Genomic DNA, 107,288 nt, shown 5'->3' with positions numbered 1-107,288 from the left:
TGCACCGCGCCGTAGGCGGTGTAGACCGCATTCGACTTGGGCGCGAGGCATAGATACACTACGGCTTCAGCCAGCGCCAGGTCGCCCTCAGGCGAGCCGAGGAAGTCCATTGCCTCCTTCGCGCTCAGGCACAGATTCAGCGCTTCCGGTGCGGCCAGGCCAATGTCCTCCACAGCCATGCGCACCACGCGGCGCGCCAGGTACATGGGGTCTTCGCCGGCGGCAAACATGCGCGCCAGCCAGTAGAGCGCCGCGTCCGCATCGGAGTTGCGCACGCTCTTGTGCAGCGCGGAGATGAGATTGTAGTGCTCCTCGCCGGACTTGTCGTACATCAGCACGCGTTGCTGCACGGCTTCCCCGGCTACAGCCTTGTCGATGCGCTTCGTGCCCTCTTCCGCAAGCTGGGCGGCCACTTCGAGCGTGTTGTAGGCCGACCGGCAATCGCCGCTGGAGTACCCCGCGATGAGCAGAAGCGCGTCATCGTCGGCGGCGAGGTTCATCGCGCCCAGCCCGCGCTCCGTGTCCTCGAGCGCCTTGCGCAGCAGTCCCGCAATGCGCTCTTCGCTCTGCGGCTGCAGCACGTACACCCGGCAGCGCGACAACAGCGCGGAGATGATTTCGAAGGACGGATTTTCCGTCGTGGCGCCAATAAGCCGGATGGTGCCGCGCTCCACATAAGGCAGGAACGCATCCTGCTGGGCCTTGTTGAAGCGATGGATCTCGTCCACAAACAGGATTGTCCGCGAGTGCAGTTCAGCCGCGCGGGCCGCGTCGGCCATTACCTGTTTGATCTCCTTGATGCCTGAGAGGACCGCGGAGAACTCAATGAAATTGGCTCTCGTGGTTTCCGCGATGATCTTGGCCAGGGTGGTTTTGCCCACCCCGGGCGGCCCCCACAAAATCATGGAGCCCAATTCGCCGGTACCCTGGGCGTCGCGTTCGATCTGCACCCTCAGCGGCTTGCCCGGACCCAGCAGATGCTCCTGCCCCACGTAGTCATCGAGCGACCGCGGCCGCATGCGCTCCGCCAGGGGAGCCCCGGCGTGCGGCGATTTTGAAGAACGTCTGGAGAGATCCAGCTCGCCGTCAAACAGGCTCATCGGCCCTGACCTCGAAGCTGGCGCGGCCCGCCCGCGGCGGTCTGCCGCTGACGGCAGGCTTCATAAAGCAGGACGCCGGCAGCCACCGCGGCATTCAGGCTTTCCACCGGGCCGGGGCAGGGAATCGTCACCCGCGAGTCGGCATGCTCGGCAATCCCCTCAGGAACTCCGTTCGCCTCATTGCCTATAACAATCGCGATAGGACCGGTGAAGTTCACCATATCCGCGGGTTCGGCACCCAGCACGGTGGTGGTGAGGATACGCATGCCGGATTCCCGCAGATTCAACAGACACTCCTCCAGCGTGGCCATGATCACGGGCATGCGGAAGATGCTGCCCGCCGACGCGCGCACAGCCTTGGGACTCCATGCATTCACCGTTCCCGGCAGGCTGATGACGCCGCTGGCTCCAAAGGCGTCCGCCGAACGCAGAATGGTGCCAATATTGCCGGGATCCTGGATAGCCGCCAAAACAACAACGAGAGGGTCCCAGGTGCTGCGGCCTCGCAGAATGTGAGACCAGGTCCAGTCGGGCAGTTCCACCAGCGCCGCCAGCGGCTGCGGTGTCTCGGTCTCCACGGTTGCGTTGAACAGAGGGCGGGGAACGATCAGGACGTCCGTTTCTTTTGACACCGGCAGGTGCTCGGCCAACTCTGCCGCGTCCTGTGCAACAAAGACGCAAGCCACGCGGACACCGGCCCGAACCGCCTCCTCCAGAAGGTGCGGCCCCTCGATCCCGACCAGGCCGTGGGTGTCGCGGCCTGGCCGCACCAGGGCGCGTCGCAGTTCTTTCAGCCGCGCGTTGTGCTTACTTTGTACAATGCGAACAGGCATTCACCGGGCCTCCACGATTCACCTGATTCTATTCTTTCAGCGTCAGGGGCGCCGTGGTGCGGCGCGCGCGGGCGGGTTGACTTGCACCACCCGGAGCGCTGTGATAGCTTCCGTGTTTACGGCACTTTACGGGAAATTGAGGTAGACCTCTTGTCCGCAGAAATCTTGCGCGTCCATCCTGACGAGCCTCAACCAGACCGGATTGACTATATCGTCTCCTGCCTGAAGAAGGGCGACCTGGTGGCCATGCCCACCGATACCTTCTACGGGCTTGCAGTCGACCCGGTAAACCTGCGCGCGGTGGAGCAGATTTATCAGCTCAAGAGCCGCCAGAAGCACAAGCCGCTGTCGCTGCTGATTGCCAATGTCTCGCAGGCGTTCCAGATCGCGCGCGACATCGACGTTTCGTTCGATCGCCTGGCCGACAAGTTCTGGCCCGGGCCGCTCACCATCATCGTGCGCGCCGGCACGCGCCTTCCGCTGCGCTCCACGGCCAACACCGGCAACGTGGCCCTGCGCGTTCCGGACGCAGCCATTCCCCGCGCTGTCGTAGAAAAGTTCGGACTGCCCATCACCGCCACCGCGGCCAACCTGCAGGGCGCGTCAGAGTGCACGCATGCAGCCTGCGTCCGCGACCAGATCGGCGACCGCGTTCCCCTCATCGTGGACGGCGGGCCGACCGGGCGCGCACTGCCCACCACGATTGTGGATCTGTCGCTCGGCCCTGGCCGCTGGATGATCCTGCGCGAAGGCGCCATTCCCACCCACGAAATCGTGATGGTGCTGGAGCGTTAGAGCGACGGTGATGAGCACGGCCCGAGACGAACTGGGTATGAATCGCAGGGCAAGATGGAACCGCGGAGTCCTGCGCTGGTTCCTGATCGCGGTGCTGCTGCTGCTGACCGCAGCCGCTCTCTGGTGCTGGTGGGTCGCCGCGCAGATCCGCTACTTCGCAAACACCGACCAGGCAGAACCTGGCGATGCGATCGCCGTCTTTGGTGCAGCCGAGTATGCCGGAAAGCCATCGCCCGTCTACCGCGCCCGGCTCGACCACGCCAGAAGCTTGTATGAGCGCGGCATCGCGCCTCTCATCATTACGCTGGGCGGCCCCGGCGGCGACGCTTTCACAGAAGGTGGCGTCGGCCAGGCCTATCTGATGGGCACCGGCGTCCCCGAAACGGCAACCATCGCCGAAACGCACAGCCGCAGCACGTCGGAGTCAGCCGCGCGGCTGGCCGTGATTGCCCGCGCCAACAACCTGCGCCGCATCGTCATCGTCAGCGACGCCATGCACCTGTTCCGAATTCACGCCATCTGCGCAGCGGATGGGCTCAACGTCCTGACCTCCCCACGCCCCCCGAGCGAAAAAACCGAAACGTACACCCCTCCTGCCGACCCCATCTGGCACGAGATCGTGACCTATACGCTTTGGCGTTTGAGGTTGGATTGAGGCGGAAACGTAACTCAGAAGCCGGTCATTGCCTGGTGCGGCAAGATCACGATCAGCATGAGTGAGAACACGGCGGCGCTCGCCGTCGACACAAAATTCACCGCATCGTTATTCAGCCACCCCGCACGCTCCAGCGTGGCGCCGAGCAGGCTGTCGAAGAACAGCCCGAACACTCCCCCCGCCCAACTCAGCAGAAACATCTCCAAATTGCCATGGAGCGCCCATGCACCCGCCGCCGCAACAACCGTCGCGGCAAAAATCCCGCCAACGGTACCGGCGAGACTGACCGCCCCATCCATGCCCGGATCAACGCGGCGGAACGTCGTGAGCATGAACGGCCTCCCGCCGAGCACCTGCCCGATCTCGGAGGACACTGTGTCCGCGGCCGCTTCAGCAAGCGCCGCCAGAGCCGGCGTCAAAATGGAGAACGGCGCCGACGCCACCAGCGCAAACAGCCGTGAATCGATAAACCATGCCTGCACCGCCGGATTCATCGCGACCGTAGCGAACCCCAAATTCGCAGCCACTTGCGCAGCTCCGCGCCCATGGTTCGATTCGCCCGTGCCCAGGCGCTGCTTGCGCTCGCCCCCAAATCGCGTAGCCAGCGAGGTCAGCACCATGAACGCCAGAATCGGCGCCATGGCCGATCTCCAGGGCTCAAACGGGCCCTGCACCGCGCCGAACATCATCCCCGCCGTGAGCAATGCGCCGGTTGCAGACGCCGCGGGCGTCCCCGCGCGGAGAATCAGTGCCGCCACTCCCAGCAGCGCGCTCAGGCCCAGCGTCCAGATGGCGACCCCAGGCGCGACGGAAAAATACCAGCGACCCTGCAGCACCACGCTCACAGCGGTGCAGGGAATCACGAGAAGCAGGATCAGCTTCGATTGCCAGGCAAGAGATTGCGAGGGCACGCTTCTATCGTAGCGTGATGCGAAACGCAAGCCTTCCATCGCTGCTGCATCCCGCCGCTCAACCGAGGGCTGACGGCTGAAAGCTGCTGCGCTGCTGAATCGTTTTACACGGCGCGAACAGGCCTTCACGGGTTACACTCATCTCGCCAGTAATTCCAGGTTTTCTGCTCATTTTGGGAGCGCTCAATGAAAAGGTTTTCGGCAGTCCTGTTTTGGTCAGTTCTGATTTCCTCGGTTGCGGTTCTTTCTGCGTCTCTGGCTCTTCCGCCCCTCGCGTCCGCGCAGTCTGAGGCTTCGCGCGTGGTGCTGCAAGGCGGCGGCGAGACCATCGTGCTCGAGCCCTATGCGCCCAACGTTCTGCGCGTCTCCATCAGCATGGATGACGCGGCAGCCAGGTCGGCGCCCGGCTACGGCATCATCGCCAAGCCCGACCCGGCAGGCTGGAGCGCGACCGAAGCCAATGGCAGCGACGTCTACAAATCCAGCCGCATGACCGTCACCGTGAATCACCCCCGGGGCGCGGCTTCCACCAAACTCTTCGGCAATACCGGCACCTCGGTTTTCTTTCGCGGCTCGGCGCCCTGGGCGCACATCGGATTCGAGACAAACGACGGTAAAAAGCTGGTCGAAATGAAAGGCTGGGGTCAGGCCGTCTACAACCACAAAGACGGCACCGCGCAGCTCGCCAATGACTTCCGCCCCAGCGATCCAAAATCGTTCGTCATGAGCGCCAGCTTCTCCTCGCGTGACGACGAGCACTACTACGGCCTCGGTCAAAATCAGGAAGGCTATCTCGACCGTCGCGGCCATGCCATCAACTGCGCGCACGACTACCTCGCCGCGGCCGCGCCCACCGTGTGCGTGCCCTTCATGCTCAGCAACAAAGGCTACGCGATACTCTGGGACAATCCCGCCAAGACCAAAATCGAAGCCGGCTTCAATGAGCAGACAAGGTTCGAATCCCAGGCCGGCAACCGCGTGTCGTACTTCATCATCGCCGCCGGCAACGCGGATGAGATCTACGCTGGATACAAGCTGCTGACCGGCCCCACGCACCTGCTGCCCAAGGCGGCCTACGGATACATCCAGTGCAAGCAGCGCTACTCCACGCAGGAGGAACTGCTCGCCGTCGCCAAGGGCTACCGCGACCGCCATCTCCCCGCCGACATGCTCGTGGTCGACTGGTTCTACTACACCAAGATGGGGCAGATGGACATGGATCCAAAGTACTGGCCCGACCCCAAGGCGATGAACAAGCAGCTCCACGACATGGGCTTCGAGACCATGATCAGCGTGTGGCCGCGGTTCACGCCGGAGTCCCGCTACTACGACACCGTCAACAAAAACGGCTGGTTCGAGAAACTGGCCGACGGCACCCCGGAAAACGGCCTCCCTTACGATCGCGCCGGTTCCGACATCGACACCACCAATCCCGATGCCGCGAAGTGGTACTGGAACATCGTCCACACCAACATCATGAGCCTGGGCTTCGACGCCCTGTGGGCCGACGAGACCGAGCCTGACCTGCCTCCCAACGGCGCCTTTCTGCACGTTGGACCCGGCACGCAGTACTTCAATGTCTATCCGTACTTCCACACCAAGGCGCTTTACGACGGCTACCGCAAAGACGAGCCCAACAAGCGCGCCGCGATTCTCTCCCGCGATGCCTGGCTGGGCGCGCAGTCCAACGGCACCATCTTCTGGTCGTCTGACATTTACCCCACCTGGGACACCTACCGCCGCCAGATCCCCACAGGCCTCGACTTCGCTGCGACAGGCCTCACCTATTGGTCGAACGACACGGGCGGCTGGCAGTGGCTGCCGAGCGTGCACAAGCCGGCGCATCCGCCGCTGCTCGACCCCTCTGACGCCCGCAAGGTCGTAGGCGGCTATGACGATTACCCCGAGCTCTACACCCGCTGGTTCCAGTACGCCACCTTCCTGCCCATCATGCGTACCCACGGCAGCCGCGAAGAGAACGAGGTCTGGAGCTACGGCAAAGGCGCCGAACCCATCCTTGAGAAATACCTCCGCCTCCGCTACGAACTGATCCCCTATATCTACTCGCTCGGCTACAAGACGTGGGAAACCGGCGCGCCCTTCCTGCGCGCGCTCCCGCTCGATTTCCCCGACGATCCCAAGGTGGCTGATATGGGCGACGAGTACATGTTTGGCCCCGCGTTCCTTGTCGCCCCGGTCACGGAGCAGGGAGCCACCACCCGCGAGGTCTACCTGCCCGCCGGATCCGACTGGTACAACTACTGGACCAGCGAAAAGGTGAAAGGCGGCCAGACCATTAAGGTGGATGCCCCCATCGACACGATTCCGCTCTTCGTGCGCGCCGGGTCCATCATCCCCTTCGGCTCCATGGTTGAGAGCACGCACGACAAACAGTCCATTGCCAAGGTGCGTGTGTATCCCGGCGCGGATTCCAGCTTCACCCTCTTCAACGACGACGGCGTTACCTACGCCTATGAGAACGGCGCCGGATCCATCACCCACCTCAAGTGGGACGATGGCGCGCAGAAATTGACGCATGAGGGCGCCGCGGCGTGGAGCGACTCCGACAGCTCCATTGTGGAAGTCGTAGGGCAGAAATAGGAAACCGGAAGCAAACCTCCTGCCTCGCGGCGGGATGGCTCTGCACTTTCTTCCCAACGTCCGCCGGTATCCTTCGTCTAAACCCCATCCGATCAGAACCGGCGGTACGCTGATTTACAATCACCTGAGTAAGCAGGAACGAAACTGAATGAAGCTTTGTTTTTCACGTTTTAACCAGGCGCAAATGCGGTTGGTTCAGGCGACCGCTTTCGTTGTGTCCGGCGCCATGGTGGCGGGATGTGGTGCGGGCTATCGGCCGGTCATCACACCGACCAGCCCCAGTGGGCCGGCTTCGCAGCCCGCGTCGCTCGTGGCCGTGGTTTCCGCGCCCTCCAGCACCACTCCGGGCGTGGCCACCATCATCGATTATTCCGGCGATACCATCATGGCCACCGCGCCCATCGGCCCGGGACCAACCTCCTTCACCATCGATCAGACCGGTTCCAACGGTTATACCGTCAACAGCGATGGCACCCTGACCAACTTCCCCGTCACCGCAACGCTCCAGCAGAAGAACGTGGAATACACCACGTTGCCCGCGACCGCGAAGGTCCTGAACCTGTTTTCGCCGTCCGCAGGCCTCTACGCTGCTGACCTCTCCGGCGACGTGGTGGATGTCCTCGGTGGGTTTCCCGCCACATTCAAGCTGGCCATCCCGGTCGCGGCCACTCCGTTGACCGTCATTGGACCCTCTTCAATCGGGCAGCGCAATTACGTTATCTCGCAGGGCTTTTCAGATTCGACCGGCGTGGCCTGCAACGTAGCCCCGCGCACCACCGCGGCCCTCGGCGAGGCCGACGCCATTGAAACCGCCAGCAACACCGTTTCCGCGCGCATCCCGCTCGGCAAGTGCCCGGTTTACGGTGTTCAGTCCCCTGACGGCAGGCGCTTGTTTGTGCTGAATCGCGGCGATGACACCATCACCGTGATCGACAGCGAGAACAACACGCTCAATGACCGCTGCCCCCCGCCCACCGGATGCACCAATCAGGCCGGGCAGCAGTACTTCTCCCATCCCCGCCTGCCCCTCTCCACATCGGCCGGCCTCGGCGGCGCTGGCGTTCCGGCAATCGCCGGGCCCGTCTATGCCGAGTACAACGCCAAAACCAGCCAGATGGTGGTATCGGATTACGACGGCAACGCCATCAACGTCATTGACGTGAGCCTGGACATCTACGGAAACGACAGCCCGACCTTCGGCACAACGTACACGATTCCGGTCGGTACCAATCCCGCCAGCGTCACCGTGCTCAACGACGGCAGCCGCGCCTACACCGCAAACCAGGCGGACGGCACCGTCAGCATCGTGGATCTCACCAGCCACACCCTGACCAAGACTCTGCCCGTCAACGGCCATCCCCGCACGGTCGCTTCAACGCAGAACTCGCTTTACGGCAAGGTCTATGCGGCATCGCCGGACAGCCCTTACCTCACCATCCTCCGCACCGATCAGGACATCATCGACGCCAACGTGCTGGTGCAGGGCAACATTGTCGACGTGCGCGTTACCACCCAGGACGCAAACAAGGGCAATGTCACCGTGGTCAGCCGCAAGCCCGGCTACGGGCAACCCTGCAACTTGCCGCCCAACGTTCTGGCCCCGGCGAGTGCCACCTGCTCCAGGATGCCCATCCCGTAATTACCTCGGGCGCATCGCGAATCAGGGCCGTTCCCGCCGGGACGGCCCTCTTCATTTTCGGGAAGAAGGATAACGTAGAACTGTGGCCGCAAAGGTGCGCATTGACGTGTTGCTGGTCGACCGCGGGCTGGTGCCCAGCCGCGAGCGTGCCCGTGCGCTCATCCTCGCCGGCCGCGTGCTCGTCAACGAGCAGAAGGTCGACAAGCCCGGCGCGGCGGTTGCCTCTGAGGCTGCCATTCGCCTCCTCGGCGAAGACCTGAAGTACGTTAGCCGCGGCGGACTCAAGCTCGAAGGGGCGCTCGATCACTGGCGGATCGCGATCCAGGATCGCGCCTGCATTGACGTAGGCACCTCCACCGGCGGCTTTACCGACTGCCTGCTGCAGCGCGGCGCGGCAACCGTAACCGCCGTCGACACCGGCTTCGGTCAGATCGCCATGAAACTGCGCAACGACCCGCGCGTACGCCTGATGGAACGCACCAACGCGCGCCTGCTGGAGCCGGGATCGCTCGGTCGTGAGGCGTCGCTGCTGGTCATGGACGTGTCCTTCATCTCCGCCACGCTGCTTCTGGAGCCTGTGTTCGAGGCGGCCCCGGCGCTGCACCAGGCCGTCATCCTCATCAAGCCCCAGTTTGAAGCCGGCCGGGAAAACGTCGGCAAGGGTGGCATCGTGCGCGATCCCGCCGCGCACCAACTGGCTATCGACAAGGTGACGGATTGCGTGCGCTCGCTAGGCTGGCGCATCGTGGGCGTTATCCCATCGCCGATCACCGGCGCGGAAGGGAACCAGGAGTTCCTCCTGTTCGCACGCCGGCACGAATAGCCCAACGACCGATAACCTGCGGTTCGGCATAAGCATCGTATTGCGACATGAACGGTCGCCGGACTATACTCATCGCATTCGGCGACGGGCCCTCTGCACGTTGCCTTGCAACTCAATTCAGCTCAGGAGTAAAGCTCATGATGCGAGCCTTCTCGCGCACATGTTTGCTGGCAGCAGCCTGCGTGGCTGCCATGCCGGGTCTCACACATGCCCAGGAAATGATCCACGCGGTCACCGGAACCGTTGCGGCCATCAACAGCGCCGCCAAAACCATCTCCGTCCTGGTGGACAATGGCCCCCGTACTGATTTCCAGCTCTATACCAATGGGAAGGCGCGGATCGCCTTCGACAAACGCATTGAGGCGGACAGCACCGCGGCCGACGCCTTCGACAAGCAGGGCGCCTATGTCATTGTTTTCTACTACTACGGAAAAGGCGACTCCCGCACCGTGGTGGCGCTCAAAAGCCTCGGCGCAGGCCCGTTCAGTTCGACTGAAGGCACCGTCACGAAGTATGACTCCCACGCGCACACTCTCTCCGTGCAGGACAAATCCGGCAAAGTGCAGAACTTCAGCATCGACCCCAAGACAGTAGCCGAGAGCACCACCGGCGCCCTTCCCGGAGACCACTTCCGCGCGGATAAAGGTGACCAGGTGCGCATCGTCAGCAGTACCTCGGGTGGCAATCCCACGGCTTTGTTTGTAAGGGACCTCTGAGCCGCGATCACATTCCCCAGGTCTCGCACCGGTGGTTTGGTTGAACCCCGCTTTCCTGCCTGAATCCCGGATGAGTCGCGTTGCTGTTTTTCCCCGGAAACGGCAGCGCTCGTGGGGGCCATCCGCCCCCCACCCCCCACCCCCCCCGGAGAGCTTCGAGGCGGCATAGGCGTCACGGCACAACTTCACAGGATGCGGAAAACCAGTCGCAGCCACCGCTTTGCCGGAATGCATTGAGAACTGTGACAGCCGATACATCCCCGTTCGAGCCAACTTCCCCATAATCATTTCCGTGCCGTTCATGGCCGATGGTTCAGTGTGTCCAAATCGGCCCCATATCCGGCTCTACACGCAGCAGGCGCACACTTGATCGACCACTTGATCGACCAACAGTTAACTAAAACATTACCTAGTGCGCTTTTTTTTGCCTTTCGACTCACCTTGAAACGTAACATATTGATTATAAAAATGATAGATACGAGTCAAATGTGAGCCACATCACTTATCCACAGGCAATTCCTCTTAATTCTCCTGCGGATTCATCCCGTTTACAGTCCACGGTCCCACTCATTGCGGCAGGCGGAAGTTTGCAGTTCAGTAAACACGTGCCAGAGCCCGGCGGCCTCGGAACCATCCTCACGGTATACTCAAGAGTGCTATGGCGCCCGAGAAAACCTTCTACCTTGAGACCTTCGGCTGCCAGATGAACGCGCACGACTCCGAGAAGGTGATTGGCACTCTGCAGCGTGAGGGCTACCGCCGGGTCGACTCGGAGGAGGAAGCCGGGCTCATCCTCTATAACACCTGCTCCATCCGAGACAAAGCAGAGCAGAAGGTCTTCAACCGCCTCAACGACTATAAGAAGCTCTACAAAGCCGGTAAGCGCTTTGGCGTGCTCGGTTGCGTCGCCCAGCAGGAAGGCGAGAAGATCTTCGAGCGCGCGCCCTACGTCTCCCTCGTCTCAGGATCGGCGTCCTACCGCAAGCTCCCCGAAATGCTCTCCCGACTTGAAGCCGGCGAGCACCGTATCACCGGCCTCGACGACCGACAGACCGACGAGACCTTCGAGACCGAGTACACCTCGCGCCAGAACCCCTACCGCGGCTACATCACCATCATCGAAGGCTGCGACAAGTTCTGCGCCTACTGCGTCGTCCCGTACACCCGCGGTAAAGAGCGCAGCCGCACCTCCAGCTCCGTCCTCGAGGAAGCGCGCCGAATCGCAGACCTTGGCTATACCGAGATTCAGCTCCTCGGCCAGAACGTCAACAGCTTCAAGGACGCGGAAGGGAAGTTGAGCTTCGCTGAACTCCTCGCCGCCGTCAGCCAGGTCCCCGGAATCCGCCGCGTCCGCTTCACCACCAGCCATCCCCGCGATTTCACAAAGGACATCGTCGAAGCCATCGACGCATTCCCGTCCCTCTGCGACCACGTGCACCTGCCGGTTCAGTCAGGCTCATCCCGCGTCCTGAAAGCCATGGCACGGGAGTACACCCGCGACTGGTACCTGGAACGAATCAGCTGGATCAGGGCAGCGAAACGCACCATCTCGCTCTCCACCGACATTATCGTCGGCTTTCCCGGCGAAACTCCAGAGGATTTCATCCAAACCATGGACCTGCTGGCCGAAGTGCAGTACGATGGCGTCTTCGGTTTCAAGTATTCACCGCGGCCGAACACGCCGGCTCTGGTCATGATCGATTCCATTCCTGAAGCCGAGAAGGCACACCGGCTTCAAGTGCTGCTTGATCGCCAGCGGGAGATTCAAAGAGCCAATTACGCGAACCACTTAGGTGAGGTAATGGAAGTGATGGTCGAAGGCCAGAATCCGGCGCGCGGACAGGTCTCGGGCCGCAGCAGCCAGAACAAACCTGTGAATTTCACCTGGCCGAACCCCATCGCTCCGGCTCCGGGCAGTTATCTGAAAGTACGGATCACTGCCACGCATCCAAACAGCCTGGTAGGCGAAGCCGTCTAAACCTCAGGACCGCACGTCAAAAGTCACAAGAGGATTTATGGACATCGAGGTCAGAATTCGCGGACTCATGATGGACCCGGCTACAAACATGCCGATTGTCGTCCTCAAAGATCCCGCCTCCGATTCCGTTATGCCCATCTGGGTGGGACCCTTCGAGGCGAACGCCATCGCTCTCGAACTGGAAAAGCTCGCGGCACCGCGCCCCATGACGCACGATCTAACGCGAAACCTGATCCATCACTTGAATGGGCAGCTGGATCGCGTAGTCATCACTGAGATTCGGGGGGATACCTTCTTCGCGGTCCTGTGGTTGCGCCAGGGAGACGAGCCGGTGATTGTAGACGCCCGTCCGTCCGATGCGATCGCATTGGCCCTCAGATTCGACTGCCCAATCTATGTGGCCGAAAAGGTGCTGCAGTCAGCCCGCATCGGCACCTCGGCCAGCACGGAAGGTCAGAGCAGTGAACAACAGCGCGGCTGGCTCGAAGGACTGAACGACGAAGATCTTGGCCGCTACAAGATGTAGGGCCCGAAAACGGCAGGGAACGCCCCAGTTTTCATCGTCGGCCAGGCAGAAATTCACCCAGTTCTTTGCACTATCCCGAATATCCATTATCGGACGTAGGGGATTTATTGCTGTGGCGTCGTTCCTACTCGCCAACTTCAAATAAACAACTGGTTACGTTTGCGCCGGTGACAAGAGCAGGCATGTTGCGCTCTTCGGACAGTGCGGCCCAGGCGCAGCGGATATAGGCCCACAGGTAGAAAGCGCCCATGGCTCCCAGGGCCAGAGTGGGTGTACGGGTCAGGAGGATTGCCGCCAACTTTCCGGCAAGTTCGTCCTGGGGCAGATGCAGAGCCTTGTTGATCAGGTTGAAGATCGCGAGTGGTACATCGGCGGTAAGTAATATGCCGGCGGTGGTCACCAGAATCGCAGGTTTTCGCAGCCGACTTCCCTCACCCCACAAAACGGCCAGAGCGGGGATACACAAGAACAGAAGCTTGGCGTCGTACTGGCGGTGGTAGACGGGGAGGAGACTCAGCGCTGAGATCGAGGCAATTCCAAGCCACGTGTACTGCCTGGAAGGGCGGGATCGAACGGCGATGACAGCCCAGATCAGGATGGGGATTCCGACCATCAGCCAGGTAAGAGGGTTGTAAATGGCCGGATCGTCTTCAAAGAAGCTGAGCACCGACTGGAGGCTGATGATCATACCCACCTTCGTGTTTCCGATCGAGGTGGGACCTGGGTCGTTGAGATCGCCGTGCACGGTGGTTGAGGCAGCGTTGGCGTGCCACTCCGCGAGCCAGTTGGGGGAAACGTGCGACACCCAGGCGATGCTCACGGCGACGAGGATCAGAGTGACGATGAGGGTTTGCCAGGCGCGTCGGCGAAGCGCACCTCCGGCCAGCACGAGGTAGAGCCAGATGAAGGCGACCTCCTGCGGTTTGATGGCGAGGGCAAGCGTCATGCAGAGGATTCCAGCCGGGATGTAACGCTCCCGGAGGAAGCACCAGACTGCGATGACGCCAAGGACCACCGACATTCCGGAGGCGTTGCCGAGCTGCAAGAGAACCTGACAGTTCCCTACCAGGAGGCAAAGGAGGAACAGTGTGATGGTGGGTGCTCGGCCCTCGGCGAGGTCCCAAATGAGCCAGGCGGCGAGCAGGAATCCGGCGGGCATGAGGACCATCCAGACGAGCTGAGCCGGGAGCCAGCCGAGAAGCGCAATGGGCATCACGACCAGGAGCGTGGAGGGCAGGTTAACGCAGACGGTAATGGCGCGACGAAAGTCGCGGAGGCGAACGGGGTCGGTGGGGATTTCCCCTCCCTCGCGCTGGTAGACCTGGAGGAATTCAGTGGGATTGTAGGGATCTTGGTGAGCGATCGCGGTGCGCGCGGCGAAGTAGACGGCGCGGAAGTCTCCGAAGCCGGCGTTCTTGGTATATCCGATCCAATATCCCCAGCCGACGGAGGCGGCGGTAGAAAGCAGGAGCCAGAACAGGACGGTACGGCGCGACATGGTTGGGCAGATCGTCATCTCAGGTCGTTTCATCAGGGCGACGCGGGCCGACGGGGCGGACGCATTGGAACGCCGCGGCGCGGCTGGAATTTGGGATTCGTGCCGGGTATCGCGCGGTTTGCGGCTGCTTCATGGCGTGCGCGGAGTCGCCGGGTCAGGGTGGAAAGAGGCGAGGGGCGCCGCCAGCTCACTCGACCGTGGAGGTCAAGCTGAAGGGGGGAGAAGCTGCCGGAAGCAGCCTCGCCCGATCCTTCCAAAGTTGCGTGGGGGGAGCGACAGGGCGCCAGACCCTGTCGCGCTGTCGTCCCCCCCACGGACATGGGGACAAGAGCCTCTGTTTTGAGGCTCCGGGACGGACTACACGTCGGCGCTGAGCTGGCTTCCGACGCTGTTGAATGCGGCGCTGATGTCGGTCGCGAGGGCCTTCATACCGGCAGTGGCAGCCAGAGCGATCAAGGCAACAACAAGGGCGTACTCAACCAGGTCCTGGCCTTCTTCCTGCATGAGCGAGCTCTTGAGATTCTGGAACTTGATGTAGAGGTTCAGCATGGTATTGTTCATTTTTTTCTCCCCGTGGGTTTGGTTTGAGATTTCCGGCGAGCCGGGCTTGCCCCTGTAGGAGCAATCCCGGTGCCATTTGGGGATACCGTTCAAATTCAGCAATTTATGGGAATGGGGATGCAGGATTGACGGCTGCGATGTGACCTGCCGTATACACACGGGAGACGGCCGTGACAACGTGTACACAGCACTTTGGTACTCGCACCGTTCCGGAAAGAAGTCACGTGCCGAATTGGGCATTACCATTGGGGCTCGCGAGGGATCCGGGCATCGACCGGGGACTTCCCTGCCCTCGGTTCCCTGCTCCTTTGGTCCGCCTGTAGTTATCGATTGATAAACAACCCGTCATAGGTTACCAATGAAACAATCTTTAGTAACCAAGGCTTAAAAGCGAAGGGGACACGAAAAGTCTCCACCCTGTGGAAAACTGTAAGTTATTGAAACATATAGGAAACTGCCGAAATCTTGTCAAGGGGGTCTGTGGAAATAAAAAGATGTAATTCATTAATTTTATAGGGCAATTATCCCCTCGCGTCAAGTAGTACAATTGGCGCATGGAGTCTCCGTGCTTGAAATCAGTTCGCGCCAAAATTGGGCGTGCGCAAGGCTATCTCGCTCAGGTCAAGTCGGCTCTCAATGCTACTTTGAGCACGGAATCTAAGATTGAGCCGATCCCCTTCAATACGCACCGACAGCGGCACAACCAGATTCTCATCGCCCTCAGCAATTTTGGCCCAATTGGCACTGATTTCCCTCTTATCGTTGGGGATTGCGTTCACAATATGCGTTCGGCTCTCGATCATCTGGTCTACCAACTCGCTATCTTGAATCATGCTCCCCCCGAGGCCGCTGAGAAAACCATGTTCCCCGTTTGCCTTACTAAGGAGGGGAACGGTTTCGATAGCATCGTAAAACGAAAAGTCGCCCCATTTGTCAGTAGCGCCGCCCTTGCAGAGCTTGAGAGGTGTCAGCCTTACAAGGCTTACGATGTCCCGGAAGAGTCCGATATCTGGGTTCTTCATAAGTTGGACATAATCGATAAACACCGCCTGCTCATCATCGCGCGAGAGCATTACGCTGTGACGTGGTTTCGCGTAACGCTCCCCAACGGGAGCGTTAGTGAGAAAGCTATTCCGGACCCCAAGTGGAAGCCCTTTGAAGGTGGCGCAGACATCATCCGATTTGATCTTTCCAGCGCTATCCCTACTCCAAGTCCAGGTGAAGTGAAAGTGGAGATGCAGGCGGCCAAGTCTGTACAGTTCGCCGATACTGGCCTCGCCTGTGACGGGATGTTCGTGCAAGACGCATTGACACACTGCCTTGGATTGGTAAAAGCAATCGTGCGTGATTTCGGAGCCCAGTTTTTCGGGGAGTGACACGTCCGCCTTTCCGGCGGATCGTGATACACTCCGCCTAAGCGGAGGTTTATAGCGGCATGAGCGGGAACTCTAGCGACGCGAAACCGAGCGCGAAACATCAAGATTTCAAGCCATCAAAAGAGGTTCAGGAGAAAATGCGGCCACTAACCGCAGACTCGTTCCATTCCCTCTTGAGGCGATCGGCTACTACTCAGGCCGCCCCGAAACCTCATTCAAAAGCAAAGTGAACATCGGAACCTGTTCGTTTCTGCGATTGTAGCGCCAAGTGTATTCGTTCAGGTAAGAGGGCAGATATTCCTTGCCTACCGAGTGATATACCCCGCCGATTCCCCTCTTTACCAGACTCCAAAATCCCTCAATCGTATTCGTGTGAACGTCGCCCATGACGTACACGCCAGCGCTGTGATTGATGCGGCGATGCTGGTAGCCGTTGACCTGCTCCAGACCATGATAGCCGCTCCAATCGTCTGTGAAGACCGTAGACTCAGGCAAGATGTACTCTTTGGCGATTCCGTGAAGAGTCTTCTTTGAGGCATCCGTAACGGGCATGGCGATCACCCGGCCCTTGCCTGTGCGCTCTACGACGCCCACGACACAGGTTTTGTTGCCATTGGTAGCGCGGCCACGGCTACCATTGCGCCGCTTCCCACCAACGTAGGTTTCATCCATCTCCACCGCTTCGCCCTCCAAACTGACATCTTCCGACATCAGGGTGCGAATCTGCTTGAACATGCGCCAAGCGGTTTTGTAGGTTACGCCAGTCTCGCGCTGAAGCTGCTTTGCGGAGATGCCGCAGCGGGTTGCGCTCATCAGGTACATGGCATAGAACCAAATCCGCAGTGACGTGCTGGACTTCTCGAAGATGGTTCCGGCCATCGGGGAAACCATGCTTCCGCAGTAGTCACAGGCATAGGCGGGGCGACCTGTTACGCGGTGATGTTTGCGGTCCTTGCCGCACTTGGCGCAAGGAATCAGGCCAGCGGGGAATTTGGAGTCTTTCAGCCAATCCAAACACGCATCATCGTTCGGGAATTGATTGTTAAAGTCCTGAATCGTAAAGCGTAAGTGCTTCGGGATGCTCTGCTTGGGTTTCATGGCAAAGACAGTATCCCATTTATTCTACTTGATGTCAAGGGATAATTGCCTTTTATAGTTAACAGGCATCTTGACTCTGTTTGGTTTCGAGTGTTGATGGCCCGAGTGCGCATTGCAGCTCCCTGCTTTGGATGGCCCAAGTATGTTGGCAGCATTGCGGGTGGGAGTCGGTGATGGCTGTCACGACAGTAAACGGCGGGCGCTGCCTGGCGGTCACGATTGTCGTCCGCTGGTTGCGGGACCGGCTATGGCTGCGCGCAGGCGAAGCTGGCGGCGTCGTTGATGTCGCCGGAGCCTTTGTACTTCGGCACTGTGGGGTAGGCGCAGAGGGGGCGGGTGAGTGAAGGCTGATGCGCGGCATTGCCTTGCGGAGCGAATCGGGTGGCGATGACGTTGTCGTCGGGGGCGCCCTTCTCGACCCAGTTCTCGAGCGAATCGAACAGGCCGAATCTGGAGCCTTTCTCGGTAGGTACGCCGAATTGTCCGAACGCGGTGGCTCCGGGGCCGCCGATGCAGTGTTCCATCCCTGGAACCATATAGAGACGCACGAACGAACCGGTCTTGTCGGCGCCCATCTTCTGCCGCACCTGCTTGTAGTAGTCGATGGTGTAGCCGGGGGCAATGGCGGGGTCGTTCCAGCCGTGATAGAGGATGAGTTTGCCGCCGCGGGCGGAGAACTTGCTCAGATCGGGGTCGGTGGAGTCGAGGTCTTCCGCAGATTTATCGTGCGAGAGCGTCATCATGGCGTCGGGGTCCGCGGTGAGGCCATTCCATTTGGGATCGCCGGTGACGATGTAGCGGAAGTCGTTGCGAACGAATTGGGAGAAGGCCGATGCTTCAGGATCTTCTCCGACGATCCAATGGGCCCAGCCGAGCTCGTCGCCCATGGAGAAGCCGAATCCATGAGGCTGGCCGGTTTTGCTCCGGGCGCCGTTGTAGAGAGTCTGCAGGGTTTTGATTTGCGGCTGAGTCAGGCAGTCGAGCGACTCTTCTCCTTTGCAGAGGAGGACCTGCGGGTCGAAGCGGCATTGGCTGGGATCGCCGATGATGCCGTCTTTTGCGCCGTCGAGGGAGTCACAGGCGTCGAGCGAGGCTTTCTGGATGGCGGGCAGCTTGAAGGAGGAGATGTAGGCGGTGGGATCGCCGAGGGCCTGCATGGCAGAGACGCCGGAGGCGAGCAGGGTGGACCATGCGTAGGCGGGCGCTCCGGCGAGGATACCGTCGTAGTCGTCGGGAAAACGCTGGGCCTCCATGAGGGCTTCGCGGCCGCCATCGGAGCAGGCATCGAAGTAGGATTTCTGCTGCGGCTTGCCGTAGTAGGCGCGGAGGATCTCTTTGCTGCGTTGCGCGGTGAGATGAATGGAACGCCAGCCGAAGTCTTTTACTTTTTCGGGATGTTGAAAGGCCCAGGTTGCGTCGGTGCCGTTGGCCTGATGTCCAGTGTCGGTGCCGGAGACGGTGAATCCGCGCAGGAGATATCCACCCATCTGCTGATAACCGATGACTCCGGCGAATCCGCCGTTGCCGACGCCAAGCTCTCGGCCATTCCAATTCTTTGCGGGCAGCCACACTTCGAAGCGGATTTTGGAGTCGCTGCCGGGACGCATGATGCCCTGCACGCGGCAGAACGCGGGGAGATCGTGAAGGCTGACGGCTTCAGGGAGATCGAGGGTGCCGGAGGTAACGGTGTCGGCAGCGGTGATCTCGGTGGAGTCCAGCCGGAGATTTTTGAGGCCAGCACAGTCCTGAGCTGAGGCTGCTCCGGCCGCCAACAGGATGGCACTCGCCACCACGCCCGCTCGTAATTTCCGCATCGTACACCTTCCAAAGCGTTCTGACACCGAGCCCTTTATACCAAATGCAGGGTGTGGCATCCGTTAACCTGAAAGAGATGCCACCGATTCTCAACGCTCAATCCGTCACCAAGCAATTTGGGGCTGTGCCGCTGTTCCGGAGTATTTCGTTCACGGTGGAGGACGGCGACCGGATCGGTCTGATCGGTCCCAATGGCGCGGGCAAGTCAACGCTGCTGGCGGTGCTGGCGGGGCAGGAAGATCCGGATGCGGGAGAGCTGGCGGTGCGGCGGCGGGCGCGCACGGCGTATGTACCGCAGGACTCGCAGTTTGAGCCGGGGCTGACGGTGCGGGAGGTGCTGGAGCGCGCGATGACGGCGGCGCACGTGAGCGAGGCCGAACGCGAGGGGCGATTGCGGGAACTGGCCGGCCGGACGGGCTTCGACCGTCTGGATGCGGAGGCGGCTTCGTTGTCGGGCGGGTGGCGCAAGCGGCTGGCTATTGCGGAGGCGCTGGTGAGTGCGCCCGATGTGTTGCTGCTGGATGAGCCGACGAATCATCTGGATCTGGCGGGCATTGAGTGGCTGGAGGAGTTGCTGGCAGCGGCTTCGTTTGCGGTGGTTACGGTGAGCCACGACCGCTACTTTCTGGAGTCGACGTGCACGCAGATCATCGAGCTGAACCGGGTGTATGCGGAAGGGCTGCTGCGAGTGAAAGGCAGCTTCAGCCGTTTTCTGGAAGACAAGCAGGCGTATCTGGAATCGCAGAACCGGCAGATGGAGTCGCTGCGCAACCGCGTGCGCACGGAAGTGGAATGGCTGCGGCGGGGGCCGAAGGCGCGGACCACGAAATCGAAGGCACGCATCGACACGGCGAACGCAATGATTGGCCAGCTTGCGGATATGCACACGCGCACGGCGCAGGGGTCGGCGGGGATCGACTTTGCGGCCAGCCAGAGGAAGACGAAGCGGCTGGTTGAGTTTGAGGATGTGGCGTGCGAGATGGGCGGCCGGCGGCTGTTCAGCGGGTTGAATTTCAGTCTGATCGCGGGGAGCAAGGTGGGCCTGGTGGGGCCAAACGGCAGCGGGAAGACAACGCTGCTGCGGCTGCTGCGCGGGGAGATAGAACCGGCGGAGGGCCATGTGAAGCGCGCCGATGCGTTGCGGTTGGTGTACTTCAGCCAGATGCGGGAGCTTGATACTTCATTGACGCTGCGGCGGGCGCTGGCGCCCGAAGGCGATTCAGTGATCCACAATGGGCGGCCGGTGCATGTGGCGAGCTGGGCGGCGCGATTTTTGTTTACGGGCGAGCAGTTGAATCAACCGGTGAACAATCTGAGCGGCGGCGAGCGGGCACGGGTGCTGATTGCGCGGCTGATGCTGCAGCCGGCGGACGTGCTGCTGCTGGACGAGCCCACGAACGATCTGGATATTCCGACGCTGGAGATTCTGGAAGACAATCTGCTGGAGTTTCCCGGCGCGCTGGTGCTGGTGACGCACGATCGCTACTTGCTGAATCGAGTGGCGACGACGGTGGTGGGATTGGACGGCGAAGGGCACATCGGGTTGTTTGCTGATTTTGGCCAGTGGGAACAATGGATGGAGGAGGAGCGGGAACCGACCGGCAAAGGCGAGGCGATGCCGAGCGGTGCTGCGACCGATTCCGTTGCGCCAGGGGGGGCCGCCGCGAAGAAGAAGCTCTCGTACATGGAAGCGCGGGAGTTTGCGGCGATCGAGCAGCGGGTGGAGGCTTCCGATGCACGGCTCGAGGCGGCGCGCGGCAGGCTGGAGCAGCCGGAGATTGCCAGTGACGCGACGGCGCTGCAGCAGGCGCTGGCCGAATTGGCGGCGGCCGAGGAGGAGAGTGAAGCGCTCTATGCGCGATGGGCGGAGTTGACGGAAAAGGCCGGCTGACCTTGAGCGAAGTGCGGGCGACGACGCTTTTTGCGGCTCACAGACTGCCCGATTCAGGCGTGGTAGAACATTAGGAATGGCGCGATGGAAGCGCAGCGTGGATATATGCCGAGCGGAGTGAAAGTTCTGATTGTCGAAGACGAGCCCAACGCGTTGATGGGGCTCGCCGAACTCATCTCCGGATGGGGCTATCGCACGGAAACGGCACGCGACGGTCTTGAGGGGTGGGAGAAGATTCTGGCGTGGAGCCCGTCGATTGTGGTGACGGACTTGAAAATGCCGCGCCTGGATGGGATTGGGTTGCTGTCGCGGATTGCCGAAGAGGGGCACAACTTCAGGTCGAATGTTTCCGTTATTTTGCTCACGGCGCAGGGAACGATCCAAACCGCTGTGGATGCGATGAAGCTGGGGGCATACGATTTTCTGCTCAAGCCGGTGGATGCGACGCGGCTACGAAATATTCTGGCGAACGCCACGCGGCAGCGGGAGACGGAGATCGAGCTGGAGGTGGCGAGGCGGCGGCTGCGCGAGTCGGGCGTTCTGGGCTCGATGGTGGGCACGTCGAAGGCGATGCGCGAGATCTTTTCGCTGATCGAACAGATCGCATCTTCCAATGTGTCGGTGCTGATCACGGGAGAGAGCGGCACGGGAAAAGAGCTGGTGGCGCGGACGCTGCACGACCTGAGCCCGCGGAAGCCACATCCATTTGTTGCGGTGAACTGCGCGGCTATTCCTGAGACGCTGATCGAGAGCGAGATTTTCGGTCACGAGAAGGGTTCGTTTACAGGCGCGTTGGAGCGGCGCATCGGGTGTTTCGAACTGGCGACGGAGGGCACGCTGCTGCTGGACGAACTGGCGGAGATGCCTTTTGGCACGCAGGCCAAGCTGCTGCGCGTACTGGAAGAGCGCAAGCTGCGCAGGCTGGGCGCGCGCAACGAAGTGGACGTGGATGTAAGGGTGCTTGCAGCGACGAATCGTAGTCCGGAGGATGCGATCTCCGGCGGGAATCTGCGCGCAGACCTGTTCTACCGGCTTAGCGTGTTCCACATCCACATGCCGCCGCTGCGCACGCACCTGGAGGATCTGCCGGCGATGGCGGAGGCCATGCTGAGGGAGATGAACGCCAAGCACGGCCGCAAGGTAGCGGGGCTGGCGCCGTCGTTTCTGGACCGCATGATTGCGTACAACTGGCCGGGGAATGCGCGGGAGTTGCGAAACACGGTGGAGCGCGCTGTGATTCTGTGCCCGGACGGCAACCCACTGGATGCGGGGCATCTACCGCCAGGCTTTGGGAAGCAGCACACGGCTGCTCCGCTGGCGGACGACACGAGCGTGGTGCCGGTGCGAGTGGGCAACACGGTGGATGAAGCCGAGCGGATGCTGATCCTGAAAACTTTGGAAGCGACGGGCCAGAACAAGACGCGTGCAGCGGAGATTCTGGGCGTGAGCCTGAAGACGCTGCATAACAAGCTGAAGGAGTACAGCCACGCCGGGCAGCCGGCGTGAGGGGCACCTGGCTGGCCGGCAGAAGCCGGGCGGGGGAAGCGATCCTTCACTCCCGGTCTGAAATCGCCAATATCGTTCCTAACTCCTAAATCCAAAAATCCATCCGGCACGTACTGCCTCTGAACGCCCTTCCCTTCTCAACCGGCGTTCAGGAGGAAACACGTGGGTCCAATGAGTGCGGTTATAAGGAGAGGTCTGTCCCGGCGAAATTTTCTGGCGGGGGTGGGTTGTACGGCCGGCGCGGCGGCGGTTGCGGCGACAGGCTGCGGCGGCTCGTCGAAGGTGACGACGCCAACGCCGAACCCGACGATTACGGATGCCGATGTTCTCAATTTTGCATTGAATCTTGAATACCTGGAGGCCGAGTTCTACCTGCGGGCGGCTACGGGCACAGGGCTCGCCAACTCCGATATCGGATCGAGCGCGGGCGCGGTAACGGGGGGCGCGCAGGTTCCGTTCAAGACACAGGCCATTCAGCAATACGCGATGGAGATTGCGGATGACGAGCAGGCGCATGTGCAGTTTTTGCGCAAGGCCCTGGGAACGTCAGCCGTAGCGCGGCCGGCGATCAACTTCACGGATGCATTCAACGCAGCGGCTTCGGCGGCGGGGATCGGTCCGGCCTTCAATCCTTTCGCGGATGAAGAGAGTTTTCTGCTGGGGGCGTTCGTGTTTGAAGACGTGGGGGTGACGGCGTACCACGGAGCGGCGGGGCTGCTGAGCAGCGTGGCCAACCTGCAGGCGGCGGCGGCGATCATGGCGGTGGAAGCGTATCACGCGGGCGAGATACGGACGCTGATTGCGCAGACGGGGGGAAGCGCAGTCACGTATGCGAACAAGATCTCGGCGCTGCGGGGAGCGGCGGGCGGGGGCGGCGAAACATCGGTTTCCACCGGCACGATTGTGGCGGCGGATTCGGACTCGATTGCGTACGACCGCACGACCGACCAGGTACTGCACATCGTGTATTTGAATGCTACGGCCGGCTCGGTGAGCAAGGGCGGCTTCTTTCCCAATGGACTGAACGGAACCATCACGTCGAGCGCGAGCTGAGGAGATCAACCATGCTGAGCAAACTGGAGAACACGACTGCGGAAGGCGGCTGGCTGAATCGGCGGTCTGCCATGCTGATGGGCGGCGCAGCGCTGGCCGGAATGGCACTGAGCCGGAGTGCGGCGGCGCAGACTGTGACGGACGCGGACATTCTGAACTTTGCGCTGAATCTGGAATACCTGGAGGCGCAGTTCTACACGCTGGCGACTACGGGCAAGACCATCGACCAGGTGGGCATCGGCACGGCGAGTGGCGGAGGAACCGCGGGCGGGAAGGTGACGGTGAAGGCGAATGCGGCGGTTTCATTTACCACGCCGGCGCTGAAGGACTTTGCCAACGAGCTGGCGACGGAAGAGCAGAACCACGTGAAGTTTCTGCGCACGGCGCTGGGAACGAGCGCAGTGGCGATGCCGAACATCGACCTGATGAACAGCTTCAATGCGCTGGCCGGAGCCGCAGGGCTGGGGTCGAGCTTCGATCCGTTTGCGAGCGAAGCGAACTTTTTGCTGGGCGCGTTCATCTTTGAGGACGTGGGCGTGACGGCATACCTGGGAGCCGCGGGCCTCATCAGCAACAAAACTTATCTCGACAAAGCCGCCGGGATTCTTGCGGTGGAGGCGTACCACGCGGGCAGCATTCGGCTGCGTGTATTCCAGGCAGGCACGGCGGCGCAGGGGGCGGCCAGCAAGATTGCAGCCGCACGCGCGCTGCTGGACGGCACGGGCAACGACGACATTGGCGTGGGTGTGCAGAGCGGGGCGGCCACCATCGTCGATGCGGATTCGAACGCCATGGCGTTTGCGCGCACTACCACGCAAGTGCTCAAGGTTGTGTACGGAGGCGGATCGGCGAGCGGCGCGTTTTATCCCAACGGCCTGAATGGAACGGTCAAATAGTCCGCTGCGCTTACTGGTTTTGGGGTCCGGTGCGTCTCTGGCGCCGGGCCCTTTTTTGTCTGCGGGACGGACGGAACACGACGCGGTGTTGTTGCGGGAGCCGAATGCAATAGGATGAAGAGGCTTCGCTTCCCTCTCGTGACCGATGGATTCTCCAATCCGGCTGCTCGCCCCGCGCGTTCTTCCAGTGGAGATGCGCAGAGGCGGAATTCCGCAGAGGCTGATCGGATGCTGCTGCAACGGGTGGCTGGGCGCGATCAACGAGCGATGACAGAGGTGTTCGACCGCCACAGCGGAATGGCCTTCTCAGTGGCGCTGCGCGTATTGGGAGATCCGGCGCAGGCCGAGGACGTGATGCAGGAGGTCTTTTTCCAAGTCTGGCAGAATCCCAAGTCGTTTGCTCCGGAGCGCGGGTCTTTGGGTGCGTGGCTGGCGGTAGTGGTACGCAACCGGTGTATTGACGCGTTGCGCAGGAGACGGCCGTCTGACTCGGTGGACGATGTGGTGCTGGAATCCGGGACCGACGTGGCGGACGAAGTGGAACGGTCCACGATGATAGAACGTGTGCGCGGCGTGCTGAAGGGTATGCCGCAGGAGCAGCGTGAAAGTCTGGAGCTGGCTTTTTTCGGCGGCTTGACTCATGCGGAAATTGCCAAAGAGAAGGGCGAGCCGCTGGGGACGGTGAAGACGCGCATTCGGATGGCGCTGATCAGTCTGAGAAAGGCTTTTCAGAGATGACAGACGGCAGGCACATCCCGCAGGAGGACCTCGCGTTTTACGCGATGGGCGCACTTACGCCTGAAGAGGCGGCGGAGATGCGAGCGCATGTGGATGCATGTGCTCTGTGCCGCGGGGAGCTTGCGGCGGCCGCGGGCGATCTGGCGCTGATGGCAATGAGCGTGGAACAGCACGCTGTCCCGGAGGGTGCACGGCAAAGGTTCCAGGCCCGGATCGCGGAGGATGCAGGCGTTGCGGCCGAGAGTGAAAGCTCGACGCGGGTCCCCGCGCAGGTGATCTCGATGGAAGCGCTGCCCCGCGGACGTGCTGCCTGGCCGATGTGGGTAGCGTGGGGCGCGGTGGCTGCGTTGGTGGTGCTGGCTGCGGGATTGGAATTGCGCGTGCGGTCACTGGACCGGCAGTTGCAGCAGCAGACTGCGTTGGTGGAGGTGCAGCAGGCGGCCAACGCGCGGGCGCAGATGGTGATGGAACTGCTGAGCGCTCCCAACGCCCAGCACGTGCTGCTCACGGCAGCAAAGTCGAAGCCGGCCCCGATGGCGAAAGCCATTTACATGCGGTCAAAGGGTGCATTGTTGCTGCAGGCCAGCAACCTGGAGCCTCTGCCTGGCGATAAGACGTACGAGCTCTGGGTGATCCCGATGAAGGGGGCCCCGATGGCCGCCGGCATGTTCAAGCCGGATGCGGCTGGAAACGCCAGCCTGGTGATGCCGGATATGCCGATCGGCGTTGAGGCTAAGGCGTTCGGGGTAACCATCGAAAAGGCGGGGGGGGCGAGCACCCCCACGATGCCGATTGTGCTGGCAGGTGCGGCTCCGGCGGGGGGCCTCTGACCGCAGCCCGGAGACGGGCTCAGAGGAAAAATCCGTGGCCCGGCGGGTTCCGGGCTTTCCCTGGAAGCGACAAATCCATACGATAGGAGCAGAGCCCTCCCGTCGAAGTCTGGCCGATAAGCGATATATTAGGGAAACCTGACTCGACAGATTGGTAGTTGCGCGTTCTCTGCCCCGTATGAGACTGAAAACAAAACTCGTTCTGGCTATCACGGCACTCGTGTTGCTGATCTCGGGGCTGCTTTCGATGGTCTACGTCAGCCAGCTTCTGCACGCGGCTGTGTTGCAGTCGTACAACACCAACCGGATGGTCGCCGACCAGGTTCAGTTCGCGCTGCGCAATGCGCTGGAAGCGGGCTTGAAGGACCGGACGGTGGATCCGAGCCACCCCGAGCAACTGCGCGATCTGAGCCGGGACGTCATTCGTACGAGCCCTGTGCTGAAGGTAGTGCTGGAAGCGGGAAACCGCTATTCAGAGACGCTGTTCGATATCAACATTGCGGATAACGAACTGCGCACGGTGCTCAGCACCAACCCTGAAAGCGTAGATAAGCCGTTGCCGGTGCGGCCCAGCTACAAGGAACTGCTGGACGCCAATCCTGTGGACCTGATGCGTCGTGTATTCGGCGAAGAGGCGCGAGTTTACGAGATCTCAGTGCCGCTGGAGCGCAACGGCGAGCCGTTTGCGACCGTGCGGGTGGGGGTGCGCACCACATTCCTGCGCGAGGTGTATAAGCCGTGGCTGGGAGAAGCGGTCACGCTGATGGGGTTTGCGCTGGGCACGGCTCTGCTGGTGGCCTTGCTGCTATCGAATCTGGCGTTGCAGCCTCTGGAGGCAATCAGCCTGCAGCTCGACTACTGGAGCCCGACGCCGGAAGAGTTGAGTTCGAACGAATTGGCGACGCGCCAGGATACGGCGGTGCGGGTATCGCACCAGATTGAACGAATCGGCCAGCGCATCCGCAGCGTGGAAGAAGTTTTCTCGGCTTTGCGCGAGAACATAGACCAGATCCTTGTGAATCTGCAAGATGGGTTATTACTTTTCACACGGGATGGCCGTGCGGTGCTGGTTTCAGAGGCAGCGCGGCGTTTTCTGCAACTGGACCGCGACCGCGTTCTGGGGATGCAGGCGACGGAGATCTTCAACCGCAATACCACCCTGGGCCGGATTCTGCGCGAGGCGTTTGACGCTCGGATTGCACTGATCAAGGAGGAGGTGCGGATCGAGAACGGCCGCCGGATTGAAGTTTCTGTGGACTTTATCCACGACGACCTGAGCCGGCAGGGGTTGGGCGCGCTGATCACACTGAGGGATCTGGAGTCGGTCGAGGCGATCGAGTCGGAGCTGGAGCTTTCACGGCGTATGTCGGCCATTGGCAGGTTGACGTCCGGTGTGGCGCACGAGGTAAAGAATCCGATCAACGCCATAGTGGTGCATCTGGAACTGCTTAAGACCAAGCTGGAGGGGGCGAGTCCGAATGCTTACCGGCACCTTGAAGTGATCGACGCGGAGATAAGGCGGCTGGATCGCGTGGTGCAAACGCTGGTGGATTTCTCGCGGCCGGTGGAGCTGCAGTTGAGGGAGCAGGACCTTCGAGGGGTGATCGGAGACGTATTGGCACTGGCGACCGAAGAGCTTGGGATGCGCAATGTGACGGTTCACAGCGAGCTTCCGTCCAACCCCGTAGTGGTGAATGTCGATGCGGACTTATTGAAGCAAGCTGTCATCAATGTTGTACAGAACGCTGCGCAGGCGATGCCGGAGGGTGGCAGGCTGGATGTGATGCTTGAAACGGACCGGAAGTTTGCTATATTACGTGTTCTAGATGAAGGAGTTGGCATCCCGGACGAGCTTCGGGAGAAGATCTTCGATTTGTACTTCACGACCAAGAGCGAGGGCAGCGGTATCGGGCTCGCGATGACGTACCGGATCCTCCAATTGCATCATGGTAGTGTCGAAGTACAATCTAGGTTGGGACGAGGCACAGAATTCAGGTTCAGGATACCGCTCTCTGCGGTTGACTGGGGACGCCGACATCTGCAAGCGGCGATGATTGAACAAGATAAGGGGTCGGGCGAATGAGGTTGTTGAGAGCACGCGCCGTTTTGCTGCTGCCGATGCTGCTGAGCGGGTGTGTGCACAAAACAAAGATGACCCAGAATCAGCCGGTACTGGCGCCCCCGATCGAGGACACGCCTCCGGGTAGGCCGGACAAGGCGCCGATCAATCTGCCGCCGGCGGTGGTCACTGTTCCTTCACCCCCGCAACCCACGGTGACGAATACTCCGCCACCACCGCCGCAGAAGCCCAAGGCGAGCCACCGGAAGCCGAAGGCGACACCGCCCGCCGACCAGGATACGGATGTGGCGGCGAACACTCCAGCTCCCGCTGCGCCGGTGAGTGCCGCAGGCAGCTTCTCAACGGTTGAGGCGTCGAACGATCGCAAGCAGACGGACAACACGATTGAGGAGACGGAGAAGGGGCTGAACGGCATCACGCGTAACCTGAACGATCAGGAGAAGAAGACCAGCGCGCAGATTCGCGAGTTTCTGAAGCAGGCCAAAGCAGCCTTGACGACTGGCGACGTGGACGGCGCCCACAGTTTGGCGCTCAGGGCCAAGGTGCTGCTTGGCGAGCTGACGCAATAGTCGCGCCGGCTGCGCTTCCCTACCCTATCTTTCACCCCAGCTAAGCTTTGTGCGCAGCGCCTCAAAGAAGCCGCCTTCTTTGAGGCGTACCAGGTTTACGGTGTGGGGGGATTTATGGCAGCGGATCTCATCGCCGAGGCACAGTTCCACCGCACGCTGTCCATCCACGGTAAGGAGAGCCAGGTTGGGAATCCCTTCCACGCGCACCGTCAGCGTTGCATCGCCGCGGACCACAATGGGTCGCAGAGTGAGCAAGTGCGGGCAGATGGGGGTGGCAATCAGGGCATCCACATCGGGCGTAAGGACCGGTCCGTTGGCGGCGAGATTGTAGGCCGTTGATCCGGTAGGAGTGGAGACGATAACGCCGTCGGCGCGGAACTGGGCTACGGTTTTGCCTTCGAGCTCCACGGTGAACTCGCCCATGCGCGCGATCTCGCCCTTGGTGACGACGATGTCATTGAGGGCGTCGTACTGGGAGTGTTTGCCGGATTGCCGCCATAGCTCAGCGCGCAGCATGGAGCGTTGTTCAATGAGATGGCAGTCCTGGCACCAGCCTTCGAGGGTGGGATAGAGATCGGCAAGGCGCACTTCACTGAGGAAGCCTAGCGTTCCCAGGTTCACGCTCAACAGCGGTGTTCCGGTGGTGGCGAAGATGCGGCCGACGGAGAGCAGGGTTCCGTCGCCGCCCAGAACGATGACCAACTCGGGTTGATGCTGGGGAAGTTCGGCGCGGGGGCAGGCGGGCGCGTCAGAGGTGTAACGCGCACTCTCTTCATCGAGCAGCGGTTCGTATCCACGCCCCCGGAGCCACACAATCAATTCCGGCAGCAGCCGGAAGAGCTCTTCTTTCTGCGGCTTCGAGACAATCGCAATGCGAGGCATGCCGTCTCAGTGTAACGGATGCGGTGGGGGATATTGGCTGCACTATAGACTGGAGCCGCACGATTGTTTGAGACGGGAGGACTTCGCTTCCAATGGCTATTGAGATTCGAGGTGTTGCGCCGCTAGTGCAGGTGTTTGACATGCGGAGGGCGATCCGGTTCTACCGGGATGGGCTTGGATTTGAGGTTACGGGCAGATCGTCTCCGATGTCAGACGATGGCGACGACGTGAACTGGTGCATGCTGGAGTTGGGCGGGGCGTGCGTGATGCTGAATACGGCTTACGATCCGGAGGATGTGCCGGATGCTCCGGAGGCGGCGCGCTGGTCGGGGCACCAGGATACAGGGCTGTATTTCGGCTGTCCGGATGTGGACGGGGCTTATCGACACCTGCTGGAGCGGGGGATCGAGGTGAATCCTCCGAAGGTGGCCTGGTATGGAATGAAGCAGCTTTCGCTGAAGGATCCGGATGGGTTCGGGATCTGCTTTCAGTGGCCAGCGACGGAGGAGGAGCGCGCGGCGGCCGGGGCCGGGGACACGGGGGCGGCGTAGCGACTTGAGGCGAAGGGCTGGGTGTCTCCTTTGGCTGGGCGGGCCGGAGTGACGTGGATCAGCGCAGGCCGGTGTGCAGGTAGGCAAGAAGGGCGGCCATCTGCTCATTGGTGAAGCGGCCGGTGAAGGCGGGCATCATTCCCTTTCCCTGGAGAACGACGCGGGCGACTTCTGCGTCAGTGGCGGGCGCGCCGCTGGGGAGAGTTTTGCGCTGAAACATGCTGTGAAGATCGGGAGGAATTTTTTTGAGGGCGAGATCGTTATCGCGATGGCAGTGGGCGCAGCGGGATTCGTAGAGTGCGAGGCCCTGGAGCTGCTGAGGCGTGAGGGCGGGCTGCGAGTGGCAGGCGGAGAGGGCGAGGGCGGCTGAAGCTGAGAGAAGAACGAGAACGGGGCGCACATAGCGCTGCATGGTTCTATTCTCAAGCATTCCCGGGGGCGGCGGGTGGTCCTGGGAAATTGAAGAGCTTTACGAGCGCCGTTACGCAGGCGGTGTTTAGCAGGAGTGGGCAACGATGGGTCTATCTCGCATCGGCCTCAATGTTGATTGTGTTCGTGGTCATCTATAGCCGCTTGTCAAAACCAATCAACAGGCTTCAAACCGAAGCGGCAAAAACGGGACGGAGACTTGAAGAGGGGGGAGAGCTACAGGCGTCGTGGGATCGATCTGTAATGATCCGGGTTCCGCTGCTGGTTATGTCTCTGCTTGCCCAGTGCCTGGTGTTGCTGATCGCTTCGGCGTGAATGTGGCCGCTGGCCTCCCAACACAAGCCGGCTTGGCGAAGGGGCCACTCCCAAGAGGCAGTTACTCGGTCTGTTCAAACCCAGGCAGGATACGCGATTCCGAACCAAATTTATGGTATCCGCCGAAGGTCACGTCGTTGATCATGGTTTCGAAGTAGCTGTACAGGCTAAAGGACATGCCCCACTCGTGGAGCTCGCGTACGGAGCGGCCGCGGGAGATCTCGACGCTTCGATGGGGGCAGATATAGGTCTTGCCCCCTAGTTCTTCAGGACCGTACTCAACGATGATTTGCGAGCGGATGAGGGGCACGTCAGGGTCCCGCTCTTCGTCGAGGTCCGCATTGATGACGATGCGCATGATGGCGCCGGTATCGGGGTTGACGGCGAATTCGCCATAGCTGTCAGCCTTGTTCTGGTACGGGGTGGTCCCGTTCCCTTGAGGAAGGCAGCAGTATGTGATGTCGGGTCCGACATTGGGGCTGGCGGCGCTGTAAGAGAACACCGCTACATCTCCGTACTTGCTGCGTTCCCAGCGCTGCCACTTGAGGGTTCCCCGACTGCTGGCGGCGGCGGTCCACACATAGGAGAGAATGGGGCCGAATGTGCCCGAAGTTTCGAGGCTGCGTGCTCGCACACCGCGCACAACGGGACGTTTGCCGAGCTTCTTTTTTTGTTCGACCATCTCATTGCCGTTCCTGTAGCGAACGGTTGCGTGCTCCCCGGTGGCGAAGTGGAGAGTCTGGTCATGGTGCGACTGTTTCCAGCTCTCGTTGTCACGTTCCGCAGGCTCCTCAAAGCGCGTCGTGTTTCTTGAGGCATAGAAATCGGGCAGTTTGGGAATGGCATTTTGCAGGTAATCGAAGGTTCGCCGGAGGATCGCCCGCTGCTCTTCCAGCGGAGGTGGCGGGCGCTTCAAAATGTCGTCGGGCGGGGGCGCGAGCGCGATCGACAGATCGGCATCCGCGGTCAACGCCTGACGTTCCCTTTCGCCGTGGACCACGTTTAACAGCGCATCGAGGCGGGGCGTGCTGATGCGTTCGACTAATTCGAGACTGGCCAGTTTTCGCAGAAGGTCAGTTTGGGAATGGACCAACTGTTCAAGCTGCGCGACTGTGACCTTTTCCACACCAGGCCGCGGATTGTCGAAATAGACAGGCTCGTTGTAGTAGCCGGTGAGAGCGCGGACCGTCATGGAGGGACGAGCCGTGCCGGCGCGGAGTTCGACGCGAAGGTCGTGGTACTCGTCTACGGTGTAGGTGTGCGGGGGATTGAAGGTGAGAGTGTAGAAGCTTTGCACCTCTTTGGCACAGCGGGCGATGTCCTCGTCGAGGTCTTCCGACGAGTCCAGCACAAGGCCACCTGTGTGCATCGCGATTACCTGCAGAGCCATATTGGCCGGTTGCATCTCTTTTTGTGACCGGGGCGCGTCGAGGTGGTCGCGATAGTTGAAGGTTGGGACTGGATTGAGCCACGGGTTGATGTTCTGGAGCGTGATGCGGGCTTCGCGCAGGCGGGTTGAGAGCTCCGTGATCTCGTCGAATTCGTTTTCGCCGCCGCCAACCACTGGCCAGCCTGGGCCGATCCACACCAGGAGTTTGCGGCCGGGGACGTCTCTCTGCTGTATGGCGATGGAACCGAGGGCGCGCACGGAGAGCTGGTTCCGGGGCACTCCTGAATCCCACGAGCCGGAGAAACTCTTTCCCCAAGAATCGGCACTCCACAAAGGCAATTGGGATCTTTGATGCTCCAGTTCTTTCACCAGAAGAGTGACGTCGGTCAGGGGCCGCAAGGAGGAAAACAGTCCGTCGCGCGTAAGCCGGTAGAGGAAACAGGGATATTCCAGATGCCCGTTATTCCGCAGGAGGAAATGGAACAACGCGCTTTCGGTTTGCGCGAGTTGCTGCGGCGAGAGGTTGATGGTGTCGACGATGAAGATCAGCTCGGGCGGGGGCTCGGAGGGCGCGCGAGAAAGGTGGACGGTGCGAATCCTTGCCGGTTGGCCGTTGTCGAGGAGAGTGAGGTCAGGCGGCGGGAGGTCCAATATCGGCTTCCCGGCCGCATCGGTCACGACGGCGTCGATGGTGAAAAGGCCTTTGTGGACGACGGGATCGGCGGAGCTGAGGGGCGTTGATGGCTGGGGTGCGGATGGATTTGGTGAGGGCGGGGTTTGTCCGCCTGCGCCGCAGGCGAGCAGAAACATCATGCCTGCGATCCATGCTGCGCGCAGCGGGTTGGGTAGATGCACCACGATTCGACGTGTCCCGGCGACTCGCGGCGAGGATAGCATGGGGTGCGTCGCTGGCGCCATGCAACGGAAGGGAGTTCATCGGTACGCGATTGTTTGGCGGGTTGGGTATGCTGAATCCATGAAGCTGCCCCTGCTCGAAGAGATTGAAGACGCGCAACGGATTGTGTATCGGTATATGCAGGCGACGCCGCAGTACTCGTGGCCGCTGCTGAATGAGCGATTGGCGACCGAGGCGTGGGTGAAGCATGAAAATCACTCGCCGGTGGGGGCGTTCAAACTCCGTGGCGCGCTGGTTTACATGGAGTGGTTGAGGGACGCGGGTCCGCCAGCGACGGAGGTGGTGGCGGCGACGCGCGGCAATCACGGGCAGGGCGTGGCCATGGCGGCGAAACTGATGGGGCTGAAGGCCGTGATCGTGGTTCCACATGGGAACAGCGTGGAGAAGAATCGCGCGATGCGGGCGCAGGGCGCGGAACTGATCGAGCACGGGCAGGATTTTCAGGAGGCGCTGGAGTATGCGCGAACGGTGGCTGCGGATCGCGGGATCACGATGGTGGACTCGTTCCATGAGCGGCTGGTGATGGGCACGGCGGGCTATGCGCTGGAGTTTTTCCGGAGTGCGCCGGCGATGGAACGCGTGTATGTGCCGATTGGGCTGGGGTCGTCGATTTGCGGGGTGTCGGCGGCACGGAATGCGCTGGGGCTGAAGACCGAGATTGTGGGCGTGGTGTCGGCGGCGTCGCCCTCATACGCGCTGAGCTTTGCGGAGAAGAAGGTGGTGGAGGCGCCCTCGAGTACGCGTATAGCCGATGGGCTGGCGTGCCGGGTGCCGAACGCCCGCGCCATGGAGGCGATCTGGGAGAACGTGGCGCGGATTGTGGAAGTGACGGATGAGGACGTTGCGGAGGCCATGCGGATTTATTACGAGGACACGCATAACGTAGCCGAGGGCGCGGGTGCGGCGGCGCTGGCCGGGGCACTCAAGGAGCAGCAACACGGCGGCCGGATCGGCATTGTGCTGACGGGCGGCAACGTGGATCGCAGCGTGTATGAGAGCGTGCTGGCGGGGAGCTTCTGAGGATATGGCCAAACCAGTACACTCCGAGAAACTCACGCGGTTTGTGGAGGCGACGCAGAGGTTCGCGAGCGCGGCGCAGAATCGTTGCTTTGGGTGCGGGGCTGCGAATCCCAATGGGCTGCAGCTGGATTTTTATCTGACGCAGGATCTGCGGGTGGTGTGCCTGGCGGTGGTGGGCGATGCGTTCGAAGGGCCGAAGGGTTATGTGCATGGGGGCATTATCGCCACTCTGCTGGACGAGACCATGAGCAAGGCGGTGCGCGCACATGGGTTGGTGGCGATGACGCGGCACATGGAAGTGGATTATCAGAGGCCGGTGCCGTCGACCGAAGAGATTCGGCTGGAAGGGCGGGTCACGCGCAATGAGGGGCGGAAACACTGGACCGAGGCAAATATCTATAACGCAGATGGAAAGCTGCTGGCACAGGGGAAGGGATTGTTCATTGAGGTGAAACCCGCGCCTGATCCCGATCCGGTAACGGACGGGCCCACGCCGCACGGCTGACCACCACCTGCGGTGGGGCTAAACGCGACCACCTGCGGTGGGGCTAAACGCGGCCACCTGCGGTGGGGCTAAACGCGGCTTCGCCGCCAGAGGCTGAATGGCTTTGTGGCCTCGCATCCTGAACGCAGTGACGCCCCTTGCGAAGAACCTTGGGATGGGCCGCACGCGGCCACCTGCGGTGGGACTAAACGCGGCCACCTGCGGTGGGGCTAAACGCGGCTTCGCCGCCAGAGGCTGGATGGGTTTGTGGCCTCACATCCTGAACGCAGTGACGCCCATTGCGAAGAACCTTGGGATGGGCCAACTGCGGCCACCTGCGGTGGGCTAAACGCGGCCACCTGCGGTGGGCTAAACGCGGCTTCGCCGCCGGAGGCTGGATGGGGTAGGCAGTCTACCCCACCCAAGATGTGCTTAGTGGATCATCTGAATGGTTTCCTGGGTGATGGTGTCAAAGGTGGTTACGGACTTGGAGTTTGCTTCGAAGGCGCGCTGGGCGATGATGAGGTTGGCGAACTCGGTGGAGATGTTGACGTTGGAACCTTCCAGTGCCGCATCCTCCATGCTGCCGAGGCCGGCCGTGCCGGAGGCGCCGATGGTCATGGTGCCGCTCGCAAGGGTAGCCGCGTAATTGCCATCTCCGATTGCCTCGAGGCCCTGCTGGTTGGCGACGTCGCCCAGCGCGACCTGTCCTACGTTGATCTTCTGCTGATTCGAGAAGGTGACGGTAACGGTGCCGTCGGAACCCACTGTGAACTCTTTGTAGGTGCCGCTGGTGTAGCCGTCCTGGGCGGTGGCGCCGACTGCGGACTTGGAGTCCACCTGGCTGATGGTGGGTGTGCTGCCGGTGCCGAGCAGATTCCAGTTCATCGTGAGATTGGCGGCGCCGTTGGAGAGTCCGCTGAACGCGACGGGGATGGAAGAGACATCGCCGCTGGCGGTACCGACCGTGGAGGCACTGGCGGCGCCGGTGGGCTGGATGGTGGTGAGATTGCCATTCTTGTCGAAGGACATGGTACCGGTGACGGTCTGCGCCGCGGTGGTGTCAGAGGCGGGGAGAGCGATGGAGTATTTCCACTGGCCGCTGCCGTTGGCTGTGTAGGTCACGGTGGCGGTATGGGACTGGCCCAGCGAATCGTAGATGTTGACGGTGGCGGGAAATGTAGAGCTGGCCGCAGTGGAGGAGTCGAGGTTAGCGGTCATGCCGAAAGAAGAAGTCGCCTTGGGTGAAAGGATCTGGCTCTCCGGAATGTTGATGGGAACGAGAGAGGTGTTGGTATTGACGACACCGTTAACCGACGGATAACCCATGACGCGGAGGCCGTTCGATGTGACGAGATTGCCGGTGGAATCGAGAGAGAAATCGCCAGCGCGGGTAAGGTACTGGCTGGCGCCATCACTGACGACGAAAAAACCGTTTCCTTGCAGGGCCACATCGGTCGAAAGGCCGGTGTAATTGGAAGAGCCGTCCGAGAAATCGGTAGTGATGGAGGAGATCTGGGTGCCGGCGCCGACCTGAATGGGATCGCCAATTCCCGTGGACCCGATGTGCTGATAGAACAGGTCAGCGAAATGCGCGGCCCGCGCTTTGAATCCGGTGGTGTTCATGTTGGCCAGGTTGTTGGCGATGGTATTGAGGGCCTGCGAATCGGCATTCAGGCCGGTGAGCGGAATAAAGAAACTTGGCATGGAAGGTTTTCCTCTCCAGTTGATTCGGATTTGGTTTCAGGCCAGCAACCTGGCAATTTGGAATGGCTGATTCAGAGGGCTCTCCCAGTGAGCGCCTGAGCAATGCGCGAGGCAGCGGGGTTGCCAGCAGGAACGCCAAGGTTGCCGGGTGCGGACGGAGGCAAGTGGGCAACACCGGGGGCCGCGGTTGTCTGCGGGGTAGAGGCAGAATCGGATGGAACCGCATCGACGGTCGCTTGTGAAGTTGTAGACGCGGTGGACACGGGGTAAATCGCATCCCCCAGCGTCTGGTTGATCTGGATGAGCTGCTGCAGGCTGTTCACGTTGACGAGTTGGTTGATGTACTCATTGGGATCGGTCGTGGAAGTGGGATCCTGATTCTTCATCTCGGTGACGAGCAGGGTGAGGAAGTCGTTGGCTGTGATGGTCGAAGAGGAACTGTCCTGACTCGAGTTGCTGCTGGAACTGCCGCTGGAAGCGGCCGCCGGCCGGAGCGTGATGGCGGATGCGGGCTGCGACGTGGCGGGGTTCCAGGGGGTTGAGATGGATGTCATTGCTTCTCCTTGTTCGGTTCGAGCATTGGTTACGGCATCGGTTTCTCCACCCGGTTCGGGCTTTCTCATGCGACGACGGAAATGTGAGATCCGGAGCGGGTGTAGGGCGTTTGTACCTCGGAGGATGCTTGGGTTGGCGTGATGCCCGGCGGGAGTGGAGCGGCGGCCGGTGCGTGATTCTGCCGGTCGTCTCCCTGCTGCTGCGCACTTCCCTGCCCTGAATGAGACGGGCCTGAGAACTGCTGCAGCTCGGGGGCGGCGAGGCTGATGGTGGAGGACTGGCCGTGTTGCTCCGCGACGAAGGAGTTCAGGCCGGCCAGCTGCGTGTCAAGGGTACGCGCGGCCTCTGCCGACGCGGTGACGACGTAGGCGTGGACGGCGGCGCCGGCGGTTTCAGCACGCACGCCCACCCAGCCCAGCGATGGATCGAAGTAGCCGGCTTCAGCATGGCGGGGGCCGCCATGGAGCCACGTTGTGGGCGGCATGGTGCCGGGAGAATCCAGCGCGGCGAAGGTATCAGGCGCGGGTGTTTGGGCCGGCATCTCCGCGCGGCCGCGAGAATCCGCGGCGCTATTGAACTGGATCTGAGGACTTTCGAAAACCGGGAGCTGAGAATTGGTGGGCGCCACGGCATGCGTGGCGAGCGCGGGATGCGAAGCGGGCACCGAAGATTGTGGCGCTGCTCCGGTTTTGGAGGTGTGTGGGGATGCGGAGGCGCTGCTGCTGTTGAAGCTCGAGCGCGAAGAGTCTTTGAGGTTATCTTGCTCTTGAGTTGCGGGCATTCTGGATGAAACAGCCTGACCGGCAGGATCGGCGGCAACGTGGGCAACTTGCGGGGAGAGTTCGGCGGCTGCAGACTGTTCCTTCTTGCCCTCGGCGAGTGATGAGCCCAGGCTCGCCGCGTTGAGCGGGCGCGGAGACGTGAGAGGCTGATCGATCGATGCAGCGGAGCGAGAACGCGCCGAAAGAACATCGGCGCTGCTGGGAGCATTCGTCGGCACAGGTTCGAGGGCAGGGGTGGATCGGTCCGGGTGGGACGAATGGCTCGAAGTCCGTGTTGCGGTGGTGCCGGCTTCTTCGTTCCTATGCACGTGGCCCCGCGATGGCGAACTGGCCATCTCGTCAGGATTCGCGGAAGCGGCCTGGGTCAGTCCAGACGGCGCCTGGTCCAGACCGCAGCCTGCGGCATCGCGTGCTTGTTGTGTGAAGGTGGACGGTTGAATGGACAGGTCAGATTGCTTGTTTTGCGGGTCGAGGGGGGCGGGCGTTATAGCCGTTGCGACCAGTGGCGAACTCTGGGAGTCGGACGCCGGTGCTTTCGGTGTTTGTACGCTCGAAGCGGCGGTCCAGTGCGGGCGATGAGTGTCAGCGGAGCTTTTGCCCACGCAAGCGATCTTGAGTGTGCCCGTGGGTGTGTTCATTGCGTTGGCGTGAGCAGACGAGCCTGCCAACCGGCGCATGAGTTGAACACCCTGCGACGATTCGTCGGGATCAGTTCTGTCCGCCTTGCTGCGTTGCTCGACAGGCGCTTCTGCGGAGGTCGGGGGGCGGAGCGCACGCTGCGACTCCGGCTCTAGCTGTGCCATAGTCTGCTGCCAGTTTGTGCGGAAGTCGGTGGTGGTGCCCTCTTGTGCGATCCCGCGGGCATCGGGCCCGGCGGAGCCTGTCGCGTTGAAGCTGACGCAGCTTGCTGCCGCGCCTGCGCCGAAGTCCGTGAGTGCCGTTGCGTTCACAGCGAGGATAGGAGCAGATGCTGTGCCAAACTCGCGGGGATCGTGGTTAGAGAGTTGTTACAGTTTGGACCTGAGTTCCTCTTCAGGAACCGCGCCCGATTCTTTGTGGCTTTTCATCTCAGGCTTTTCGGCAACCGGTCGATGGGTTTTGGCGGCATGGCGGCGCGTACTGAACCAATCGTCCATGCGTTGTTGATCGCGCCGCACGCCCTCGACGGCTCCGACGGTCTCGGCCTCCCGGATGATGGTTTCCACCTGCCGCCGTTCCGTGCGCTTGTAGAGGTAACGCAGGCGCAGCTCGGCCGCCTCACGATCTTTCTCCGTGAGCCGAATCTCAAGGATGTGCGCATTCCGGTGTGCGGATTCACACTCAATCAGGCCGGCGATACGATCGGTAAAATCGTGGGACTGTGCCGCGGCGGCGAGATGTTCTTTGCCTGAGCGCTCGCGCATGCGCGTGACATGCAGCGCATTCTCGATGCGGCGCAGTTCTCCCAGTGCAGATTCGAGGGCGAGCTTGTGCTGCTCCTCTTCAAGAGCGCGCAGGTTCAGAAGGCGCTGAATGGCTTCCGAGACGGGCACCCTTAAATCTCGGAGGCCAGACGGGCCAGGCGTGTGGCGGTGTCGGAGAAGGAGACTTGATCTTTGGCGTGCTGAGTGAGGAATGCGCGCAGAGGCCCGCGCGCGCGCAAGGCACGATCGAGGTCGGGGTCGGCTCCCGGCTTGTACGCGCCGATGCGGACCAGATCTTCAGAGCGCGCGTAAACGGCCATGAGGCGGCGTAGCAGAGCGGCCTGGTCGCGATGTTGCGGCGCGGCCACGGCAGACATCAAGCGGCTGATGGAATCGAGGATGTGAATAGGCGGATACCAGCCTTCGGCAGCCAGGGCCCTCGACAGCATCACATGCCCGTCCAGCAGAGAGCGTACTGCATCGACGAGCGGGTCCTGCTGATCGTCGCCTTCCATCAGCACGGAATAGAAGGCAGTGATGGAGCCCGTGCGGAATTCGCCGGCTCTTTCGACCAGGCGCGCCAGGCGCGTGAAGACCGAGGGAGTGTAGCCCTTGGCGGTGGGCGGCTCGCCCGCGGCCAGACCGATTTCGCGGGCCGCCATGGCGAAGCGGGTCAGCGAATCGAGAACCAGGAGCACGTGTTTGCCCTGGGCGGCGAAGTACTCCGCCACGGTGGTGGCGGTGAGTGCGGCCCTCATGCGAAGGAGAGGCGACTGGTCAGAGGTGGAGACGATGACGACCGAACGCGCGAGGCCTTCTTCGCCGAGGGAGTCTTCCAGAAATTCGCCCACTTCGCGGCCACGTTCGCCGACCAGGCCCACAACGGTGATGTCGGCCTCGGTGTTGCGCGTCATCATGCCGACCAGCGTGCTTTTGCCTACGCCGGAGCCGCCGAAGATACCCACGCGCTGACCACGGCCGACGGTGAGCAGTCCATCGATGGCACGGATGCCGGTGCCGAGCGGAGTGCGGATGGGCACGCGATCGAGCGGCGCACGTACGGTCCCTTCCAGCGGCATGTAGGAGCTGACACGCAGAGGGTCGTATGCATCGAGGGGTTCGCCGAGGGCGTTCAAGACGCGGCCTGCGATCTCGGGCCCAATTCCGATCTGCGAGTGGAGACCTGTGGCAGCGACGCGATCACCGTAGCGAATGCCTTCGCAGGACTCGAGCGGCATGGAGAGGAGGTTGGAGCCGCGGAAGCCGATGACCTCGCCGCGATGAGTATGGCCGGCCTGGTCGATGATTTCGCAACACTCGCCGACCGAGGCGAGCGGGCCGGCGGATTCGATGGTCTGGCCGACGGCCTCAAGCACGTGCCCGGTCCAGCGCCACGGCTGCTGCTGTTGAAGCCTGGAGAAGTAGTGGCCCAGGAGGGGTGTCATGAATGCTCCGCGGTGACTGGTTGAGAGGGTGAATGCGTGGCACCATCGAAGAAGCTGCGTTCAATCTCGGCAATCTGCGCGCGTACGCCGAGGTCAGCTGACCCAAGCTCGCTTTCGAGAAGACAATCGCCGAGGAGAAGGTGCTGGTCAGCGATAACTTCAGGTTTAAGGTCGCGATGAGGAATAAGCGCGACGGCGCCGTTCCACAGTTCTGCATCGGCTGATGGGACGCGCAGCCGAATCGCGGTGGAGGCAGATAACTGCCCGAGCGCCACTCGCACTGCGCCCAGCAGCAGAAGGGGGTCAACCTGGGCTTCGCGGCGCAAGATGCGCGCGGCAAGAGCAAGCGCAAGGCGGGCGACCTCCTGCTCCACGCGTTCGAAATACTGTTTGCGCTCCGCGGCGAAGTCGCCGAGCAGGTCCGCGAGTCCTGAGGCAAGGCGCTGAAGCGCCGCGGCGTGCGCGCGCTGTTGCGCCTCGCGTTCGGCGGCCCGGCCTTCTTCGATGCCGCGGTTGCGACCCGCCTCGCAGCTTTGGCGGGTCTGCTCTTCGAGCATGCTCTGCCAGTCGACTTCCAGAACCGCGGGGGTGCCTGCGGGGTTGGCCGCAGGCTGGATGGGAGCGCCGGCGGCATCGAGTTCGGCAAGACGCCACTCGTCACAGGAGGCAGGCAATGGCGCTTCCAGCGCGTAGCCATAAGCCTCGACGGCCATCGTGTCTGCCGCTCGCCCGTTAAGTCTCTCTGTTTGCACCGTTTCCCTTTCGGCCAGAGGATCAGGCCAGCATCTCGTCGCCGGTTTCGAGTTTGAGAATGACTTTGCCTTCAGCCTCAAGGCGGCGTGCCAGGTTGAGGATTTCCTGTTGTGATTGCGTGACCTCGCGGGCGCGCACCGGTCCCAGCACTTCCATGTCTTCCTTCAGCATTTCCACGGCGCGGGAACTCATCGACTTGAAGATGGTGGCGCGCAATTCTTCTTTCGCGCCGCGCAGCGCCAGGGCGAGCTGACGCTTATCGACACCGCTCACGATTTCGCGGATGGTTGCCGGGGGAACGGTCATCAGGTCGTCGAAGGTGAACATCAGGTTGCGAATGTTGAGGGCAAGCGCGGGATCGCGGTTCTCGACGACTTCGAGAATGTGCTTGGCTTCGTCCGCGTTGAGCCGGTTGAGGAGGTCGGCGACGGCTTTGAAGCCGGAGTAGTTCTGGCGCTGCGTGTCGCCCATGCTTTCAAGCCGGCGGTGCAGGCTGTGCGCCACCTTCTGAGCCATCTCCGGGGAGAACTGACGCATCTCAGCCAGGCGTTGCAGGCTGACCACCTTGTGCTCTTCGCTGAGATTGTCGACCACCTGGGAGGCACGCCGCGGATCAAGATGGGCGAGCACCAGCGCGATGGTCTGCGGGTGCTCGGCGTCCAAAAGCTTTCCGAGCTGCTGCGGATCCGTGCGCTGGAGCTTGGCAAGATTGCCCTGCGCCGCCTCTTGCGAGCGGCGAACCATTGTCATAAGGTCCTGAGCGCGTTCCTTGCCGAAGGTCTCAGTGAGCAGACGGTTGGCATAGTCAAGGCCGCCCTGGACCATGAAGCTCTGCGTCTCCATCACTTCCCAGAACTCCTCGATTACGGCCGAGGAAAGCTCTGGCGGCACGTTGCGCAGTTCGGCCAGTTCTTCGGTGAGCAATTGCACGTCGGGCTCGGCGAGAGAACGCAGAATTTCTTTAGCGGTTTCCTCTCCAAGGGCCACAAGAAGGATGGCGGCCTTGCGCAAGCCGCTCATCATCGTCGTGGACCGCCGCCCGCTTCCGCCAAAGGTTTCGAGTTGATCAGCCAAGGGTCGCTCCAAATCAATCTGCAACTAAAAACATCGCGTACGCGCGGTCAGCCGGAATGGATCAATCGGAATGAATCCAGCTCTGCAGGAGACGAGAACTCTGCGCCGGCTGCTTCTTGACTGCCCCCGACACCTGTTCGAGGATCTCCTGCGCGCGAAGCCGCTCCGCATCCAAGGGGGGCGCCGCAGGCGGTGCGAGTGCTGGTTTGGCCTGTGCGGCGGCGGAGAGTTGTGCCGGTTTGGCGCGGTTGGCGGGTTTTGCTTCCGTTGCAATAACTCGCTTCATGGCTGGGCGCACGCCGAAGGTCATCAACAAAATCAGTCCGAGAAGCATCGCGCCGTAACGAAGCAGAACAGGGGAATCCTCGGCTTGCTTCAATGCGCGATTGACGGGCGAAATGGGCTCGGGGCCGCGGTTGTCGTCAAAGGCAAGATCCTGCACAGTGAGCATGTCTCCGCGCTGCGTATCGAAGCCGATGGCAGCCTGGGCCAGGGCGGTGAGATTGCGAAGTTCGTCAGAGGAACGCGGCTGCCAGACGGGGGCCTTCTTCGCGGTGGCGGCCTGCACCTGGCGATCGTTGACAACGATAGCCGCTGTAAGGCGGCGGACGCGGCCGGGAGCCTCCGTGGTGTGGCGAACGGATTTGGACACGCCGTAGGTGCTGGCTTCAGATTTGGCGGATTGCGGCGGTGTGGTCTCGTGGGGATAGACAGGAAGGGACTGCGAATTCGGCGCATTGGAAGCCGTGCCGGGTACGCCCGTGGCCACTGGCTGAGGGCCGGTGGTTTGCTCGGTGCGTTGCATGGAAAGCGTCACGGTCTGATCCGGATCGTAGGTTTCTTCGGTCTGCTCGGCGGCAGTGGGATCGTAGTCCAGGGTGACGGAGGCGCGGACATTTCCGGCGCCGGTGACTGGCTCGAGGGTGGCGACGAGCTTCTCTTCGAGCGCCTGCTCGGCGGTGAGGCGCAGTGCATCGGCGGTTTTGGGCCCCAGCGGCAGATGACCGGCAGCATCGACGAGGACCACGCGATCCGGCGTGAGGCCGTCGACCGCGGCGGCGACGAGATTGCGGATGGCTTCCGGTTCGCCGTCGGTGAGGCTGCGATGGCGAAGCTTCAAAACCACGGACGCCTTGGCGGGGCGCTCCTGCTCGCGAAAGAGCGAGTCATGTGCCATGACCAGATGCACACGCGCAGACTCGACATCGGCAAGCGACCCGACGGTGTGCTCGAGCTCGCCTTCAAGGGCGCGCTGATAGTTGACCTGCTCGTCGAACTCGGAGCCAACCCAGTTGGGCTTGTCGAAGAGCTCAAAGCCCATGCGGCCGCTCTTGATGCCGCCTTTGGCGGATGTGGCGAGGCGCGCTTTATCGAGTTGCGGAGCGGGAACTCGAATGACGCCGCCGATGTCGGCGACGTCGAAGGGGATCTGCGCGGCGGTCAGGTCCTGGGTGACCTGGCGTGCGTCGGCGGGATCAAGGTCGGCGTAGAGGACGCGCCAGTCCGTGCGCAGAGCGTACCAAAGCAGAAAGGATGCGGCGGCGGCAAGCAGCAGGAAGGTTACTCCGGCCCAGGTGCGCTGACGCGGCTGGAGCCCCGCCCAGAAGATGCGCGCGCGGGTCCACACGGCGCCGAGCCCCGCGCCGAGCGGGACACTGCCGGGAATTGCCGGCGCGCTCTTCTGCAACTGTGTCTCCGTCGCCATGATTCCCGTATCCTGTGTTACCTCTGGTGGATGGTGGTGTGGTCAGCCTGCCTGCGGCATGCGTCAGAACTGCATGCCCATGACCTGCTGGTATGCCTGCACTGCCTTATTGCGTACGGCGAGGGAGAGCTCAAACGCCATGCTCGCCTTCTGGGTTGCAATCATTGCGGTATGCACATCGACGCCGTTTCCGGTCATCAAACCGGTCACCGCGGATTGTGCCTGCGCCTGCAGAGAATCGACCTCGCCTACGGCATCCTTGATGAGATCGGAAAAGGGTGCGGCGGGTTTGGCGGTTGCCGGGGAGGTTGTGGCAAGCCCTGCGGCGCCGGAACTGGCGAGGCTGGAGATTGCGGAGATGCTGGCTGCCATGGATTTCCTTCCCTTCCGATCCGTTCTTTCGCGGGGCTGCGTTCAGCCCTTGGCGATGTCCAGGGCGGCGGAGATCATGCCCTTCTCGGCCTGCACGGCTGAACCGTTTAATCCATAGGCACGGGTTGCGCCCATGAGATCGACCATTTCTGTGAGCGGGTTAATGTCTGGATACGAGACATACCCGTCGGGACCGGCATCGGGATGACCGGGATCGTAGCGCTTGAGCGGCTGCCCAGGATCGGCCACGACCGCGGTAACGCGCACACCACCGGGCGCCTGGCCGGCTGCGGTTGGAAGGGGCAGAAAGCTAAGCGACGATGTGTTGCTGGCAGCATCGCCAAGCACATTCGCGAAGGAAGCGGGACTGGCATTGGCCGCGAAGATCACGTGCTGGCGGTGGTAGGGACCGCCATCTTCAGTGCGCGTAGTTTCTGCGTTCGCCATATTGGCTGCGACGACTTCGGCGCGCATGCGCTCGGCCTGCATGGCGCTGCCGGATGTTTCCATCAATCCAAAGAGATTCATATGCCCTCCCGCGGGTGCTCCCCGGCCGATGGCTCACTTGCCGCTGTCGGCGCGAATTGCGTCCATGGTCATCTGGTATTGCTGCTTGAGCAGGGCGATGCCGGTGCGGTACTTCAACTGCTGTTCAGCGAGGTTGAGGCTTTCGCGGTCCATCGAGACATTGTTTCCGTCAGGGCGCGCAACCAGTCCGTCCTCGAACCTGACATGCACTGGCTGCGCGTCTTGGCCTGCGGCCGCATGGTGGAGCGCGCTCTGCATCTCGGTTTCAAACTCGATGCCGAGGGCGTGATATCCGGGTGTGTCGACATTCGCCATGTTCTGGGCTGTCAGCTTGGCCTGGCCGGTGACCAGGTCGAGGTACCGGACCAGCTGATCGCTCATGGTGCTTTCAATGCGCATAAGATTCTCAGTTCACCGGCATGCCAAAGTCGATCTCGTCCGCTGTAATCTCGACGCTGTCTCCGGCGAGAATGGCGGCGCGCTCGAGCACGTGCTCCAGTTCACGCACGTTGCCGGGCCAGGTATGTTCCTTGAGCCGCGCCATGGCATTGACATCGATACGCTTGACCGGCTGGGTGCGGCCCATCTGCTCAATGAAGTGGCCGACGAGCAGAGGTAGATCTTCAGGATGGTCGCCGAGTGCCGGGGTGCGGATCAGGAACACGGCGAGGCGGTAATAAAGGTCGGAGCGGAAGGTCCCCTCGGTGGTGTGCTTGGCGAGCGGACGATGCGTAGCGGCAATGATGCGGACGTCGACTTTGACGGTCTCGTTGTCGCCGACGCGCTGCAGTTCGCCACACTCCACAAAGCGCAGCAGCTTGGATTGAAGCGCGAGCGGCATTTCGCCAATTTCATCCAGGAACAAAGTGCCACCGTCCGCAGCTTCGATGCGACCCATTCTGCCGTGCACCGCGCCGGTAAAAGCGCCACGAGTGTGGCCGAAGAGCTCAGCTTCAAGCAACGCTTCAGGAATAGCGGCGCAGTTGATGGCTACAAAGGGCTTGCGACTGCGTGTGGAGAGTCGATGCAGAGCTTCAGCTACCAACTCCTTGCCTGAACCGGTGGGGCCCTCGATCAGAACGGGAGTGGAGCGCGGCGCGACAAGGCGGATGCGGCGGCTGATCTCAAGCATGCAGGGTGCGTTGCCGATGAGCTCCGGCAGGCGCTCAATGAGCGCCGGTTCCTTGCGCACGGTCGGGGCAGATGGAACTAATACGGGCCCGGCGCTGAGGGCCGGTTCGACGGTGTCAAGGGCAATCGGGGCCATCAAATCGGGAAGCACAGTGGCAGGCGGCTTCTTGATGTTGGCTGACACGACGGGCTGCGTGTCATCGAGGTCGCAGGCAGTGTTCCACGCCGCCGTGTCGGTGTCCTGCGAGATGCGCATGGCGTACAGCAGCTCCTGGCGATAGGGACTGCGTGGACCGTCGCTCGCAGTGGCGCCGTCGGAGGAGATCACATCGACGCGCGGGAAGGAGCCGCGGAAGTCGCGCAGAAATTCCGTCACGTCGAGGTCAGGCAGCCAGGAGTCGATGATGACGGCTTCAGGAGTTGATAACTCGGCCTCACCCCACGCCTGGGCGCCGCTTTCTGCCTCGCGCACCTGCCAGCGCAGGCCGGTAAGGCGCTGCTGCAGGCGCTGACGGAAACTTGCGTCGGCGCTGGCCAGGATGGCAGTGCGTGGCCGGATGCGTGGAGCAACCGGAGAAACGAATTTAGCGATAGGCAAAGGTAAAGGCACGAGATTCTCCTGGCGTTGAGATCGAAATAAACGGATCTGATCAGTGAACTTGCATCACGGGCCGGACGGGCTCGATGGCCGGCTTCAGCGCGGGTTGCACGAGGGCTGTGAGTTCGGCGTCGAGGGGCACGAGGTATCCCTGGCCTCGCACGGTGCGAATGAGGTGGCCGGGGGCGGGATCCTTCAGCTTGCGCCGCAGGTAGTTGACGTACACATCCACGATATTGGTGGTCTGTGCGGGTTCCATGCGCCAGACGGAGTCGAGCAGTTCGACGCGGGAGACACACTGGCCGCGGTTGAGCATCAGGTGCTCAAGGAGCGCGAATTCCTTGTTGGTCAGGGTAATGATTTCGCCATTGCGCCGGGCTGAATGCTCCAGGCGATCGAGTTCAAGATCGCCGACCCGCAGCAGGAGACGGGCTTCTCTCTTGCGGCGCAACAGGGCGCGGCAGCGGGCGCGGAGCTCATGGAGGCTGAATGGCTTTGTCATCAGATCGTCGGCTCCGAGATCGAGACAACGCACGCGGGTTTCCACTTCCTGGCGGCCGGTGAGGATGAGCACGGGCAAATCGGGTTCGACGGCGCGCATCTCTTCGAGAACCTGTTCGCCGTCTTTGACGGGAAGACTGAGATCGAGGATGGTGAGGTCAGGCAGGTCCTGACGGAATGCGTCTGCGGCCGCGCCTCCATCGGTTACGACGCGCACGCGATGTCCGTCTGCTTCAAGTCCACGGGTCAGGAACAATCCCAGCGCTCGATCATCTTCGGCAATTAACAGTCTCATTAGAATCCCTTCCCATCGCCGGGCCGCCTTCGAGAAAGTGTCTGCGGTCAAGTGCACCGGCAATGCGGAACCATGCAGTAGGTTGTCCAGTTTCCGATCACAACGATTAGCGAAAGCTAATGTGGCAATCAGGGGACCCTTCCACTCTGGCGCAAACGTGAGTGCAGCTCAAGGTATTCAATTGGAAAAGGTGAATCCCAATTCCGGAATGAACCCAGGAGAGGCGAGTTCCAATTTGGGATCAAGCGGGAGCGAACTATGCGCGCGGGAAAGTGGCGCGCCCCTCTGCTGATGCCGGGGCGCGCTGACGGCCAGGAGGGCGAGCGAATGAGGATATCAGCTCGCCATGACGGTGAATTTGGGGGAGCGTTTGTTCGAGTACATGGCGTTATCGGCGCGATCGAGCAACTCGGCGATGGATTCCGGGGGCCTGAATTCGGCGAGCCCGACGGAGGCGCCGACATCGAGTTTCACGGGCCCGGCGACTCCCTCAACCACATAATTGCCGCACACCCATTTGGCAACGCGCTCCAGTTGCGGATCCGCGTGGTCGATGCCGCAGTCCAGCAGGACGATGAATTCATCACCGCCCCAGCGGCCGACGACATCGGACGATCGGCAGGCGGAGCGCAGTTCTGTCGCGAAGTGTTTGAGCAGTTCGTCACCGAGGACGTGGCCGTAAGTGTCATTGACCTGCTTGAAGCCGTTGATATCGAGGATGGCGACGCAGAATTTTTGGCCCGCGGCTACGCGCTGTTCCAATTGGCCTTCAATGCAGAGGCGGCTGCGCAGGCGAGTGAGTGTGTCGCAGGAGGCAGCCTGCTCGGCCTCTTCAAGTTTTGCCTGGAAGGTTGCTACGCGGGTCTGCATCTCGCCCAGGGTGGCGCGGCCTTCCTCGTTCATGCGCTCGATGGAGCTTTTGAGCTCCGCGGCGCTCCTCTCGATGGCGCCGCGCATGGCAGTGATGTCTTCTAGGGTAGCTATGCGGCGCAATTGGGTGGTGACGGCATTCAACTGCTGCGAGCATCTCCGGTCACGGTTGCCGACCGATTCAGCGGTGCGGGCCATGGCCAGGAGCATGCCTTTGACCTCGCCGGCTTTCTGCTGATAATGCCTTGCGGTGCAGCGGCCCCAATCGAGCAGTTGTTTGCGTATGTTCTCGCTGGTGGCTGCGAGGGTGTCGGGAGTGGGAGTCACGCCCAGACTATCGACAGCTTGCAACAGGCTGGTCTCGAGCGCAGGGCCCGTTGCCGCGCAGGCGTCTACGCCGCATCGTCCCATGTCGGAGAGGACGGAGCGATACGCGTCAAGACAGAGGGAAAGCACGTCGGAAGGCGTGCGGCGGTTGCGGGGTTTAGGCGGGTCAGGTTGTGGCGCCGAGGCTGTTGGCGATGCGGGCTCAGGGACCGGTTCAGGGTCGAGAGAACGATCGAGATACTTGCGAATAGAGATCATGGCACACTTCCGGGAATACTCTGTGTGTGCTTATCGGCTCGATTCGAGATGGCGTGAGCAGGTTGGATCGACTTGCGAACGGCGGAGTTCCCGAGCGGGAAGGGCGGAAATGAAGACAGAGACGAAGCCGAATGGAAGTACAGCGTCATCCATTTGCGCTAGTAGCGGCTTATGGCTGGATCAATCTCGGAGGACCAGGCGTCAATGCCACCGTGGAGAGACTGCGCATTTTCGAATCCCTGGTTGCGCAACCACACGGTCACGTTGAGAGAGCGCTGGCCGTGATGGCAGAGCACGACGAGGCGCTCATCAGGATCGAGTTCCTGGTGAGCACGCGCGGGCACGTCTCCCATGGGCATGAGGACGCTGCCCTCGATGCGGGCGGTCTGGAACTCCAACGGCTCGCGAACGTCGATGAGTCGGGCTTCGCGGTTGCGAAGGAGTTGAGCGGCATCAGAGGGAGAGATCTCGTACTCCAGCATCTGTTCCAGTTTACAGCGATAAGGAACAGGCGACGATCATGGGATGATGACGAATTCCGGTTTGCTGCCGCCGCTCATCCCGTAGACGGCTCCTGAGTAGAACGCGCCCGCATCGTATTTGTAGCAACCGGGGTTTTGCGCGGTCACGGTGATGGGCTTATTTCCGCCACCCACGATGGGATCGTCGGGATTGAAGGGGGAGTCGGTACCGAACGAAATCATGAATCCGGTGTTTTTGCTGGAGGTCATCCAGACGACCTTTGTGCCCGCCTTGATGCAGAAGAACTGGTTGCCTTTGCTGTCGGGAACACTGGGTTTGACTGAAGCGCCATCACCGGACTTCCTGACGTTAATGGTGCAGACCTGAGAGGCGGAGCCGCAGGTGTTTGCGGCTGTGCACCTATCCTCTGGTTTCGGTTCATCGCAGACGTACTTGCTCTTGGCCAGGGATACAACGCCGCCCATTGCAAGGATGGAGGCCGAGACAAGGAGGGTGCGGAAGCAAAGTTTGGTTGTCATGCGGAATGCTCCTCAGGGTTTCGTTTTGCCCGCTCGTGCAGCGTAAGGCGAGGGACTACTTCTCTTTGGTGGAGTCACCGGGCCACACAATGACGTTGCTGAGGGTCCACTTGTTCTGCCTGAGGTCCCACTGGAGTTCGCCGTCCTTGTTGACGTTGAGCTGGGTAGCGGGAAAGAGGACGCCGCCGCTCTTTTTCTTGTCCTGGTCATCGATGTTGATTTCGCCAGCAGTCAAATTGAAGGACTTGGACTGGGAGTCCCAGTAGTGTTCTCCGAAGGCGATCTTGCGATTGGTGATGAAGCGGATGGAGCGGCCCGTAGGGGTCTTGACTACGCGGATGTAGGAGACATCGAAGCCCAGGGTACCGGGAATGGTGATGCGGCCCACCGCTTTCATCTTTTCCAGAGCGTTGGCGAGACCGTCATTCTGCCCATGCTGGAAGGCTTCGACCAGGATCTGCCGATCGTCGGCTTGTGAGTATTCGTAAATGATGAGGCGGATGGTGCCCATGCGGCCGAGTTGGGTGCTGGTTCCGCCGGCAGTGGCGTCGATGGTCTCGTATTTCGCGGCGAACGCCGGAATGGCGGCTGTGCCGAGAAGGGCGGCTAACGCAAAGGCAGCTGAGAGTGCTGTCGATCTGATCTTCATCGCTTCTCCGGGTTGGATCACCGCTCCCCTGGAGCGTGGTGGGCAGAACCTCTGATGGTCATGACGGTTCATGCCGTTGAGACAACAAGGCGGATGCGCTTCGTTCTGGACGTTCCCGCGCCACTGAACGGACAACTGGTGATTGAAGCAGGCACGCCGAGCGGATAAGTAGTCGACTACCTGTTTACCCTTCCGCGGCTCGATTGGGAGCTAGCAGAAAATACAGCCGTGCGGGATCGATGGAGGCAGAGAGAGGGATGGATGACGCGGAAAGCTACTGAAGAGGACACGCAGCGTGGCCCGGAGCGCGATTGGATTAGAGGGTGTCGAGCTGAAGCTGGTCGCCGGGTTGCGTCTGGGTGGTGGCGATGGCGCCGGGGGGGAGTTCGATGACGGAGTGAGCGCGAAGGGCGGCGGAGATGCGGGATGGGGGTACGGACTGGCGGATCTTCACGACGCGATGGCGGCGGTCGATGTAGATCAGGTCGAGGGAGAACTTCATCGCGAAAGTGTGGACGGCTTCGCAGGGAACGATCCACAGACCTTCGCCGGGTTCGAGGCCAGTGCGGCCGAGGAGTCCTTTATTGCGGCGGGCAGGGTTGTCGGCAATCTCGATGTGATTGCCGATTTCGGTCTGGCGGGTGAGGTTGAGGATGCGCAGAAACCTGGGCGCGGGTGCGGAGGATTTGCTGGAGGGAAAGAGGCGGCGCAGGATGGAGGGCTTATGGCGGTGCGTCGCAGCGTGGATCGGCTGCGACGCAGGTTGGCCCGGCTGCTGCGGGGCGGCGGATGTAGATTCAGGCACGCCGTTTCCTACTGCTGTGGCGCCTGGGCCTGAGAGGCGTTGGGGGTGGCGGCTCCGGCGGTGGAGGCTCCGGTGGTGCCGTACCCAGAACCGCTGTAGGCTCCAGTGCTGTCGGTGACCAGTGGCTGGTCCTTGAGGTTCTGGATGAGCTGCTCGACCGGTATGGTGACGGGAGGGGGCACGGCGGCGTGGGCTGCTGTGTCTCCTGAGCCGTCAGGATGGTGCATGGGCGTGGTGGAGTGGGGTGGCAGGAACGGCTCAGTGAAATTGGGCAGGGGAACGGTGCCCTCGGGCGCGGGCTGCACGAGCTCCGGTGTGACGATAACGATGAGCTCGGAGTTGTTCTTTGTCTTGCTGATCGACTGGAAGAACTTGCCGAGGATGGGGATGTTGGAGATGTATGGAATTTTTTGCAGAGTCTCGGTGGTGCGATTGTCGAGCAGGCCGCCGATGGCGAAGCTCTGTCCTTTAGCGAGCTCGACGCTGGTCTGGACGCGGCGCTCGGCGAGGCCGGGGACGGTGAAGCCGGAGATGGTGACGGCGTTGGAGAAGTCGAGCGAGCTGACTTCAGAGATGATCTGGAGGTCGATGGTGCCGCGGGCCGTCACGTGAGGCAGGAAGATGAGGCGAATGCCGTATTCCTTGAACTGAATGGTGACGGTGTTGCCGCCGCTTGCGGATCCCTGGACGACGGGATACGGATAGGAGCCGCCGGCGAGGATGGAGCCCTGCTTGCCGTCTTCCGCGAGGACGTTGGGCTCAGAGAGCACCTGAACGAGGCCTTTGTCTTCGAGTGCGCGGATGGTGGCGCCGAGGTCGAGGCCGGGGAAGAAGGCGAAGAGGTTCAGCTCATTGGAGAGCGCGGCCGTGGTGGTGAGGCCGCTGCCGCTGGCGTTAGGCTGCCAGGTAACGCTGGGCGGGGAGAACTGGCCCGTGCTGGCGCCGCCGATGACGTTGCCGAAGCCGGTGGAGAAGAAGTTGATGCCGAGCTCCTTGCTCTTGGAGCGATCAAGGCTGGCGAAGTTGCACTTGAGGAGGATCTGCGCCTTGGAGGCCGGGACGTTCACGTTGAGGAGGTTGACGACCTTGGCTCCTTTTTCGGCCAAGCCCGCGGAAGCGATGGCGACGGCGCGGTCAGAGCTGGTGAGACTGTCAACGTTGCCGCGCAGGAAGACGGAGCCGTTCTCCTGGGTGATTTTGACGGTCTGTCCAGGGAGCTCTGTGCGGATTTCGCGGCGAATGCCTTCGAGGCGATCGCTGGCGGCGGCGGAGCTGGGCCGCACAACGACGTTGAAGAACTCGCGGTTGCCGCCGGACTCCCAGAGGATGAGGGTGGTTTCACCGGCAGCCTTACCGTTGACCATGATCTCGTTGGGGGAAATGACGGAGGCTTCGGCGAAGTCGCCCAAGCCGACGGCCACGCGCTGTACGGACTGCGCGGTATCAAGGAGCACGGAGCGGCCGACGACGAGAGCGAGCTCGTTGGTGGCGTCCTGGCGCGCGGCGGTGCCACCCTGCAAGGTGGACTTGGCCTTGGCGGCGTGGGCCGGCGCGGCGGGAATCGCCAGGGTAACAGAGAGAGCAACGAAAAGGGCGCGCGACAGGTTTGGTGTCAGGCTGCCCGAAAAGAAAGTATGGGATTTCATTCGCTTGCCTCGGACGCCGCGAATTTCTTTTCGCTTCGCTGGGCGCCGTTGATGACTTCAACGGAAACGGTGCGGGCTACTGCGGGGCGGATATATGCGCCGCCAGAGTGAGCCGGATGCTTGATGGGCGCCGCGACTGCATCCTCAGTGAAGATGGACCCCATGGCTGTGGTCTGCACTGTGGTGGTCGCGGTGTCGAGGGGATTGCGTAGCACGAGCTGGATCTGAGCGTGGGTGCTGGCGAGGCTGAGCAACTGGGCCTGGTCAGGATCGACAAGCAAGTTAACGACATGGACCTGCTGTGGCTTGCCTTCAGCGTCTTTCTGGATGTCAGTGCCTGCGGAGAGAACGGCGATGTTCTGAAGAAGGGTTTTGACCTTGGTGCCCTCCTTGGGATCGGGGTTACCAGGCGCATCGCCTGAGGCGAGCACATCGACGCGCATGCCGGGGGTGACGAAGCCGGCGACGCCGACGACCTCGTCGACTTTGACGGCGCAGGCGCGCATGCCGGGCTTGATGTTGGCGGCGAGTCCTCCACCGGAGCCCTTGGGGGCGAGACGACTGTCGAGGATGGGCTCACCCTGGTAAAGATCGCTCATCACGCCGCGGCCGATAACATCTTCGGGATTAAGGAGGGCGCCCTTTGGCACCGCGCCCGCGATCTCGACGGTAGTGATGTTCTGGGCGGTGAGGATGCTTCCCAGCCGGACATCAGCCGACGCGGCGATCACCTTTGTGGTGTGGGCGGCGTGGTTTGAGGCGACCTTATGCCCGACCATGCGGTAGACCACAAATGAGCAGCCTGCCGCGAGGGCAAAGGCCAAGAGGAGTACCGTGAGTAGCTTGCGATTCATAGGATGTACTGCTCCGACAGTGGTGCGAAACGCTGTTGAGTGCCGCGTGCCCAGACGGATGGAAGAAATGACAGGGTGCGCGGAACTGAGAATAGAACGAGAATCCCGAGGACGGAATGCGACGTAAGTGGCAGACAGCACAGCACGGAAGTTGAGTGAAGTGGCGCTATACTGGCCTCACATCCGCTCAACCAGGAAACAGAGCATCCGCCTGACGTAAGGGAATGGCACATCCGCGGACGGCATTCGGTCTGGCTGCAAAGACCTGTGGTACTGCGGAATTCAAGTCTTCGAGGGACCTGGAGTTGACGTACACCGGAGATGAACTGACGGGGCTGTTCCAGGCGCAGGCGACGGGGCGCCGGGGATACCCTGCTTTCGCTCTTTCGAGCGTGCTGCATGGGCTGGGCGTCCTGATGGTCTCGTGGGCTCTGCTCCACAACCCCACGATCGTCCGGGATCCTCTCAGCCGGAATTACAAGGTGCGGCACCTGCAGCTGGATGCTCCGGAGACGGCTGGCTCGCGCGATGCCGAAGCGCTGTATCCGAATCAGAGACCCGGTGCGCGGGCTGCCCGGAATGAGGATCGAAAGGCCGGCAGATCCGGCCGCGGCGAGCAGGCTGCGGAGATCCAGCAGAGCCACGCGGACGTGCCGCCCTTGAAACTGCCCGAAGGCGGGCAAGGCAAGCAGATGATTGTGCAGCCCGAGATCAAAGCAAACACCACGGTCGCGCAGCAGGTTCCGCTGCCCACGGTGCTGATCTGGACGCCCCCGGAGTTGAAGAAGGCTACCGAAGTTGCGCCGCCTGTCCCCGACAAGCCGAACACCGTGAATGTGCAGACTTCTCTCGAGCTGCCGAACGAGGAACTGGAGATGGCGGACCTGCCGCAGAGCTCCACGGAACGCCCGACGGTGTTCAAAACGGCTGCGGCGGGTAACAGCTCGCCGGTTGCGGTGAAGGGGCCGGAGGAGGCGAAGACTCCGCCCTCTACGGTCTCCAAGGCGGCGGTTGAGCCCACCTCTGCTCCGATCCTGACGGTGAGCGACCTGCGGATGGATAAAGGCACCGTGGCTCTGCCGCCGGTGAACGAGACGAAGGGCAACACGGATAAGGCTGGGGCTCAGCAGTCTTTGCAGGAGGGTACAGCTCTGGGGCAGAGCGGGACGGGCGAGCCGGCGCGTGTGACGGGCAGCAGTGTGCGTGTGGACGATACACAGGATTCGGCGCAGAACGGGTCTGCGGCCGGCGAGTCTGCCGAGCATATCCAGTTGCCGCAGGACGGCAGGTTCGGCGTGGTGGTGCTGGGGGCTCCGCTCTCCGACCAGTATCCGGAGACGCTGCAGGTGTGGAGCGACCGGGTGGCGTACACCGCTTACCTTCACGTGGGCACGCCCAAGGCGTGGATTCTGCAATATGCCCAACTGCGATCCGCCGACGCGGCAGGCGCTGGAGCGGTGGCGCATCTGGACGCGCCGTGGCCCTATGACATTTTGCGGCCGAATCTGCTTTCCAAAGATCTGAACGCCGATGCGCTGATGGTGCATGGGGTGCTGAACGAAGCCGGGCGTTTGGTAAACCTGGCCATCGCCTATCCCGAGGAATACGCGCACGGCAGCTTTGTCCTGCATGAGTTGGGACAGTGGAAGTTCCGCCCCGCGGAGCAAAAGGGTAAGGCTACGGCTGTCGAGGTTCTGCTGATCATTCCGGAGAACGACTGACGAGGCTCGGGAAAGAGGCCTATCATTGTGGCCGAACGCCCGACCCCATCCCGCAGCGGCTAAAACCGAATTCATCCCGCGCAGGTTATTGGCACGAATGAATTCGTGCCCTTTCAAAGCAGTGGCTGAAGCAAGTTTTTTCGCATCCTGCGAGTCGGGCCACGCAACGTGGTCTTCCACCCGTGTGACAGAAAGAGATCGCAAGGGTGGGACGCGGAGTATTTTTGGCCGCCGAAAGAAACCTGCGCAGCAGGTGTGTGCGGGCTTCGTGGTCTCGGATTGGAGGCGGCATGAGGGCATATCAGCAGACGTAGGGAGACTTCAGTTCCGTGAGTTCAGCCGCAGTTCCGGCGAACTCCAGCCCGACGCCGTCGGAGCCCCATCGTGTGACGCGCATGCGGACCATTACGGGAGGAGCGGAGTCATCACGGATGCCGCCGCCTGGCTGCAGGCTCATGTTGATTTCGGCACCGATGGGCCAGCGTTCGCGGGTGACGAGATAGAGTCCGGTCCCGGTGAGGTTGCGGACGGCAGGAAGCGAGAGAATTCCGGCATCCAGAGAAATTGGCGGCGGGAGGGTGCGATCGGTGTTGGCGCGCTCCGCGAGGCTGCGATCGGTGTTGCGGTCTGAATGAGCGCGGTCAGGATTGCCGCGTTCTGAAGCGGTTCGGTCAGGACCGAGTAGATCGATGGGGCGACGGTCAGAGGCGGTCGCGAATTGCGCGAAATCGATGGTGGCGTGAACGCGGGGCTGTTCGCGGGGCTCAACGGCTACACGAACCGGCTGGGACGACTGCTGCTTCTGGCTCTGGAAGCTGGGCTCGAAGAGCTTGCGCAGTTTGCGTTCCATCTCAGCAGGCGCGCAGATCAGCAGTTGATTGCCGAGCCCGGTTTGCGAGGACGAGATGGCGTGCACGGGAAGCGCGAGCAGGGTGGCGGCGTCTGGCCGCTGGGGAACGCTGCGCAGGGCGGGAAAAGATTCTACAAGGTGCACGACTCTCTGCCGTGTGTCGAGGTAGACGAGATCGCGGGTCATGAAGAGGGTTAAGGCGCGATGCCGCTCGTAGGGGCGAAACCAGGTGCCTTCATCGGCGCGGCGGCGGCCAAGGCCTATCCATTGCTTGAGACGCGTAAAGGGACGATCGCCCAGCGTCGCTCCGAGGCTGAGAAAGCATTCGTTTGTCTGGTTGTACACACAGTAGTCTTGCCGCTGCATTTCTCGTCCTCCTTTCTGAGCCGTTCACGGGCGAACCCGGGTGGAGTTGCAACCGCGCCGAGCGCGGGAGTATTGCGATGGGCGCGCGGGATAACGCGATGGTTCAGCGCGTTATCCCGTCACGCGGTTATGGTCTGCCGCGGAGCGGGACTTGCGCCCGCCACGCCACGAGAACTAGCGGACGCGAGAGCGGCGACGCTGCACGAGCAGCCCGAGCACGATGACGAACAGAGCGCCAGCGACGATGCGAATGATGGTTGCGTTATCCATGTGTCGTTCTCCTTTCTCCTTATTGATTGAAGAGGTTTTTGAACTGTTCCTGAATGATGATGATGGCCGGACCGATGGTCACCACGAACATGCAGGGGAAGATGAACAGGACGAGGGGGAAGATGAGCTTGATGGTGGTCTTCGCGGCGCGTTCTTCCACTTCCTGAATCCGTAGCGTACGCATGGTGTCAGAGTGCGTGCGCAGGGTTTTGGCGATGCTGGTGCCGAACTGCTCAGCCTGCACCAAGGTCGAGACGAGATTGCGAACGACATCGACGTCTGTACGTTCGGCCATGTTGCGCCAGCAGTCGGAACGCGGGCGGCCGGCGCGCTGCTCGAGCACCACGATGTCGAGCTCGTCGGCGAGGATGGGATGTGTGCCGGCGAGTTCCTGCGCGCTGCGGGTCGTAGCCTGATCCATACCGAGGCCGGCTTCAAGGCAGATGACGAGCAGGTCGAGGACATCGGGCAGCGAGCGCTTGATCTCCGCCTGACGATTTTTGATTTTGCGGCCCAGCCAGAAGTCAGGAGCGAGATAGCCGAGTCCGAGACCGCCGGCGTAGAAGATGAAAGGGCTCTCTTTGGCAAAGCTGGTGAAGGAGAGGGCTATGCAGATGGCGAGTGGAACCAGAGCCTTGCTGGCATAGAAGTACTTGATGCCGGAGTCGCCGCGGAGCCCGGCGCGGATGAGGCGCTGGCGGACGATGGAGACTTCAGACTGCGATTTGGGAACAACCTTTTCGACCTTTTCCAGGACGACGCCCAGCGACTCGCCGGCTTTCTCAATGGAGCCCGCGAGGCCGCGCTTGCGCGGGCGATCGAAGACCACAGTCGCGATGCGCTGCATCATGGCTTCGCGATAAAACAGCAAGAAGCCAAGGCTGCCGATGAGCAGGAAGACGGAGAGAAATACGATGATGAGCAATGTCATGGCAGCCCCTTACACCTTTAACCGGACGATCTTCTGAATGAGCGCGGATCCGACAATCAATGAGCAGACAGCGTAGATCAGCATCTTGACGCCGAAGTCGCGATGCCAGAGCATGCTTTCGTTATCGGGATTCACCATATAGAGGGCCACGCCGAGGCCGATGGGCAGGATGGTGAGAACGATGCCGGTCATACGGCCCTGGGCGGTGTGCACCTTCACCTGTTTCTTGAGGCGAAAGCGCTCGCGCACCATGTGAGCTGTCTTTTCGAGGACCTCAGCGAGGTTGCCGCCGCTCTCGCGCTGGATGATGATGGCGGTGATGGCCATCTTGAGATCCTGCAGCGGAACGCGTTTGACGAGGTTATCGAGGGCGTTGCGCATATCGAGGCCGAAATTCTGCTCGTCGAAGGCGATGCGGAATTCTCCGGCGAGGGGATCCTGACACTCGCGGGTGACCAGGCCCAGCGCGGAGCTGAGACTGTGGCCGGCGCGCAAGCCGCTGACGATGAGGTCGAGAGCTTCAGGAAGTTGCTGCTCGAACTTGCCGAAACGCTGCATGCGCTTGAAAGCCACGTAACCAAAGGGAAGAGCCCCGGCCGCGGCGCCCGACCCGAGACCAATCCACAGCGAGTCGGTTTTCAGCTCGACGATGTAGGCGACGATGGCGAAGGCCACGGGGCACATCAGGATGAGGGCGCCGGGGGTCCAGTTGACGTTGGCCTGGCGCAGCATCAGGGTGATGCGCGGCATCAGATCGAGCTTTTCAAGCCAGCGATTAAAGAGCGGGATGTTGCTGACGGTTTCAGACCTGCGGAAGCTGAGCGGATCGTTCTTGACGATATCCGTCGGCTTGCCGAGCGCGCTTTCGAGTACGGCGGCGACCTTTTCTTTTTTGGCCGCGTTGTGCGCGCCGCTGAACCACACCAGGATGGGAGCGGCGATGGCGAAGGCAGCAAGGAAGATAAGTACAAACAGCATCGTTCGCTCTCCTTTCTCGTTAGTTGATTTCGAGCGTTTTGTCGAAGGTGTCAGGCGGCAAAACGATGCCGGCAGACTTGAGCCGTTCCATGAAGCGGGGACGGATACGCGAGGGTTTGAAGGCGCCGAGCACACGAGCGTCCATGCTGATTCCGCGTTTTTCAAAGCTGAAGATTTCCTGCATGGTGATGACGTTCTCTTCCATGCCGGTGACTTCAGAGATGCTGGTGATCTTGCGGCTGCCGTCGCTCATGCGCGTGACCTGCACGATGAGATCGAGCGCGGAGGCGATCATGGAGCGCACAGTCTTTTCAGTGAGGGAGAGGCCGCCCATGGCGACCATTGACTCCAGACGCATCAGGGCGTCGCGCGGGGTATTGGCGTGAATGGTGGCCATGGAGCCTTCGTGGCCGGTGTTCATGGCCTGAAGCATGTCAAAGGCTTCTTCGCCGCGGACTTCGCCGAGGATGATGCGGTCGGGGCGCATACGCAGGCAGTTGATGAGCAGTTGCCGCTGGCGAATGGCTCCCTGGCCTTCCACGTTCGGCGGACGAGTTTCGAGGCGCACCAGGTTGGGCAGTGCGATCTGCAGTTCGGCGGCGTCTTCAATGGTGATGACGCGCTCGCTGTGGGGGATGTTGCGGGAAAGGATATTGAGCAGGGTGGTTTTGCCGGCGCCGGTGCCGCCGGAGATAAGGATGGTGAGGCGCGCGCGGGCCGCGGCTTCAAGCACCGTCATCATTTCAGCGGTGAGGCTCTTGAGCTCCACAAGGCGATTGGCGTTGACGGGGCCGCCGCCCTGACGGCGGATGGACATCGAAGGGCCATCGAGAGCGAGTGGCGGAATGATGGCATTGACACGGGAGCCGTCCGGCAGGCGGGCATCGACCATGGGCGAGGACTCGTCGACGCGGCGGCCCACACGGGACACGATGCGATCGATGATCTGCAACAGGTGGCCGTCATCGCGAAAGCGCGTGTTGGTCTTGGTCATGCGGCCCTTGCGCTCGACGAAGATGACGTCGCGGCTGTTGACCAGGATGTCAGACACGTCAGGGTCGCGAAGCAGGTTCTCGAGAGGGCCGAGGCCGAAGATTTCGTCGAGCAGGTCGGACTGAATGCGGGACTGCTCATCGAAACTGAGGGGCACGCCCTGGCTGCGGATAATCTCGTCGATGAGGCCCGCGACCACTTTGCGCGCCTGCTGGGTGTCGACGCGGGAGAGCTTCTCCAGATCGAGCTTGGAGATGAGCAGCCGATGTATATCGATTTTGTATTTCTCGAGATCCAGGACTTCTGCCGGGGAACTCATAGGGCTTCGACCTCTCTTTAAAACAGGAACATTTTCTTTTTCCGGGCCGGCTTCTCAGGCACGTTGAAGGCGGCGCGAGCCATCTGGCGGATGACCTGGGCGATGGCGGACTCATTCAAGGCCAGGGGCTCTGCGCTGTTCTGCATGTTGCTCACGGCGTTGTAGTCGTTGGGGACTTTCCAATTGGGCCTGCGGGTAACGACCTTGGCGATGTGATCGTCATCGAGGTTGAGGGAGGAGGAGTCATAGCGGTTGAGGACGATCTCGAAGTTGGGCATCCGCGGGCCGAAGAAATCTACGGCCAGGCGGTTGGAGTTGCGCAGTTCAGGAACGCTGAGCTGAGTAACGAGGTACATGGTGGCAACTGGATCGAGGAGCACAGTGCCGGTCAGGTCAAAGCGCGAGCCAGTGTCGACGACTACGCCATCAAATTCCTGGCGTGCCACCTGAATGAGCTTGTTGACAGCTTCTGCGGGGAACTGCACGGGAACGAGCTTTCCGGGCGCGGGGAGCACACGGATGCCGGAGTCATGGTGCAGGAGGAGCTTCTCGAGGAAGTTTCCATCCAGGCGGCCGTGGTTCTGCAGGGCGTCAACGGTGGAGTACTGGGGCGTAAGGCCGAGGTTGAGCACGGCATCGCCGAGGGGAATATCAAGGTCGATGAGCAGCACCTTCAACCCCGACTCCTGGGCGGCGGCGATGGCAAAGTTGGTGGCGAGGGTAGTAACACCGGATCCGCCTTTGGCGCCCCAGAAGACGCTCAGCAGGCCATCGGCTTTTTTGGGAGTACGGGTGGAGGCGCGGCGGGCGGCGGCGCGCATCAGGGCCTCAGCCATGGTCGACGCCTGGAGAGGCAGGTTGAGGAACTCGCGGGCGCCGGCACGCATGCAGCGGATCATCAGGTCCTGGTGGGTGCCGCCGGAGTAGACCATGATGGTGGCGGAGCTGGCCGCGCAGATGTTTTCGATGACGTCGAGGGCAGTGTCAGGATCGCTGTCGAGGTCGAGAATGACCACATCGGGAACGATGTTCACGATGCGCGTGATCTGTGACATCCTGGGGTACTGCGAGAACTGCTGAGGTTCAGAACACAGCGGGCCCTGCAGGGCGAAAACCACGTCGGTGCGGCGGCGGTCTTCGGGTCCGATCACGATGACCGATAGAAGCTCTGTCCCGGCCCTTTCCGCGCTTTCCAATGTGCTGTCCAATTCCCTGCTCCCTAAGTTGAACGACATTTCACCTGTGCGGGCTGTGAAGCCCGGCTCGTCTGCTGCGCGGTGGCGCAGGTCGAGAGGTTTCGTTTTGCGATCTCGGCCTAGTGGGCGAAGAACGAAATCAAAGTTCCAATGGCTATTGCGGGTGCGTACGGCATTTTGCGCGCCCGCGGGTTGGTCAGCTTGAGTTCGGGGTGTGCGAGCGTACCGCGTTGCTTCCACCCAAGCAACAAATCCCCGGAGCCTTTGAACAGCTCACCAGCAAAGCCGCCGATGAGCGCCCATCCCACCGCCATCACGCCGCCTGCCAGGCCGGTGATGACCAGCGCCAGCATCAATTGCGCGGGGCCGATCCAGGCTCCGATGGCGGCGCACAGTTTTACATCTCCCATCCCCATGCCGCCCATGGCGGCGAGGACGCCAAACAACAACGCTCCGAGTGCGAGCCCTTCGACGCTTTGCGCCACTCCATGCCAGCCGTGCAGCCAGGCCTGGATCCCGAGGCCGCCGGCCATGAAGGGCAGGACAAGCCAGTTGGGGATGCGCCGGCTGCGCAGGTCAGTAAAAGTAGCGATGCCCACCACAGCTACGGTGGGCCACCACGCGACGGAGTGGATGCTCATCCCGAACCTACCGAATCCCCGCCAGCCAGAAGGCCGACACGACGCCGAGCGCGAGGGGCGAGAGCACAACCCAGTAGAGAAGGTGACGCGTGGTCGGATTCTGTACAACCGGAATAGTGGCCGACGCTCCAGCCAGGACGACGAGTGTTGGCCAGAAAATGGCTTGCTGCATGACCGGGCTCCTTCAGAAGATTGACTGCCCTTCCACGAAGCAATTGACCTTCCAAAGCATCTGGAGCAGCTAAATCCCGCGACTGCAACAGCTTGACACTCGAATCGCGCCACCGATGTCAACAGCTGTATACAGGTGGGGACACCTGTGCAACGGTGGGTCGACACCGCTCAACAGGCGGGGAATGGGAGCGCATGCCCCGGTGTTACCTTCCTGCACAAAAGGTTGTATTCTCGGTTCCCGATTTGGTCGATAAGGTAGGTGCAGTTTCCATTACAGGGGTGCACTCAGGTGATCCGAGTTGGACTGTTCTCGCAGGACGCGGCTCTGGAGCTGTTGCTCTCATCAGCCATGGGCAAAGAATTCCAGTTCTTCCATCAACAGGAAGAGGATGGGATCTGGGAGCTGATTGAGGATCGCAACTGCGACATTATTGTTCTCGACCTGAACTCCCATCATGAGGGAGTGCACGAACGCGTGGAGTGCGCGACGCGGCTGATCGCCGAGGGCACAACCGTGGTGGTACTGGTGGACGACAAGATGCGCGCCACCGCCAGCGACCTGGTGCGCCAGGGAGCTTATGGTTATCTGCGGCGGCCGCCCTCGATCCGTGAGCTGCGGCTGATGCTGTGCCGCGCCTACGAGAGCTCGCTGATCAAGCAGGTGCCGGAGCCTGAACCGGCGGTGCCGAGCGACCGCGAAGCCATGGTGGGCACGAGCGCAGCCATGCAGCGGGTGCATCAATTGATTGATTGTGTTGCGAGCATTGAGGCCTCCGTGCTGGTGGTGGGCGAAAGCGGAACCGGCAAGGAGCTTGTGGCCCGCGCGATTCACACCCGCGGATCGCGTGCACGGAAGCCATTTGTGGCGGTCTCGTGCGGAGCAATCCCGGAGACGCTGATCGAAGCTGAACTGTTCGGGCACGAAAAGGGCGCGTTTACGGGAACGGTAGGCGCCCGCGAAGGATTATTTGAGCAGGCCGGCGACGGCACGCTGTTCCTGGACGAAATTGGCGAGCTCTCTCCCTATACGCAGGTGAAGCTGCTGCGGGTGCTACAGCAGCGCGAGTTCAGCCGACTGGGCAGCAACAAGCTGACTCCGCTGCGCGCGCGACTGGTGTTCGCCACGCATCGGGATCTGGGCGAACTGGTGGCGGAGGGCAAGTTCCGGCAGGACCTCTACTATCGCATCAACGTAATGAAGATTGAGACTCCGTCGCTGGAGGAGCACGCCGAGGACGTTCCGCAGATTGCCATGCATTTCCTGCGCCGGTATGCGCAGAGCTTTGGCAAGCAGGTCACGAGCATTGACGCCGGGGCGATGACGGTACTCCAGAACTACAGCTGGCCGGGGAACGTTCGGGAGCTCGAAAACGCGATGCAGCAGGCCGTGATTATGGCGGACGGGCGGCAGATCATGACTGCCCATCTTCCAGCTCATTTGCGCGAAGACTCACCGGAAGTGGAGATCGCGGAATCACTTCCGTCTGGCTCATTCGAGCGGCAGTTGCGTGACTACAAGATTCGCCTGGCGGAAACGGCGATCCGGGAACACAATGGGAACAAGACGATGGCGGCACGCTCGTTGAGCATCTCGCGGGCTTACCTGCACCGGCTGATCCGCTCGGCTGAGCCAGTTGGGTTTCTGGCGGTGGAGAGCAGAGAGCCAGTTTCGATGGCGCGGTATAGCTAGACTTCGACCCGGTTGTACCAGAACTTCGTTCCAGGTGTAATCCGCAGCGGGCGATTCATAGTCCAAACCATGCAGCCGCCGTATTGTTGAAACGACGGCAACCGGTTTGCGTGGTTCTGATTCATCCAGGAGCGTCCACTATCCATGAGTTCGCTTCGCGTGATGCAGTGGCTACGACTGTGTCACCTCTATCTTGGTATCTTCACGGCGCCGGCGATTTTGTTTTTTGCCTTCAGCGGCGCACTGCAGACGCTCTCCCTGAACGACCGCTCGCCGGACGGCAGCTACACGCCGCCGCACTGGATCTCAGTGATGGCGCAGTTGCACAAGAAGCAGAGCACACAGCTTCCGCAGCGGCGTCCAGGAAGCCCGGAAAGCGCGCCGAGGCCCCGGAAGACTGCGCTTGATGAGGCGAAGCCGGACGGAAAGGCTGCAGGCGCCGCCCAGCCCAATCCGCCGGTCGCGCCCAAGCCGCAGCAACCGGCGTTCCAGCCCCCACGCAAGCCGCTGGGCATGCAGGTATTTTTTCTGCTGGTGTGTGCGAGCCTGTTCGCTTCAACGATCTCCGGGGCGTGGATGGCGTGGAAGTTCCGGCGCGGTCGCATGGCGATGGCGGTGGTTCTGGCAGCAGGTGTCGCGATTCCGTTTGTGCTGCTGATGCTCTGAAAGATGGCGCTTACGGCAGCTGAGATCATGGAAACGCCTGACCTTCGCAGAATGCGGATTTGGAAATCCGCACGGCGGCAGGCCTGGTCCACGGCGCTCCGGTTATGGCTTCGCCAGGTCTGGTTTAGTTGCGGATGTGGGTGAGGAAATGCTCGACTTCTGCTTTCTGGTCCGCAGTGAGCGGAAGCAGAGGCGAGCGGGCGCGGCCGCCGTAGTAGCCGTTGAAGTCACAGCCGTACTTGATGCCGGGGATTCCGAGCGCGCCGGCAATGCGCTGGCTGGCGGCGGCGAGGTGTAGCTGTTTCTCGGCGGCCAAAGGGCGGTCATGATCTTTCCATGCGAGGTAGATCTCCTGGCAGGCCTGCGGGGCGCATGCGGCGAAGCCGAGGACGGCGCCGCCGGCTCCAGCCTCCAGCGACTCGAGCAGCGTGCCCGGCGAGCCGGTGAGGACCTGGAAGCCGACTTCTCTGGTGCGCGTTTTGATCGGTGGCGCGGGTGGAGCAACGGCCAGGGCCATACCACCGCCCAGTTCGGCTGCGGAAACAAAGCTGCCGGTCGCTTGGAAGCTCGGCTTGAGCATGCGGCCGGTGACCGCTTCAAAGACTGGGGTGACGGTCACAGTGCGTTTGGGAGCGGTCTTCGTGGCTTCAACCAGGGCCTTGATGCGATCGACGCTTCCGGTGGAGTCCTTTGTGGCGATGATGTTGGGGTGGTGCGCCAGCTCCGCGATCACCTCAACCGGGAATGCGTACGGGACGAACTTGGGGATGTGGTAAAGGATGACTGGAAGCGACGAGCGGTCAGCCACGCTGCGATAGTAGTGCAGCACGGCCGCATTGGTCATGAGCGGCGCATAGTAGGTGGGGGTGCGCACGAGCACGGCATCGTAGCCGAACTCCGCGGCCGCGTCGGCCATTTCCAGCGTTGCACGCACGCTTTCGCGGCCCACGCCGGCGATGAGGACCTTCTCCGGGGCGGTGGCCTCGGCAGCTACGCGCAGCACTTCGCGCGATTCAGCGTCATTCAGTTCCACGGCTTCGCCGGTAGAGCCCAGCAGTACCATGCCTGAGAGCAAAGTGCGCGAATAACGCGCCATGTTGTGCTCGATCTTGCGGTAGTAGACCTTCTCGTCAGAGTAAAAGGGCGTGGGGGCTGCGGCGAAGATTCCTTCCAGTAGCATAGAGATATTCTAAACGGCGCCGCACTTGACGGAGCGGAGTGGCAGAGGCGGCATCCTCAAGAAAACGCTGACACGATGGAAGCATTGTGGTTTGCGTTTGCGGCGTGTAGGTTAGTAAGCGATCCCCCAAGTTCGTGGCCGCGTTCTCCAGGCAGCGAAAGACGTTGAGGAGCAGTTGGATGACGACGAAGTTGGTGATGAGCGACGAGGATGATGCAAGCGACAAGCTGTCGCAGCAGGCATTTGCGTTCTTTCTGCACATGACCGTGGGGCTGGCCGCATGGGTTGGGCTCATGCTGCTGGGCTACGCGATTCAACCGTCGATCCCGCAAAACGTCATTCTGCTGCTCTCGGTTGCGGTGCCAGGTTTTGTCGGATTGCTTTTTGCCCGCCGGAAGCCCGACTCGATGGCCGGGCATGTATGGCTGGCAGGGCTGATCTGGGTGCTGGTTGTGAGCCTGTGGATTCTGGATATGCCGACCGGGCCTAACGCGTGCAACGAGTGCGGCGCCGGCGAAAAGATATCGCGTACGCTGCTCAGCCTGCCGCGTCCCAGCGGGCTAATTGACGACAACGGGCCGTTCCTGTGCACCTGGCCTGCGGCGGCGCTGATTGGCTACTCCATTGGCGCGCGACTTTCGCTGCGCCGCAGAAAATCGGAATAGATAATTCGCAGTTCGAAATGAGAAAGCCGCGTTCACGGCGGCTCCTCTACGGGACGGGCAGTGAATGCGGCTCTGTTGGGTGCGACTATGCGCGCGCCTGGTGCAGGGTTTGCAGCGCGAAGGCTGTGAGCTGGTGGCGTTGCGTGGAAGCGATGCCTTCTGCCGCCGCCTGGGCCGCGGCGATGGTCGTAATGGTTGGGACGCGCGCCAGCACGGCGGCGCGGCGGATGGCCTTCTCGTCGAAGAAGGTGTCCTGGCCCCTCGGCGTGTTGATGATGAGCTGAATGCGATCGCCTTTGATCAGGTCGACGACGTTGGGGCGGCCTTCCTTGACCTTAAATACTGTGTCGATGGCAAAGCCCAGGCCGGCCTGCAGTACGCGCGCGGTGCCTTCCGTGGCGATGATCTTGAACCCGAGTTCGACGTAGCGCTTGGCGAGATCGACGACAGCGGATTTGTCATGGTCGTTAACGCTGAAGAACACGGTGCCTTCGACGGGGAGGATCTGGCCGGCGGAGAGCTGCGCTTTGGCGAACGCTTCGCCGAAGGTTTCGGCCACGCCCATGACCTCGCCGGTGGACTTCATCTCCGGGCCGAGGACAGTGTCGACGCCCGCGAATTTGTTCCACGGAAAGACGGGTGACTTGACGTAGAAGTGATCCCCTACGTCGAGATCTTTGCCCGTGGCGAGTTGCGCCGGGAGCAGTTCGGCGAGGGTTCGGCCGGTCATCAATCGCGCGGCCACTTTGGCCAGAGGAATCCCTGTTGCCTTGGAGACGTAGGGCACAGTGCGCGATGCGCGCGGATTCACTTCGATCACGTAGACATGGTCGGTGCCGGTGGCATCCTTCTGAATGGCGAACTGGATGTTTACGAGGCCAATGACCTTAAGCGAAAGCGCGAGCTTGCGTGTGTATTCGCGGATGAGGTCGAGGGTTTCTTCGCGGATGCTGACGGCGGGGAGCACGCAGCTGGAGTCGCCGGAATGGATGCCGGCTTCTTCAATGTGCTGCATGATTCCGGCGATGATCACGTCTTTGGAATCGCAGAGGGCGTCGACGTCGACTTCGACGGCGTTTTCGAGGAAGTGATCGACGAGGACGGGGCGCTCCTGCGAGTACTCGACGGCTTCACGCATGTACTTGGCGACTGCGGCGGCATCGTAGGCGATGACCATGGCACGGCCGCCGAGGACGTAGCTGGGACGCACGAGGACGGGGTAACCGATGCGGTCGCCGACGGCGAGAGCCTCTTCGACGCTGGTCGCGGTGCCGCCCGCGGGCTGCGGAATGTGGAGGTCTTCAAGGAGCTTGCCGAAGCGCTTGCGATCTTCCGCGAGGTCAATGGACTCAGGTGAGGTGCCGATGATAGGCACGCCCCCGGCGCGGAGGCGCTGCGCGAGGTTGAGCGGCGTCTGGCCGCCGTACTGCACGATGACGCCGATCTTGGCGCCGCTGCTGGCTTCGTGGTTGTAGATGGCGAGCACGTCTTCAAGCACGAGCGGCTCGAAGTAGAGGCGGTCGCTGGTGTCGTAGTCAGTGGAGACGGTCTCTGGGTTGCAGTTGACCATGATGGTCTCGTAGCCGTCTTCCTTCAAGGCGAAGGCCGCATGGCAACAGCAGTAGTCGAACTCGATTCCCTGCCCTATGCGGTTGGGGCCGGAGCCGAGGATGATGATCTTGGGCTTGTCGGTCGGGGGCGCTTCGTCCTCTTCGTCGTAGGTGGAGTAGAGGTACGGAGTCATGGATTCGAATTCGGCCGCGCAGGTGTCGACCAACTTGAACACGGGGCGGATGCCTTTCGATTCGCGCAGTTCGCGCACGCGCTTTACGCCGTCGTTGCCTTCAAGGGACCACTCCGTGGCGATGCGCTCGTCGCTGAGGCCCATGCGCTTGAGGCGGCGGAGTTGCGTCTCGTCGATTTCGTCGGGTGTGGTCTTCGCGATCTTCTGCTGCTCAAGGGTGATGTCGCGGATCTGGTGGAGGAACCAGGGATCCATGCCGGTGAGGCGAGCCACTTCGCGGACGCTCATGCCGCGCTCGAAGGCGAAGCGGATATAGGAGAGGCGCTCTGGCTTGGGGGTTACCAACATCTGGGTGAGGCGGCGTGGTTCGAGAATGACTTCCTGACCGGTTTTCTTGCCGGTTTCAAGAGCGCGCCAGGCCTTCATCAGCGATTCTTTGAACGTGCGACCGATGGCCATGACTTCGCCGACGGATTTCATCTGCGGGCCGAGGGTGTCGTCGGCGCCGGGGAATTTTTCGAACTGCCACTTGGGGATCTTGGTGACGACGTAATCGATGGTGGGTTCGAAGCAGGCCGGCGTCTTGCGCGTGATGTCGTTGGGGATCTCGTCGAGGGTGTAACCGACGGCGAGCTTGGCGGCGATTTTCGCAATGGGGAAGCCGGTGGCTTTCGACGCGAGCGCGGAGGAGCGCGAGACGCGCGGGTTCATTTCGATGACGGTCATGCGACCGTTGGCGGGGTTGACGGCGAACTGCACGTTGGAGCCGCCGGTTTCCACGCCGATCTCGCGCATGACGGCGATGGCCGCGTCGCGCATTTTTTGGTATTCGCGATCAGTGAGGGTCTGCGCCGGGGCAACTGTGATTGAGTCGCCGGTATGCACGCCCATTGGATCGAAATTCTCGATGGAGCAGATGATGATGACGTTGTCGGCGAGGTCGCGCATGACCTCGAGTTCGTATTCCTTCCAGCCGAGTACGCTTTCTTCGATGAGGCACTCGTGAACGGGCGAGAGGTCGAGGCCGCGGGCGAGGATTTCCATCAGCTCTTCGCGGTTGTACGCGATGCCGCCGCCGGAGCCGCCGAGCGTGAAGCTGGGCCGGATGAGCACGGGGAAGCCGAGCTTGCCGGCGAAGTCGAGGCCGTCGCGGAGATTGTTCACGAGTGCAGACTTCGACACGTCAAGGCCGATGCGCAGCATGGCGTCTTTGAACAGCAGGCGGTCCTCCGCCTTCTTGATGGCTTCGAGCTTGGCGCCGATGAGTTCCACGTTGTACTTGTCGAGGATGCCCGCGTCGGCCAGGTCGACGGCGAGGTTCAGCGCGGTTTGGCCTCCGACGGTGGGGAGCAGGGCGAACTTGCCGTGATCAGGGCCCAGCATTTCCGCTTCGCGGCGGATGATTTCTTCGACATAGGTGGCGGTGAGGGGCTCAATGTAGGTACGGTCGGCGAGTTCGGGGTCAGTCATGATGGTGGCGGGATTGGAATTCACCAGCACCACCTCATAGCCTTCCTGCCGGAGAGCCTTGCAGGCCTGGGTGCCCGAGTAGTCGAACTCGGCCGACTGGCCGATCACAATCGGGCCGGAACCGATCACGAGGATTTTCTGGATGTCATTTCTGCGTGGCATTGTTCTTGTGATTTCCTGCTTGGCAAAGTGTCTGGTGAGTAAGCGGGGTTCAGTTCGTGTTTTGGTGTTTTTTGAGGGCTTTTTGGAAATCGTGCTTGCTGGTGAACACTGACGAACACGTGTCGGCGCAGGCGCCGGGGCCTACGATGACGTACAGCTTCTTGCGCGCGAGCGAACTGGCGATCTGGAAATCGAGGATTACGTCTTCTTCCGCGGGGGCGTATTCCGTGCGGGCAACGCGGAAGGTGTAGTGGCCTGAGGCGTGGTCGAAGTGGAATGCGCCGCGGTCGTCGGTGCGGGTGGTGTATATGGGCTTTCCGTTTTGATCGAGTGTGACCTCGGCATGCTGCAAAGGCTTGCCCTGAATGTTAACAACGTAGCCTTCAGCCTTGGCGAGATGAACGGCCCTGTCGATTTCGACCTGGGCATGCAAAGCGATGCCAGCGGTCACCCACAAGAATGAGAGGCCCAAAAAACAGCGGAGCCGAAAGCCCCGCTGTCTGGAATTGCCGATGCTGTCGCTTGCGGCGAAGGTCATCCCTTCCACTCCTCCATCATCTGGCGGAAATCGCGGAACAGGTAGTGCGAATCGTGCGGTCCGGGAGCAGCTTCAGGGTGATATTGCACGCTGAACAACGGAAGGCTCTTGTGGCGCAGGCCTTCGAGCGTGTTGTCGTTGAGGTCGACGTGCGTGAGCTCGACTTCGTTTGCGTTGACGCTGTCGGGGTCGACGGCGAAATTGTGATTGTGAGCGGTGATCTCCACCTTGCCGGTGATGTTGTTGCGCACGGGGTGATTGCCTCCGTGGTGGCCAAACTTCAACTTGTAGGTCTTGCCGCCGAGGGCCAGGCCGCAGAGCTGATGGCCGAGGCAGATGCCGAAGACCGGCACGCGGCCCATCATGTTGCGAATGGCCTTCACCGCATAATCAACCGGCTCGGGGTCACCCGGCCCATTCGAAAGGAAGACGCCGTCTGGCTTGAGCGTCAGCACATCGTCCGCGCTGGTCTCTGCGGGGACCACGGTGACCTTGCAGTTTTCGCGGCCGAGCATACGAAGGATGTTCTGCTTGATGCCGAAGTCGTAAGCGACGACGTGAAGGCGCGGTTTGGCCGGATCGTTCAACAGCGAAGTCGGCAGCAGCGGATCACCGGCCTGATAGTGGGGGTCGTTCTCGTCGAAGTGGTACACCTGCTTCGTCGAGACGACTTTGGCAAGGTCGGTGCCGTCCATTTTTCGAATGGTGCGGGCCTTCGCGACGAGTGCGTCAACGTCTGTGCTCTGCGTGGAGATGACGCCACGCATCACGCCGTTGTTGCGCAGATGGCGAACGAGGGCGCGGGTGTCAATCTCGGCAAGCACGGGTATCTGAAAGCGCTCCATGTACTCATCGGTGACCTGCTCAGAGCGCCAGTTGGAGCTGACGGCGGAGAACTCGCGCACGATGAGGCCCTCGATGAAGGGCTTGGAGGCCTCGTTGTCTGCCTGGTTTGTGCCGTAGTTCCCGATTTGAGGATTGGTGAGAACGACGATCTGTCCAGCGTAGGAAGGATCGGTTGCGATTTCCTGATAGCCGGTTAGGGAAGTATTGAAAACTACCTCTCCCTGGCATTCGCCGGGGTGGCCGTAGCCTTCGCCGCGGAAGATGCGCCCGTCCTCGAGCGCAAGGAGTGCCTGCATTGCTTCTCCCAGCAGTGGATTCAATGAATTATACAGGTTTGCGCGCGGAAGTTCTCGGCCCGGGTGTGCACGGTTTGCCACAGTCGAGCACCGCCGTGCAGCTCGAACGTGCAAGCTGTTGGGTAGAATCAGTCATCTCGGTCCTCCGGGGCATCAACTCAGGAAAGGCGCGTCATCCATGCGCATCGCCGCGGCCGCAATTCTGGCCATCTTCGCAGCAATGCCTCAATCTCAACCCGGTGCGCGCAACCAACTGGAGAATCTGCGGGCGCGCGTGCAGACAGCGATCAAAGCAGGCGACCAGCAGGCACGCATTGCGGCCGATCTGGAACTGCTTCGCGTGCTCAACGGGTCGCCTTCAGCTGTTGAGGCGCTGGCACGGGCCTACGCCGCCGCGGGCGATATTCCGAAGGCGCTGGCAGCGCTCAACCAATTTGCCGACCTGGGGCAGGCCGACGACAACCTGCTCAAAGGCGAGGACAAGAGTTTCTTGGCACTGGAGCCACGGACAGAGTACAAGCAAGTGCTGGAACGATTCCAGAGGAACCAGAATCCGGTATCCCTCGGCGCCGCAGCGATCACGCTGCCGGATCCGGGGTTGCTCACCGAGGACATCGATTTCGATTTGTCCACGCATACGTTTCTCATCACCAGCGTGCTGGAGCACAAGATTGTGCGCGCGGGTCTCGATGGCAAGATCGACGATTTTGCCTCGTCTCCCGACGGATGGCCGATGCTTGCTGTCAAGGTGGACGGGCAGCGGGGGTTTGTGTGGGCCACGGAGGTGGCGCTCGACGGCCTCAGCGCGGTGCCGAAGGACGCGTGGGGCCGCTCAGCCGTTCTCTGTTACGACTTGAAAACTGGCAAGCTTCTACACCGGATCGAGGGGCCGCATGGCAGCGCTCTGGGCGATATGGTGCTTACTTCGAATGGGGAACCGGTCGTCAGTGATGGCCAGGAAGGCCGGCTGTATCGGGTATCGAAGGGTGAGCTCCGCGCGATGGATACCAACGAGTTCATCTCTCCGCAGACGCCGGTGCCGGTGTCCGGAGCGGACACTCTTCTTGTTCCGGATTATGTGCGGGGCATCGCAGCGATGGATCTGGGCTCGGGCCAAGTCACTTGGCTCGATGGTGCGAAGGTCGCGCTCAATGGGGTGGATGGCCTCTATCTTCATGGACGGTCGCTCATCCTGACGCAGAACGGAACATCGCCGCAACGTGTCATTCTTCTCGAACTGGATGCATCACTGAGCCGCGTCAACGGCACGACAGTGATCGAGCAAGGGGCTAGCGATTCTCCTGACCCGACGCACGGGGTGGTGGTGGGAGACGATTTCTACTACATCGCCAATTCAGGATGGAGCCGGGTGGATGACCATGGGGATGTCAAAGCGGGCTCGCGGATGACGGCCGCGAGGATTATGCGCTACAGGCTCAGGTGATTTGACTCGGGTCTGCGAGTTTTAACGTGCGGGTCTGAATGACACTCACGACAGCTCGGGTGGAGACCGCACCTATACTTTGCGCGATCTAATCCACAACGCCGGCATCTTTGGTAGGCCAGTAAACGAAGACGGCTTTCCCGTAGATCAGGTCGCGGTCCACGGGGCCGAACTCGCGGCTGTCGGATGAGATGGAGCGGTGGTCGCCCATCATGAAGTACTCCTCGTCGGGAATGACTGTCTCGGGCATGGACTTCATGTCGCGGAACTCGTCGGGCACATAGGGCTCTGGCATGTGCTTGCCGTTCAGGTAGACCTCGCCGCGGTCGATGCGCAGGCGGTCGCCGGGTACAGCGATCACGCGCTTGATATAGCTCTTCTCGGGGTCACGCGGATAGTGAAAGACCACTACATCGCCGCGGTGGATGGACTCGAAGTGGTAGACGAACTTGTTGATGAAGAGGCGGTCGCGGTCTTCAAGCCGCGGCAGCATGCTGGTGCCTTCCACCTTCACGGGCTGGTAGAGAAACAGGACGATCAGAACGGATGCGCCGATGGCGACGGCGATATCGCGCAGCCAGAGGTTCAGGGGGTTGGGCTTTGCCGGTTCCGGAGCCGGACCGGGCGCCGGAGCAGGCATGGTTGCCGGCATGTAAGGGGGCTCACCCTGGTGAGTAAGGCTGGCTGGAGGAGTGGTTTCGTCTTCGGGCAACATGGTTGTGTCTATTTCCAGCTTACTCGCGTCCCGGTTTTCGCGTGCCGGGATGCGGGCAAAATTCGTGATCGCGCTCGGTTACTGGCAGCCCAGTCCGCCCGGCGGGCATAGGACGTGCGCGCGGTTGGGCTTTTCCATGGGTTTAGGCTGGTCGGCCGAGGGTACCAGGGCCGGAGTTCCCTGCCCCGCAGCCAGGTTTTCTTCTTCAAGGATGAGCGGCCGCTGCAGGACCATCTCCACCTGCGAGCCGGATTCGATGTTCACGTCGGCTCCCCGCGTGAAGAGGGCGACGATGCCGGCTGCGGCGAGACCTGCTCCCATGCCGCCGAGAGTGCCCGCCACTGGATGACCGCTAATGCCGCCGCCGATAGCGCCGCCGGTTGTGGCAGCCGGCACGGTGATCTCGGCTACCTTGCCCATGTTGCGGGCTTTATCGCCTTCCTGTTCGATGGTGCCTTCGCCATCATTCTTTATGTGTTGCTTGGTCGCGCCGGGCAAACTGTTGACGAGGCCCGGGATCTCAACGACTGTGCCGTTGGGAAAGATCATGGAGGTGAAGTGCATGTCGAGCTGTGCGTGGCCTTTCATATGACCGGCCCGCTCCACGTGATCCACCACTCCCTGGACGTAGACACCGGCGGGAATCAGCACGTGGCTGCCAACGACCACGGGAAAAGTCGAGGCCAGATAAACGCCATCACCGGCTTTGGCGCTCTTAGTGTTGACGGAACTGCGCAGTTGCAGCAGAACCTTGGTACCTGCGGGAACGGTGTAGGTCTTCTTTCCTGAAGCGGAGACCGAGGCGGTGGTCAGCTGAATGGCAGGTTGCTGCGCGGCAGGCTGCAGCACGGCAGGCTGCAGCACGGCAGGCTGGCCGCTGGACGAGGGGACGGATTGGGAGTCCTGCGCGTTTGCAAACAACGGTCCTGCTGCTACAAGGCTTGCCAGCACAAGGCTCATCCACGGCCGAAACGCCATACCTGCTCTCCTCAAGGCGATGGGGGATTTTGCGAACTTACCCATTTCGATAGACGGGCTATCCGACCCCAAGGATAGCCTGATTTCCTGCTTTGCACCCAAATTCCGGCGTGTTCGTCACTGCCGTCCGGACGGATTCGCGGTAGGATGTCGTCATTATGACCTCCGAAACCGTTGTGCCCGTCGCCGAGAGCGTTGCCGATTCCACCGGGACCTCCAACCGGTTTGCCGCGGCGCATCGCGTGCTGGAGGAGGCCATCGCGGCGCGCGCCTTTCCCGGCTGCGCCTTTGGAGTGCTGTCCGGCGGCCGAATCGTCGACCACGGATCCCTGGGCCGCTTCATCTATCAGGAGAACAGTCCGGCGGTGTTGCCCGATACGGTTTTCGACGTGGCCAGCATCACCAAAGTGGCGGCCACAACGGCTGCGGCCATGCTGCTGCACCAACGCGGGCTGCTCGATCCCGATACGCTGGTGGGCGATCTGCTGCCGGGCTTCATCGTAGGCCGGCCGCACACGGCGGAGGTGCGCGATGTGACGCTGCGGCACCTGCTGGCGCACAGTTCCGGCCTGCCCGGGTATGTGGAGTTCTTCCGCACCCACAGCACGCCGGCCGCGCTGTTCCGGGCTTGCCTGGACCTCCCCCTGGAGGCCACGCCGGGAAAGCGCGCCGAGTACTCTGACCCGGGGTTCATCCTGCTTGGCAAAGCGCTGGAAGTGATCATGGGCGAGCCGCTGCCGCAGTTCGTCAATCGCGAGATCTTCGATTCGCTCGGCATGCACGCTACGTCGTTCTGCCCACGTCTGTCGGCACGGCACGCCATTCCGCCCACTGAAGAGGATAGTCACCTTCGGTTTCGCATCATCCAGGGTGAGGTGCAGGACGAGAACGCCTATGTTCTGCATGGCGTTGCGGGGCACGCGGGCCTGTTCTCGAATGTGACGGACCTGCTGCGTTTTGCTGCGGAAATTCTGGCTGCATCAGGTCACCCATCGATGCCCGAGCCGAGCAGACTATTTGTCCGGGGCACGATTGAGCGCTTCTCAGAGCGCCAGGGACCTGCGGGCAGCAGCCGGGCACTGGGCTGGGATACACCCAGCGAGAATTCGTCCTCGGGACGGTTCTTCGCGCCGCGGTCGATCGGGCATCTGGGGTTCAGCGGCTGCTCCTTGTGGATCGATCTTGCGGCCGGAGTTGCTGTGGTGCTGCTTACCAACCGCACCTGGCCGGACCGGACCAACCAGACCATCCGGCAGGTGAGGCCATCCTTCCACGATGCTGTCCGGCAGGCACTCTAGATCGACCTGGAGGATGGGGGGCTCAGACGGCCGTCTCGTTCGGCGGGGCAGGCTGCGGGCAGATCAGGGTGGGTGAGCGCTGGTTTATTTATGTCGCATGCGCGCGGCCGAAAGATTCGTATTCAATCGTTTAACCGGGCAGGTCCTGCTCCGGGAGGTTCGGCGTGTTGCCGGCCACGGAGACAAAAATGTTTTCCTTGCTCGAAGTTCCGGCTACAATCTAAATAAGGACAAGCCTGATGTTAACTACTTCTCCGATGCAAGATAACGCCGGACCCCATGTGAAAGATACGGGTAAAAGAGACACGGCGACCTTGCTTCAACACCTGACCACCGAGAGCCAAAACGAGGCGTCTCAAGGGTTTGACACTAAATCCGCGCTTGAAATTGCGCGCATCATCAACCACGAAGACTCGAAAATTGCAGCAGCGGTGAAGAAGGCGCTGCCTGAGATTGCCCAGGTCATGGACCACGTGGCGCGCTCGCTTCGCGACGGCGGACGGTTGATTTATATCGGTGCCGGATCGAGCGGCCGAATTGCCGCGCTTGACGCTTCCGAGTGTCCCCCGACCTACTCCACAGCTCCCGGCCAGGTGCAGTACATCATGGCAGGCGGACCGAAAGCGCTCGCCTCCGCGGTGGAAGTGAACGAGGATTCCGAGGAACTGGGTCAGCGCGACATCGCCCGGCGGCGCCCCACGCGAAAGGACGTTGTGATCGGGCTCAGCGCTTCCGGCCGCACTCCTTACGTGGTGGCCGCTACCGCTTACGCCCGTGCTCGCGGAGCCTACACCGCCGCCGTGACCTGTAACCTGGGGTCGCCTCTCGCCGAAGTGGCGGATATCGCGATCGTGGCCGATGTGGGCGCTGAAGTGGTCTCCGGCTCCACCCGCATGAAGGCTGCCACCTCGCAGAAGATGATCCTCAACATGATCACCACCGGCGCCATGACGCGCATGGGCTATGTGTACGAGAACCTCATGGTCAACGTGCACATGCAGAATTCCAAGCTGGTGGAGCGCGGTATCCGGATTTTGACGAAGGCCTGCAATATCGACCGCACGACGGCTGTGGAGACGATCAAGTCCGCAGGCCGGAGCGTGCCGGTTGCGCTGGTGATGTTGAAGGCCGGCGTGGACAAGCCGGAAGCCGTGAGGCGGCTGGCGAAGTCCGATGGCAATGTGCGGTTAGCGATTGAGGATAACGCGGCCGACATTTAGACGCAGTTTCTCTTGCAGATCCTTGGTCTCGGTAAGAGGGTGCGGCCGCTACAACTCCGCCGCCCCTTGTGCCGCCAGCAGTCCCAGAGCCCCTATCGTGAATCCGTCGCGGATCGTGCCCGCTCTGATCTTCGCCCAGATCTCGCCCAAAGCCAGCAACTGGTATGAGGAGATCGCTTCCCCCGCCTCATCGAGTTCAATCGAGGCTATTTGCTCCTCCGGAATTTCCATCAGGAATACCCGTACTTCAGTCTCCACAATCGCTGTATCCGGCCTCAAATACCCCAAAAGGCGGGAGGAACTCGCAACCAGACGCGTCTCTTCCTCAAGCTCCCGGCGCGCACCCTGCTCCGCCGACTCGTCCGTGCTCGCTGAACCGCGCGGGAACTCCAGGGATTCTTCGCCCGCGGCATACCGGTTTACAGCCAGAAGCACATACCGACCGTCTGCGAAACGCGGCAGGATCACGACCCCTGGCGGATTCCCCCGGTATCGCAGCCGAACGTAAGTCCCCGGAGTACCATCGGGCCGGATCACCTCATCGTCAAAAAGTTCAATAAAGCTGTTCGCATAGACAAGCTTCTCTTTCGTTCTCGTATATTGGTTCATCTTGCCTGACCCTCCAAATCGAGAAAACCGCGCGTTAGGAGCCCATGGATATTGCGTATCTCGCCGCCCGCCACGTGCGACAGGAGAGTCTCCTCAAGTCTTTTCTCCACCTTCTCGGCGCCAAATGACGATGCTACTGTCGAAACGATCTTCATGACAGGTCTGGCGATCAATGCCCCGCCAGGCAGTGTAATGGACAACAAGTACTCACCAATTGCCTCGCCCGCCTGGTGAACACCCGCGCCGGCAGACGCCGGGACAAGGCGAAAGATCAGATTTTTCTTCGAATCGTCCGCTGCGATCTGCATGCCGATATCCTCGGCTGCTTCCACGATCCTTTCGGCGCGAGATTCCGGCGCTGCCCGCCGAATGACTCGCAACCACTTGAGAACGGAGCTCCACGAAACAGGGTGCAATCGAGTCAGCCGGGCGTCCGATGCTTCGATGGCGCTGACGGAAGCGGACTGCATTCCTGCCGAGCGAATCACCTCTTCGGCGTCGTGATGAAGAGTGGTGAGCGCAGCATCGGCCTGAAGAGATCCGGCAATCACCTCGTTGTATGCCAGATTGACCACGCTGTGCAGGGATAACTTCACCGCACTGTCTATATCACTTAGATTGATGTTCCCGTGATAGGAGCTTCGATCGTTGCCATTAACGACGGAAAGGAGCCATGCGAGAGACTCCTGCAGATAAGGAAGATGATGCGCGTTTCGACAGCAGGCTTCAAGACGTGACCTGAGCGTGAATGCGGCAGGTCCGGCTATGGGACATGCACCTCCAGCGCTGCGGACCCGGGCCGTCCTGTCGTTATAAGCTGCGTCGAGCCGATCAAGATTCGTCCACATCCTTTCCTGTTCGGAATCGTGGAACCTGCCTTTTTTTGCGTCTTCCAGAATCTCGAGGCGTCTTTTATATTCCTGTGACTGCGAGGTTTCCTTTGTCTTGGGCGGGGTTGGTATTCCCTGCCAGCTGGAAAAGTGGAAAGAAGGATTCGCAAGCCTGTCAATAAACGCCCCCAGTGGGCTCCGCGGCGTGTCCTCGGCTCGCAGCACAAAGGGCAGAATCTCGATGAACCCTTCACGGATCAACTCGCGGAAACTTGGGTCCTCGGCAAAATCCAGAATCTGCAGGGAATCGATTGCCTGTGTCTGCGAAATGCGAACTGTCTCGCCGAGCAGAAGCGCGAGAATCATTTCCGACTTCGCAAGATGCGGAAAAGCCGATCCCCAGCGGCTGCGCACCGTATCGACTGAGTCCAGATAACGAAATCCCATGTTCTGCTCCAGCCCATTGCAAGCGTATTTCGGCAATTGGATGGATCGTCGCACATCGGGATTCACGAATCAATAACGGAGGGGATGTCCCCCCGATCCATTACACTTCCCCTCAGCGGTAAGTCATGGCTATGCAGCACGATCAGGATATTTATTGGATGCAGCGCGCGCTGGAGTTGGCGCGGCGCGGGGTTGGTGTCGCATCGCCTAATCCGGCCGTGGGCTGCGTCATCCTCGACTGCGCCGGCCAGGTGATCGGCGAAGGCTGGCATGAGTATGACCTGCTGGATCATGCGGAAGTGGCCGCGCTCAAAATAGCTCGGCAGCACGCCGCGGCTTCGCTCCGCAAAGATCGGCTGCGCGGGGGAACGGCGTACCTGACGCTCGAGCCGTGCAATCACACAGGGCGCACCGGTCCGTGCACCCAGGCGCTGATCGAAGCCGGCATCAAGCGCGTGGTGGCTGCCACCGGCGATCCCAATCCCAACGTGACCGGGCATGGCATGGAGTCATTGCGTGCAGCGGGTATTGAGACGGTGATGGGCGTGTGTCAGGCAGAGGCCCGACGGATCAACGAAGGCTTTGCGCGATGGATCCGGCACAAGCGGCCTCTGGTGCTGATGAAGGTTGCAATGACGCTGGACGGGCGCATCGGCCCCCCGCCGGGCCATCATGCCGCCGGCGAGCCCTACTGGATCACCAATGGAGCTTCGCGGCAAAACGTGCAACTGCTGCGCTGGCAGGCGGACGCCGCGCTTACGGGCGTGGACACGGTGCTGGCCGACGACCCCCAACTCACGGACCGCAGCGGCCTGCGGCGGCGGCGGCCTCTGCTGCGGGTTGTGCTCGACTCCGCTTTGCGGATGCCGCTCGACTCCAAGATCGCCCGCACCGCCGATTTTGACGTGGTGATCTTCACCGTTTCCCGGGACGAGAAGAAGATTTTCGAACTCACGCGCCGCGGTGTGCGTGTGGAAGTGCTGCCCGCCGAGCACGGCCGGGTTCCACTGGGCGCGGTGCTGGAGATGCTTGGAGCGGAAGGGGTGCTCACCGTGCTGACCGAGACCGGAACGCGCCTGAACACTGCGTTGCTGGCGGGTGGCCTGGTGGATCGCGCGCACATCTTTGTGAGTCCACAGATCATGGGCTCGGATGCTGTTCCGGCGTTCAAGGGACTCGCCAGCCCCATCCACATGGCGGCGGTAGAGGTGGAGCGGTACGGGAACGATGTGGGACTGTGTTCCCTGCTTCGCGATCCGTGGAAGGCCGACGGCGACTCTTAATCGGTTGGAAGGATGGGGTCTACTATGATCGCCATAAGCCGAGTCTTTGCGGTAGTGCTGTCGCTTTGGTTGGTGACAAGCACCGTGCGGGCGCAGGAATTCCCAGAGATCACGCCCGACACGCCGGTGGACACGGCCACTCTGCACACCTGGCTGCTCAGCCTGGATCCACACCTGATTGCGTGGGCTGCGGATTTTGCGCGCCGCCGCCACGACGCGCAGATTGTCTCCGAGATCCCTCCGGTGCTGGAGCAATGGTCGCTGCCGGTGCTTGTCGATTCATACCAGGAGAGTTCTTCGCATCGTCGCGTAGTGCTCGCACTTTTAGATACGCTCATCCAGGAGAATGCGACGGTGCCGCTGAACGTGATTGAGTCCGTCTCCCGTCAATTCCCTGCCCAGGCCCTGATCTTGATCAAGCGCTTACCCGCGGGCTCCACAAGGCCCACTCTAATGACGTGGACCTTTGGAACCGATGACCAAATTGCCGGCCGGCAAGCACGAGCGGCTGCCATGCTTCTGTCGGAAGCCCCGGACCCGGAGTTTGTGGCTCGCGTGGTTCGAAGGGCAGAACAGGATCTTACTGTAGAACTGGTAAGCACAGCCGGTATGGGATTCGGCAGCGGCGGTATTTCGGTTGGTTGCGGAGACGGCGGCGGCATGCCGCCAGAGCCGCGATGGCCTGCTGTCTTCGTCTACCGCTTGCGCGAAGCCGATGCACCCCGCGCGTCCGCCAACGAGTTAGCTGTCGCGCAGGTCGGTTCGCACAGCATCACGACGGAGCGACGGGATGTGAACGAACCGACCGGCGAGTGCTCGTCGGATTTGCCGGACGCGACGTTCCGGCACGAGTTGATGGCTTACTGGCTCGGCGTCAGCCCCGCTGATATGAAGTGGCAGCCCGCCGAATCGCACACGATTGTATGGACGACACAGGCAGCGTACGAAAGCGAACTTGGCACCGTCACCGAGCAACAGAGGATCAAGATGCTGGATTCGTTTGAGCGCCTGCACGAGCGCGATCTGCTTGAACCGCTCCCTGAGCCGAGGGTTATGGTCAGGGTGGATTGCCGTATCGACCCGTGCCCGCTTCAACAAACCCAGTGAAGGGGGCTGCATGGGTACGGAATATCTTGCGGCCTGCTGCGCACGGGCGCAGTGTATGCTGAATGCACACATTCGGCCCCATGCGTAAATCTCGCGAAATCCATCTCACCCTGCTTGCCTCCCTGGCCGTAACACTCACCGCCTGCACTCCCGAACCCAAAGACTGTGTCGACGCGCAGAGCCGCAAACTGCCTGACTCCGCGTGCCAGGCGTCTTCACGCTATGGAGGGGCTCATTACATCTATGGCGGATCCAGTGGCGGCCACTCGGGGGATTATGTGATCGGGGGCAGCAGTAGTTCGCACAGCATTTTGCGCGGCGGCTTTGGCGCGCATGGCGAAGCGGGAGGCGAGTAGATGCGTCGTCTGACGGTAAGTCCGCGCCCTGACTGGCAATCCCGCGTCGAGAAGATCGGCCTGACCTACCACACCCTTGCGAACGGCCAGCCTTATTGGGATGAGTCTGTTTACTGGCAGTTTACTTCCGCCGAGATTGACCGGCTTGAAGCTGCTACCGCCGAGATCCAGAACCTGTGCCTCAGCGCCGGTGATGTGATTCTTAATCAGGACCGCCTCGCCCAGATGGGAATTCCCGCGGCCGCGCACGCAGCCATCCGGGCTGCGTGGAACGGCGAACCGCCCGCCCTCTACGGGCGTCTGGATCTTGCCTATGACGGGTCCACCATCAAACTGCTGGAGTACAACGCCGATACACCGACGGGATTGATTGAGGCCGCGGTGGCGCAATGGTATTGGCTTCAGGACTGCTTCCCTGAAGCCGACCAGTGGAACTCGATTCACGAGAAGCTGATCGCCAAGTGGAAAGACCTGAAGGACTACATCCCCGGCGGGGTCCACTTTGCCGACGCCGGCAGCGACGAAGATCGCATGACGACGGCCTACCTTCAGGACACCGCCGAGCAGGCCGGCTTGCGCACGCGTCGGCTCGCCGTCAAGGAAATCGGCTGGGACCAGCGCCGCCTTGGATTCGCCGATCTTAAGAACGACCGCATCCATACCCTCTTCAAGCTCTACCCCTGGGAGTGGATGCTCGAGGAGTCCTTTGCACAGCAGGCACTATCCACGCTGCCGCCCGCCTCTCCACTGGTCGAGTATGGTCCCCGCAAAGACCGCCGCTCGTGGGGCTCGCTGCTCTGGATCGAGCCCATCTGGAAGATGATGTGGTCGAACAAGGCGCTGCTGGCTATTCTGTGGGAACTGAACCCAGGCCACGAACTCCTGCTCCCGGCCTACCTCGATGGGCCGCGCGATCTCAACAGCTACGTCCGGAAGCCTTTCTTCGGCCGCGAAGGCGCCGGTATTTCCCTGATCCGCAATGGCGTCGCCGAGTTCGGCAGCCTCCAAGGCCTGGCGCCGCACGGCTACGTCTACCAGGCGCTGGCCCCTATGGCCCAGGCTGGCGGAAGAACCGCTGTGTTCGGATCATGGCTGATTGACGGCGAACCCGCCGGCATGGGAATCCGCGAGTCGCTTGGTCCGGTAACCACCAACACAAGCTGCTTTTTGCCGCACCTGTTTCGCTGAAGATCCCGGTACATTCCCAGGCGACCCGCGACTGGCGCCGGCCAGTTTGGTCGTTCTTCAGGAGCATAGATGAATGACCGCTTAAGGCACGCTGTTGAGATAGTCTGCTTTTCCCGAGCCTACTCACAACCGAATCCCAGCATCCAAAACAGTGGGGGCTCGGGGAGCAATGCCTACATTCAAATCTATCTACAGCGCCTGCTGTGTCGCAGTCGTATGCATCCTGTGCGGATGTGCATCGGTGCACACCATGTCGACACCTAATTATCAATTAACCGTCAAACCTTCCGGAAACGGCACCATAACGAGTTCGCCGGGCGGCATCAGTTGCGGGCAAACGTGCTCGGCGGCATTCGCAGCGGGAACGAATGTAACGCTCACCGCAACGGCTGCATCGGGAATGACATTCAATGGGTGGGGTGGCGCATGCAGCGGAACGGGCTCGTGCGCTGTCACGATTGCAGGCGACACGTCTGTCTCGGCAACCTTCAGTACTAGCACGACGCCTCAGGTGCAGTTGAGCGTCACCACAGCGGGTACGGGAACGGGGACGGTCACCAGCAATCCTGCGGGCATCAACTGCGGACAAACGTGCTCTGCAAATTTCCTAAGCGGCACAGCGGTCACGCTGACTGCCGCGGCTGGTTCAGGTTCCACGTTTGCAGGCTGGACAGGCGCCTGCAGCGGCACCGGGACCTGCACCGTTGCGCTGTCAGCAGCGGCCGCGGTAACTGCAACCTTCAACACGACAACAGCCGCTCAGGTACAGCTCAGCGTGCAGGATGGCGGCTCCGGGACCGGAACCGTGACAAGTAATCCTGCGGGTATCGATTGCGGGCAGACTTGCTCTGCTGGCTTTCCCAGCGGCACAGCTGTCACGTTGACCGCCACGCCGGCATCCGGGTCGACGTTCGCAGGATGGACAGGCGCATGCAGCGGAACCGCGGCTTGCACCGTTACGCTGTCCGCTGCGACCGCGGTAACCGCAACCTTCAACACGACAACAGCCGCCCAGGTTCAACTCAGCGTGCAGGACGCCGGGTCAGGGACGGGAACCGTAACCAGCAATCCCGCCGGCATCAATTGCGGCGGAACCTGCTCGGCGAGCTTCGCGAGTGGAACGGCGGTCACGCTGACGGCTGCGCCTGCTTCGGGGTCTACATTCACGGGTTGGTCTGGGGCGTGCAGCGGAACTTCGAACTGCGTGATGACCCTAAACGCCAACACCAACGTGACGGCGAACTTCAGCACAGCGTCTCCGTCGTCGTACCAGTTGACGGTGCAATCGTTGGGGAGCGGTTCCGGCACCGTAACAAGTAATCCCGCCGGAATCAATTGCGGAACTGCTTGTACCGCCAGCTATAACAGCGGGAAGGTGGTTACCCTGACGGCCGCCGCTGGCACGGGCTCGTCCTTCGCCGGCTGGACCGGCGCATGCACTGGAACCGCGGGCTGCAGCGTGACCATGGACGCCGGTGCGACTGTGGGCGCCATCTTCAACGCCAGCAGCAACAGCAACGGCATTGGGGTGATCAACCATGTTGTCCTGGTTACACAGGAAAACCGCTCGCTGGACAACTACCTGGGGGCACTGCGGCAGTATTGGAGGAACAACGGCTACGCCGATATCTCTTTCGATGGATTGGCCCAGTTCAATCCTTCCACCGGTGAAGCGCCTCTGCAGGGACCTCCGCCGTCCGTCCCTGGCTGCAATCCCAACGATCCCCCGCCGAGCGACTGCATCTACGACAAGACAAATCCGATCACGTCCTTTCATCTGAAGACCATGTGCACCGAAAACACCAGTCCCAGCTGGAATGAAGCACACGTGGATTGGAGCTACGAAGATCAGGTGGGCCGGTACCCGGCGACTAACGATGGCTTTGGGTGGGTCACCGGGCACGACTCGCGGGCGGAGAACTTCTACGACACCAACGGCATTCGCGTGATGGGCTATTACGATGACGGCGATTTGAATTTCCTGTACTTCATGGCATCGAACTTCGCCACGTCGGACCGGTGGTTCCATCCTGTCTTGTCGCGCACCAACATCAACCGCGAGTACATGATTGCGTCGACGTCTCAGGGCTACGCTTATCCCAATGGCACGAACAGCCACGACATGGCGCTGCTGACGGCGAAGACCATTTACCAGGAACTAACGGACGCGGGCGTTAGCTGGAAGATTTATGTGAATCCGCAGGGGAGCAGTTGCACGCAGCCTTATCAGTCGTCGTGTCTGATGACCCTGAGCTATCTGCAGAACTTCACTTATGCGCAGACGGTAGTCAAGAGCTATCCGCAGAACATCGCGCCGATCTCGCAGTACTATACGGATCTTCAGAACAACACACTGCCGCAGGTGGCGGTGCTCGAGCCGGCGTCAGAGGCTGGAGATGACGAGCACGGCTCAGACACAGATAAGGTGGCCACCGACATTCAGCGCGGCGAAGCTTATGCCGAGTCGCTCATCAACGGGTTGATGACGAGTTCGTCATGGAGCAGTTCTGCGGTCTTCATGACCTATGACGAGAATGGCGGGCTGTACGATCATGTGCCGCCGCAACCCGCGGTCAGCCCCGACGGAATTAAGCCCGTTGACCTGCAGCCGGGCGACGTTTGCACCAAGGTAGACGGCCCCACGTGCGATTTCACCTATACCGGATATCGCGTGCCGCTGGTGGTGATCTCGCCCTATGCAAAGAAACATTACGTGTCACACACCGTCGCGGACTATACGGCCATGCTGAAGTTCATTGAGACACGGTTCAAGCTGTCGCCGCTCACAAATCGCGACGCGGCACAGATGGATATGACAGAGTTCTTCGACTTCAATAATCCGGCATGGAGCACTCCGCCCACGCCGCCCGCACAAAACACGAACGGAGCATGCTACCTGGATCATCTGCCGTAGACGTCACGAACGAACATTCTTCCTGACGATTTGAAAAGATCGGGCCGCTCACGTCGATGAGGCTAGCGGCCTTTTAGTGGCCATGCCCCATCGTCACATCGCGAGCATTTCTACATCAGGCGCTGGGCATCGACGTCGACGGTAATGCTGCGGCGAGGGATTTTGATGGTTTCAGCGTGGGCCAGCATGGCGCGCAGCACACTGTTGAGTGTCTTGCGCGACGCGGCTTTGAGAATGAGGTGAAAGCGATAGATGCCCTTTATCCGTGCGATGGGCGCGGCGCACGGGCCAAGGACGCGCACCGCTCCGGTGTTCTGATTTTCCAGCAGATACTTGCCAAGGATGGAAGACCAATCAGCGGCCTCTTCAAGCCGGGGCGATTGAATGAGCACGTTGGCGAGCACGCCGAACGGGGGATAGTGCATCCAGCGGCGATACTTCAGCTCTTTCTCGATGAAGCTGGCGTAATCGTGTTTGCTTGCGGCGAGGATGGCGTAGTGATCGGGGTGATAGGTCTGCACCACCACGCGGCCGCGGAGCTCTCCGCGGCCAGCGCGGCCTGAGACCTGCGTCATGAGCTGGAAAACGCGCTCGGCGGCGCGGAAATCAGGCATGGAGAGAGAGTGGTCGCAGCCGACGACGCCGACCAGCGTGACGCCGTGAATGTCGTGGCCCTTGGCGATCATCTGTGTGCCGACCAGAAGATTTATTTCGCCGGAGTGCAGGCGCGCCAGAAGGCGCTCCAGATCGTGACGGCCGCGCACCGTGTCGCGGTCCATGCGGCCTATGCGCGCGGTGGGAAAAATTTCCGTGAGCCGCTCTTCACCCTGTTGCGACCCGGCCCCCAGGTAGTAGAGGTGCTCGGAGTCGCAATTGGGGCAGCGCGCGGGAACGATGCGGCGATATCCGCAGTAGTGGCACTCCAGACGCTGGCCTTCGCGCACGAGTTCTCCCTCAGCGGGCGGCTTGTGGTGCGTGAGCGCAATGGCGCAGTTCTGGCATTCGAGCTTGGCTCCGCAGGCGCGGCACATGACGGCGAATGAGTAGCCGCGGCGGTTGAGGAGGATGATGACCTGCTCGCCTCGATCGAGGGCAGCCTGGGTCTGCTGGGTGAGGGATCGCGAGAAAAGGTTCTCCTGGGCGGTCTCCTGGAACTCGCGGCGCATATCAATGAGCTCGACCTCGGGCATGGGGCGCTGGTTGACGCGCTCCTTCATCTCGATGCGCTTATATTTGCCTTGGGCCCCGTTCTCGGCAGTGGTGTTGTGCCAGCTTTCAAGTGAGGGTGTAGCGGAGCCGAGGACCACGACGGCGTTGGCAAACTTGGCACGCATCACGGCGACATCGCGGGCGTTGTAGCGCGGGGTCTCTTCCTGCTTGTAGCTCTGGTCGTGTTCTTCGTCGACCAGGATAAGGCCCAGGTTAGGAACGGGCGCGAAGATGGCGGAGCGGGTGCCGACCACAATGGGTGCGTCGCCTGAGCGGATACGGCGCCACTGCTCGCTGCGTTCTTCCGGAGTGAGAGCGGAGTGGAGCAACGCTACCTTTCGTCCGAACGCTGCATCCAGAAGCCCTGCGGTTTGCGGAGTGAGGCCGATTTCAGGCACGAGCAGGATGGAGGCAAGGCCGCGGTCAAGGGCGCGCTGCATGGCGGCGAGATAGACCGCGGTCTTTCCGGAGCCGGTTACGCCGTGGAGTAGAAAGGTCTGGAAGGCTCCCAGGGCGGAAGCGATGGAGGCGAGGGCTTCAGTCTGCGTCTCATTGAGGCGGAGGGGCCCGGCGGCGCCTTCGATTCCGCCCAATCGGAAGGCGACGGGGCGTTCTTCAATCCGCACCAGCCCCCGGCGAACGAGGGTCTGCAAAGTAGAGTTGGGCAGTTCGCGCTTGCGTAACTCAGCCAGGGGCATTTCGCCTCTGCAGGCTGCGAGTTCGGCAAGGATAGCCTGCTGGTTTGTCGTGAGCGTGGGCAAACGCGTTTCGGGAACGAGGACAGCGAAACGCTCGGTGCGCCGGGCGTCGCGTTCCACCGCCGCGGTCTCGCGGACAATCCATTTTCTACGAATGAGTGAGCCGAGGAGCGATGTCGTCACGCTGGTTGTTGTGCGCAACGTGGAGAGCTTGACGGGCTCGCCGGACGACAACTTTTCGAGAACGAGACGCTCCATGTCCTGTGGTTCGCGCGGGAGCGTGCGGCCGGCGTGCGGTCGTTCTCCCGGGAGCGGGGCGAAGGCCATGCCGGATTGAGCTTCGAGGCTGTTGGCGAGCACGTCGCGCCCAAGATCGGTAATGCGGTAGTGCACGGTGCGGCGGACTTCTGCCATCAGGGGCAACATGCCGCGAAGGACTTCGCCGATGGGAGCGAGGTAGTATTGCGCGATCCACTCGGCGAGAGAAAGCAGAGGTTCGCTGAGAAGTGGGGGTGTGTCCCCGCTGGGGCCGTCGTCGGCGCTGTGATCAAGCACCGCCTCGATTTCGCGTGCTTCGAAGTTCTCAGGGCGCTCGGAGCCGACGCTCATGACGACGCCGATGAGCTTCTCATTGCGAAAGGGAGCGATGACGCGCGAGCCGCGCCGGGGACGCTGGCCGGCTGGCACCGCGTAGGTAAAGGTGCGGTCCAGGGGCACCGGCAGGGCGACTTCGCAGTAAAAACCCATGGGACTCCTGACAGCAAGCTCTATTGTAAGTCCCGGATGCTGTCAATATAATTTTATTGATATCCGGATAGTCAACACTTCTTTATTGATTTACCGTGAATCAACACTATAGTATTGACTACCGAGGAGCCTCTGGAATGACCAAACGCGGCTTGCATTCCAAGAAAAGCGCAGCAACCCACATCGTGATTATCGGGGATATTGTGGCGTCGCGAAGGCTGAAGACGTCAACCCGCCGCAGCGTGCAGCAACATCTGCTGGCCGCCCTGAAGAACCTGAATCGCTCGATGAGTGAAGGCCTCCTGGCGGAGTTCACGATTACGCTGGGAGACGAGTTTGAAGGCGTGCTGCGCCCGGAAGTGGCGGGGACGATAATCCCGGACCTGCTGTGGACGATGGAGAAGGAACTCGCAGGGGTTCCGATTCGGTTCGGGATCGGCATGGGCGGCATCGATACTGAGATCGTGCGCAGTCCTCTTGAAATGGACGGACCCGCCTTTCATGCGGCGCGAACCGCAATCGACGCGGCAGCCGCCGAGGAGAAGATGGGCGGTGTGTTCATGGGGTTTGGGTGCGAGAACGATCTGATCCTGAACGGGATGGCGCGGCTGCTCTATTATCACCGCAATGAATGGAGTCCCCAGCAACGGCGGGTTGCGAACTTGCTGCGCGAAGGAAAACGGAAGCATGAGGCAGCGGACATCCTTAACCTGACCAGGCAAGCGGTGTCAGCATACGCACGGGCCGCAGATTGGGCCGGGTATGCAGAAGGGGAAGCAGCTTGGCACATGGCGCTTGCTGTAGCTGCGAACAGAATGGTTGCGGCGGCGTGAGGGCCGAGGAAATGTATTCTTCTCCGTTGATGCCGGGATGGTGCTATGCATAATTCCCTTCTCTACTGCGAATCGCTGCTGAGCTGGGTGCTGGCGAATTACGCGTACGGCAACGATCCGGCGCAAGACGATGCGGACGCCGGAGACCCGGCCCAGCTAAGCAGGGGCGTGGTGGCGTGGAGCGCGGCCGTCGCAGTGATGCTGGTTGTCGTGAGCGGATTCGGATTGCGGCAGACGGCAGCCGCAGGAGTGGTGCTTGGAGGGTCGGTGTTGGCGCGCTGGTTGCGGAGGAGATTCGTGAAGGTTCGGCATCTAATGGGATTTGAGCTGGCATTGTGTGGAGGCGCAGTGCTTTCGTTTTACCTGATCACCGCGGATAGCGTGAGCCGGTCACTGCCGGACGCGGGCATGTCACTGAGCAGAGATCGATGGAGCGCATTGTGCGCGGGTGCGGCGCTGCTTGTCTACATGATCCGAGGGGGGAACTACATAGTGCGCGGAATCCTGAAGCGGGCCGGAGGCATGCCGGATGCCGGCGAGCCTCGCTTTGAAGGCAGCGAGGGATACGCACATGGCACAATGATCGGTCAGATCGAACGCGTCATCGTCGTCCTGGTGGTGATGGGCGGCAACCTGCAGGCCCTGGCGTTTTTCTTCGCGGCCAAGGGGCTGATCCGCTCAAAGGAGCTGGAGGAGAGGGCGCGCGCGGACTACTTCCTGCTGGGCTCGCTGGCTAGCTTCCTGGTTGCGCTCATTGCGGGGCTGGTTCTGCAGCAGGTGATCGGACATTTGTGGCACTGAGACGTGTGGTGACGTGTGGGGTGTCGCGGAAGGGCGCGGGGGCATTACAATTCCTGCTGATGAAACCTAAAGCCTTGGCCAAACCCACTCCCGCGTCGGAAGCCATTTCGACGGCTGTTTCTGCGAAAACCCTCGGACCCATTACCCTGGCAGTCGACATTGGCGGCTCGGGCTTGAAAGCCATGCTTCTGGATGCGGTGGGAAAGCCGGTGAGCGAACGGCAGAGGATTCCCACGCCGGCGATCCCCACAGCCAACGCGGTGCTGAAGGGCCTGGATGCCTTGCATCAGATGCTGCCCAAGTTCGACCGCGTGTCGGTCGGCTTTCCAGGCGTGGTGAAGCGCGGGATTACCTGGAGCGCCTTCAACCTGCATCCCTCGTGGCGCGGTTTTCCGCTGCAGAACGAGTTGGAGAAGCGCTGGAAGAAGCCGGTGCGCGTGGCAAATGACGCGGCGATTCAAGGTTACGGAGCCATCTCGGGCGACGGCATCGAAATGATCGTCACGCTGGGCACGGGCATGGGGAATTCAATCTATAGCTCTGGGCGGCTGGTGGCCATGGAACTGGGGCACCATCCCTGGAAAAAATACACCTACGAGGATTACATTGGCCGGCGCGGGCTGGATAAGTATGGCAAGAAGCGCTGGAACAAGTACGTGCTGGAGATGATTGAGCAGACGCGTAACACGTTCAACTGGGACCGTCTTTACCTGGGCGGCGGCAACACGAAGAAGATTGATTTCAAGTTGCCCGAAGGCGTGACCATCGTTTCGAATGAGACGGGGCTGCTGGGCGGCGTGGCGCTGTGGCGCGATGAGACGCTGAGCCAGCATAAATAGCCCGCCCGATGCCGCACGACACGAACAATCAGCGGACACGCGTCCCTTCGCCTCTTCGCAGCATGGTGCGCGCGGGCTTGGGGATCGGCGCGGCCGGATCACTTGCCTTCACGATCTATACGGGCACACATAACAACTCAGTGCTGCTGATGGCGATGTTCGTGCTCTGGGTTCTTTCGCCGTTTGTGGGTTTGTGGTTTGCGGAGCGGAGTGCCGAGCGTGCGCCGCACGGAATGGCATCGGCGATACGCGCATCGGCGCTCGTGATTATTGTCTGCTCTCTGGGAATCTATGGGGTTGTGGCGATGCAGGGACCAAGTCATCACGCGGCATTTGCCTTTGTGGCTGTGCCGGCGGCCTCGTGGCTCGCGATTGCTCCCTTGCTCATTGCGCCGCGTTCGGTAAGGCGTTGAACTGAGTCGAAAGATACCGAAGCGCAAGCCACAAACCCAGGCCGGTTCGGATTGCTTGCAGCAGTCTACAATTGTCGGCTCTTCCCATTCGCCGCGAGCCGTGAAACAATGGCCCCCAAACTACAACGGGGCTTGTAAATGCGCGTCCAATTTGATTCTGCTCCCTCGCCGGGGCTTGCCTGCCTTCTTCTGCTGGTCGGGATGGTGTCTGCTCAGACAACAACCGGACCGAATTCTGCCGGGACGACTGCCGCGCCCAGCTCTGCTGCCGCGCCCCCACTACCGGACGCTCATCTGCCGCCGGTCACTGCAAAGCTCAACGGCCTTGCGCACCGGCTCGTGCAGGCGGGAGTAAAGAGCAACGCGCTGGCCGACGAGCGCCTCGCCCCCTGGCACATCAAGATTGATTACCAGATGCACTATGGCGCCAATCCGAAACCTGTGAGCGGAAGCGTGGAGGAGTGGCACGGCGGTCCGCAGCAATGGCGCCGCACCTACACCAGTGCTCTGCCGGAACTCACCGGAGCCGAGTGGAGCACGTCGCAGGGCGAGCAGTTTATCGCAAAGCGCGGTATGAACCACTCTACATATCATTTCCTGCTGCTGCGGGTAACTCGACCCGTGCTTGATCCGCTTTATCAAGCGGCCAACATCAAGCCCGATTACGAGATGAAGGCCATCCGGACAACGACGGAAGGCGTCACCCTAAACTGCGCGTCTGTGGTGGATGGGGCGCGCTACACAGAAGATCCCGACTATATTTTCGCCACGTCGTGCTTCGATCAGGACATGCATCTGCGATTGACAGTGGCGGGCAATACGTCGGTTCAATTCGACGATGTGCAGATGTTCCTGGGGCGTGCGGTGGCGCGCGATGTGAAGGTGATCCAGCAAGGAAACCTTCTGGCAGAAATGAAGGTGTCGCTTCTGGAGCCGCTGGCGCCCGGGACTGAAGCGACGATGAAGCCGCCCGCGGATGCTGTTGCTGAGCCGTACACAATTGAAGCTGGGTTCCCGCGGCCGGAATCTGTCTACGAGGTGGCAGCGGCGCTGCCACTGGCTCCCAATGGGAAACCGTTCAGCGGCGTGGGGGTCGTGCCGATCCTGATCCACAAAGATGGAACTGTGAAGGTGTACCGCAGCGATATCGCGACGTATCCGGCGCTGGCCGATGCCCTTGAAGCTGCCATCAATAAATGGAAGTATAAGCCGTATGTTGTCGACGGTCAGCCGGTGGAGGTTTCTTACGGGGTCGCTTATCGCATCGATGGCAAGCCGTTTGTGCCGTCGTATGAGAGGCCAAAGCCCAAGCCTGTGGAGTCGGCACCCGAGGACTTCTCCAGCACGTACGATCCGAAGCGCGATCCGGTGAAGGATCTGGCAACAGCGGAAGCTCAAGCGGCGAGCGCGCACAAGCGCATCCTTGTGGAGGTAGGCGGCACCTGGTGCTCGTGGTGCAAGATTCTGGACAAATTCTTCGACGGGCACACAGACTTGCGCGACCTGCGCGATTCCAGTTTCGTTTTGCTCAAGATAAATATGAGCGCGAATAATGAGAACGCTGCATTTCTTGCTCAGTATCCGGCCATTCCGGGTTATCCATGGCTGTTTGTGCTGGATGAGAAAGGCAAACTCCTCGTATCGCAAAACACTGACCCCCTGGAGAATGGAGCCGGCTACAGCCCGAAAGCCGTCAAGGATTTTCTTGCTGCCTGGAGACCCCAGGGCGGGCTCCAATGATTCAGGCAGCGCGAAGGAAATCCGGTCACATGGCTGAGACCATTGTGCCGATGGCGTTCGCGCTGCTTGGTTTCTTCTGCTTCATGAGGGTTGAGGGACAAGCACCGGGATCCATCCGCAATGCGGCGGGCGTTCGGCTCATGGTGGCGGCTGACGATGCCGATCCCACGCTGCGGATTACGGTGCCAGGATATAGCGGAGATGAAGCCGCGTTTCTGATCTTGTTACCGGAACATGTAACGGTACGGGCACGCGGGAAGTCAGACGCGACGCACATTTATCTTTGGCAGCCGGGGAACTCCGGAGCAGCGCTGGCGTGGTCCGCTACCAGCGATTCGCTCCAGTATGAGAAGGATCTCGAGGACGGAATTCTCATAATTGCGAGAGCAACCCTCGAAGCCGACGGCGTGCTGTTTCACTACGAGTTTCGAAACCGGTCGGCAGTGGATTACGACATGGTGTATGCGCCGACCGATCCGCGGCTGACCGGGGTGTTTCATGACGCACGGCTGGAGCGGACGTATGTGCACCATGCGGGCGGGTTCGAGCTGCTGGCCTCGGAAACGCCGCAAAGGATGACGATGCCGCTGAATGAGTGGCTCCCGGCGCGATATATGGCGTCGTACACGTGGGCAGTTCCGGCTAAGCTGGTGGACAAACGTGCGGATGGGATCACGTATTACAACAAGTCGCGTGTGGTGGATGAGCCGATGATTGCCACCCTGTCGAGTGATGGCAAATGGGTCGTGGCGAGCTTCACGCGTACCGTCGGGAATGTGTGGAGTAATCCGGAGCTGACGTGCCAGCACGTGGATCCCACCGCTGCCCTGCCGGCGCATGGGATGGCTGTCATCGAGCTAAAGATGCTCATCTTGCGCCGCGGCCTGAAGGATGCGCTGCGCAAGGTGATCCAACAGCGCGAATCGTTGCACTGAGGTGGCGATCAGGCCTTGGCAGGAGCCTGCAGGCCAAGTTCGCGCATGGCGATCTGGAGGTCGGCCCAGGCTTCCTTCTTCTGACGCGGATCGCGCAGAAGAAACGCCGGATGATACGTCACGATGAGCTTGCTGCCGCGCCAGGTATGTACGCGCCCCCGAAGGCCGGCGAGGGGCTGGCGCTGACCGAGAAGATAGGTTGCCGCGGTGGCGCCTAGGGCGACGATGACTTCGGGGCGAATCACGTCGATTTGCTGGAAGAGAAAAGGCGCACAGGTGTTGGCTTCATCGGGCTCGGGCGTGCGGTTCTGCGGGGGCCGGCACTTGACCACGTTGGCGATGTAAACCTCCTCGCGCTTCAGGCCCATGGCCGCAATCATGTTGTTCAAGAGCTGGCCGGCTTTGCCCACAAAGGGCAGGCCCTGCGCGTCTTCATCCGCCCCGGGACCTTCGCCCACGAACAGGAGACGCGCGTCCGGGGATCCGTCGCCGAAGACAAGCTCGTTGCGCCCGGTGTGAAGCGCGCATCGGGTGCACTCGCCGATCTGCTCCCGGATGATGCGGAGGGCGGCAGCGCTGTCGGTGACCGCGGGGGCCACGGCGGGAGGGGCAGCAATGGGCTTGCGAGGCGGAATTTCGGTCTCCTGAGGATAGATGGGCTGGGAAGACGGGTCCTGGGTCTCAGAAGCGAGACCTGGGACATCCATTTGTTGGATCGCCTGCGCGGGGCGGCGATAAAAGTCGGTCAGGCCGAGTTCGCGGTAAAAGCGGAGGCGCTCTGCGAGGGCCTGCTGGGTGGACGGATCGAGGACACGCGAGGGGGCGGGCACCGGCTACTCCACGATGATGGGCCGGCGCGCGGGCGTGGCGGATTGCTGCAGGATTTCGTCCTGCGCTGATACGCTGTCAACTTCAACGATTAAGTGCTTCGGGCGGCGCAGGATGAGGGTCTCGTCGAGAATCCGGTCCGCGAGCTTGCGCTTCGACATTTCGGGCATTTCAATCGCGGTGGACGTGGTGAGGAATGTCGCGGCATTGAGGTCAGAATCGATGCCGGTGCGATCGCCCGACACGTCGTTGATAACGATGGCATCGGCGCCTTTGCGGAGAAGCTTGGCGCGGCCGTTTTCCACGCGGTTTTCCGTTTCGGCAGCGAAGCCGATGATGAGCTGGCCGGCGTGTCGGCGGCGGGCGACCTCAGCGAGGATGTCTTCTGTGGGCGCGAGTTCGATGGTCATCGGCCCGGTGCGCTTGAGCTTCTGGTCGGAGACGACCACGGGACGGTAGTCTGCCACTGCGGCGGACTTGATGACGATGGTGGCCTCCGACATTCGGTCGAGGACGGCATTGCGCATCTGCTCCGCAGTGGTGACCTTCACAACTTCCACGTTTGAAGGAGGATATAAAGCCGAGGGTCCGCTAATGAGAATGACTTTGGCGCCTCGGGACTGGGCGGCTTCGGCGATGGCGTAGCCCATTTTGCCGCTCGAGCGGTTGCCGATGAAGCGCACCGGATCCAGGGCTTCACGCGTACCGCCGGCGGTGACGAGAACCGTTTCACCTGCCAGGTCGTGGCGGGGACCAAGAACGGTGAGAACGGCTTCCGCGATGGCAGCAGGTTCAGCCATGCGGCCGGCGCCCACCATGCCGCAGGCGAGGTCTCCGACGCCGGGCTCAATGACCCTGACTCCGCGCTCACGCAGGATTTGCAGGTTGGCCTGGGTGGCGGGGTGCTCCCACATGTTTACGTTCATGGCGGGAGCTACAAGGACCGGCGCCTTTGTGGCTAAATACATGGTGGTGAGAAAGTTGTCGGCGATGCCGTGAGCGAACCTGGCAAGAATGTCCGCCGTGGCAGGAGCGACAACGAGAGCCTGGGCCGCCTGAGCCTCGGCAATGTGCTCGATGGAGGAGTCGTAGGACCCTGGTCCGGAGTTGCTGTCGTCCCACAGCCCGGTGATGACCTTATAGCCACTGAGGGCGGCGAAAGTTAAAGGTTGCACGAACTTGCAGGCGGCTTCCGTCATGACGACGTGGACTTCGAGGGCCTGGCGCTGAAGTTCGCGGACCAGCTCGGCAGCTTTGTAGGCAGCGATGCCGCCGGAGACACCCACCGTGACGCGCATGGGTTGATTCTAGCAGCGAGGTTGATTCCAGCAGCGAGCAAGAGTTGGCGGGATGGTGCAAATCAAGGACCAAATTGCGATTGATTGCGCCGGGGAAGCGGTCAGAACTCACCAAACGTCCTGGGACGATGGGACACTTTGATGCGGTTGTCCTATCCATAAGGCCGGCAGCGTGGAACTAGTCAGCTCGAAGCGCTTCCATCGGATCGGTTCCAGCGGCACGGCGGGCTGGTATCCAGGCTGCCATGAGGGCTGTTAATCCAAGAGTCGCGGTGACAGCGGTGAAGGTAACGAGATCCCAAGACCGCACGCCAAACAGGAGGCTGCCGAGGAAGCGACCTGTGACGGTGGCGCCGGCGAGACCCAGCACAAGCCCCCACAGAACCAACTCGGCTGCTTCCACCAGAATCAGCCTGCGAATCGAGCGCCGTTCTGCGCCAAGAGCCATGCGGATTCCGATTTCCAGGGTGCGTTGACTGACCGAGTAAGCGACAACCCCATAAAGCCCAATGACCCCAAGCATAAGAGCGCAGGTGGCAAAGCCTCCCACGAGCGCGGCCGCCGATCGGTGCAGGTAGGAGGCGTGGTCATCGCGGATGTGCTCGGCCATCGTGAATTCGTTGCGAACACCGATTTGCGGATCGAGCCCGTGTATGGCCGAAACGATCTCGGACAAAGCACGAGCGGGATCTTGATTGGTTCGAACTACAAGGAACGAGTAGTTGCCAGGTTTCTGGTTCAGGGGGTAGTACACGGCGGGCTCAAGGGGCTCGTTGAGGGCTCCCTCTCGCATGTCTTCAATGACTCCAATCACGCGATGCAGCGAGTTCTCCGTGAGTGCCTGGTCTCCTATTACTTGTCCAATCGGGTCTTCATCCTGAAAGAGCAGGTGTGCCGTTCTCCGGTTGATAATGACGACTGCAGGATGCGAGGCATCGTCCGCTTCAGTGAAGAACCGTCCTCTGACAAGCCGCGTCTGGACAGTGGCGAAATAGCCGGCGCTCACCGTCCTTGAGACAGCCTGCTGCTGCTCTCCGTTCCATGAGCGGCCCAACACACGATAAGAGGCTGCGTCGCAGTTGCAGGTGACCGGGAGGTGAGAGCTGACGGTTCCGGAGGTCAGGACGCCAGGAACGGAATTGATCGTATCGATTAGGTGGTGAGCCATGGCCAGCTGCCGTGATGCGGTCTCGTATCCAGTATTGGCGTCGATTTCAAGTGTGGCGAGATTGGCAGTATTGAAATTTACGTCTACGTGAAGAATGCGATAAAAGCTCTTGCCCAGAAGCCCCCCGCTGGTGAGGAGCACGATCGCAAGCGCCAGTTCGGCGACTACCAGGGTGGAGCCGAAACGTTTCCACGCGCCGGAGGAAGTGCGGGTTCCATGAGCCAGCCCACTGCGCACATCGGCGAGATAAAGGCGCGTCATCGGCGCCGCAGTGCAAATGGCCAGTGAGACCAGAGATGCGACGCCGACGAACATGAGGACGCGGTGATCGAAACCGATCGTCTGGAAAAATGGCATCCCCCGAAGTACACGTTCGGGGATCAGCGCAGCCAGCACTCTGACAGAGCCCAGGGCGGCACCCGCACCTGCCGGGACCGAAAGCACAACCAGAAGCACCGCTTCTATGAATAGAGCTTGCGCCAGTCTCGTAAAAGACGCACCCAGGGCACCGCGGACCGCGATCTCGTGGCGACGCTTTTCACCACGAACGATCAGCAGACTCGCGACGTTGACCCAGGCGATCAGCAGGAGAAGCAAAGAACCCGACAGCAGGATGAGGAGAATGGGACGGATATCGCCGGTGATCGAATCCCTGAACGGCTCGACCAACGCACCGAGGTCCCGATTGGATTGAGGGTATTGCTTTTGAAGCTGGGATGCGATTGCGTTCGCGTTGGCGAGCGCCGCGGCGACAGTTGTGCCGCTTTTGAGCCTGGCAATGCCGCTAAACGGCCGGCAGGAGCGGTCCATTTCGCAGGAGCCGAGGTCGCCTATAGTTACCCAGAGTTCGGCGGCACGTGAAGCGAACTGGAAGTCGCGTGGCAGGACACCGATGACCGTGTAGACGTTGTTGTCGAGGGTGATCGATGCGCCGACTATATCGGGCCGCCCGCCAAAGATGCGCTGCCAGGTTCCGTAGGGCAGCACCACGCTGCGCGCGGCGGTCGCGTTGTCATCAGCTGCCGTAAACAATCTGCCGAGAGATGGACTGACCCCGAGAGTCTGAAAGAATCCGCCTGAGACTCGCCCCACGCGGAGAGATTCGACAGCGGCGGAGCGCCGCAGCAGGTATGCGTCGGGTGTCCAGACGTCGAACGAACTGAAGGACGAGCTATTGCGCTTCCAGTCCTGATAATCGGGATAGGAGAGACCGCACTCCCCGCACGAGGGGGTCGTCTCGAAGACTGCGACCAGGCGGCCTGCGTCCCAATAGGGCAGCGGTTTGAGCAGTGCGGCGTTCACGAAGGTGAAGATGCTGGCGCTTGCCCCAATTCCCATCGCCAGCACGAGAACAGCGCTCAGGGCGAACCCCGGGGCTTTCCGGAATTGCCGCAGAGCAAAACGAGCATCCGCTCGAATCGACTCCCACCTCGGACCCCGCCATACCGCCAGGCTGCGCTCCTTCCTGTCGAAACTGCGGAACTCGAGTTGGGCAGTCCTATCCGCTTGCTCACGAGACATGCCGCCGTCTATCCGATCGGCAATCTTCTCTTCGAGGTGCTCGGGGATCGATTCGGAAAGATCCTGATAGCGACCGTGGCGAGTCAACATCCGTACAAGCCACCGCATAGCTTCTCTCCTGCGACCCAGCAACTGCTGCCCATTCGCTGCAAGTTATCGTAGAGTCTCATGCGCAGCCGACCGTGGATCGTCGGGGCGCGTACATATTTTTCTGAGCCGTACGCATCTCACCAGTAACCGTCTCGAAGGAGCGGAACCCATGGACCAGAACCTGCCGAGGCGCATTGAGACGGGAGTAAGCGGCCTCGATGACATTCTTTCGGGAGGCTTTCCCGCCGGACAGATGTACCTGGTCGAAGGAGATCCAGGCACTGGCAAAACCACCCTCGCCATGCAGTTCATCCTCGCAGGCGTGAAGCCTGGCAGCAGCTCTCTCTACATCACTCTCTCGGAATCGCGGGATGAGTTGGAAAGCTCCGCAAGTTCCCATGGCTGGAATCCGAAGGATCTCCCCATCGCCGAGTTCGTGCCCGCGGAGGCGAGCCTTCATCCGGAAGAGCAGTACACCATCTTCCGGCCAAGCGAGGTTGAGCTCTCCGACACAATTCAGAAGCTCACCAAGCTGATCGATGAATCCAAGCCGGATCGCGTCGTTATCGATTCGCTTTCAGAACTCCGTTTGCTGGCCGCCGATCCCATGCGCTACCGTCGGCAGTTGCTGGCTCTGAAACACTTCTTCGCCGGGCGCGATTGCACCGTGCTCCTCCTGGATGACCGGACCGCCGAAGGTAGCGATACCCAGTTGCAGAGCATCGCGCACGGTGTTCTCCGCCTTGAAAAAATGCACCGCTCCTACGGAGTGACGCGGCGCCAGATCGAGGTAGTCAAGTTGCGCGGAAGCGCGTTTCGCGAGGGCTTCCACGACTACACCATCCTCCGCGGCGGACTTTGCGTGTACCCCCGCCTGGTCGCGCAGGAACATCTGGATCCCTTCGTCGGAGACAGGATCACGAGTAATCTCCCCAGCCTGGACCAGATGTTCGGAGGAGGCATCAATCGAGGCTCATCCTCCCTGCTGATCGGCCCATCCGGTTGCGGCAAATCGACCCTTTCCATGGTCTATGCCTTTGCTGCCGCGCAACGGGGCGACCGGGCCGTCGTCTACGTGTTCGATGAAGTGCTGCGCACCGCTCAGGATCGCCTGGAGAGCATTGGAATCCCGGTGAGGGAGGAAATCGCCAAAGGAACGCTTCGCATGGTCCAGGTGGACCCGGCAACCCTTTCTCCCGGCGAATTCGCCTCCCAGATCACCAGCGACGTGCAGATCAACGACACCCGCGTCGTGGTCATCGACAGTCTGAACGGCTATCTCACTTCCATGCCCGGAGAAAAGGACCTCAACGTTCACCTTCATGAGCTCATCTCGTATTTGAACCAGAAGGGCGTGGCCACGTTTCTTGTCTATACCCAGCACGGACTGATCGGATCGATGCAGACAGAAGTCGATGTCAGTTATTTGTCCGATACAGTGGTTTTGCTCCGGTATTTTGAAGCAGCCGGATCTCTCCGAAAGCTGGTCTCGGTCGTCAAACAGCGCGTAGGCCAACATGAGGACACCCTCCGCGAACTGAAAATCACACCAAAAGGCGTTGAGATTGGTGAGCCGCTCACCAGTTTCCGCGGTGTCATGACCGGGGTTCCGGAACTGGAACTGCCGCTGAGCGCCAGGTAAATTGGGTCAAAGTAGATTGGGGTCAAACCGATGAGCCTCGCGGTATGCGTCGTGGCGCCCACTGGCCGTGATGCCGAACTCATCCTCAGAGTTCTGCGCCAGAACGGTGTCGCTGCCGAGCGTTGGATTGACCTCGGCCCTCTTTCGAAAGAAAGCGACGAAACATACGTTGGCGCTCTCCTCATCGCGGAAGAGGCACTCGATGCACCAGCCAAAACAGCCCTGATCAACTATGGTAACCGTCAGTCCGCATGGTCAGACCTGCCGGTGCTCATCCTCACCGGGACCAGCCGCTCGATGCCCCGCAATCGTGAAAACCGATTTGAGGCCCTGGGCTCGCCCGTCCTGCTTGAACGACCCCTCCGGCCGGATATTTTGATCAGCAGCGTTCGCGCTGCCCTCCGCGCTCGTAAGCGCCAGTATGAGATTCGAGACACGCTCCAGGAACGCGACAACGCATTGGCTGCTCTCCGCAATGAACAGGAGACTCTCCACGTCATCCTGGACAATCTGCCTGTCGGCATCATCGTCGTGGGCCGCGAAGGCAACGTCCTTCTGTCCAATCGGACCGCGGAACAGATTCTGCGCCAGCCAGTCCCGGTGGGCGCGTCCATCGGAACAGACGCGGTGTGGCAATCCTTTCTCACCGGCGGCCGCGAGGAGAGCCCACTCGATTCGGGCGATTCCCCCCTCCAGCGCGCATTGGAAAGCTCTGAGGTCGTGCCGCCCGAAGACTTCCTCCACCGCCACAAGGACGGCTCTCTGGGCTGGATACGCGTTGCCGCAGCCCCTATCATCGACCCGGAAGGCAAGGTCTCCGGCGGCGTCGCCGCCATCTCCGACATCGACCGCAGCAAACGGGCTGAGGAAGCCCTGATGAAAAACGAGAAGCTCGCCGCCGTGGGCAGGCTGGCAGCATCCATCTCCCACGAGATCAACAATCCGCTGGAAGCGGTTACCAACCTTCTCTACCTTGTGGAACAGACCACACGATCCACCCCCGCATCGCAATTCGCCCTCAGGGCTCAGGAAGAACTGGCGCGGGTCAGTCATATCGTCACGCAGACACTTCGCTTCCATCGTCAGTCATCCAGCCCCAGCTTGACTGCGGTGGACGATCTGCTGGAGCCTGCCATTGCCCTGTTCAGAGGCCGTATGGCGAATTCCAACATTCAGCTCGTCCAGCAGAACCGGACCTCCTGCCAGATCTGCTGCCGCGACGGTGACGTTCGCCAGGTGTTGAGTAACCTGATCGGCAATGCCGTCGATTCCATGCGCGCCGGCGGCCGCCTGATCGTGCGCACCACGAGCGTGCATCATCCCAAGACGAACATCCCCGGCGTTCGCATCACGATTGCGGACACCGGCCACGGCATTCCAAAACATGCCATGCAGCGAATCTTCGAGCCGTTTTACACCACGAAAGGTGATAACGGCACTGGCCTTGGGCTTTGGATATCGCAGGAAATCGTCAAGCGTAATCAGGGTACGCTTCGGATCCGTTCGAAAACAGGCCGCCCCCACTCCGGGACAGTCGCCACCATCTTTTTGCCGATCGAAGCAAAAACAATCTGAACAGCATTGCGGCCTTGTGCCGCGTGGCAAGGCGTGGCTATGCGGCGAGGTGAGAAGACACCACGCCGCGGCCGGGGCCGTCGATCAGGAGCTAGCTGGCGATGATGGGAAGTCCGTTTTCGTCGACCAGGGGCTTCACTACGGGCACATCCTTGCGGACGTAAGAGATCTTGCCGGCCTCGATTTCGTCCTGGGCGATTCTGCAGGCCTTGGTGGATTGCGTGTGGACCAGCGCTGACGAGCCGTTCTGAAGCTGGCGGGCCCGGCGGGCCGCTACTAGAACTTTCCGGTAGTTGGAATCGAACTGGGTCTCAATCTTCATCTGGGTCCTCATCTGGGTCGTCATTGAAATTAAACTGCTGCTGACTTGAATCAAGACCAATCCCAAAAGCCTCAAGTACGGGCTTGAGCCGTTCCTGGGAGTTGGACTGGCGACAAGCCGCGGCGACTTCCAGCACACGGCGCGAACGGACGGCAATGGGTTCGCTGTTGCGATAGTATCTCTCAGCTCGCACGATTGCTTCAAGCTGGGCGACGGCGCGATCGAGTATGTCGTTGACAAGAATGTACGTATAGTCCCGGTAGTTCTCGATTTCCTTGCTGGCTTCCGAGAGGCGGCGGTACAGTTCGGACTCGTTGACCTGACCCTCCGCGCGGCTGCGGTTGCGCAAACGGGTGCGCAGAACCTTGGGGTTCGGCGGCATGACAAACACGCTAACCGCCTCTGGCAAAGCCTTACGGACCTGCGCGGCGCCCTGCACGTCAATGTCGAGCAGGAGGTCGTGACCCTGCTTGCGTGCGTCGTCCAGCGAGTGCCGCGCCGTGCCGTAAAGATTGCCGAAGACTTCAGCGTATTCAAGGAAAGCGCCGGCCGCAATCATGCTCTCGAATTCAACACGGTTGGTGAAGTAATACTCACGGCCGTTTTCTTCCGAGCCGCGGGGAGCGCGCGTGGTCCACGAGATGGAGAAGTCTATGCCGGTAACCTGCTTGCGCAGCTCATTGACGATGGTGCTCTTTCCAGAGCCGGACGGGGCGGAGATGATGAAGAGGATGCCTGCCATTGTTCCTTAGTAGTCAGTGATCAGTGGTCAGCGGTGATGAGTGTTGAGTGACTAGTGATGAGCGGTGAGTGGAATCACTCATCACTGACCACTATTCACTATTTACCGTTATTCCACGTTCTGGATCTGTTCGCGGGCCTTTTCAATTTCGGCTTTCATGGCCAGGCCGAGTTCCGTAATTTTGGTGCCTTTGCCGCCCACACCGCCGGTCTTCGAAAGGAGCGTGTTGGCTTCGCGGTTCATTTCCTGAAGCAAAAAGTCGAGCTTCTTGCCCACCTCGCCGCCTCCAGAGAGCAGTTCGCGGAAGTGGCCGATGTGGGTGTTCATGCGGGCCAGTTCCTCAGCCACATCGCTCCGGTCCACGAGGACGGCGACTTCTTCAAGCAGGCGCTGGCGGTTGAACTCGTTTCCTACGGCGGTGGTGAGACGCTGCGTCAGGCGCTCCTGGTAGCGCTGCTCGACCTCGGGGCGGAGCTGAGCTACGCCTGCCACAGCTTCTTCCAGCCGGTCGAGTGAGGCGTTGAGAATGGCCTCCAGGGAATCGCCTTCGCGGGCGCGCATGATCTTGAGCTGATTCAGAAGCGGGCCAATCTCGCGCTTCACGCTTTCCGTGATGGCGCCCAGATCCTCATCGGCGTTGCTGCGGCCATCGGGCTGCAGCGCGCCGGGAAGTCGGAGGATCGTGTTCAGATCGGGCTGGCCGGTGAGGGCGTGGTCCGCGCGCGCGGTGCTGAAAGCGGCAATGTAATTGGCGACGAGTTCACGGTTGTAGCCGCCGGTGATCTGGGTACTGCGGTCAACGGCGAGCATGAGCTCGACATGGCCGCGAACGAGGTTTTCTTTGAGGGCGCGGCGCAGTTCCATTTCCAACTCGTCCAGGCCGGAGGGCAGACGGAGCTGAATGTCGAGGAAGCGGTGATTCACGCTCTTCACAGTAAGGGTGTAGCCGAGCTGAGACTGTTCGACGGCTTCGTCGCGGCCCGGAACGCGGACCTGCACGCGGGCAAAGCCGGTCATGGAGTAGAGAGGCATGGTTCGTTATTCCTCCGCCTCGCCGGACAGGGCGGGCTCAAGAAGCTGGTCGGGGGGACGGGGTTCGGGTTCGAGCTGGCCCAGGCCCGGATCGGGGCCACTGCTGCCTTCAGGGCCATCCATGAACTGGAGCTGGTAGAGGCGGCGGTAGGTGGGCGACGTGAGCAGGAGCTCATCGTGGCTGCCGATGGCGGTGATGCGGCCTTCCTCCACCACTGCGATGCGATTGGCCCGCCGCACCGTGCTTAGGCGATGCGCGATGACCACAACGGTGCGGTTCTGGATCAGGTTGGCGAGCGCGATCTGCACCAGAGACTCGCTCTCGGCGTCGAGGGCAGAGGTGGCTTCGTCCAGGATGAGGATGGGGGCGTCTTTGAGAATGGCGCGGGCGATGGCCATGCGCTGCCGCTCGCCGCCGGAAAGACGAAAACCCTTCTCGCCAATGACCGTGTCATAGCCCTGCGGCATGCGGAGGATGAAGTCGTGGGCGAGAGCGTTGCGGGCCGCGGCTTCCACGAGTTCGATCTTCACCTCAGGCTGGCCGTAGGCGATGTTGTGACGCACCGTGTCATTGAAGAGGATAGTTTCCTGGGTGACCTGGGCAATCTGCCGGCGCAGTGAACCGAGGGTAAGGTCGCGAACGTCGGATCCGTCAATCAGAATGCGGCCGGAGGTGACATCGAAGAAGCGCGGGATCAGATTGACGAGAGTCGACTTCCCTGCCCCGCTGGGTCCGACCAGCGCCAGAACTTCGCCGGCGCGGACTTCGAGATCGATATTGTGCAGGATCTGGTGTTCGCCTTCTTCATTGGAGTAAGAGAAGCCGACGTTCTCAAACCGGATGGAGCTTTTGAATCCAGGGAGAGATTTGGGGTGGGCCTTTTCCTTCACATCGTCGCGGTGCTCGAGGAAGGTGAAGATGGAGGCGGAAGCGCCCATGGCCTGCTGAAAGCTGTTATAGAAGTAGGCGAACTTGCGGACCGGATCGTAAAGCTTGAAAAGCAGGATGATGAAGGCGCCGAACATGCCCATGGTCATGCGGCCGTGATTGATTTCATTGCGGCCAACCCAGAGAAGGAGGGCGATCGCGATGGCGCCAATCGTATCCATGAGCGGAGAACTGATGGACTGGATGCGTACGCTGCGCAGGTTCGCCTTGAAGAGGCGGCGGGCAGCGTGTTTGAAGCGGGAGATCTCCCAGAGTTCGCTGCTGAAGGCTTTCACGATGCGATGGCCCGTGACAGTTTCGTGCAGGATGTTCTGAATCTCCGCGAGCTTGTCCTGTCCGGTGCGGGTGCGGGTGCGGACTTCACGTCCGATTTTGCGCGAAGACGTAATGACAACCGGAACAAAGAGAAGCAGCGACCAGCTCAGCGCGCCTCCCAGGCGAATCACGAAGACGATGCCGACCAGGAAGGTGAAGAACTGCTGCAGAAATTCTCCAATGACGGAGCTGACGGCCACCTGCACCCGATCAACGTCGTTGATGAGGGTAGAGAGGATGGTGCCGGTCGCGTGCTTCTGGAAGAAGCTGGCCGAACGGCGCAGCGTGGCCTCGTAGAGATGGTTGCGCAGGTCGGTAATCATGCCGAAGCCTGCGTAGTTCACAAGGTAAGTCCCGGCGTAGTCGCAGAGACCCTTGGCAATGGTGGAGAGGATAAGCGCAATGGCTACCACATTCCACGCATTATGTACGTGGAGAAAGTGCGGGATGAGAGCCCGGAGGTCGAATTGCCAGTGGGAGTTTTTAAGCCCCAGGAGAATGGGGCCTTCAGGAGCATCGGGCTTCAGAACCTGGTCGAAGATGGGCTGAAACAGCAGGGTGCGAAACGTGTCGAGCGCGCCGACGGCGGCGAGAAGCAGGACACCGGGTAGCCAGTTGAACCAGTAGGGCAGGCCGAAGCGGAATAGGCCGAAGACGCGTCTCATGCGCGAGTAACCGCCTCGTTCCCGCTGAATTCCCGTAGGAACTGCGGGGATAGGTTGCCTGGCTCCATCCCCGTATTGTACTTGGTGGATAGAGGTGGCGGCGGGGGCGAAACGAGAGGTCTGATCCGACAGTGTTGATCGCTGCCGGCTTAGCGAGGGAAAAGACGCGAAGCTTCTAATTGCGCATCCGGCCCGCGACGTTGAAGTCGTGCCGTCACACAACGCTGCCACAGAGGCGTTTTCCGGGGAAGTTCAAGGCCGTGGCCGGTCGAAGCAAGTCGCTGAATCCGAGCTGAGATTTTCGGACCGGTAATCATGCGCCAAAATCCCAGGTGTAGAACTAGTAAGCATTGATCTCTGCCGGATAGCTCCCCCACTCTTAAAATTGTTCCTGGGTCAGTTGCGCATACTCAGACGTGGATACGCGCCTGATGTTCCAGGCAAAGCTGATGTGTCGGGAGGCGTGGCACAGCCCCAACTGAAGATCAACTTCGGTCAATGTTCCACCAGCCGCTTTCTGCTCCAGCTTCTGCAGTTCCTCCATTGCCTCCGCGATGTTGCTGCGAACGATCGTGCGGTTGAACTGTCTCTTTCTAGCCATAATTCAAATCATGAGACCGCTGCATAGGTCCGGAAATTGAAAGCTCGCCTCCACATCACAGAGCCGGCGATTTGAAGATACTACTCACCCCGGGCGAGGGGGCCGCCTTTGGCGTGCGGGATGCCGTGCTCGTGGCAGTCGGCGCACTTGACCCAGTGGACGTTGTGCTTGCTCTTCGCGTCGGCGAAGGTGGTGTCCATCTTTTCAACGTCGCGGCCGCAGTTGGAAAGTGCGGGGTGGCAGTTGGCGCACGAGGCGCGGGCGCTCTCATTGTGCCCGTTGTGGCAGGCGACGCAGCTTAGTCCCTCATGGACGCCCATGGGCGTGCGGTCGTCACCGGAGCCCGCCTGAGCTTTCCAGTTGGCGGCTGCGGCGATGCTGTTGACGTCCGGCGGCCGCGGGGCATGGCATTGATAGCAGACGCCCTCGCGCGGGTCGCCGCTGATCTTGAGCTTGCGCGAGCCATCGTAGAGCTCGGGAATGGGCAGCGAGGCGGCGCGATCGTG

96 protein-coding genes are annotated in these 107,288 nt (G+C 61.3%); 41 read left to right on the top strand and 55 right to left on the bottom strand.

Features of this window, described 5'->3' with window-relative positions; all coding sequences use genetic code 11:
- Both VGL22_RS04705 and VGL22_RS04700 read right to left on the bottom strand, forming a co-directional pair.
- Positions 1-1,100, bottom strand: a 1,100-nt coding sequence (locus tag VGL22_RS04705) for a replication-associated recombination protein A (protein WP_465265734.1), incomplete at its 3' end; no start/stop codon positions are given.
- Complete coding sequence (locus tag VGL22_RS04700; protein WP_465265733.1) at positions 1,097-1,933, bottom strand: TrmH family RNA methyltransferase; 837 nt, start codon at positions 1,931-1,933, stop codon at positions 1,097-1,099. The genes VGL22_RS04700 and VGL22_RS04705, both read right to left, overlap by 4 nt.
- Positions 1,934-2,083: 150 nt before the next feature.
- Between VGL22_RS04700 and VGL22_RS04695 the strand changes: the two genes are divergently transcribed.
- The gene (locus VGL22_RS04695) at positions 2,084-2,728 is read left to right on the top strand and encodes an L-threonylcarbamoyladenylate synthase (RefSeq protein WP_465265732.1); all 645 of its coding nucleotides are present in this window, start codon (positions 2,084-2,086) and stop codon (positions 2,726-2,728) included.
- Between the two features lie 10 nt (positions 2,729-2,738).
- Positions 2,739-3,383 carry a YdcF family protein gene (locus VGL22_RS04690; RefSeq protein ID WP_465265731.1) on the top strand — a complete coding sequence of 215 codons (645 nt, stop codon included), beginning with the start codon at positions 2,739-2,741 and terminating at the stop codon, positions 3,381-3,383.
- Positions 3,384-3,397: 14 nt separating this feature from the next.
- Here the strand turns inward: VGL22_RS04690 and VGL22_RS04685 are convergent, their stop codons facing one another.
- Positions 3,398-4,333: a DUF92 domain-containing protein gene (locus tag VGL22_RS04685; RefSeq protein ID WP_465265730.1), complete on the bottom strand. Its 936-nt coding sequence runs from the start codon at positions 4,331-4,333 to the stop codon at positions 3,398-3,400.
- 147 nt (positions 4,334-4,480) lie between these two features.
- Here VGL22_RS04685 and VGL22_RS04680 point away from each other — a divergent pair, with 147 nt between their 5' ends.
- The 6 genes from VGL22_RS04680 to VGL22_RS04655 all read left to right on the top strand — a co-directional run bounded on the left by VGL22_RS04680 (position 4,481) and on the right by VGL22_RS04655 (position 12,577).
- Complete coding sequence (locus tag VGL22_RS04680) at positions 4,481-6,895, top strand: glycoside hydrolase family 31 protein (RefSeq protein ID WP_465265729.1); 2,415 nt, start codon at positions 4,481-4,483, stop codon at positions 6,893-6,895.
- Between the two features lie 184 nt (positions 6,896-7,079).
- Positions 7,080-8,534, top strand: a complete 1,455-nt coding sequence (locus VGL22_RS04675; RefSeq protein ID WP_465265728.1) for a YncE family protein — start codon at positions 7,080-7,082, stop codon at positions 8,532-8,534.
- An 82-nt stretch (positions 8,535-8,616) separates the two neighbouring features.
- Positions 8,617-9,357, top strand: a complete 741-nt coding sequence (locus VGL22_RS04670; RefSeq protein WP_465265727.1) for a TlyA family RNA methyltransferase — start codon at positions 8,617-8,619, stop codon at positions 9,355-9,357.
- A gap of 137 nt (positions 9,358-9,494) precedes the next feature.
- Complete coding sequence (locus VGL22_RS04665) at positions 9,495-10,073, top strand: hypothetical protein (protein ID WP_465265726.1); 579 nt, start codon at positions 9,495-9,497, stop codon at positions 10,071-10,073.
- 658 nt (positions 10,074-10,731) lie between these two features.
- Positions 10,732-12,051 carry a tRNA (N6-isopentenyl adenosine(37)-C2)-methylthiotransferase MiaB gene (miaB, locus tag VGL22_RS04660; protein WP_465265725.1) on the top strand — a complete coding sequence of 440 codons (1,320 nt, stop codon included), beginning with the start codon at positions 10,732-10,734 and terminating at the stop codon, positions 12,049-12,051.
- Between the two features lie 37 nt (positions 12,052-12,088).
- Positions 12,089-12,577, top strand: coding sequence for a bifunctional nuclease family protein (locus VGL22_RS04655; RefSeq protein ID WP_465265724.1), 489 nt, complete (start codon positions 12,089-12,091; stop codon positions 12,575-12,577).
- A 124-nt stretch (positions 12,578-12,701) separates the two neighbouring features.
- On the opposite strand, the gene VGL22_RS04650 is transcribed toward VGL22_RS04655, so the two are convergent.
- The gene (locus VGL22_RS04650; protein WP_465265723.1) at positions 12,702-14,093 is read right to left on the bottom strand and encodes a glycosyltransferase family 87 protein; all 1,392 of its coding nucleotides are present in this window, start codon (positions 14,091-14,093) and stop codon (positions 12,702-12,704) included.
- A gap of 339 nt (positions 14,094-14,432) precedes the next feature.
- Positions 14,433-14,636 (bottom strand): Flp family type IVb pilin, encoded by a 204-nt coding sequence (locus VGL22_RS04645; RefSeq protein ID WP_465265722.1) that lies wholly within the window; start codon positions 14,634-14,636, stop codon positions 14,433-14,435.
- A gap of 569 nt (positions 14,637-15,205) precedes the next feature.
- Between VGL22_RS04645 and VGL22_RS04640 the strand changes: the two genes are divergently transcribed.
- Positions 15,206-16,012 carry a hypothetical protein gene (locus VGL22_RS04640; RefSeq protein WP_465265721.1) on the top strand — a complete coding sequence of 269 codons (807 nt, stop codon included), beginning with the start codon at positions 15,206-15,208 and terminating at the stop codon, positions 16,010-16,012.
- A 189-nt stretch (positions 16,013-16,201) separates the two neighbouring features.
- On the opposite strand, the gene VGL22_RS04635 is transcribed toward VGL22_RS04640, so the two are convergent.
- The gene (locus VGL22_RS04635) at positions 16,202-17,110 is read right to left on the bottom strand and encodes an IS1595 family transposase (protein ID WP_465265720.1); all 909 of its coding nucleotides are present in this window, start codon (positions 17,108-17,110) and stop codon (positions 16,202-16,204) included.
- 245 nt (positions 17,111-17,355) lie between these two features.
- Complete coding sequence (locus tag VGL22_RS04630; protein WP_465265719.1) at positions 17,356-18,924, bottom strand: tannase/feruloyl esterase family alpha/beta hydrolase; 1,569 nt, start codon at positions 18,922-18,924, stop codon at positions 17,356-17,358.
- A 77-nt stretch (positions 18,925-19,001) separates the two neighbouring features.
- Here VGL22_RS04630 and VGL22_RS04625 point away from each other — a divergent pair, with 77 nt between their 5' ends.
- From VGL22_RS04625 to VGL22_RS04590, 8 genes are all read left to right on the top strand, one after another.
- A complete protein-coding gene (locus VGL22_RS04625; protein WP_465265718.1) occupies positions 19,002-20,816 on the top strand; it encodes an ABC-F family ATP-binding cassette domain-containing protein in 1,815 nt (604 codons plus the stop codon).
- 84 nt (positions 20,817-20,900) lie between these two features.
- Positions 20,901-22,322: a sigma-54-dependent transcriptional regulator gene (locus VGL22_RS04620; protein ID WP_465265717.1), complete on the top strand. Its 1,422-nt coding sequence runs from the start codon at positions 20,901-20,903 to the stop codon at positions 22,320-22,322.
- A gap of 171 nt (positions 22,323-22,493) precedes the next feature.
- Complete coding sequence (locus VGL22_RS04615; protein ID WP_465265716.1) at positions 22,494-23,375, top strand: ferritin-like domain-containing protein; 882 nt, start codon at positions 22,494-22,496, stop codon at positions 23,373-23,375.
- 11 nt (positions 23,376-23,386) lie between these two features.
- The gene (locus VGL22_RS04610) at positions 23,387-24,271 is read left to right on the top strand and encodes a ferritin-like domain-containing protein (protein WP_465265715.1); all 885 of its coding nucleotides are present in this window, start codon (positions 23,387-23,389) and stop codon (positions 24,269-24,271) included.
- A 228-nt stretch (positions 24,272-24,499) separates the two neighbouring features.
- Entirely contained in the window at positions 24,500-25,009 is a 510-nt protein-coding gene (locus tag VGL22_RS04605) for an RNA polymerase sigma factor (protein WP_465265714.1), read from the top strand.
- Positions 25,006-25,839, top strand: a complete 834-nt coding sequence (locus tag VGL22_RS04600) for an anti-sigma factor (protein WP_465265713.1) — start codon at positions 25,006-25,008, stop codon at positions 25,837-25,839. Before VGL22_RS04605 ends, VGL22_RS04600 begins: the two co-directional genes overlap by 4 nt.
- A 151-nt stretch (positions 25,840-25,990) precedes the next feature.
- Positions 25,991-27,922: a two-component system sensor histidine kinase NtrB gene (locus tag VGL22_RS04595; protein ID WP_465265712.1), complete on the top strand. Its 1,932-nt coding sequence runs from the start codon at positions 25,991-25,993 to the stop codon at positions 27,920-27,922.
- Complete coding sequence (locus tag VGL22_RS04590) at positions 27,919-28,488, top strand: hypothetical protein (protein ID WP_465265711.1); 570 nt, start codon at positions 27,919-27,921, stop codon at positions 28,486-28,488. The genes VGL22_RS04595 and VGL22_RS04590 overlap by 4 nt, the downstream gene beginning before the upstream one ends.
- 24 nt (positions 28,489-28,512) lie before the next feature.
- Here the strand turns inward: VGL22_RS04590 and VGL22_RS04585 are convergent, their stop codons facing one another.
- The gene (locus tag VGL22_RS04585) at positions 28,513-29,370 is read right to left on the bottom strand and encodes an NAD(+)/NADH kinase (protein WP_465265710.1); all 858 of its coding nucleotides are present in this window, start codon (positions 29,368-29,370) and stop codon (positions 28,513-28,515) included.
- Between the two features lie 92 nt (positions 29,371-29,462).
- On the opposite strand from VGL22_RS04585, the gene VGL22_RS04580 reads away from it, so the two are divergent.
- Positions 29,463-29,921, top strand: a complete 459-nt coding sequence (locus VGL22_RS04580) for a VOC family protein (RefSeq protein WP_465265709.1) — start codon at positions 29,463-29,465, stop codon at positions 29,919-29,921.
- A gap of 58 nt (positions 29,922-29,979) precedes the next feature.
- On the opposite strand, the gene VGL22_RS04575 is transcribed toward VGL22_RS04580, so the two are convergent.
- Both VGL22_RS04575 and VGL22_RS04570 read right to left on the bottom strand, forming a co-directional pair.
- Positions 29,980-30,333, bottom strand: coding sequence for a c-type cytochrome (locus VGL22_RS04575; protein WP_465265708.1), 354 nt, complete (start codon positions 30,331-30,333; stop codon positions 29,980-29,982).
- 393 nt (positions 30,334-30,726) lie between these two features.
- The gene (locus VGL22_RS04570) at positions 30,727-32,868 is read right to left on the bottom strand and encodes a VWA domain-containing protein (RefSeq protein WP_465265707.1); all 2,142 of its coding nucleotides are present in this window, start codon (positions 32,866-32,868) and stop codon (positions 30,727-30,729) included.
- 163 nt (positions 32,869-33,031) lie between these two features.
- On the opposite strand from VGL22_RS04570, the gene VGL22_RS04565 reads away from it, so the two are divergent.
- From VGL22_RS04565 to VGL22_RS04555, 3 genes are all read left to right on the top strand, one after another.
- Positions 33,032-33,991 (top strand): threonine dehydratase, encoded by a 960-nt coding sequence (locus VGL22_RS04565; protein ID WP_465265706.1) that lies wholly within the window; start codon positions 33,032-33,034, stop codon positions 33,989-33,991.
- Positions 33,992-33,995: 4 nt separating this feature from the next.
- Entirely contained in the window at positions 33,996-34,496 is a 501-nt protein-coding gene (locus tag VGL22_RS04560) for a PaaI family thioesterase (RefSeq protein ID WP_465265705.1), read from the top strand.
- Between the two features lie 97 nt (positions 34,497-34,593).
- Entirely contained in the window at positions 34,594-34,824 is a 231-nt protein-coding gene (locus tag VGL22_RS04555) for a hypothetical protein (protein ID WP_465265704.1), read from the top strand.
- Between the two features lie 83 nt (positions 34,825-34,907).
- Here VGL22_RS04555 and VGL22_RS04550 read toward each other — a convergent pair whose 3' ends face one another.
- The 20 genes from VGL22_RS04550 to cpaB all read right to left on the bottom strand — a co-directional run bounded on the left by VGL22_RS04550 (position 34,908) and on the right by cpaB (position 53,734).
- Positions 34,908-36,182, bottom strand: a complete 1,275-nt coding sequence (locus VGL22_RS04550) for a flagellar hook protein FlgE (protein WP_465265703.1) — start codon at positions 36,180-36,182, stop codon at positions 34,908-34,910.
- Between the two features lie 71 nt (positions 36,183-36,253).
- On the bottom strand, positions 36,254-36,736 hold the full coding sequence (locus VGL22_RS04545) for a flagellar hook capping FlgD N-terminal domain-containing protein (RefSeq protein WP_465265702.1): 483 nt from the start codon (positions 36,734-36,736) through the stop codon (positions 36,254-36,256).
- A gap of 65 nt (positions 36,737-36,801) precedes the next feature.
- Complete coding sequence (locus tag VGL22_RS04540) at positions 36,802-38,469, bottom strand: hypothetical protein (protein ID WP_465265701.1); 1,668 nt, start codon at positions 38,467-38,469, stop codon at positions 36,802-36,804.
- A 57-nt stretch (positions 38,470-38,526) separates the two neighbouring features.
- Positions 38,527-39,051 (bottom strand): hypothetical protein, encoded by a 525-nt coding sequence (locus VGL22_RS04535; protein WP_465265700.1) that lies wholly within the window; start codon positions 39,049-39,051, stop codon positions 38,527-38,529.
- A 2-nt stretch (positions 39,052-39,053) separates the two neighbouring features.
- Positions 39,054-40,367: a FliI/YscN family ATPase gene (locus tag VGL22_RS04530; protein ID WP_465265699.1), complete on the bottom strand. Its 1,314-nt coding sequence runs from the start codon at positions 40,365-40,367 to the stop codon at positions 39,054-39,056.
- Entirely contained in the window at positions 40,364-41,080 is a 717-nt protein-coding gene (locus VGL22_RS04525) for a FliH/SctL family protein (RefSeq protein ID WP_465265698.1), read from the bottom strand. The genes VGL22_RS04530 and VGL22_RS04525 overlap by 4 nt, the downstream gene beginning before the upstream one ends.
- A gap of 61 nt (positions 41,081-41,141) precedes the next feature.
- Positions 41,142-42,194: a flagellar motor switch protein FliG gene (gene fliG, locus VGL22_RS04520; RefSeq protein WP_465265697.1), complete on the bottom strand. Its 1,053-nt coding sequence runs from the start codon at positions 42,192-42,194 to the stop codon at positions 41,142-41,144.
- Between the two features lie 61 nt (positions 42,195-42,255).
- A complete protein-coding gene (gene fliF, locus VGL22_RS04515; protein WP_465265696.1) occupies positions 42,256-43,899 on the bottom strand; it encodes a flagellar basal-body MS-ring/collar protein FliF in 1,644 nt (547 codons plus the stop codon).
- 63 nt (positions 43,900-43,962) lie between these two features.
- Positions 43,963-44,271 carry a flagellar hook-basal body complex protein FliE gene (fliE, locus tag VGL22_RS04510; protein WP_465265695.1) on the bottom strand — a complete coding sequence of 103 codons (309 nt, stop codon included), beginning with the start codon at positions 44,269-44,271 and terminating at the stop codon, positions 43,963-43,965.
- A 42-nt stretch (positions 44,272-44,313) separates the two neighbouring features.
- The gene (flgC, locus tag VGL22_RS04505) at positions 44,314-44,799 is read right to left on the bottom strand and encodes a flagellar basal body rod protein FlgC (RefSeq protein WP_465265694.1); all 486 of its coding nucleotides are present in this window, start codon (positions 44,797-44,799) and stop codon (positions 44,314-44,316) included.
- A 33-nt stretch (positions 44,800-44,832) separates the two neighbouring features.
- Complete coding sequence (gene flgB / locus VGL22_RS04500; RefSeq protein ID WP_465265693.1) at positions 44,833-45,198, bottom strand: flagellar basal body rod protein FlgB; 366 nt, start codon at positions 45,196-45,198, stop codon at positions 44,833-44,835.
- A gap of 7 nt (positions 45,199-45,205) precedes the next feature.
- A complete protein-coding gene (locus VGL22_RS04495) occupies positions 45,206-46,540 on the bottom strand; it encodes a sigma 54-interacting transcriptional regulator (protein ID WP_465265692.1) in 1,335 nt (444 codons plus the stop codon).
- A gap of 40 nt (positions 46,541-46,580) precedes the next feature.
- Positions 46,581-47,324, bottom strand: a complete 744-nt coding sequence (locus VGL22_RS04490) for a response regulator transcription factor (protein ID WP_465265691.1) — start codon at positions 47,322-47,324, stop codon at positions 46,581-46,583.
- A gap of 336 nt (positions 47,325-47,660) precedes the next feature.
- Entirely contained in the window at positions 47,661-48,779 is a 1,119-nt protein-coding gene (locus VGL22_RS04485; protein WP_465265690.1) for a GGDEF domain-containing protein, read from the bottom strand.
- 158 nt (positions 48,780-48,937) lie between these two features.
- On the bottom strand, positions 48,938-49,261 hold the full coding sequence (locus VGL22_RS04480) for a rhodanese-like domain-containing protein (protein WP_465265689.1): 324 nt from the start codon (positions 49,259-49,261) through the stop codon (positions 48,938-48,940).
- Positions 49,262-49,297: 36 nt separating this feature from the next.
- Positions 49,298-49,780, bottom strand: coding sequence for a hypothetical protein (locus VGL22_RS04475; protein WP_465265688.1), 483 nt, complete (start codon positions 49,778-49,780; stop codon positions 49,298-49,300).
- Positions 49,781-49,835: 55 nt separating this feature from the next.
- On the bottom strand, positions 49,836-50,429 hold the full coding sequence (locus VGL22_RS04470) for a hypothetical protein (protein WP_465265687.1): 594 nt from the start codon (positions 50,427-50,429) through the stop codon (positions 49,836-49,838).
- A gap of 316 nt (positions 50,430-50,745) precedes the next feature.
- Positions 50,746-51,234 (bottom strand): DUF192 domain-containing protein, encoded by a 489-nt coding sequence (locus VGL22_RS04465; protein WP_465265686.1) that lies wholly within the window; start codon positions 51,232-51,234, stop codon positions 50,746-50,748.
- Between the two features lie 8 nt (positions 51,235-51,242).
- Positions 51,243-52,880 (bottom strand): type II and III secretion system protein family protein, encoded by a 1,638-nt coding sequence (locus VGL22_RS04460; RefSeq protein ID WP_465265685.1) that lies wholly within the window; start codon positions 52,878-52,880, stop codon positions 51,243-51,245.
- Entirely contained in the window at positions 52,877-53,734 is an 858-nt protein-coding gene (gene cpaB, locus VGL22_RS04455) for a Flp pilus assembly protein CpaB (protein ID WP_465265684.1), read from the bottom strand. Before cpaB ends, VGL22_RS04460 begins: the two co-directional genes overlap by 4 nt.
- Before the next feature lie 224 nt (positions 53,735-53,958).
- Between cpaB and VGL22_RS04450 the strand changes: the two genes are divergently transcribed.
- Positions 53,959-55,455, top strand: coding sequence for a hypothetical protein (locus tag VGL22_RS04450; RefSeq protein ID WP_465265683.1), 1,497 nt, complete (start codon positions 53,959-53,961; stop codon positions 55,453-55,455).
- A 301-nt stretch (positions 55,456-55,756) separates the two neighbouring features.
- Here VGL22_RS04450 and VGL22_RS04445 read toward each other — a convergent pair whose 3' ends face one another.
- The 7 genes from VGL22_RS04445 to VGL22_RS04415 form a co-directional block, all read right to left on the bottom strand.
- The gene (locus tag VGL22_RS04445) at positions 55,757-56,671 is read right to left on the bottom strand and encodes a hypothetical protein (RefSeq protein WP_465265682.1); all 915 of its coding nucleotides are present in this window, start codon (positions 56,669-56,671) and stop codon (positions 55,757-55,759) included.
- 289 nt (positions 56,672-56,960) lie between these two features.
- A complete protein-coding gene (locus tag VGL22_RS04440; protein WP_465265681.1) occupies positions 56,961-57,872 on the bottom strand; it encodes a type II secretion system F family protein in 912 nt (303 codons plus the stop codon).
- A 9-nt stretch (positions 57,873-57,881) separates the two neighbouring features.
- Positions 57,882-58,850 (bottom strand): type II secretion system F family protein, encoded by a 969-nt coding sequence (locus VGL22_RS04435; protein WP_465265680.1) that lies wholly within the window; start codon positions 58,848-58,850, stop codon positions 57,882-57,884.
- Positions 58,851-58,869: 19 nt separating this feature from the next.
- Complete coding sequence (locus VGL22_RS04430) at positions 58,870-60,162, bottom strand: CpaF family protein (RefSeq protein ID WP_465265679.1); 1,293 nt, start codon at positions 60,160-60,162, stop codon at positions 58,870-58,872.
- 17 nt (positions 60,163-60,179) lie between these two features.
- Positions 60,180-61,370 carry a nucleotide-binding protein gene (locus VGL22_RS04425; protein WP_465265678.1) on the bottom strand — a complete coding sequence of 397 codons (1,191 nt, stop codon included), beginning with the start codon at positions 61,368-61,370 and terminating at the stop codon, positions 60,180-60,182.
- A gap of 107 nt (positions 61,371-61,477) precedes the next feature.
- Positions 61,478-61,999 (bottom strand): A24 family peptidase, encoded by a 522-nt coding sequence (locus VGL22_RS04420; protein ID WP_465265677.1) that lies wholly within the window; start codon positions 61,997-61,999, stop codon positions 61,478-61,480.
- 7 nt (positions 62,000-62,006) lie between these two features.
- Entirely contained in the window at positions 62,007-62,171 is a 165-nt protein-coding gene (locus VGL22_RS04415) for a hypothetical protein (protein WP_465265676.1), read from the bottom strand.
- Between the two features lie 291 nt (positions 62,172-62,462).
- Between VGL22_RS04415 and VGL22_RS04410 the strand changes: the two genes are divergently transcribed.
- Positions 62,463-63,863 carry a sigma-54 interaction domain-containing protein gene (locus VGL22_RS04410; protein ID WP_465265675.1) on the top strand — a complete coding sequence of 467 codons (1,401 nt, stop codon included), beginning with the start codon at positions 62,463-62,465 and terminating at the stop codon, positions 63,861-63,863.
- Positions 63,864-64,007: 144 nt separating this feature from the next.
- Positions 64,008-64,529, top strand: coding sequence for a PepSY domain-containing protein (locus VGL22_RS04405; RefSeq protein ID WP_465265674.1), 522 nt, complete (start codon positions 64,008-64,010; stop codon positions 64,527-64,529).
- A gap of 124 nt (positions 64,530-64,653) precedes the next feature.
- On the opposite strand, the gene VGL22_RS04400 is transcribed toward VGL22_RS04405, so the two are convergent.
- Positions 64,654-65,709: a dihydrodipicolinate synthase family protein gene (locus tag VGL22_RS04400; RefSeq protein WP_465265673.1), complete on the bottom strand. Its 1,056-nt coding sequence runs from the start codon at positions 65,707-65,709 to the stop codon at positions 64,654-64,656.
- A 179-nt stretch (positions 65,710-65,888) separates the two neighbouring features.
- On the opposite strand from VGL22_RS04400, the gene VGL22_RS04395 reads away from it, so the two are divergent.
- A complete protein-coding gene (locus VGL22_RS04395; protein ID WP_465265672.1) occupies positions 65,889-66,374 on the top strand; it encodes a hypothetical protein in 486 nt (161 codons plus the stop codon).
- 85 nt (positions 66,375-66,459) lie between these two features.
- Here VGL22_RS04395 and carB read toward each other — a convergent pair whose 3' ends face one another.
- From carB to carA, 3 genes are read right to left on the bottom strand one after another with little or no spacing between them, the layout of a single operon-like run.
- Positions 66,460-69,750: a carbamoyl-phosphate synthase large subunit gene (gene carB, locus VGL22_RS04390; RefSeq protein ID WP_465265671.1), complete on the bottom strand. Its 3,291-nt coding sequence runs from the start codon at positions 69,748-69,750 to the stop codon at positions 66,460-66,462.
- Positions 69,751-69,799: 49 nt separating this feature from the next.
- Positions 69,800-70,288 carry a carboxypeptidase-like regulatory domain-containing protein gene (locus tag VGL22_RS04385; RefSeq protein ID WP_465265670.1) on the bottom strand — a complete coding sequence of 163 codons (489 nt, stop codon included), beginning with the start codon at positions 70,286-70,288 and terminating at the stop codon, positions 69,800-69,802.
- Positions 70,285-71,430 carry a glutamine-hydrolyzing carbamoyl-phosphate synthase small subunit gene (gene carA, locus VGL22_RS04380; RefSeq protein ID WP_465265669.1) on the bottom strand — a complete coding sequence of 382 codons (1,146 nt, stop codon included), beginning with the start codon at positions 71,428-71,430 and terminating at the stop codon, positions 70,285-70,287. The genes VGL22_RS04385 and carA overlap by 4 nt, the downstream gene beginning before the upstream one ends.
- A gap of 178 nt (positions 71,431-71,608) precedes the next feature.
- Here carA and VGL22_RS04375 point away from each other — a divergent pair, with 178 nt between their 5' ends.
- The gene (locus VGL22_RS04375) at positions 71,609-72,874 is read left to right on the top strand and encodes a hypothetical protein (RefSeq protein WP_465265668.1); all 1,266 of its coding nucleotides are present in this window, start codon (positions 71,609-71,611) and stop codon (positions 72,872-72,874) included.
- An 88-nt stretch (positions 72,875-72,962) separates the two neighbouring features.
- Here the strand turns inward: VGL22_RS04375 and lepB are convergent, their stop codons facing one another.
- Together lepB and VGL22_RS04365 are read right to left on the bottom strand one after the other, a co-directional pair.
- Positions 72,963-73,589, bottom strand: a complete 627-nt coding sequence (gene lepB, locus VGL22_RS04370; RefSeq protein WP_465265667.1) for a signal peptidase I — start codon at positions 73,587-73,589, stop codon at positions 72,963-72,965.
- A gap of 78 nt (positions 73,590-73,667) precedes the next feature.
- Positions 73,668-74,567 carry a TraB/TrbI/VirB10 family type IV secretion system protein gene (locus tag VGL22_RS04365; protein WP_465265666.1) on the bottom strand — a complete coding sequence of 300 codons (900 nt, stop codon included), beginning with the start codon at positions 74,565-74,567 and terminating at the stop codon, positions 73,668-73,670.
- A 158-nt stretch (positions 74,568-74,725) separates the two neighbouring features.
- Between VGL22_RS04365 and VGL22_RS04360 the strand changes: the two genes are divergently transcribed.
- A complete protein-coding gene (locus VGL22_RS04360; RefSeq protein WP_465265665.1) occupies positions 74,726-75,865 on the top strand; it encodes a serine hydrolase domain-containing protein in 1,140 nt (379 codons plus the stop codon).
- Between the two features lie 257 nt (positions 75,866-76,122).
- A complete protein-coding gene (murQ, locus tag VGL22_RS04355) occupies positions 76,123-77,085 on the top strand; it encodes an N-acetylmuramic acid 6-phosphate etherase (protein ID WP_465265735.1) in 963 nt (320 codons plus the stop codon).
- 48 nt (positions 77,086-77,133) lie between these two features.
- Here the strand turns inward: murQ and VGL22_RS04350 are convergent, their stop codons facing one another.
- Both VGL22_RS04350 and VGL22_RS04345 read right to left on the bottom strand, forming a co-directional pair.
- On the bottom strand, positions 77,134-77,694 hold the full coding sequence (locus tag VGL22_RS04350) for an NUDIX hydrolase (protein ID WP_465265664.1): 561 nt from the start codon (positions 77,692-77,694) through the stop codon (positions 77,134-77,136).
- Entirely contained in the window at positions 77,691-78,971 is a 1,281-nt protein-coding gene (locus tag VGL22_RS04345; protein WP_465265663.1) for a hypothetical protein, read from the bottom strand. The genes VGL22_RS04350 and VGL22_RS04345 overlap by 4 nt, the downstream gene beginning before the upstream one ends.
- Positions 78,972-79,096: 125 nt before the next feature.
- On the opposite strand from VGL22_RS04345, the gene ribD reads away from it, so the two are divergent.
- The 5 genes from ribD to VGL22_RS04320 all read left to right on the top strand — a co-directional run bounded on the left by ribD (position 79,097) and on the right by VGL22_RS04320 (position 85,819).
- Positions 79,097-80,254, top strand: a complete 1,158-nt coding sequence (ribD, locus tag VGL22_RS04340) for a bifunctional diaminohydroxyphosphoribosylaminopyrimidine deaminase/5-amino-6-(5-phosphoribosylamino)uracil reductase RibD (protein ID WP_465265662.1) — start codon at positions 79,097-79,099, stop codon at positions 80,252-80,254.
- Positions 80,255-80,278: 24 nt separating this feature from the next.
- Positions 80,279-81,361: a hypothetical protein gene (locus VGL22_RS04335; protein ID WP_465265661.1), complete on the top strand. Its 1,083-nt coding sequence runs from the start codon at positions 80,279-80,281 to the stop codon at positions 81,359-81,361.
- An 80-nt stretch (positions 81,362-81,441) separates the two neighbouring features.
- Entirely contained in the window at positions 81,442-81,717 is a 276-nt protein-coding gene (locus tag VGL22_RS04330) for a hypothetical protein (protein ID WP_465265660.1), read from the top strand.
- Complete coding sequence (locus tag VGL22_RS04325; protein ID WP_465265659.1) at positions 81,718-82,905, top strand: glutathionylspermidine synthase family protein; 1,188 nt, start codon at positions 81,718-81,720, stop codon at positions 82,903-82,905.
- Positions 82,906-83,155: 250 nt separating this feature from the next.
- A complete protein-coding gene (locus tag VGL22_RS04320; protein ID WP_465265658.1) occupies positions 83,156-85,819 on the top strand; it encodes an alkaline phosphatase family protein in 2,664 nt (887 codons plus the stop codon).
- A 110-nt stretch (positions 85,820-85,929) separates the two neighbouring features.
- On the opposite strand, the gene priA is transcribed toward VGL22_RS04320, so the two are convergent.
- On the bottom strand, positions 85,930-88,473 hold the full coding sequence (priA, locus tag VGL22_RS04315; RefSeq protein WP_465265657.1) for a replication restart helicase PriA: 2,544 nt from the start codon (positions 88,471-88,473) through the stop codon (positions 85,930-85,932).
- Positions 88,474-88,610: 137 nt separating this feature from the next.
- Between priA and VGL22_RS04310 the strand changes: the two genes are divergently transcribed.
- The 6 genes from VGL22_RS04310 to VGL22_RS04285 all read left to right on the top strand — a co-directional run bounded on the left by VGL22_RS04310 (position 88,611) and on the right by VGL22_RS04285 (position 94,034).
- Entirely contained in the window at positions 88,611-89,306 is a 696-nt protein-coding gene (locus VGL22_RS04310; RefSeq protein WP_465265656.1) for a SatD family protein, read from the top strand.
- Between the two features lie 45 nt (positions 89,307-89,351).
- Positions 89,352-90,107: a hypothetical protein gene (locus VGL22_RS04305; RefSeq protein ID WP_465265655.1), complete on the top strand. Its 756-nt coding sequence runs from the start codon at positions 89,352-89,354 to the stop codon at positions 90,105-90,107.
- 74 nt (positions 90,108-90,181) lie between these two features.
- Positions 90,182-90,946: an ROK family protein gene (locus VGL22_RS04300; protein ID WP_465265654.1), complete on the top strand. Its 765-nt coding sequence runs from the start codon at positions 90,182-90,184 to the stop codon at positions 90,944-90,946.
- 8 nt (positions 90,947-90,954) lie between these two features.
- On the top strand, positions 90,955-91,359 hold the full coding sequence (locus VGL22_RS04295) for a hypothetical protein (RefSeq protein ID WP_465265653.1): 405 nt from the start codon (positions 90,955-90,957) through the stop codon (positions 91,357-91,359).
- 138 nt (positions 91,360-91,497) lie between these two features.
- The gene (locus VGL22_RS04290; RefSeq protein ID WP_465265652.1) at positions 91,498-93,099 is read left to right on the top strand and encodes a thioredoxin family protein; all 1,602 of its coding nucleotides are present in this window, start codon (positions 91,498-91,500) and stop codon (positions 93,097-93,099) included.
- Between the two features lie 29 nt (positions 93,100-93,128).
- Positions 93,129-94,034, top strand: coding sequence for a hypothetical protein (locus VGL22_RS04285; RefSeq protein WP_465265651.1), 906 nt, complete (start codon positions 93,129-93,131; stop codon positions 94,032-94,034).
- Positions 94,035-94,042: 8 nt separating this feature from the next.
- Here the strand turns inward: VGL22_RS04285 and VGL22_RS04280 are convergent, their stop codons facing one another.
- The 3 genes from VGL22_RS04280 to VGL22_RS04270 form a co-directional block, all read right to left on the bottom strand.
- Positions 94,043-94,864 (bottom strand): uracil-DNA glycosylase, encoded by an 822-nt coding sequence (locus tag VGL22_RS04280; RefSeq protein WP_465265650.1) that lies wholly within the window; start codon positions 94,862-94,864, stop codon positions 94,043-94,045.
- 3 nt (positions 94,865-94,867) lie between these two features.
- Entirely contained in the window at positions 94,868-96,160 is a 1,293-nt protein-coding gene (gene coaBC, locus VGL22_RS04275) for a bifunctional phosphopantothenoylcysteine decarboxylase/phosphopantothenate--cysteine ligase CoaBC (RefSeq protein ID WP_465265649.1), read from the bottom strand.
- Positions 96,161-96,338: 178 nt separating this feature from the next.
- Positions 96,339-98,957 carry an ADOP family duplicated permease gene (locus VGL22_RS04270; protein ID WP_465265648.1) on the bottom strand — a complete coding sequence of 873 codons (2,619 nt, stop codon included), beginning with the start codon at positions 98,955-98,957 and terminating at the stop codon, positions 96,339-96,341.
- A gap of 151 nt (positions 98,958-99,108) precedes the next feature.
- On the opposite strand from VGL22_RS04270, the gene VGL22_RS04265 reads away from it, so the two are divergent.
- Positions 99,109-100,581, top strand: a complete 1,473-nt coding sequence (locus VGL22_RS04265) for a DUF7125 family protein (RefSeq protein ID WP_465265647.1) — start codon at positions 99,109-99,111, stop codon at positions 100,579-100,581.
- A gap of 30 nt (positions 100,582-100,611) precedes the next feature.
- Complete coding sequence (locus VGL22_RS04260; protein ID WP_465265646.1) at positions 100,612-102,156, top strand: two-component system sensor histidine kinase NtrB; 1,545 nt, start codon at positions 100,612-100,614, stop codon at positions 102,154-102,156.
- A gap of 91 nt (positions 102,157-102,247) precedes the next feature.
- Here the strand turns inward: VGL22_RS04260 and rpoZ are convergent, their stop codons facing one another.
- The 6 genes from rpoZ to VGL22_RS04230 form a co-directional block, all read right to left on the bottom strand.
- Entirely contained in the window at positions 102,248-102,478 is a 231-nt protein-coding gene (gene rpoZ, locus VGL22_RS04255) for a DNA-directed RNA polymerase subunit omega (protein WP_465265645.1), read from the bottom strand.
- Positions 102,468-103,220: a guanylate kinase gene (gene gmk, locus VGL22_RS04250; RefSeq protein WP_465265644.1), complete on the bottom strand. Its 753-nt coding sequence runs from the start codon at positions 103,218-103,220 to the stop codon at positions 102,468-102,470. Before gmk ends, rpoZ begins: the two co-directional genes overlap by 11 nt.
- 108 nt (positions 103,221-103,328) lie before the next feature.
- On the bottom strand, positions 103,329-104,252 hold the full coding sequence (locus VGL22_RS04245; RefSeq protein WP_465265643.1) for a YicC/YloC family endoribonuclease: 924 nt from the start codon (positions 104,250-104,252) through the stop codon (positions 103,329-103,331).
- A 6-nt stretch (positions 104,253-104,258) separates the two neighbouring features.
- On the bottom strand, positions 104,259-106,181 hold the full coding sequence (locus VGL22_RS04240; RefSeq protein WP_465265642.1) for an ABC transporter ATP-binding protein: 1,923 nt from the start codon (positions 106,179-106,181) through the stop codon (positions 104,259-104,261).
- Between the two features lie 379 nt (positions 106,182-106,560).
- Entirely contained in the window at positions 106,561-106,782 is a 222-nt protein-coding gene (locus VGL22_RS04235; RefSeq protein ID WP_465265641.1) for a hypothetical protein, read from the bottom strand.
- Positions 106,783-106,862: 80 nt separating this feature from the next.
- The coding region (locus VGL22_RS04230) for a hypothetical protein (protein ID WP_465265640.1) at positions 106,863-107,288 on the bottom strand (426 nt) is incomplete at its 5' end.

Origin of the sequence: Occallatibacter sp., assembly GCF_036502485.1 — a bacterium.
Taxonomy (GTDB): Bacteria; Acidobacteriota; Terriglobia; order Terriglobales; family Acidobacteriaceae; genus Telmatobacter.
The sequence above is the reverse complement of the archived record's forward strand: the minus strand, read 5'-3'. Positions and strand labels throughout refer to the sequence as shown.

Coding starts and splice junctions, on each gene's coding strand:
- VGL22_RS04360 (WP_465265665.1), top strand. CDS start 74,726: ATGACCTCCGAAACCGTTGTGCCCGTCGCCGAGAGCGTTGCCGATTCC.
- fliF (WP_465265696.1), bottom strand. CDS start 43,899: ATGGCGACGGAGACACAGTTGCAGAAGAGCGCGCCGGCAATTCCCGGC.
- VGL22_RS04530 (WP_465265699.1), bottom strand. CDS start 40,367: ATGACACCCCTCCTGGGCCACTACTTCTCCAGGCTTCAACAGCAGCAG.
- VGL22_RS04260 (WP_465265646.1), top strand. CDS start 100,612: ATGAGCCTCGCGGTATGCGTCGTGGCGCCCACTGGCCGTGATGCCGAA.
- VGL22_RS04415 (WP_465265676.1), bottom strand. CDS start 62,171: ATGCAGCAAGCCATTTTCTGGCCAACACTCGTCGTCCTGGCTGGAGCG.
- VGL22_RS04375 (WP_465265668.1), top strand. CDS start 71,609: ATGCGCATCGCCGCGGCCGCAATTCTGGCCATCTTCGCAGCAATGCCT.
- VGL22_RS04295 (WP_465265653.1), top strand. CDS start 90,955: ATGCCGCACGACACGAACAATCAGCGGACACGCGTCCCTTCGCCTCTT.
- VGL22_RS04625 (WP_465265718.1), top strand. CDS start 19,002: ATGCCACCGATTCTCAACGCTCAATCCGTCACCAAGCAATTTGGGGCT.
- VGL22_RS04675 (WP_465265728.1), top strand. CDS start 7,080: ATGCGGTTGGTTCAGGCGACCGCTTTCGTTGTGTCCGGCGCCATGGTG.
- VGL22_RS04445 (WP_465265682.1), bottom strand. CDS start 56,671: ATGCAGCGGCAAGACTACTGTGTGTACAACCAGACAAACGAATGCTTT.
- VGL22_RS04305 (WP_465265655.1), top strand. CDS start 89,352: ATGCATAATTCCCTTCTCTACTGCGAATCGCTGCTGAGCTGGGTGCTG.
- flgC (WP_465265694.1), bottom strand. CDS start 44,799: ATGAATCTCTTTGGATTGATGGAAACATCCGGCAGCGCCATGCAGGCC.
- flgB (WP_465265693.1), bottom strand. CDS start 45,198: ATGCGCATTGAAAGCACCATGAGCGATCAGCTGGTCCGGTACCTCGAC.
- rpoZ (WP_465265645.1), bottom strand. CDS start 102,478: ATGAAGATTGAGACCCAGTTCGATTCCAACTACCGGAAAGTTCTAGTA.
- VGL22_RS04585 (WP_465265710.1), bottom strand. CDS start 29,370: ATGCCTCGCATTGCGATTGTCTCGAAGCCGCAGAAAGAAGAGCTCTTC.
- VGL22_RS04620 (WP_465265717.1), top strand. CDS start 20,901: ATGGAAGCGCAGCGTGGATATATGCCGAGCGGAGTGAAAGTTCTGATT.
- VGL22_RS04240 (WP_465265642.1), bottom strand. CDS start 106,181: ATGAGACGCGTCTTCGGCCTATTCCGCTTCGGCCTGCCCTACTGGTTC.
- gmk (WP_465265644.1), bottom strand. CDS start 103,220: ATGGCAGGCATCCTCTTCATCATCTCCGCCCCGTCCGGCTCTGGAAAG.
- VGL22_RS04610 (WP_465265715.1), top strand. CDS start 23,387: ATGCTGAGCAAACTGGAGAACACGACTGCGGAAGGCGGCTGGCTGAAT.
- VGL22_RS04655 (WP_465265724.1), top strand. CDS start 12,089: ATGGACATCGAGGTCAGAATTCGCGGACTCATGATGGACCCGGCTACA.
- VGL22_RS04685 (WP_465265730.1), bottom strand. CDS start 4,333: ATGGAAGGCTTGCGTTTCGCATCACGCTACGATAGAAGCGTGCCCTCG.
- VGL22_RS04440 (WP_465265681.1), bottom strand. CDS start 57,872: ATGACATTGCTCATCATCGTATTTCTCTCCGTCTTCCTGCTCATCGGC.
- VGL22_RS04430 (WP_465265679.1), bottom strand. CDS start 60,162: ATGAGTTCCCCGGCAGAAGTCCTGGATCTCGAGAAATACAAAATCGAT.
- VGL22_RS04545 (WP_465265702.1), bottom strand. CDS start 36,736: ATGACATCCATCTCAACCCCCTGGAACCCCGCCACGTCGCAGCCCGCA.
- VGL22_RS04475 (WP_465265688.1), bottom strand. CDS start 49,780: ATGACAACCAAACTTTGCTTCCGCACCCTCCTTGTCTCGGCCTCCATC.
- VGL22_RS04665 (WP_465265726.1), top strand. CDS start 9,495: ATGATGCGAGCCTTCTCGCGCACATGTTTGCTGGCAGCAGCCTGCGTG.
- VGL22_RS04555 (WP_465265704.1), top strand. CDS start 34,594: ATGGCTTTGTGGCCTCGCATCCTGAACGCAGTGACGCCCCTTGCGAAG.
- VGL22_RS04565 (WP_465265706.1), top strand. CDS start 33,032: ATGAAGCTGCCCCTGCTCGAAGAGATTGAAGACGCGCAACGGATTGTG.
- VGL22_RS04600 (WP_465265713.1), top strand. CDS start 25,006: ATGACAGACGGCAGGCACATCCCGCAGGAGGACCTCGCGTTTTACGCG.
- VGL22_RS04395 (WP_465265672.1), top strand. CDS start 65,889: ATGACGACGAAGTTGGTGATGAGCGACGAGGATGATGCAAGCGACAAG.
- fliE (WP_465265695.1), bottom strand. CDS start 44,271: ATGGCAGCCAGCATCTCCGCAATCTCCAGCCTCGCCAGTTCCGGCGCC.
- VGL22_RS04335 (WP_465265661.1), top strand. CDS start 80,279: ATGATCGCCATAAGCCGAGTCTTTGCGGTAGTGCTGTCGCTTTGGTTG.
- VGL22_RS04265 (WP_465265647.1), top strand. CDS start 99,109: ATGGACCAGAACCTGCCGAGGCGCATTGAGACGGGAGTAAGCGGCCTC.
- carB (WP_465265671.1), bottom strand. CDS start 69,750: ATGCCACGCAGAAATGACATCCAGAAAATCCTCGTGATCGGTTCCGGC.
- VGL22_RS04575 (WP_465265708.1), bottom strand. CDS start 30,333: ATGCAGCGCTATGTGCGCCCCGTTCTCGTTCTTCTCTCAGCTTCAGCC.
- VGL22_RS04560 (WP_465265705.1), top strand. CDS start 33,996: ATGGCCAAACCAGTACACTCCGAGAAACTCACGCGGTTTGTGGAGGCG.
- VGL22_RS04615 (WP_465265716.1), top strand. CDS start 22,494: ATGAGTGCGGTTATAAGGAGAGGTCTGTCCCGGCGAAATTTTCTGGCG.
- VGL22_RS04570 (WP_465265707.1), bottom strand. CDS start 32,868: ATGATGTTTCTGCTCGCCTGCGGCGCAGGCGGACAAACCCCGCCCTCA.
- miaB (WP_465265725.1), top strand. CDS start 10,732: ATGGCGCCCGAGAAAACCTTCTACCTTGAGACCTTCGGCTGCCAGATG.
- VGL22_RS04385 (WP_465265670.1), bottom strand. CDS start 70,288: ATGACCTTCGCCGCAAGCGACAGCATCGGCAATTCCAGACAGCGGGGC.
- VGL22_RS04645 (WP_465265722.1), bottom strand. CDS start 14,636: ATGAACAATACCATGCTGAACCTCTACATCAAGTTCCAGAATCTCAAG.
- VGL22_RS04405 (WP_465265674.1), top strand. CDS start 64,008: ATGAGTTCGCTTCGCGTGATGCAGTGGCTACGACTGTGTCACCTCTAT.
- VGL22_RS04700 (WP_465265733.1), bottom strand. CDS start 1,933: ATGCCTGTTCGCATTGTACAAAGTAAGCACAACGCGCGGCTGAAAGAA.
- VGL22_RS04285 (WP_465265651.1), top strand. CDS start 93,129: ATGGCTGAGACCATTGTGCCGATGGCGTTCGCGCTGCTTGGTTTCTTC.
- VGL22_RS04290 (WP_465265652.1), top strand. CDS start 91,498: ATGCGCGTCCAATTTGATTCTGCTCCCTCGCCGGGGCTTGCCTGCCTT.
- VGL22_RS04490 (WP_465265691.1), bottom strand. CDS start 47,324: ATGAGACTGTTAATTGCCGAAGATGATCGAGCGCTGGGATTGTTCCTG.
- VGL22_RS04630 (WP_465265719.1), bottom strand. CDS start 18,924: ATGCGGAAATTACGAGCGGGCGTGGTGGCGAGTGCCATCCTGTTGGCG.
- VGL22_RS04245 (WP_465265643.1), bottom strand. CDS start 104,252: ATGCCTCTCTACTCCATGACCGGCTTTGCCCGCGTGCAGGTCCGCGTT.
- VGL22_RS04365 (WP_465265666.1), bottom strand. CDS start 74,567: ATGGCGTTTCGGCCGTGGATGAGCCTTGTGCTGGCAAGCCTTGTAGCA.
- VGL22_RS04350 (WP_465265664.1), bottom strand. CDS start 77,694: ATGAACCAATATACGAGAACGAAAGAGAAGCTTGTCTATGCGAACAGC.
- VGL22_RS04310 (WP_465265656.1), top strand. CDS start 88,611: ATGACCAAACGCGGCTTGCATTCCAAGAAAAGCGCAGCAACCCACATC.
- VGL22_RS04325 (WP_465265659.1), top strand. CDS start 81,718: ATGCGTCGTCTGACGGTAAGTCCGCGCCCTGACTGGCAATCCCGCGTC.
- VGL22_RS04550 (WP_465265703.1), bottom strand. CDS start 36,182: ATGCCAAGTTTCTTTATTCCGCTCACCGGCCTGAATGCCGATTCGCAG.
- ribD (WP_465265662.1), top strand. CDS start 79,097: ATGGCTATGCAGCACGATCAGGATATTTATTGGATGCAGCGCGCGCTG.
- VGL22_RS04330 (WP_465265660.1), top strand. CDS start 81,442: ATGCGTAAATCTCGCGAAATCCATCTCACCCTGCTTGCCTCCCTGGCC.
- priA (WP_465265657.1), bottom strand. CDS start 88,473: ATGGGTTTTTACTGCGAAGTCGCCCTGCCGGTGCCCCTGGACCGCACC.
- VGL22_RS04635 (WP_465265720.1), bottom strand. CDS start 17,110: ATGAAACCCAAGCAGAGCATCCCGAAGCACTTACGCTTTACGATTCAG.
- VGL22_RS04525 (WP_465265698.1), bottom strand. CDS start 41,080: ATGGCCGTCGAGGCTTATGGCTACGCGCTGGAAGCGCCATTGCCTGCC.
- VGL22_RS04345 (WP_465265663.1), bottom strand. CDS start 78,971: ATGGGATTTCGTTATCTGGACTCAGTCGATACGGTGCGCAGCCGCTGG.
- VGL22_RS04450 (WP_465265683.1), top strand. CDS start 53,959: ATGGCACATCCGCGGACGGCATTCGGTCTGGCTGCAAAGACCTGTGGT.
- VGL22_RS04690 (WP_465265731.1), top strand. CDS start 2,739: ATGAGCACGGCCCGAGACGAACTGGGTATGAATCGCAGGGCAAGATGG.
- VGL22_RS04400 (WP_465265673.1), bottom strand. CDS start 65,709: ATGCTACTGGAAGGAATCTTCGCCGCAGCCCCCACGCCCTTTTACTCT.
- VGL22_RS04680 (WP_465265729.1), top strand. CDS start 4,481: ATGAAAAGGTTTTCGGCAGTCCTGTTTTGGTCAGTTCTGATTTCCTCG.
- VGL22_RS04435 (WP_465265680.1), bottom strand. CDS start 58,850: ATGCTGTTTGTACTTATCTTCCTTGCTGCCTTCGCCATCGCCGCTCCC.
- VGL22_RS04270 (WP_465265648.1), bottom strand. CDS start 98,957: ATGCGGTGGCTTGTACGGATGTTGACTCGCCACGGTCGCTATCAGGAT.
- VGL22_RS04580 (WP_465265709.1), top strand. CDS start 29,463: ATGGCTATTGAGATTCGAGGTGTTGCGCCGCTAGTGCAGGTGTTTGAC.
- VGL22_RS04420 (WP_465265677.1), bottom strand. CDS start 61,999: ATGAGCATCCACTCCGTCGCGTGGTGGCCCACCGTAGCTGTGGTGGGC.
- lepB (WP_465265667.1), bottom strand. CDS start 73,589: ATGTTGCCCGAAGACGAAACCACTCCTCCAGCCAGCCTTACTCACCAG.
- VGL22_RS04650 (WP_465265723.1), bottom strand. CDS start 14,093: ATGACGATCTGCCCAACCATGTCGCGCCGTACCGTCCTGTTCTGGCTC.
- VGL22_RS04235 (WP_465265641.1), bottom strand. CDS start 106,782: ATGGCTAGAAAGAGACAGTTCAACCGCACGATCGTTCGCAGCAACATC.
- VGL22_RS04470 (WP_465265687.1), bottom strand. CDS start 50,429: ATGAAGATCAGATCGACAGCACTCTCAGCTGCCTTTGCGTTAGCCGCC.
- coaBC (WP_465265649.1), bottom strand. CDS start 96,160: ATGCGCGTCACGGTGGGTGTCTCCGGCGGCATCGCTGCCTACAAAGCT.
- VGL22_RS04590 (WP_465265711.1), top strand. CDS start 27,919: ATGAGGTTGTTGAGAGCACGCGCCGTTTTGCTGCTGCCGATGCTGCTG.
- murQ (WP_465265735.1), top strand. CDS start 76,123: ATGCAAGATAACGCCGGACCCCATGTGAAAGATACGGGTAAAAGAGAC.
- VGL22_RS04485 (WP_465265690.1), bottom strand. CDS start 48,779: ATGATCTCTATTCGCAAGTATCTCGATCGTTCTCTCGACCCTGAACCG.
- cpaB (WP_465265684.1), bottom strand. CDS start 53,734: ATGAATCGCAAGCTACTCACGGTACTCCTCTTGGCCTTTGCCCTCGCG.
- carA (WP_465265669.1), bottom strand. CDS start 71,430: ATGCAGGCACTCCTTGCGCTCGAGGACGGGCGCATCTTCCGCGGCGAA.
- VGL22_RS04480 (WP_465265689.1), bottom strand. CDS start 49,261: ATGCTGGAGTACGAGATCTCTCCCTCTGATGCCGCTCAACTCCTTCGC.
- VGL22_RS04320 (WP_465265658.1), top strand. CDS start 83,156: ATGTCGACACCTAATTATCAATTAACCGTCAAACCTTCCGGAAACGGC.
- VGL22_RS04605 (WP_465265714.1), top strand. CDS start 24,500: ATGCTGCTGCAACGGGTGGCTGGGCGCGATCAACGAGCGATGACAGAG.
- VGL22_RS04460 (WP_465265685.1), bottom strand. CDS start 52,880: ATGAAATCCCATACTTTCTTTTCGGGCAGCCTGACACCAAACCTGTCG.